The 112,781-nt window shown below is 75.8% G+C and carries 110 protein-coding genes, 1 pseudogene and 1 riboswitch (1 of these 112 running past the window's edge); of the genes and pseudogenes, 43 read left to right on the top strand and 68 right to left on the bottom strand.

Annotated elements, in window-relative coordinates; translation table 11 throughout:
- The 5 genes and pseudogenes from ACI79F_RS08695 to ACI79F_RS08675 all read right to left on the bottom strand — a co-directional run.
- A protein-coding gene (locus ACI79F_RS08695) for an IclR family transcriptional regulator (RefSeq protein ID WP_456545989.1) crosses the window boundary here: on the bottom strand, positions 1-572 show its 5' portion. It extends 217 nt beyond the left edge of the window; only the first 572 of its 789 coding nucleotides appear in the window; the start codon lies at positions 570-572; its stop codon lies off the left edge, out of view.
- Positions 573-582: 10 nt separating this feature from the next.
- Positions 583-1,527: pseudogene (locus tag ACI79F_RS08690) on the bottom strand (PDR/VanB family oxidoreductase); the annotation flags it as partial.
- A gap of 19 nt (positions 1,528-1,546) precedes the next feature.
- A complete protein-coding gene (locus ACI79F_RS08685; protein ID WP_456545990.1) occupies positions 1,547-1,813 on the bottom strand; it encodes a hypothetical protein in 267 nt (88 codons plus the stop codon).
- Positions 1,810-2,919, bottom strand: a complete 1,110-nt coding sequence (locus ACI79F_RS08680; RefSeq protein WP_456545991.1) for a Rieske 2Fe-2S domain-containing protein — start codon at positions 2,917-2,919, stop codon at positions 1,810-1,812. The genes ACI79F_RS08685 and ACI79F_RS08680 overlap by 4 nt, the downstream gene beginning before the upstream one ends.
- Before the next feature lie 94 nt (positions 2,920-3,013).
- The gene (locus tag ACI79F_RS08675; protein ID WP_456545992.1) at positions 3,014-3,784 is read right to left on the bottom strand and encodes a putative hydro-lyase; all 771 of its coding nucleotides are present in this window, start codon (positions 3,782-3,784) and stop codon (positions 3,014-3,016) included.
- 86 nt (positions 3,785-3,870) lie between these two features.
- Between ACI79F_RS08675 and ACI79F_RS08670 the strand changes: the two genes are divergently transcribed.
- From ACI79F_RS08670 to ACI79F_RS08640, 7 genes are all read left to right on the top strand, one after another.
- The gene (locus ACI79F_RS08670) at positions 3,871-4,830 is read left to right on the top strand and encodes a helix-turn-helix domain-containing protein (RefSeq protein WP_456545993.1); all 960 of its coding nucleotides are present in this window, start codon (positions 3,871-3,873) and stop codon (positions 4,828-4,830) included.
- The gene (locus ACI79F_RS08665; RefSeq protein WP_456545994.1) at positions 4,827-5,435 is read left to right on the top strand and encodes a dihydrofolate reductase family protein; all 609 of its coding nucleotides are present in this window, start codon (positions 4,827-4,829) and stop codon (positions 5,433-5,435) included. Before ACI79F_RS08670 ends, ACI79F_RS08665 begins: the two co-directional genes overlap by 4 nt.
- 22 nt (positions 5,436-5,457) lie before the next feature.
- Positions 5,458-5,976: a hypothetical protein gene (locus tag ACI79F_RS08660; protein ID WP_456545995.1), complete on the top strand. Its 519-nt coding sequence runs from the start codon at positions 5,458-5,460 to the stop codon at positions 5,974-5,976.
- Between the two features lie 70 nt (positions 5,977-6,046).
- Positions 6,047-7,297 carry an NRAMP family divalent metal transporter gene (locus tag ACI79F_RS08655; protein WP_456545996.1) on the top strand — a complete coding sequence of 417 codons (1,251 nt, stop codon included), beginning with the start codon at positions 6,047-6,049 and terminating at the stop codon, positions 7,295-7,297.
- On the top strand, positions 7,297-8,058 hold the full coding sequence (locus ACI79F_RS08650; protein ID WP_456545997.1) for a LamB/YcsF family protein: 762 nt from the start codon (positions 7,297-7,299) through the stop codon (positions 8,056-8,058). The genes ACI79F_RS08655 and ACI79F_RS08650 overlap by 1 nt, the downstream gene beginning before the upstream one ends.
- Complete coding sequence (locus tag ACI79F_RS08645) at positions 8,058-8,666, top strand: 5-oxoprolinase subunit B family protein (RefSeq protein ID WP_456546000.1); 609 nt, start codon at positions 8,058-8,060, stop codon at positions 8,664-8,666. The genes ACI79F_RS08650 and ACI79F_RS08645 overlap by 1 nt, the downstream gene beginning before the upstream one ends.
- On the top strand, positions 8,663-9,505 hold the full coding sequence (locus tag ACI79F_RS08640; RefSeq protein WP_456545998.1) for a 5-oxoprolinase subunit C family protein: 843 nt from the start codon (positions 8,663-8,665) through the stop codon (positions 9,503-9,505). The genes ACI79F_RS08645 and ACI79F_RS08640 overlap by 4 nt, the downstream gene beginning before the upstream one ends.
- A 313-nt stretch (positions 9,506-9,818) precedes the next feature.
- Here the strand turns inward: ACI79F_RS08640 and ACI79F_RS08635 are convergent, their stop codons facing one another.
- From ACI79F_RS08635 to pcaH, 7 genes are all read right to left on the bottom strand, one after another.
- A complete protein-coding gene (locus ACI79F_RS08635; RefSeq protein WP_456545999.1) occupies positions 9,819-11,546 on the bottom strand; it encodes a DUF222 domain-containing protein in 1,728 nt (575 codons plus the stop codon).
- Between the two features lie 209 nt (positions 11,547-11,755).
- Positions 11,756-13,234, bottom strand: coding sequence for a benzaldehyde dehydrogenase (locus tag ACI79F_RS08630; protein WP_456545661.1), 1,479 nt, complete (start codon positions 13,232-13,234; stop codon positions 11,756-11,758).
- Positions 13,235-13,246: 12 nt separating this feature from the next.
- The gene (gene pcaC, locus ACI79F_RS08625) at positions 13,247-13,669 is read right to left on the bottom strand and encodes a 4-carboxymuconolactone decarboxylase (protein ID WP_456545662.1); all 423 of its coding nucleotides are present in this window, start codon (positions 13,667-13,669) and stop codon (positions 13,247-13,249) included.
- Complete coding sequence (gene pcaD, locus ACI79F_RS08620) at positions 13,666-14,439, bottom strand: 3-oxoadipate enol-lactonase (protein WP_456545663.1); 774 nt, start codon at positions 14,437-14,439, stop codon at positions 13,666-13,668. Before pcaD ends, pcaC begins: the two co-directional genes overlap by 4 nt.
- Entirely contained in the window at positions 14,436-15,611 is a 1,176-nt protein-coding gene (pcaB, locus tag ACI79F_RS08615; protein WP_456545664.1) for a 3-carboxy-cis,cis-muconate cycloisomerase, read from the bottom strand. The genes pcaD and pcaB overlap by 4 nt, the downstream gene beginning before the upstream one ends.
- Positions 15,612-15,645: 34 nt before the next feature.
- Positions 15,646-16,290 carry a protocatechuate 3,4-dioxygenase subunit alpha gene (gene pcaG / locus ACI79F_RS08610; RefSeq protein ID WP_456545665.1) on the bottom strand — a complete coding sequence of 215 codons (645 nt, stop codon included), beginning with the start codon at positions 16,288-16,290 and terminating at the stop codon, positions 15,646-15,648.
- Positions 16,287-17,033 (bottom strand): protocatechuate 3,4-dioxygenase subunit beta, encoded by a 747-nt coding sequence (gene pcaH, locus ACI79F_RS08605; RefSeq protein WP_456545666.1) that lies wholly within the window; start codon positions 17,031-17,033, stop codon positions 16,287-16,289. The genes pcaG and pcaH overlap by 4 nt, the downstream gene beginning before the upstream one ends.
- A gap of 68 nt (positions 17,034-17,101) precedes the next feature.
- Here pcaH and ACI79F_RS08600 point away from each other — a divergent pair, with 68 nt between their 5' ends.
- From ACI79F_RS08600 to ACI79F_RS08590, 3 genes are read left to right on the top strand one after another with little or no spacing between them, the layout of a single operon-like run.
- Positions 17,102-17,869: an IclR family transcriptional regulator gene (locus ACI79F_RS08600; RefSeq protein WP_456545667.1), complete on the top strand. Its 768-nt coding sequence runs from the start codon at positions 17,102-17,104 to the stop codon at positions 17,867-17,869.
- Between the two features lie 50 nt (positions 17,870-17,919).
- A complete protein-coding gene (locus tag ACI79F_RS08595) occupies positions 17,920-19,095 on the top strand; it encodes a 4-hydroxybenzoate 3-monooxygenase (RefSeq protein WP_456545668.1) in 1,176 nt (391 codons plus the stop codon).
- Positions 19,096-19,145: 50 nt separating this feature from the next.
- Positions 19,146-20,546 (top strand): MFS transporter, encoded by a 1,401-nt coding sequence (locus tag ACI79F_RS08590; protein ID WP_456545669.1) that lies wholly within the window; start codon positions 19,146-19,148, stop codon positions 20,544-20,546.
- Between the two features lie 8 nt (positions 20,547-20,554).
- On the opposite strand, the gene ACI79F_RS08585 is transcribed toward ACI79F_RS08590, so the two are convergent.
- Together ACI79F_RS08585 and ACI79F_RS08580 are read right to left on the bottom strand one after the other, a co-directional pair.
- Positions 20,555-21,385, bottom strand: coding sequence for a hypothetical protein (locus ACI79F_RS08585; protein WP_456545670.1), 831 nt, complete (start codon positions 21,383-21,385; stop codon positions 20,555-20,557).
- 100 nt (positions 21,386-21,485) lie between these two features.
- The gene (locus ACI79F_RS08580) at positions 21,486-21,851 is read right to left on the bottom strand and encodes a TFIIB-type zinc ribbon-containing protein (protein ID WP_456545671.1); all 366 of its coding nucleotides are present in this window, start codon (positions 21,849-21,851) and stop codon (positions 21,486-21,488) included.
- A 182-nt stretch (positions 21,852-22,033) separates the two neighbouring features.
- Here ACI79F_RS08580 and ACI79F_RS08575 point away from each other — a divergent pair, with 182 nt between their 5' ends.
- Both ACI79F_RS08575 and ACI79F_RS08570 read left to right on the top strand, forming a co-directional pair.
- The gene (locus ACI79F_RS08575) at positions 22,034-23,209 is read left to right on the top strand and encodes an acyl-CoA dehydrogenase family protein (protein ID WP_456545672.1); all 1,176 of its coding nucleotides are present in this window, start codon (positions 22,034-22,036) and stop codon (positions 23,207-23,209) included.
- A 7-nt stretch (positions 23,210-23,216) separates the two neighbouring features.
- Complete coding sequence (locus ACI79F_RS08570; protein WP_456545673.1) at positions 23,217-24,383, top strand: acyl-CoA dehydrogenase family protein; 1,167 nt, start codon at positions 23,217-23,219, stop codon at positions 24,381-24,383.
- A 55-nt stretch (positions 24,384-24,438) separates the two neighbouring features.
- Here ACI79F_RS08570 and ACI79F_RS08565 read toward each other — a convergent pair whose 3' ends face one another.
- Together ACI79F_RS08565 and ACI79F_RS08560 are read right to left on the bottom strand one after the other, a co-directional pair.
- Positions 24,439-25,281: an HDOD domain-containing protein gene (locus ACI79F_RS08565; RefSeq protein WP_456545674.1), complete on the bottom strand. Its 843-nt coding sequence runs from the start codon at positions 25,279-25,281 to the stop codon at positions 24,439-24,441.
- On the bottom strand, positions 25,278-27,380 hold the full coding sequence (locus ACI79F_RS08560) for a putative bifunctional diguanylate cyclase/phosphodiesterase (protein ID WP_456545675.1): 2,103 nt from the start codon (positions 27,378-27,380) through the stop codon (positions 25,278-25,280). Before ACI79F_RS08560 ends, ACI79F_RS08565 begins: the two co-directional genes overlap by 4 nt.
- Before the next feature lie 286 nt (positions 27,381-27,666).
- On the opposite strand from ACI79F_RS08560, the gene ACI79F_RS08555 reads away from it, so the two are divergent.
- From ACI79F_RS08555 to ACI79F_RS08540, 4 genes are read left to right on the top strand one after another with little or no spacing between them, the layout of a single operon-like run.
- The gene (locus tag ACI79F_RS08555) at positions 27,667-29,256 is read left to right on the top strand and encodes a Re/Si-specific NAD(P)(+) transhydrogenase subunit alpha (protein ID WP_456545676.1); all 1,590 of its coding nucleotides are present in this window, start codon (positions 27,667-27,669) and stop codon (positions 29,254-29,256) included.
- Complete coding sequence (pntB, locus tag ACI79F_RS08550; protein WP_456545677.1) at positions 29,253-30,662, top strand: Re/Si-specific NAD(P)(+) transhydrogenase subunit beta; 1,410 nt, start codon at positions 29,253-29,255, stop codon at positions 30,660-30,662. The genes ACI79F_RS08555 and pntB overlap by 4 nt, the downstream gene beginning before the upstream one ends.
- A 31-nt stretch (positions 30,663-30,693) precedes the next feature.
- Positions 30,694-31,098 (top strand): hypothetical protein, encoded by a 405-nt coding sequence (locus ACI79F_RS08545; RefSeq protein WP_456545678.1) that lies wholly within the window; start codon positions 30,694-30,696, stop codon positions 31,096-31,098.
- Positions 31,099-31,149: 51 nt separating this feature from the next.
- Positions 31,150-31,563, top strand: coding sequence for a hypothetical protein (locus ACI79F_RS08540; RefSeq protein ID WP_456545679.1), 414 nt, complete (start codon positions 31,150-31,152; stop codon positions 31,561-31,563).
- Here ACI79F_RS08540 and ACI79F_RS08535 read toward each other — a convergent pair.
- The 4 genes from ACI79F_RS08535 to ACI79F_RS08520 form a co-directional block, all read right to left on the bottom strand.
- Positions 31,523-32,050, bottom strand: a complete 528-nt coding sequence (locus ACI79F_RS08535) for a DUF4334 domain-containing protein (protein ID WP_456545680.1) — start codon at positions 32,048-32,050, stop codon at positions 31,523-31,525. The two genes, ACI79F_RS08540 and ACI79F_RS08535, sit on opposite strands and share 41 nt — an antisense overlap.
- A complete protein-coding gene (locus ACI79F_RS08530) occupies positions 32,047-32,769 on the bottom strand; it encodes a pentapeptide repeat-containing protein (RefSeq protein WP_456545681.1) in 723 nt (240 codons plus the stop codon). The genes ACI79F_RS08535 and ACI79F_RS08530 overlap by 4 nt, the downstream gene beginning before the upstream one ends.
- An 89-nt stretch (positions 32,770-32,858) precedes the next feature.
- Positions 32,859-33,068: a DUF4177 domain-containing protein gene (locus ACI79F_RS08525; RefSeq protein WP_456545682.1), complete on the bottom strand. Its 210-nt coding sequence runs from the start codon at positions 33,066-33,068 to the stop codon at positions 32,859-32,861.
- A 60-nt stretch (positions 33,069-33,128) separates the two neighbouring features.
- Entirely contained in the window at positions 33,129-33,536 is a 408-nt protein-coding gene (locus tag ACI79F_RS08520; RefSeq protein ID WP_456545683.1) for a hypothetical protein, read from the bottom strand.
- Positions 33,537-33,620: 84 nt separating this feature from the next.
- Between ACI79F_RS08520 and ACI79F_RS08515 the strand changes: the two genes are divergently transcribed.
- Positions 33,621-33,989, top strand: coding sequence for a DUF2784 domain-containing protein (locus ACI79F_RS08515; protein WP_456545684.1), 369 nt, complete (start codon positions 33,621-33,623; stop codon positions 33,987-33,989).
- Here the strand turns inward: ACI79F_RS08515 and ACI79F_RS08510 are convergent.
- The 11 genes from ACI79F_RS08510 to ACI79F_RS08460 all read right to left on the bottom strand — a co-directional run bounded on the left by ACI79F_RS08510 (position 33,979) and on the right by ACI79F_RS08460 (position 45,618).
- Positions 33,979-34,710, bottom strand: coding sequence for a DUF72 domain-containing protein (locus ACI79F_RS08510; RefSeq protein ID WP_456545781.1), 732 nt, complete (start codon positions 34,708-34,710; stop codon positions 33,979-33,981). The two genes, ACI79F_RS08515 and ACI79F_RS08510, sit on opposite strands and share 11 nt — an antisense overlap.
- Positions 34,707-35,546, bottom strand: coding sequence for an SDR family NAD(P)-dependent oxidoreductase (locus ACI79F_RS08505; RefSeq protein ID WP_456545685.1), 840 nt, complete (start codon positions 35,544-35,546; stop codon positions 34,707-34,709). The genes ACI79F_RS08510 and ACI79F_RS08505 overlap by 4 nt, the downstream gene beginning before the upstream one ends.
- Positions 35,546-37,036, bottom strand: a complete 1,491-nt coding sequence (locus ACI79F_RS08500; RefSeq protein WP_456545686.1) for a flavin-containing monooxygenase — start codon at positions 37,034-37,036, stop codon at positions 35,546-35,548. The genes ACI79F_RS08505 and ACI79F_RS08500 overlap by 1 nt, the downstream gene beginning before the upstream one ends.
- 108 nt (positions 37,037-37,144) lie before the next feature.
- A complete protein-coding gene (locus ACI79F_RS08495) occupies positions 37,145-37,801 on the bottom strand; it encodes a TetR/AcrR family transcriptional regulator (protein ID WP_456545687.1) in 657 nt (218 codons plus the stop codon).
- A gap of 60 nt (positions 37,802-37,861) precedes the next feature.
- A complete protein-coding gene (locus tag ACI79F_RS08490) occupies positions 37,862-38,506 on the bottom strand; it encodes a class I SAM-dependent methyltransferase (RefSeq protein ID WP_456545688.1) in 645 nt (214 codons plus the stop codon).
- A gap of 85 nt (positions 38,507-38,591) precedes the next feature.
- Positions 38,592-39,386, bottom strand: a complete 795-nt coding sequence (locus tag ACI79F_RS08485; RefSeq protein ID WP_456545689.1) for an aggregation-promoting factor C-terminal-like domain-containing protein — start codon at positions 39,384-39,386, stop codon at positions 38,592-38,594.
- Positions 39,387-39,598: 212 nt separating this feature from the next.
- Positions 39,599-39,758: riboswitch (cyclic di-AMP (ydaO/yuaA leader) on the bottom strand.
- Between the two features lie 175 nt (positions 39,759-39,933).
- Positions 39,934-40,629, bottom strand: coding sequence for a DivIVA domain-containing protein (locus ACI79F_RS08480; protein ID WP_456545690.1), 696 nt, complete (start codon positions 40,627-40,629; stop codon positions 39,934-39,936).
- 286 nt (positions 40,630-40,915) lie between these two features.
- Complete coding sequence (locus ACI79F_RS08475) at positions 40,916-41,758, bottom strand: acyl-CoA thioesterase (protein ID WP_456545691.1); 843 nt, start codon at positions 41,756-41,758, stop codon at positions 40,916-40,918.
- The gene (locus ACI79F_RS08470; protein WP_456545692.1) at positions 41,755-42,648 is read right to left on the bottom strand and encodes an enoyl-CoA hydratase; all 894 of its coding nucleotides are present in this window, start codon (positions 42,646-42,648) and stop codon (positions 41,755-41,757) included. The genes ACI79F_RS08475 and ACI79F_RS08470 overlap by 4 nt, the downstream gene beginning before the upstream one ends.
- Before the next feature lie 138 nt (positions 42,649-42,786).
- Positions 42,787-44,058 (bottom strand): amidohydrolase family protein, encoded by a 1,272-nt coding sequence (locus ACI79F_RS08465; RefSeq protein WP_456545693.1) that lies wholly within the window; start codon positions 44,056-44,058, stop codon positions 42,787-42,789.
- Between the two features lie 282 nt (positions 44,059-44,340).
- The gene (locus ACI79F_RS08460) at positions 44,341-45,618 is read right to left on the bottom strand and encodes an amidohydrolase family protein (protein WP_456545694.1); all 1,278 of its coding nucleotides are present in this window, start codon (positions 45,616-45,618) and stop codon (positions 44,341-44,343) included.
- A 161-nt stretch (positions 45,619-45,779) separates the two neighbouring features.
- On the opposite strand from ACI79F_RS08460, the gene ACI79F_RS08455 reads away from it, so the two are divergent.
- The 4 genes from ACI79F_RS08455 to ACI79F_RS08440 all read left to right on the top strand — a co-directional run bounded on the left by ACI79F_RS08455 (position 45,780) and on the right by ACI79F_RS08440 (position 48,623).
- Positions 45,780-46,484: a TetR/AcrR family transcriptional regulator gene (locus ACI79F_RS08455; protein ID WP_456545695.1), complete on the top strand. Its 705-nt coding sequence runs from the start codon at positions 45,780-45,782 to the stop codon at positions 46,482-46,484.
- 89 nt (positions 46,485-46,573) lie between these two features.
- A complete protein-coding gene (locus tag ACI79F_RS08450) occupies positions 46,574-47,719 on the top strand; it encodes an LLM class flavin-dependent oxidoreductase (RefSeq protein ID WP_456545696.1) in 1,146 nt (381 codons plus the stop codon).
- Positions 47,716-48,336 carry an FMN reductase gene (locus tag ACI79F_RS08445; RefSeq protein WP_456545697.1) on the top strand — a complete coding sequence of 207 codons (621 nt, stop codon included), beginning with the start codon at positions 47,716-47,718 and terminating at the stop codon, positions 48,334-48,336. Before ACI79F_RS08450 ends, ACI79F_RS08445 begins: the two co-directional genes overlap by 4 nt.
- 107 nt (positions 48,337-48,443) lie before the next feature.
- Entirely contained in the window at positions 48,444-48,623 is a 180-nt protein-coding gene (locus ACI79F_RS08440; protein ID WP_456545698.1) for a hypothetical protein, read from the top strand.
- Positions 48,624-48,645: 22 nt separating this feature from the next.
- On the opposite strand, the gene ACI79F_RS08435 is transcribed toward ACI79F_RS08440, so the two are convergent.
- The 9 genes from ACI79F_RS08435 to ACI79F_RS08395 all read right to left on the bottom strand — a co-directional run bounded on the left by ACI79F_RS08435 (position 48,646) and on the right by ACI79F_RS08395 (position 66,432).
- Positions 48,646-50,223 (bottom strand): FMN-binding glutamate synthase family protein, encoded by a 1,578-nt coding sequence (locus tag ACI79F_RS08435; protein ID WP_456545699.1) that lies wholly within the window; start codon positions 50,221-50,223, stop codon positions 48,646-48,648.
- A 54-nt stretch (positions 50,224-50,277) separates the two neighbouring features.
- A complete protein-coding gene (locus ACI79F_RS08430; protein ID WP_456545700.1) occupies positions 50,278-51,756 on the bottom strand; it encodes a GntP family permease in 1,479 nt (492 codons plus the stop codon).
- Positions 51,757-51,772: 16 nt separating this feature from the next.
- A complete protein-coding gene (locus ACI79F_RS08425; RefSeq protein WP_456545701.1) occupies positions 51,773-53,341 on the bottom strand; it encodes a gluconokinase in 1,569 nt (522 codons plus the stop codon).
- A gap of 59 nt (positions 53,342-53,400) precedes the next feature.
- Positions 53,401-54,768, bottom strand: a complete 1,368-nt coding sequence (locus tag ACI79F_RS08420; RefSeq protein ID WP_456545702.1) for an MFS transporter — start codon at positions 54,766-54,768, stop codon at positions 53,401-53,403.
- A 7-nt stretch (positions 54,769-54,775) separates the two neighbouring features.
- Positions 54,776-56,017, bottom strand: coding sequence for a DUF4185 domain-containing protein (locus ACI79F_RS08415; RefSeq protein WP_456545703.1), 1,242 nt, complete (start codon positions 56,015-56,017; stop codon positions 54,776-54,778).
- Between the two features lie 17 nt (positions 56,018-56,034).
- The gene (locus ACI79F_RS08410; protein ID WP_456545704.1) at positions 56,035-60,270 is read right to left on the bottom strand and encodes an alpha-(1->3)-arabinofuranosyltransferase domain-containing protein; all 4,236 of its coding nucleotides are present in this window, start codon (positions 60,268-60,270) and stop codon (positions 56,035-56,037) included.
- Between the two features lie 23 nt (positions 60,271-60,293).
- Complete coding sequence (locus ACI79F_RS08405; RefSeq protein ID WP_456578894.1) at positions 60,294-61,259, bottom strand: DUF3068 domain-containing protein; 966 nt, start codon at positions 61,257-61,259, stop codon at positions 60,294-60,296.
- 131 nt (positions 61,260-61,390) lie between these two features.
- Positions 61,391-65,629, bottom strand: a complete 4,239-nt coding sequence (locus tag ACI79F_RS08400) for an alpha-(1->3)-arabinofuranosyltransferase domain-containing protein (RefSeq protein WP_456545706.1) — start codon at positions 65,627-65,629, stop codon at positions 61,391-61,393.
- 77 nt (positions 65,630-65,706) lie between these two features.
- Positions 65,707-66,432 (bottom strand): class I SAM-dependent methyltransferase, encoded by a 726-nt coding sequence (locus tag ACI79F_RS08395; RefSeq protein WP_456545707.1) that lies wholly within the window; start codon positions 66,430-66,432, stop codon positions 65,707-65,709.
- Between the two features lie 75 nt (positions 66,433-66,507).
- On the opposite strand from ACI79F_RS08395, the gene ACI79F_RS08390 reads away from it, so the two are divergent.
- Positions 66,508-67,887: a glycosyltransferase family 4 protein gene (locus ACI79F_RS08390; protein ID WP_456545708.1), complete on the top strand. Its 1,380-nt coding sequence runs from the start codon at positions 66,508-66,510 to the stop codon at positions 67,885-67,887.
- Between the two features lie 64 nt (positions 67,888-67,951).
- Positions 67,952-69,208, top strand: a complete 1,257-nt coding sequence (locus ACI79F_RS08385; protein ID WP_456545709.1) for a hypothetical protein — start codon at positions 67,952-67,954, stop codon at positions 69,206-69,208.
- 66 nt (positions 69,209-69,274) lie between these two features.
- On the opposite strand, the gene ACI79F_RS08380 is transcribed toward ACI79F_RS08385, so the two are convergent.
- Positions 69,275-70,006: a class I SAM-dependent methyltransferase gene (locus ACI79F_RS08380; RefSeq protein WP_456545710.1), complete on the bottom strand. Its 732-nt coding sequence runs from the start codon at positions 70,004-70,006 to the stop codon at positions 69,275-69,277.
- Positions 70,007-70,253: 247 nt separating this feature from the next.
- Here ACI79F_RS08380 and ACI79F_RS08375 point away from each other — a divergent pair, with 247 nt between their 5' ends.
- Both ACI79F_RS08375 and ACI79F_RS08370 read left to right on the top strand, forming a co-directional pair.
- Positions 70,254-70,655 carry a cupin domain-containing protein gene (locus ACI79F_RS08375; RefSeq protein WP_456545711.1) on the top strand — a complete coding sequence of 134 codons (402 nt, stop codon included), beginning with the start codon at positions 70,254-70,256 and terminating at the stop codon, positions 70,653-70,655.
- Positions 70,656-70,714: 59 nt separating this feature from the next.
- On the top strand, positions 70,715-72,007 hold the full coding sequence (locus ACI79F_RS08370) for a hydroxyacid-oxoacid transhydrogenase (protein WP_456545712.1): 1,293 nt from the start codon (positions 70,715-70,717) through the stop codon (positions 72,005-72,007).
- Positions 72,008-72,014: 7 nt separating this feature from the next.
- Here ACI79F_RS08370 and ACI79F_RS08365 read toward each other — a convergent pair whose 3' ends face one another.
- The 12 genes from ACI79F_RS08365 to ACI79F_RS08310 form a co-directional block, all read right to left on the bottom strand.
- Positions 72,015-72,647 (bottom strand): SGNH/GDSL hydrolase family protein, encoded by a 633-nt coding sequence (locus ACI79F_RS08365; protein ID WP_456545713.1) that lies wholly within the window; start codon positions 72,645-72,647, stop codon positions 72,015-72,017.
- 71 nt (positions 72,648-72,718) lie between these two features.
- Positions 72,719-73,480 (bottom strand): 3-oxoacyl-ACP reductase FabG, encoded by a 762-nt coding sequence (fabG, locus tag ACI79F_RS08360; protein ID WP_456545714.1) that lies wholly within the window; start codon positions 73,478-73,480, stop codon positions 72,719-72,721.
- 109 nt (positions 73,481-73,589) lie between these two features.
- Entirely contained in the window at positions 73,590-74,009 is a 420-nt protein-coding gene (locus ACI79F_RS08355) for a DUF350 domain-containing protein (RefSeq protein ID WP_456545715.1), read from the bottom strand.
- Between the two features lie 82 nt (positions 74,010-74,091).
- On the bottom strand, positions 74,092-74,496 hold the full coding sequence (locus ACI79F_RS08350; protein ID WP_456545716.1) for an AAA family ATPase: 405 nt from the start codon (positions 74,494-74,496) through the stop codon (positions 74,092-74,094).
- A gap of 23 nt (positions 74,497-74,519) precedes the next feature.
- Positions 74,520-74,786: a hypothetical protein gene (locus ACI79F_RS08345; RefSeq protein WP_456545717.1), complete on the bottom strand. Its 267-nt coding sequence runs from the start codon at positions 74,784-74,786 to the stop codon at positions 74,520-74,522.
- 53 nt (positions 74,787-74,839) lie between these two features.
- Positions 74,840-76,243: an AI-2E family transporter gene (locus ACI79F_RS08340; RefSeq protein WP_456545718.1), complete on the bottom strand. Its 1,404-nt coding sequence runs from the start codon at positions 76,241-76,243 to the stop codon at positions 74,840-74,842.
- Between the two features lie 126 nt (positions 76,244-76,369).
- The gene (locus ACI79F_RS08335) at positions 76,370-77,119 is read right to left on the bottom strand and encodes a dienelactone hydrolase family protein (RefSeq protein ID WP_456545719.1); all 750 of its coding nucleotides are present in this window, start codon (positions 77,117-77,119) and stop codon (positions 76,370-76,372) included.
- 36 nt (positions 77,120-77,155) lie between these two features.
- Positions 77,156-77,701 carry a hypothetical protein gene (locus ACI79F_RS08330; RefSeq protein WP_456545720.1) on the bottom strand — a complete coding sequence of 182 codons (546 nt, stop codon included), beginning with the start codon at positions 77,699-77,701 and terminating at the stop codon, positions 77,156-77,158.
- An 81-nt stretch (positions 77,702-77,782) separates the two neighbouring features.
- Complete coding sequence (locus ACI79F_RS08325; RefSeq protein ID WP_456545721.1) at positions 77,783-80,251, bottom strand: hypothetical protein; 2,469 nt, start codon at positions 80,249-80,251, stop codon at positions 77,783-77,785.
- Between the two features lie 19 nt (positions 80,252-80,270).
- Complete coding sequence (locus tag ACI79F_RS08320) at positions 80,271-80,969, bottom strand: hypothetical protein (RefSeq protein ID WP_456545722.1); 699 nt, start codon at positions 80,967-80,969, stop codon at positions 80,271-80,273.
- A gap of 114 nt (positions 80,970-81,083) precedes the next feature.
- Positions 81,084-81,557, bottom strand: a complete 474-nt coding sequence (locus ACI79F_RS08315; protein ID WP_456545723.1) for a hypothetical protein — start codon at positions 81,555-81,557, stop codon at positions 81,084-81,086.
- Between the two features lie 22 nt (positions 81,558-81,579).
- The gene (locus tag ACI79F_RS08310; protein ID WP_456545724.1) at positions 81,580-82,047 is read right to left on the bottom strand and encodes a PPOX class F420-dependent oxidoreductase; all 468 of its coding nucleotides are present in this window, start codon (positions 82,045-82,047) and stop codon (positions 81,580-81,582) included.
- A 72-nt stretch (positions 82,048-82,119) separates the two neighbouring features.
- Between ACI79F_RS08310 and ACI79F_RS08305 the strand changes: the two genes are divergently transcribed.
- Both ACI79F_RS08305 and ACI79F_RS08300 read left to right on the top strand, forming a co-directional pair.
- The gene (locus ACI79F_RS08305; RefSeq protein ID WP_456545725.1) at positions 82,120-83,394 is read left to right on the top strand and encodes an AI-2E family transporter; all 1,275 of its coding nucleotides are present in this window, start codon (positions 82,120-82,122) and stop codon (positions 83,392-83,394) included.
- 99 nt (positions 83,395-83,493) lie between these two features.
- Positions 83,494-84,456, top strand: a complete 963-nt coding sequence (locus ACI79F_RS08300) for a proteasome assembly chaperone family protein (RefSeq protein WP_456545726.1) — start codon at positions 83,494-83,496, stop codon at positions 84,454-84,456.
- A 61-nt stretch (positions 84,457-84,517) separates the two neighbouring features.
- Here the strand turns inward: ACI79F_RS08300 and purU are convergent, their stop codons facing one another.
- The 5 genes from purU to ACI79F_RS08275 all read right to left on the bottom strand — a co-directional run bounded on the left by purU (position 84,518) and on the right by ACI79F_RS08275 (position 89,120).
- The gene (purU, locus tag ACI79F_RS08295) at positions 84,518-85,399 is read right to left on the bottom strand and encodes a formyltetrahydrofolate deformylase (protein WP_456545727.1); all 882 of its coding nucleotides are present in this window, start codon (positions 85,397-85,399) and stop codon (positions 84,518-84,520) included.
- Positions 85,400-85,472: 73 nt separating this feature from the next.
- Positions 85,473-86,393 (bottom strand): non-homologous end-joining DNA ligase, encoded by a 921-nt coding sequence (gene ligD, locus ACI79F_RS08290; protein ID WP_456545728.1) that lies wholly within the window; start codon positions 86,391-86,393, stop codon positions 85,473-85,475.
- Complete coding sequence (gene ligD / locus ACI79F_RS08285; protein WP_456545729.1) at positions 86,390-87,370, bottom strand: non-homologous end-joining DNA ligase; 981 nt, start codon at positions 87,368-87,370, stop codon at positions 86,390-86,392. Before ligD (ACI79F_RS08285) ends, ligD (ACI79F_RS08290) begins: the two co-directional genes overlap by 4 nt.
- Position 87,371: 1 nt before the next feature.
- Complete coding sequence (gene ku / locus ACI79F_RS08280; protein ID WP_456545730.1) at positions 87,372-88,433, bottom strand: non-homologous end joining protein Ku; 1,062 nt, start codon at positions 88,431-88,433, stop codon at positions 87,372-87,374.
- A gap of 108 nt (positions 88,434-88,541) precedes the next feature.
- Positions 88,542-89,120: a DUF1360 domain-containing protein gene (locus tag ACI79F_RS08275; protein ID WP_456545731.1), complete on the bottom strand. Its 579-nt coding sequence runs from the start codon at positions 89,118-89,120 to the stop codon at positions 88,542-88,544.
- Between the two features lie 167 nt (positions 89,121-89,287).
- Here ACI79F_RS08275 and ACI79F_RS08270 point away from each other — a divergent pair, with 167 nt between their 5' ends.
- Together ACI79F_RS08270 and ACI79F_RS08265 are read left to right on the top strand one after the other, a co-directional pair.
- Complete coding sequence (locus ACI79F_RS08270) at positions 89,288-89,701, top strand: hypothetical protein (protein ID WP_456545732.1); 414 nt, start codon at positions 89,288-89,290, stop codon at positions 89,699-89,701.
- 248 nt (positions 89,702-89,949) lie between these two features.
- Complete coding sequence (locus ACI79F_RS08265; protein WP_456545733.1) at positions 89,950-90,348, top strand: STAS domain-containing protein; 399 nt, start codon at positions 89,950-89,952, stop codon at positions 90,346-90,348.
- Between the two features lie 212 nt (positions 90,349-90,560).
- Here the strand turns inward: ACI79F_RS08265 and ACI79F_RS08260 are convergent, their stop codons facing one another.
- Both ACI79F_RS08260 and ACI79F_RS08255 read right to left on the bottom strand, forming a co-directional pair.
- A complete protein-coding gene (locus ACI79F_RS08260) occupies positions 90,561-91,568 on the bottom strand; it encodes a DNA topoisomerase IB (protein WP_456545734.1) in 1,008 nt (335 codons plus the stop codon).
- A gap of 58 nt (positions 91,569-91,626) precedes the next feature.
- Positions 91,627-93,462, bottom strand: a complete 1,836-nt coding sequence (locus ACI79F_RS08255; RefSeq protein ID WP_456545735.1) for a SpoIIE family protein phosphatase — start codon at positions 93,460-93,462, stop codon at positions 91,627-91,629.
- Positions 93,463-93,735: 273 nt separating this feature from the next.
- Here ACI79F_RS08255 and ACI79F_RS08250 point away from each other — a divergent pair, with 273 nt between their 5' ends.
- Positions 93,736-94,167, top strand: a complete 432-nt coding sequence (locus ACI79F_RS08250) for an ATP-binding protein (RefSeq protein ID WP_456545736.1) — start codon at positions 93,736-93,738, stop codon at positions 94,165-94,167.
- Positions 94,164-95,144: an RNA polymerase sigma factor SigF gene (locus ACI79F_RS08245; RefSeq protein WP_456545737.1), complete on the top strand. Its 981-nt coding sequence runs from the start codon at positions 94,164-94,166 to the stop codon at positions 95,142-95,144. Before ACI79F_RS08250 ends, ACI79F_RS08245 begins: the two co-directional genes overlap by 4 nt.
- Before the next feature lie 117 nt (positions 95,145-95,261).
- Here the strand turns inward: ACI79F_RS08245 and ACI79F_RS08240 are convergent, their stop codons facing one another.
- Positions 95,262-96,470, bottom strand: a complete 1,209-nt coding sequence (locus tag ACI79F_RS08240) for an SPFH domain-containing protein (RefSeq protein WP_456545738.1) — start codon at positions 96,468-96,470, stop codon at positions 95,262-95,264.
- 34 nt (positions 96,471-96,504) lie between these two features.
- Positions 96,505-96,948: an NfeD family protein gene (locus ACI79F_RS08235; RefSeq protein ID WP_456545739.1), complete on the bottom strand. Its 444-nt coding sequence runs from the start codon at positions 96,946-96,948 to the stop codon at positions 96,505-96,507.
- Positions 96,949-97,052: 104 nt separating this feature from the next.
- On the opposite strand from ACI79F_RS08235, the gene ACI79F_RS08230 reads away from it, so the two are divergent.
- The gene (locus tag ACI79F_RS08230; protein WP_456545740.1) at positions 97,053-97,790 is read left to right on the top strand and encodes a hypothetical protein; all 738 of its coding nucleotides are present in this window, start codon (positions 97,053-97,055) and stop codon (positions 97,788-97,790) included.
- A gap of 120 nt (positions 97,791-97,910) precedes the next feature.
- Here ACI79F_RS08230 and ACI79F_RS08225 read toward each other — a convergent pair whose 3' ends face one another.
- Genes ACI79F_RS08225 through ACI79F_RS08210 form a run of 4 tightly spaced genes read right to left on the bottom strand, consistent with a single transcriptional unit; the run spans position 97,911 to position 101,289 of the window.
- The gene (locus tag ACI79F_RS08225) at positions 97,911-99,062 is read right to left on the bottom strand and encodes a ferrochelatase (protein ID WP_456545741.1); all 1,152 of its coding nucleotides are present in this window, start codon (positions 99,060-99,062) and stop codon (positions 97,911-97,913) included.
- A gap of 38 nt (positions 99,063-99,100) precedes the next feature.
- Positions 99,101-99,898, bottom strand: coding sequence for an enoyl-ACP reductase FabI (gene fabI / locus ACI79F_RS08220; protein WP_456545742.1), 798 nt, complete (start codon positions 99,896-99,898; stop codon positions 99,101-99,103).
- Positions 99,898-100,602 (bottom strand): 3-oxoacyl-ACP reductase FabG, encoded by a 705-nt coding sequence (gene fabG / locus ACI79F_RS08215; RefSeq protein WP_456545743.1) that lies wholly within the window; start codon positions 100,600-100,602, stop codon positions 99,898-99,900. The genes fabI and fabG (ACI79F_RS08215) overlap by 1 nt, the downstream gene beginning before the upstream one ends.
- 42 nt (positions 100,603-100,644) lie before the next feature.
- Positions 100,645-101,289, bottom strand: coding sequence for a TetR/AcrR family transcriptional regulator (locus ACI79F_RS08210; protein WP_456545744.1), 645 nt, complete (start codon positions 101,287-101,289; stop codon positions 100,645-100,647).
- 61 nt (positions 101,290-101,350) lie between these two features.
- Here ACI79F_RS08210 and ACI79F_RS08205 point away from each other — a divergent pair, with 61 nt between their 5' ends.
- Together ACI79F_RS08205 and ACI79F_RS08200 are read left to right on the top strand one after the other, a co-directional pair.
- Positions 101,351-101,758, top strand: a complete 408-nt coding sequence (locus ACI79F_RS08205) for a RidA family protein (protein WP_456545745.1) — start codon at positions 101,351-101,353, stop codon at positions 101,756-101,758.
- A 20-nt stretch (positions 101,759-101,778) separates the two neighbouring features.
- Complete coding sequence (locus ACI79F_RS08200) at positions 101,779-102,105, top strand: hypothetical protein (RefSeq protein WP_456545746.1); 327 nt, start codon at positions 101,779-101,781, stop codon at positions 102,103-102,105.
- Here ACI79F_RS08200 and ACI79F_RS08195 read toward each other — a convergent pair.
- Together ACI79F_RS08195 and ACI79F_RS08190 are read right to left on the bottom strand one after the other, a co-directional pair.
- Positions 102,081-102,419 (bottom strand): hypothetical protein, encoded by a 339-nt coding sequence (locus ACI79F_RS08195; protein WP_456545747.1) that lies wholly within the window; start codon positions 102,417-102,419, stop codon positions 102,081-102,083. The genes ACI79F_RS08200 and ACI79F_RS08195 overlap by 25 nt on opposite strands.
- A 110-nt stretch (positions 102,420-102,529) precedes the next feature.
- Positions 102,530-102,898, bottom strand: a complete 369-nt coding sequence (locus ACI79F_RS08190) for a nuclear transport factor 2 family protein (RefSeq protein WP_456545748.1) — start codon at positions 102,896-102,898, stop codon at positions 102,530-102,532.
- A gap of 137 nt (positions 102,899-103,035) precedes the next feature.
- Between ACI79F_RS08190 and ACI79F_RS08185 the strand changes: the two genes are divergently transcribed.
- The 9 genes from ACI79F_RS08185 (at position 103,036) to ACI79F_RS08145 (ending at position 112,668) form a co-directional block, all read left to right on the top strand.
- Positions 103,036-104,490, top strand: a complete 1,455-nt coding sequence (locus ACI79F_RS08185) for a lytic transglycosylase domain-containing protein (RefSeq protein ID WP_456545749.1) — start codon at positions 103,036-103,038, stop codon at positions 104,488-104,490.
- Positions 104,491-104,554: 64 nt separating this feature from the next.
- Entirely contained in the window at positions 104,555-104,758 is a 204-nt protein-coding gene (locus ACI79F_RS08180; RefSeq protein WP_456545750.1) for a zinc-ribbon domain-containing protein, read from the top strand.
- Positions 104,759-104,977: 219 nt separating this feature from the next.
- Positions 104,978-105,325, top strand: coding sequence for a helix-turn-helix domain-containing protein (locus ACI79F_RS08175; RefSeq protein ID WP_456545751.1), 348 nt, complete (start codon positions 104,978-104,980; stop codon positions 105,323-105,325).
- Positions 105,326-105,422: 97 nt separating this feature from the next.
- On the top strand, positions 105,423-106,340 hold the full coding sequence (locus ACI79F_RS08170; RefSeq protein WP_456545752.1) for a hypothetical protein: 918 nt from the start codon (positions 105,423-105,425) through the stop codon (positions 106,338-106,340).
- Positions 106,341-106,399: 59 nt separating this feature from the next.
- Positions 106,400-106,693: a hypothetical protein gene (locus ACI79F_RS08165; protein WP_456545753.1), complete on the top strand. Its 294-nt coding sequence runs from the start codon at positions 106,400-106,402 to the stop codon at positions 106,691-106,693.
- Positions 106,694-107,416: 723 nt separating this feature from the next.
- Complete coding sequence (locus ACI79F_RS08160) at positions 107,417-109,153, top strand: DUF429 domain-containing protein (RefSeq protein WP_456545754.1); 1,737 nt, start codon at positions 107,417-107,419, stop codon at positions 109,151-109,153.
- Positions 109,154-109,295: 142 nt separating this feature from the next.
- Positions 109,296-110,267 carry a quinone oxidoreductase family protein gene (locus tag ACI79F_RS08155; protein WP_456545755.1) on the top strand — a complete coding sequence of 324 codons (972 nt, stop codon included), beginning with the start codon at positions 109,296-109,298 and terminating at the stop codon, positions 110,265-110,267.
- Positions 110,268-110,503: 236 nt separating this feature from the next.
- Positions 110,504-111,190, top strand: coding sequence for a hypothetical protein (locus tag ACI79F_RS08150; protein WP_456545756.1), 687 nt, complete (start codon positions 110,504-110,506; stop codon positions 111,188-111,190).
- Positions 111,187-112,668: a glycosyltransferase family 2 protein gene (locus ACI79F_RS08145; RefSeq protein WP_456545757.1), complete on the top strand. Its 1,482-nt coding sequence runs from the start codon at positions 111,187-111,189 to the stop codon at positions 112,666-112,668. The genes ACI79F_RS08150 and ACI79F_RS08145 overlap by 4 nt, the downstream gene beginning before the upstream one ends.
- Positions 112,669-112,781 lie beyond the last annotated feature (113 nt).

Raw genomic sequence — 112,781 nt, 5'->3', positions numbered from 1 at the left:
CGGTCGCTCACGGCCACCCCGGTGCGCCGGACCTCGGCCAGGACCCGGCGCAGCTGCCGCGGGTCGGTGACGGTGTGCGCCGTGTACCGCTGCAGCGGCCCGGCCAGCACCCGCTCCTGCACCTCGCCCGGCGCGTGCGCCAGCAGCACCAGCCCGACCCCGGTGGGCGGCAGCGCGAAGCGGCCGCCCACCTGCGTGTGCACCGGTACCGCCTCGCGCCCGGCGATCCGCTCGACGAAGACGAGCTCGGTGTCGTCGCGGACGGCGAGCTGCACGTTCTGGTGGGTCACCTCGTAGAGGTCCTCCATGAACGGCAGCGCCGCCTCGCGCAGACCCAGCCCGCGCGGCGCGAGCGCACCCAGCTCCCACAGCCGCAGCCCGACGCGCAGCCGGCCGTCCGGCCCCCGCTCCAGGCCACCCCACGCGCGCAGCTCCGCGACCACCCGGTGCGCCGTCGACAGCGGCATCCCGGTCGCCCTCGCCAGCTCGGAGAGGGTCAGGGCCGGGCGCTCGCGGCTGAACGCGGCGAGGACGGCGAGCAGCTTCCCGCCCGCCGTCCGGTCGCCGGTCACCGGACGCCGCTCAGAGGTCGAGCACCAGCCTGGGGCCGGCCGCACGGGAGACGCACACGAACATGGTGTCGTTCGCGGCCTGCTCCGCGGGGGTCAGCAGCGAGTCGCGGTGGTCCACGTCGCCGGCCAGCACCCCGGTCTCGCAGGTGCCGCAGGTCCCCTCGGTGCAGGAGGAGAGGACGTCGACGCCGGCCTCCTCCAGCACCTGCAGCACCGACCGCTCCGGCGGGACGGTGAGCACGCGCCCGTCGGAGGCCAGCTCGACCTCGAAGGAGTCCGTGCGCACCGGCTCCCCGGCGTCCTTGGGGGCGAACCGCTCGACGTGCAGGCTGCCCTCGGGCCAGGCGGCGCAGCGGGCCTCGACCGCGGCCAGCAGCGGCTCGGGGCCGCAGCAGTAGACCAGCGTGTCCGGCCGCGGCGTCCCGAGCAGGCGGTCGAGGTCGATGAGGCCCACCTCGTCCTGCGGGTGCAGCGTGACCCGCTCCCCCGTCGCGTCCTCGAGCGCCTCGAGGAACGCCATCGAGCGGCGGCTGCGCCCGCCGTAGTGCAGCTCCCACTCCCGGCCGGCGGCCTCGGCGGCGCGCAGCATCGGCAGGACCGGGGTGATCCCGATGCCGCCGGCGACGAACAGGTAGCGGGGCGACTCGACCAGGGGGAAGTGGTTGCGCGGGCCGCGGACGCCGACGGTCGCTCCCTCGTGCAGCTCCTCGTGCACGTGCGCCGACCCGCCGCGGCCCTCGCGCTCGCGCAGCACCGCGACCCGCCACACCGAGCGGTCGGCCGGGTCCCCGCACAGCGAGTACTGCCGGGTCAGCCCGTCGGCCAGCAGCAGGTCGACGTGCGCCCCCGGCTCCCAGGCGGGCAGGTCGGCGCCCGCCGGGTCGCGCAGGTCGAGGACGACGACGCCCTCGGCCCCGGTCGTCCGGCGGTCGACGCGCAGCGTCAGCTCCAGCTCGTCGGGCACGGGACTCCTCTCAGACGGGCACGGGCACGCGGCGTCGCGGCCCGGCGATCAGGTGCGCGGGCGGCGGCGGCAGCTCCGCGGGCGACGGGGGGACGCCCGGCCCGCTGCCCGGGTGCTCCGGGTGGGCGAGCAGCCACTCCCACATCGCGACCGGGTCCTCGCCCTCGGCCTCGGCGCCGCAGTGGCACCGGCCGCGGAGCCGGTCGGAGCCGGGCAGCCACTCGACGCGGACCACCGACGCGCCGGGCCGCGACCCGCGGGACGGCGCGGCGCTCACCGGGCCGCCGGCGCCGGGGTCGTCGCCGGGGTCGTCGCCGCTGTCGTCGCCGCCGTCGTCGCTCCCGTCCCGTCGGCCTGCGCGGCCAGCCGCGCGATCATCCGGCGGGCGGCCAGCCCGCCGGTGTCGATGTTGATCGACAGCTCCTGGTAGCCGTCGGGCTCACCGGCGATCACCCGCTCGAGCGTGTCGAGGGCGACGACGTCCTGCAGGACGACGGTGCGGTTGTTCTCCGCGAGGAAGGCCGAGACGTCCTCGTCGTCGACGGCGAAGTCGCGGGCGACGGCCCAGAAGTCGTGCGTGGAGTGCTCGGTCTCCGGCGTGATGGCGTACACGACCTCGACGTGGAAGGCGTCGGGGTCGCTGCCGTCGTCGCGCGGCACCGAGCCGACCGGCGCGATGCGGGAGTGGAGCTTGTACAGGCACGGCGGGGTGAACTCGATGTCCTGCCAGCGGGAGATGCGCCCCTGCAGGCCGGTGCTGGTGGAGTAGAAGGGCGGGCACTCGGCGTCGGCCATGTGCCGGCTGACGTGGACGATCCCGGCCTCGTCGTCGACCTCGGTGGTGATCGGCGTCTGCGCGACCTCCGGCGTCCCGATGTAGCCGCCGTGCAGGTAGGTCTCGTGGGAGAGGTCCATGAGGTTGTCGACCAGCAGGCTCGCGCGGGCGGCCAGCGGCTCCATGCCCGACACGACCGCCCAGCCGTCCTGGTCCAGCCACGGCGCCCGCGGGATGCGCGTGCCCGCCGCCTTCTCCGGGTCACCGATGAACACCCAGACGAAGGAGTCCTGCTCGACCACCGGGTAGCTCCTGAGCCGCGCCGTCCGCGGCACCCGGGTCTGCCCCGGCACGGCCACGCAGACGCCGTCGGCCCCGTAGGTGAAGCCGTGGTAGCCGCACACGACCGTGTCACCGGACAGGTGGCTGGGGGCCTCCGACAACGGGAACCGGCGGTGCACGCAGCGGTCGCTCATCGCCGTGACCTGCCCGGCCTCGGTGCGCCAGAAGAGGATCGACTCCCCGCAGATCGTGCGGCTGAACAGCTCGCGCCCGACCTCGCGGCCGTAGGCGGCCACGTACCACTGGTCGCGGACGATCGACGTCATGCTCGTCTCCTCGGGATGGGACACCTGGGGACCCAGCGTGACCGCCGTCACCGGACCGGTCCCACGGGTCTCCCGTCTGACGGAAGGGTTCTGCCTACGGCAGCCGGTAGACGGCGTCCGGGACGTCGGTGACGAACATGTGCCCCGGCGCGTGGGTGATCGCCAGCGGCGGCCGCGAGGCGAGGACGGCGGCCTGCGGCGTCACGCCGCAGGCCCAGAACACCGGCACGTCGCCGGGTGCGGCCTCGACCGGGTCGCCGTAGTCGGGCGCGGCGAGGTCGGCGATGCCCAGCCCGCCGGGGTCGCCGACGTGCACCGGCGCGCCGTGCACCTGCGGCATCCGGGCGGTGACCTGCACGGCGGTGGCGACCAGCTCGGCCGGGACCGGCCGCATCGAGACCACCAGCGGCCCGGACAGCCGGCCGGCGGGGCGGCAGGGCACCGAGGTCCGGTACATCGACACGTTGCGGCCCTGCTCGATGTTGCGCACCGGCACACCGGCGTCCAGCAGCGCGTTCTCGAAGCTGAAGCTGCAGCCGATCAGGAACGCGACCAGGTCGTCGCGCCACACGTCCCGGACGTCGGTGGGCTCGCCGACCAGCTCCCCGTCCCGCCAGACCCGGTAGCGCGGCAGGTCGGTGCGCAGGTCGGCGCCCGGGGCCAGCGCGGTCTCCGGCGAGCCGGGGTCGGTCACCTCCAGCACCGGCACCGGCTGCGGGTTGCGCTGGGCGAACAGCAGCATGTCCCACGCCCAGTCCTGCGGGAGGACGACGAGGTTGGCCTGCGTGTGACCCGGCGCGGCGCCCGAGGTCGGGGCGGCGAGGCCGGCGCGGTACTCGGCGCGGTGCTCGGCGGGAGCTGCCATGACCCCATGCTGGCCCCGCGGACCGCGGGTCGCAGAGCGCAAGAACGGTCGGGCGCGCAGGGCGCCGTCCTCGCCACACTCCTCCCGTGACCGAGTCCAGCCACTCCCCGGCCGCCGGGCGCGACCGCCTGCGCGAGCTGATCGACGCCGTCCTCGACGAGGACAACCGCACCCTGCCGGAGATGGCCGGGGACGCCTACGCCAGCCCCTGGTACTTCGCCCGGCAGGTGACCCGCGGCGCCGGCGAACCGCCGGTCGCCCTGCGCCGCCGGGTGCTGCTGGAGCGGGCGGCGTGGCAGCTGCGCGGGGGCGCCAGCGTCACCGAGACCGCGTTCGCCGCCGGCTACGACTCGGTCGAGGGGTTCGCGCGCGCGTTCACCCGCGCCTACGGCCGGACGCCGGGCAGCCTCGGGGGCGGCGCCGACGACGACTCCCCCCGGACCCGCGACGAGCACTGGCTGCCCGCACCCAACGGCATCCACTTCCACCCGCCGACCTCGCTGTGGGTGGCCGACGAGCCCGGCCGCGGCTCCCCCGACGAGGTCACCGCGCTGATGGTGCACCACGACGTCGAGGACACCCGGGCGCTGCTCGAGACGGCCAAGCAGCTGGACGAGGACGCCTACCGGCGGACCCGGCTGCCCGGCTGGACGGTGCTCCCCTGGGACGGCGCCGAGCAGTCGGTGGCCCACCTGCTGCACACGCTGGTGTGGAGCAAGGAGGTGTGGCTCGCCTCGATCGAGGGGGCCGACCACCCGGCCCGCGGCGCCGACGACCCGGCCGCGCTGCTTGCCCGCCACGACGCGGTGGCGCCCCGCTGGCTGGCCGCCGTCCGAGACATCGCCCGCCGCGGCGCCTGGGGAGACCGGCTGGTCGACGCGCTGTGCGAGCCGCCGGAGACGTTCGTGCTCGGCAGCGTCGTCGCGCACGTCCTGACCTACGCGGCGCACCGCCGGCAACTGGTGCGCCACCTGCTGCGCGAGGCCGGTGTCGCCACCGACACCGGCGACCCGATCGACTGGCTGACCAGGAGGAGCACCCCGTGACGCGCACCGTCTACTACACCGCCACCACCCTCGACGGCTTCATCGCCACCGAGGACCACTCCCTGGCCTGGCTGCTGTCCCGGCAGATCGAGCAGGACGGCCCCTTCGGCTACCGCGACTTCGAGAAGCGGATCGGCGCCATCGTCATGGGCGCCAGCACCTACCGGTGGATCCGCGAGCACGAGCCCACCTCGTGGGGCTACGCGATGCCGGCCTGGGTGCTCACCCACCGGGACCCCGAGCCGTACCCCGGGGCCGACATCCGGATCACCGCCGCCGACACCCCCGAGGAGCTGCGCGCGCTGCACGCGGAGATGGTCGCGGCGGCCGGCGACCGCGACCTGTGGGTGGTCGGCGGCGGCGACCTCGCCGGCCAGTTCGCCGAGGCCGGGCTGCTCGACGAGGTCGTCGTCTCGATCGCGCCGGTCACCATCGGCGCCGGCGCGCCGCTGCTGCCGCGGCACGTCGAGCTGCGGCGCACCGAGTGGGCGGTCAACGGCGAGTTCGTCTGCGTCCGCTACGACGTGGTGGAGGACGTGGTGGAGGACGGCGGGGAGGACGGCGGGGAGGACGGCGGGGAGGACCGGGCCCGGGAATCCGCTTGATCGCGCCCGGATCCTGGACGGCGTGCGGCTGACCTTCCGGCGGATGCCCGACCGGCGCGCGGTCGAGTCGCTCGTCGAGCGGGACGGCGTCGTCTACTCCCTCCGCGGCGCCGGCGGCGGGGCCGGGCTCCCGCACGACCTGGTGCACGCGCTGGTCGAGGAGGAGCTCGGCATCCGCGACGGCATCTGGGGATGCGTCGCCGACGGCGCCGTGTGGGGCACGATGCGGCACGTCTCCGGGCGCCGTCCCCCGCACGTCACCGAGCGGTCCGACCGGCTCAAGCGCGAGCGCGCCGCCGCGATCGGCCGGGCCGAGGCGCTGGCCGACCTGGTGCACCGCCTCGCCGACGGCGCCGCGGTGCTGCCGGGCGAGGTGGCCCGCAGCGGCGTGCCGGCCGACCGGCTGGCCGCGGCCGCCGGCGCGCTGCGGGCCGCGGAGCGGCGCTGGGCGGCGCTGCGGCCGGGCGAGGAGTGGGTGCAGGAGTGGCCGTCCGCCGCCCGCCGGTCCGCTCGCGTTGCCGGGCACCGGGGGCGCACCTAGCGTCGGCGACGTCGCCGGACGAGGAACCGTCGCCGACGACCCCCGACGACTCGCCCCGCGAGGAGCGCCGATGTCGCACGGCCCGGCCGACGGCCACTCCCCGGTCACCACCACGCCCCCGTCCGGCGGGCGCATGGCGGCGAGCACCCGCTCCACGGTGCTCGGCGCCATGTTCCTCATGGCCACCTCGGCCATCGGGCCGGGCTTCATCACCCAGACGACGACGTTCACCGTGCAGCTGGGCGCGGCGTTCGCGTTCGCCATCCTGATCTCGATCCTCATCGACATCGCGCTGCAGCTGAACGTGTGGCGGGTGATCGGGGTCTCCGGCCACCGGGCCCAGGAGCTGGGCAACCTGGTGCTGCCCGGCCTGGGCTGGGTGATGGCCGGCCTGCTGGTCGTCGGCGGGCTGGTGTTCAACATCGGCAACGTCGCCGGCACCGGCCTGGGCCTGGACGCGCTGTTCGGGCTCGAGCCGCGGATCGGCGGGGTGATCTCCGCGGCGATCGCGATCGGCGTCTTCCTCAGCCGGCGCGCCGGGGTGGCGGTCGACCGGATCGTCGTCGTCCTCGGGGTGGTGATGATCGTCCTGACCACCTGGATCGCGATCAGCTCCGGCCCGCCGGTCGGCACGGCGCTGCGCAACGCCGTGTGGCCCGACGAGGTCGACTTCCTGGCGATCACCACGCTGGTCGGCGGCACCATCGGCGGCTACATCGTCTACGCGGGGGCGCACCGGCTGCTGGACTCCGGGGTGAGCGGGCGGGAGCACGTCCGCGACATCACCCGCGGGTCCGTCACCGGCATCGTCGTCACCGGGGTCATGCGGGTCGTGCTGTTCCTCGCGATCCTCGGCGTGGTGGCCGCCGGCACCGACCTCGGCGAGGAGAACCAGGCCGCCACCGCGTTCGAGGCCGCGGCCGGCGAGGTCGGCCTGCGGGTCTTCGGCGTCATCCTGTGGGCCGCGGCGATCACCAGCGTCATCGGCGCCTCGTACACCTCGGTGTCGTTCCTGACCTCGCGCGGGCGCACCAGCGACCGCACCCGCACGCTGCTCGTGGTCGCGTTCATCGCCGTCAGCACGCTGGTCTTCGCCGTCGCCGAGGCGGCGCCGACCACGCTGCTGGTCTTCGCCGGCGCCTTCAACGGGCTGCTGCTGCCGATCGGCATCGCCGTCCTGCTCTACGTGGCCACCCGCCGTGGCGACCTGCTCGGCGGCTACCGCTACCCGCGCTGGCTGCTGGTCGTCGGCTGGGTGGCGTGGCTGGTCACGATCTACCTGGCGGTGAACTCGGTGCGACCGGTCCTCGACCTGTTCTGATGGGGACCGTGGACCTGAACTCCGACCTCGGCGAGGGCTTCGGCCAGTGGACCCTCGGGGACGACGAGGCGCTGCTGGGCGTGGTGACCAGCGCCAACGTCGCCTGCGGCTTCCACGCCGGTGACCCGGTGATCCTGCGCCGGGTGTGCGAGCAGGCGGCCGCCGCCGGGGTCGCGATCGGCGCCCAGGTGGGCTACCGCGACCTGGCCGGGTTCGGCCGCCGGTTCGTCGACGTGGAGCCGCACGAGCTCACCCAGGACGTGCTGTACCAGATCGGCGCGCTGGAGGCCTTCGCCCGCGTGGCCGGCACCCGGGTCCGGTACGTCAAGCCGCACGGGGCGCTGTACAACGCGATCGTCGGGCACGAGGAGCAGGCGGCGGCCGTCGTCCGGGCCGTCGCCGAGTACGACCGCACGCTGCCGGTGCTCGGCCTGCCCGGCTCGGCGTGGCTGCGGCAGGCCGCCGGCGCCGGGCTGACCGTCGTCGCCGAGGCCTTCGCCGACCGCGCCTACACGCCCGAGGGCACGCTCGTCTCCCGCCGGCTGCCCGGCGCCGTACTGCACGACGCCGACGAGATCGCCCGCCGCTGCCTGGCCATGGCCAGCGGCGAGCCGATCCCCGACGTCGACGGCGGCTCGCTGACGCTGCGGCCGGACTCGATCTGCGTGCACGGCGACACCCCCGGCGCGGTCGCGATCGCCCGGCGGGTGCGCTCGGCGCTGACCGACGCCGGGGTCGCGCTCGCCCCCTTCGCCGCGTGATGCGCGTGCTGCCCAGCGGGTCGACCGCGCTGCTGGTGGAGCTCGACGGGCTCGACGACGTCCTCGGCCTCTACGCCGCGCTGGTCGACGAGCCGCTGGCCGGCGTGGTCGACGTCGTGCCCGCGGCGCGCACCGTCCTGCTGGTCACCGATCCCGCCGTGGTCGCCCTGCCCGAGGTCGAGGCCGCCGTGCGTCGGGTGCGGCCGCGGCCGGGACGGGCCGGCACCGGGGAGACGGTGGAGCTGCCCGTGCACTACGACGGCGCCGACCTGGCCGACGTGGCCGCGCTGTGGGAGGTGGACTCCGACGAGGTGGTGCGCCGGCACACAGGCACCGCCTGGACGGTCGCCTTCTGCGGCTTCGCTCCCGGCTTCGGCTACTGCACCCCCGACGGCGAGCCGTGGGACGTCCCCCGCCGCGACACCCCGCGCACGAGGGTGCCGGCCGGCGCGGTGGGCCTGGCCGGGCCGTTCAGCGGCGTCTACCCGCGGGAGTCCCCGGGCGGGTGGCAGCTCATCGGCCGGACCGACGTCGCCGTCTTCGACCTCTCCCGGGACCCGGCGGCGCTGCTGCGCCCGGGCGTGCGGGTCCGGTTCGTGGCCGCATGAGCCGCACCGTCACCGTCCTCGCGACCGGGCCGCTGACCACCGTGCAGGACCTCGGCCGCCCGGGCCGCGGGGCCCTGGGCGTCGGCCGCTCCGGTGCGGCCGACCGGGGCGCGGCCGCGCTCGCCAACCGGATGCTGGGCAACGAGCCGGGAGCGGCCCTGCTGGAGGTCACGCTCGGTGGCCTCGCGCTGCGGGCGGAGGCGGACCTGACCGTCGTCACCACCGGGGCTCGGTGTGCCGGCTCGGACGCGCACAACGCGCCCCGGCCGCTGCGCGCCGGCGAGGAGCTGCGGCTGGGTGCGCCGGAAGCCGGCCTGCGGACCTACGTCGGCCTGCGCGGCGGGATCACGGTCGAGCCGGTGCTCGGCTCCCGGTCGACCGACGTGCTGTCCGGGCTGGGGCCGCCGGTGGTCTCGGCCGGCGACGTCCTGCCCGTCGGGACCGCCCGCGAGCCGATGCCCGACGCCGACCTCGCCCCGCTGGCCGACCTGCCCGCGGGCGAGGTGACCGTGCGGGTGCTGCCCGGCCCGCGGCGCGACTGGTTCGGCGACGACGCTTGGGCCGCGCTGACCGCAGAGCCCTGGCAGGTGACCGCGGACAGCAACCGGGTGGGGCTGCGGCTGGACGGCGTGCCGCTGCGCCGGGAGCGCGAGGGCGAGCTGCCCAGCGAGGGGATGGTCCGCGGCGCGCTGCAGGTGCCGCCGTCGGGGCTGCCGGTGCTCTTCCTCGCCGACGCCCCGGTCACCGGGGGCTACCCGGTGATCGGCTACGTGACCGACGCCGACGTCGACGGCTGCGCCCAGCTGCGGCCCGGTCAGACGCTGCGGCTGCGCGGCTGAGGGAGCGCCGACACACCGGTCGGGCGGCGCCTCGTCGCGGCGCCGCGCTCGCGGGGGTCACCGCAACATCGTGTCGAGCCGGCGGATCAGCTCGCCGCCCCGCCCCTCGACGACCGGCACGGCAGTCCGCGCGCACGCGGCCGCGAAGCCGGCGACCGCGCGGAGCTCGGACCTGCTGAGCTCGGACCTGCTGAGCCCGGACCTGCTGAGCTCAATCCCCGCCGGCGTGTCCGACACGGCCCCATCGTCGGCCCCCGGCCCACGCGGTCCCGTTCTGCCTCCGCGGCACGCCGGGCGCCGTGCCCGCCCGTCGCTAGAAGGGTGGGATGTCGAGGTCCGTGCCGAAGCGGGGTGGGTGGCTTACCCGGGTCTCGCCGGCCGGGGTGGTGACGGTGAGCGTGCCGTCGTCGGCCGCCTCGAACCGCCACCCCGGTGCCTGGTGCTTGAGCCGGTGGTGGTGCTCGCACAGGCAGCACAGGTTGCAGACCTCGGTGCGGCCGTGCGGCCACGGCCGCTGGTGGTCGAGGTCGCAGACCCGGGCACGGGCGCGGCAGCCGGGGAAGCGGCAGCGCCGGTCGCGCAGCCGGACGAACCGCTCGAGCCCGGCGATGGGGTCGTGGGCGTCGGTGGCGGCCGGCGGGCCGAGCGGCTCGCCCCCGCGCAGACCGGCGGCGTCCGTGAGTGCGACCAGGCTGCCGCGGAGCCGGTCGACGACCGCGATGTGGGGCCGGTGCACCAACCCGGTGCCCGCGACGTCCCGCACGCCGATCAACGCGCCGAGGTCGAGCAGGGCCCGCTCCTCGCCGTCGGTCCAGGTGCCGTCCAGCACAGCGCGTCGCGCACCGCCCAGGGCCGCGGCGACCGCGGCGTCGTGTCGCGCGGCGGCCTGTGCCATCCACTCGGCCAGCGACCGATCACGCACGGGTGTCGGGGTCGGCGTATCCTCGGCGGCCGCTCTCGTCGGCACCGGCTCGGTTCCTGACCCGGGCGTGGGCGCCAGTGGCTTCGGCTCCTGCTCCGACTCCGTCTCGGCCGGCTCCTCACACGGAGGCGGGGCCGAGCGGGCATCGCCGGCGTCATCGCCGTCGGGGACGCCGGCCAGGTCCGGAGCGGGACGGGGCATCAGGCCGAAGGTGTAGGCCAGCTCGCGCACCATCTCCGCCGGCACCAGGTGCCCCTCGACCTGGCCGGGCTCGGCGCCACCGAGCATCGTCTCCAGGGTCGCCACCAGAGTCAGTGCGACGGTCACCGCCGGCAGCCCGTCCTGACCGGTGCGCAGGATCAGGTCGGCGACCACGTCGGCCATCCGCTGCTGCTTGGTCCGCTCGTCGCCCTCGGTGCGGACCGAGTCCGCGTGCGCCTCCAGCGCCCGGTGGATGGCCGCGGCCACCGGCAGGGGCAGGTCGAGCACCACGGTCGCCGATCCGTCCCGCCGGTCGATCAGCCGCACGCCCCGCGAGCGGACGGCCTCCACCAGCCTCCGGGCCGCCGCGTCGGCGTCCTCCCGCAGCACGATCCGCCGCGCGCAGTCGCCGAGCTGGGACGGGGTCTTCTGCCTGAGCAGGCCCAGCACCCGGGCCTCGATCCGCGCCCGGAGATCGGCGTCGGCCACCGGACCGACCTGAGCGATCATCTGCCGGACGTGAGCCCAGCTGATCAGCCCCTCGTCCAGCAGGGCCAGGGTCGCCGGAAGCCGCTCGACCAGGACGAGGGAGTCGACGAGGCGATCGGAGGCGGCGGGCCCGCTGAGCCTCAGGGCGATCGCCACCTCGTCGACCGCCCACTCGCTGACCTCGGTCAGCACGTCGGGGCGAGCCTCGCGGGCCGCGGCGGACATCGCGCCCCGCTCACCGGGCTGCCGGTCGAACGCCCCCTGCGGCCGGTGCCGCGCGAAGGCCGCCAGGGCTCGCGCGCCGCGGGCCGCGGCCCGCGCCTCGTCGCACCACGCGTCCGTCGCCCGCGACAACTCGGCGATCCCGGCGTCGAGCAGCTCGATCAGCTGCGTCGACCCGGTTCCGGAGCCATGAGGTGCATCGATCACGCGTTCGATTGTGCTGAGGCGCCGGGTGCGTCACCTGCGCGAACGGTATCTGTGGACGGACCTGCGACCTGTGGACGGACACGGCGCCCCTGTCGCAGCGACCGGCCAGGATCCCGGTCATGGACACCCACGAGACGACAGATCGAGGGCGCGGGCACCCGGCCCCCGGCGCGGTCCGCGTGGACCGCGCCGGGGAGCCGGGGGCCGGCTCAGAAGGGGTAGGCGGGCAGGTCCCCGCGCACCGTCACCCACTGCGTCTCGGTGAAGGCCTCGATGTTGGCCTGCGGGCCGCCGTGCCGGGAGCCGGTGCCCGACGCGCCCACCCCGCCGAACGGGGCCACGGCCTCGTCGTTGACCGTCTGGTCGTTGATGTGCACCAGGCCCGACGGGATCCGCTCGGCCAGCTCGAGCCCGGCGTAGACGTCCCGGGTCAGGATGCCCAGCGACAGCCCGTACTCGGTGCCCGCGGCCAGCCCCGCGACCTCGTCGAGGGAGGAGAAAGGCGTCACCGGGGCGACCGGCCCGAAGATCTCCTCCTGGTAGGCCGGGTGGTCGATCGTCACGTCGCTCAGCACGGTCGGCCGGTAGAACAGCCCGTCGTACTCCCCGCCCGTCCGCACCGAGGCGCCCGCGGAGACCGAGGCGGTGACCAGCCCGTGCACCCGGTCGCGCTGCCCGGCGTCGATCAGCGGCCCCATGGCCACCTGCTCCCGGAACGGGTCGCCGACCGGCAGCTTCGCCACCTTCTCGGTGAGCACCTGGGTGTACTCCTCGGCGATCGACTCGTGCACCAGGTGCCGGGACGTCGCCATGCAGATCTGGCCCTGGTGGGCGAACGTGCCCCAGGCGCCCACCGAGGCAGCGGCCGTCACGTCGACGTCGGGCAGCACGATGAGCGCGGAGTTGCCGCCGAGCTCCAGGTGCGCCCGCTTGAGGTGCTGACCGGCCAGCGCACCGACCGCCCGGCCGGCCCGGGTCGAGCCGGTGAACGCGATCACCCGCACCTCCGGGGCGGTCACCAGCGCCTCGCCGACGTCGGCGCCGCCGGGGAGCACCTGCAGTACGCCGGCCGGCAGGCCGGCCTCCTCGAAGACGCGGGCGAACATCGCGCCGCCGGAGATCGCGGTGCGCGGGTCGGGCTTGAGCACGACGGCGTTGCCCAGCGCCAGCGCCGGGGCGACGGCCCGGATCGCCAGGATGGTCGGCACGTTGAACGGCGCGATGACGCCGACCACGCCGGCCGGCACCCGGCGGGCGAACGACAGCCGCGGGGTCCCGGTGCGCAGCAGCTCACCGTAGGGGTGCGACGGCAGCGCCGAGGCCTCGTAGCACTCCTGCGCGCTGGTGTGGACCTGGAAGTCGCCGAACGGCTGGATCGCGCCCGACTCCCGGGCCAGCCACCCCCTGATCTCCTCGGCGTGCTCTTCCAGCACCTGACCGGCCCGGCGCAGCACCCGCGCCCGCTCCTCGAACGGCGCCGCGGCCCACTCCCGCTGCGCCTGCGCCGCGCGGGACGCCGCGGCCAGCACGTCCTCCGGCGTGGCCTTCCCGACCGGCGCGATCACGTCCCCGGTGGCCGGCTCGACGGCGTCGTAGGTGCCGCCGGAGCCGTCGGTCCACGAGCCGGTCCAGATCTTGCCGTGCCAGGCGCCGCTGCCGAGCAGCGCGCCGTTCTCGAGCGTCGTCATGGGGAGGTCCTCTCAGTCGGTGGGGTCGGAACGGAGGTCGGCCAGGATCGGGCCGGCGACCTTGAAGGCGTGGTTGGCGGCGGGCACACCGGCGTAGACCGCGGCGTGCTGGATGACCTCGGCGATGTCGGCGTCGGACAACCCGTTGTTCACCGCGGCCCGGACGTGCAGCGCGAACTCGTCCCAGTGCCGCAGCGCGATCGTGATCGACAGGGTGGCGATGCTCCGCTCGCGGCGCGGCAGCCCCGGTCGCTGCCAGACGTCGCCCCAGGCCACCCGCGTGATGAAGTCCTGGAAGCCCTCGGTGAACGGCGTCGTCCCGGCGAGGGCGCGGTCGACGTGCGCGTCGCCGAGCACCTCCCGCCGGGTCCGCATCCCCGCCGCGCGGCGCTCCTCGTCGGTGCTCGGCAGGCCGGCCGGCAGCTGCTCGCTCACCGGCCGGCCCCATCGAAGTGGGCGAGCAGCGCGCCGGTCACCTCGAGCGTCCGCTCCAGGTTGGCGAGGTGGGCGCCGGGGCTCACGCTGAGCAGCGCGGCCCCGGGGATCCCCTCGGCGATCGCCTGCTGGTGGTCCGGGGGCAGCGCCGGGTCCTCGGCACCGGAGACGACGAGGGTCGGCGCGGTGATCCGGCCGAGGTCCCCGCGCAGGTCCATCTCGGCGACGACCTCGCAGCAGGCCGCGTACCCCTCGTCGTCGGCGCCGGCGATCATCGCCTCCAGCCGGGCCACCAGCCCGGGGTTCTCCGCCGCGAAGGCCGGGGTGAGCCAGCGGCTCACCACCGTCGGCGCCAGCGGGGCCGTCCCGCCGGAGCGGGCCGCGGCCGCCCGGTCGCGGAAGCCCTGCGGATCCGCCTTCGCCGAGCTGCACAGGACTGCCAGCCGAGACACCCGCCCGGGCACGCGGGCGGCCAGCCGCATCGCCGTCATCCCGCCCAGCGACAGCCCGGCCACGTGCGCCCGCCCCGCACCGACCCGGTCGAGCAGCGCGACGACGTCGTCCACCAGGTCGTCGAGCGCGTACGGCCCGGCCGGCGCCGGGGACTCCCCGTGCCCGCGGGTGTCGTAGGTGACCACCCGGAAGCGCTCGGCCAGCGCCGGCACCTGCGGGTCCCACATGCCGCGGGTGGCGCCCAGCGAGTTGGACAGGACGACGACCGGCGCCCCGGCCGGCCCGTCCTCGGTGTACGCGACCTCGACGGCGCTCATGCCTCCCCCTCCGTCAGCCTGGCGTGCTCGGCGAGCGCGGCGTCCACCTGCGCGCCGGCCTCGCCGACGTCCAGCCCGGCCGCGGCCGGGATCTCCTCGGCCGCGGCGGCCGCCGTCGCCGCCATCCGGCCGGTGTCCGGTCGCAGGCTCGCCAGGCTCTCCGCCAGCCAGGACGCCGCCGAGCCGACCGTCACCAGCAGGCCGGTCAGCGTCGGCCACTCGGCGTGCCACGGCCCGGCCGCCCGCTCGTGCTCCTGCTCCATGGCCGCGAACAGCGTCGCCACCAGGCCCGGGGCCCGGCGGGCGCAGGCGCGGGCGGAGATCGCGGCCACGGGGTTGTCCTTGTGCGGCATCGCCGACGAGCCGCCCCGCGACTCGCTCACCTCGCTCGCCTCGCCGACCTCGGTCTGGGCCAGCAGGACGACGTCGACGGCGACGGTCGCCACCGCACCGGCCGCCGCACCGAGCGCGCCGGCCAGGTCGGCGATCGGCAGGCGCACGGTGTGCCAGGGCACCGCCGTGGTCACGAGGCCGAGCTCCTCGGCCAGCGCGGCACGCACCGCCACGCCCGCGCCGCGGCTGGCGACCAGCGTGCCGACCGCGCCGCCGTACTGCACCGGCAGCGCGGCGACCACCTCGGCCAGCCGCAGCCGGGCGCCGTCCAGCGCCGCCAGCCACCCGGCGGCCTTGAGCCCGAACGTCGTGGGCAGGCCCTGCTGCAGCAGCGTGCGGCCCATCAGGACGTCGTCGCGGTGGGCGCGCGCCAGGTCCGCCGCCGACGCCGCCGCGGCGGCCAGGTCGGCGTCGATCGCGCCGATGGCGTCCCGGCTCATCAGCAGCAGCGCGGTGTCCACGACGTCCTGGCTGGTGCCGCCCACGTGGACGGCGACGGCGTCGCGCTCCCCCACCGCGTCGGCCAGCGCGCGGACCAGCGGCGGCACCGGGTTGCCGGCGTCGGCCGCCCGGGCCACCACGGTCGCCAGGTCCAGCCGCGCGGGGTCGGCGCAGACGGCCGTCACCGCGTCCGCGGCGGTGGTCGGCACCAGGCCCACCCGGGCCGCGGCCCGGGCGAGCGCCGCCTCCACCGCCAGCAGGGACCGCAGCCACGCGTCGCCGGTGACCGCGGCGGCGGCACCGCCGCGGGCGAAGGTGCCGTCGAGGAGTGCCGTCACGCCGCCCTGCCTACCAGCCTCACGAGCACCCTGCTCACACCGCGAAGAAGACGGTCTCGGACTCCCCCTGGAGCCGGACGTCGAAGCGGTAGCCGTCGGCGGCCGGCGTGGCCAGCAGCGTCTGACGGCGGTCCTCCGGCAGCCCGCGCAGCACGACGTCCTCGGCGTTGGCCTCGGCCTCGTCGGCGAAGTAGATCCGGGTGACCACCCGGTCGAGCAGCCCGCGCGCGAAGACCGAGACGTCGACGTGCGGTGCCTGCAGCCCGCCCTCGCCGTCGGGCACCCGCCCCGGCTTGAGCGTGTGGACGGCGAACTCCCCGGTCAGCGTCTGCGCGCGGGCGTACCCGCGGAAGCCGGGGAAGGTGGCCGCGCCGCGCGGGTCCTCCGGCGACGGGAAGCGGCCGTCCGGGTCGGCCTGCCACGTCTCGACCATCGCGTCGGGGACCACGGCGCCGGCGCCGTCGAGCACCCGGCCGCGGATCCAGACGCCGCCCTCGGTGCCCTCGGCGGCGGCCCACGGGCCGTCGGGCCACGTCAGCCCGATGGCGAGGTAGGGCCCGACGGTCGCGCTGGGCGTGGTGCCCAGCCGCAGCGGGCCGGTGAGGAAGCCGCTGCCGCGCTGCCCCGAGCGGGGCTGGAAGGGACCGGGCGGGTCGGCCGGCACGTCCAGGGGGTTCACGCGAGATCTCCGTCGTCGTCCGTCGCGAACGGGGTCTGCTCGGTCCCGCGCAGCACGATGTCCCACTCGAAGGCCAGCGCCCAGTTGTCCTGGGTCCGCTCGAGGGAGAACCGGCTGATCGCCCGGTGGCGGGCCGCCGGCGGGATCGCGTTGAAGATCGGGTCCTGCCCGAACAGCGGGTCGTCCGGGAAGTACATCTGCGTGACCAGCCGCTGGGTGAACGCGCGGCCGAACAGCGAGAAGTGGATGTGCGCCGGGCGCCAGGCGTTGTGGTGGTTGCCCCACGGGTAGGCGCCGGGCTTGATCGTCAGGAACTCGTAGCGCCCCAGGTCGTCGGTCACCACCCGGCCGAGGCCGTCGAAGTGCGGGTCCAGCGGCGCCGGCCACGTGTCGACGACGTGCCGGTAGCGGCCGGCGGCGTTGGCCTGCCAGACCTCGACCAACGCGCCGGGCACCGGCCGGCCGTCGCTGTCGAGCACCCGGCCGTGCACCAGGACCCGCTGCCCGAGCGCCTCGCCGCCGTTGCGCCAGGTGAGGTCGGCGTCGTGCGGCAGCACCCGGTCCTCGCCGAGCACGGGGCCGGTGACCTCGGTGAGCCGGTGCGGCAGGTCGACCGGCGTCCGCAGCGGCGCACGCAGCGCGGTGCTCCGGTAGTCCGGGTACGCCAGCGGGACGCGCTGGGCCGGGTCCTCGCGCAGGTAGCGCGGCAGGACCAGCGCGCTGTCGGACGTGCTCCGCGTCATGCGGCGACCGTAGGCCGCGGCACTACGCTGCCCAAGATCGGACTCCCACTGGACGGAAGGAGCACGCGGTGGCAGGAGGCGCCTCGTCGCCGGGGCGGTCGGTCACCTCGCGCGCCCTGGCGGTGCTCGACGCCTTCGCCGCCGACGCCCCGCGGCTGACGCTGACCGAGATCGCCGAGCGGTCGGGCACGCCGCTGTCCACGGCCCACCGGCTGGTCGCCGAGCTCGCCGACTGGGGCGGCCTGGCCCGGCGCCCCGACGGCCGGTACGAGATCGGGCACAAGCTGTGGGACCTCGGCCTGCTCGCCCCCGTCCAGGCCGAGCTCCGGTCGGTGGCCGCGCCGTTCCTCCTCGACGTGCACACCGCCACCCGCGACACCGTGCACCTCGCCGTCCGCGAGGGCCTGGCCGCCCTCTACGTCGAGCGGATCTCCGGCCGCGAGTCGGTGCCCGTGGTCAGCACCGTGGGCAGCCGGCTGCCCCTGCACGCCACCGCCGTCGGCAAGGTGCTGCTGGCCGCCGCCCCGGACGACGTCGTCGAGAACGCGCTGCGCTCGCTCACCCGCGCCACCCGGCACACCGTCGTCGACCCGCGGCGGCTGCGCCGCGAGCTGGCCGAGATACGCCGCCGCGGCTACGCGCGCACCGCGGAGGAGATGTCGCTGGGCACGCACTCGGTCGCCGTCCCGGTGCAGGTGGAGGGGACGTCGGTGGTGGCGGCGCTGGGGATCGTCGTGCCCAGCTCGCGGCGGGACGTGACCCGGCTGGCCCCGGTGCTCCAGGTGGCCGCCGGCGGCGTCGGCCGGCAGCTGGCGCGGCTGCGTGACTTCCACTGAGCGGCAGCGGGCGGTTCCGCGGGCGGATGTCCGCGGTCACACTCGGCGGCGTGCGCACACAGGTGGGGATCATCGGCGCGGGCCCGGCCGGCCTGCTGCTCTCGCGGCTGCTGACGCTGCAGGGCATCGACAACGTCGTCCTGGAGAACCGCTCGCGCGAGTACGTCGAGGCGCGGATCCGGGCCGGCATCCTCGAGCAGCACACCGTCGACACGCTGACCGCCGCCGGTGTCGGCGACCGGCTGCACCGGGAGGGCATGGAGCACTCCGGCATCCACCTGCAGTACCCGGGCACCCGGCACACGCTGGACTTCCCCGAGCTGTGCGGGCGCACCGTGTGGGTCTACGGGCAGACCGAGGTCACCAAGGACCTCATCGCCACCCAGCTGGCCGGCGGCCCGCCGCTGCTGTTCGAGGTCTCCGACGTGACCCCCGAGGACGTCGACACCGACACCCCCCGCATCCGGTTCACCGACGCCGACGGCACCCCGCAGGTGCTCGAGTGCGACGTGGTCGCCGGCACCGACGGCTTCCACGGCCCCTCGCGCGCGGTCGTCGCCGCGGGCCCCGGCGGCGCCCGGGTGTGGGAGCGCACCTATCCCTACGCGTGGCTCGGCATCCTCGCCGACGCCCCGCCGGCCACCGACGAGCTCATCTACGCCTGGCACCCCGAGGGGTTCGCGCTGTACTCGATGCGCTCGCCGTCGGTGTCCCGCCTGTACCTGCAGGTCGACCCCTCGGAGAAGATCGAGGACTGGTCCGACGACCGCATCTGGGACGGGCTGGCCACCCGCTTCGCCCTGGACGGCTGGGAGATCAGCACCGGCCCGATCACGGACAAGTCGATCCTGCCGATGCGGTCGTTCGTCAGCGCGCCGATGCGCCGCGGCCGGCTGTTCCTGGCCGGCGACGCCGCGCACATCGTCCCGCCGACCGGCGCGAAGGGCCTCAACCTCGCCGTCGCCGACGTCACCCTGCTCGCCACCGCCCTGGTCCGGTTGCTGCAGGAGAAGCAGGCCGACCTGGTGGACGCCTACTCCGACACCGCGCTGCGGCGGGTCTGGCGGTGCACCCACTTCTCCTGGTGGATGACCTCGATGCTGCACACCTCCGGCGACGACTTCGACGCGCAGCTGCAGCTGTCCCAGCTGCAGCGGGTCTGCTCCTCCGAGGCCGCGGCCCGCGAGCTGGCCGAGAACTACACCGGCCTGCCGATCGAGGGGTGAGCCCTCCCCCGGGGTCGGGCACCGCGACCGGGGGCGGGGAGACTCGCCCGGTGACCAGCACCGGATCCGCGCCGGCCGGCCGGACGCCGCGGGGCCTGGTGCAGGTGCTGGTGTCGACGGTCGCCGTCGTCGCGGTGATCAGCAGCCTCGGCGCCCCGCTGGTGCCGGAGATCGCCGCGACCCATGACGTGCCGGTCCACACCGCGCAGTGGGCGCTGACCGTCACCTTCCTCGTCGGCGCCGTCGCCACCCCGGTGCTCGGCCGGCTCGGCGACGGGCCGCACCGGCGCGAGGTCATGCTCACCGCCCTCGCCGTCGTCATCGGCGGCAGCGCCCTGGCCGCGCTGCCGCTCGGGTTCGGCTGGCTCGTCGCCGGCCGCGCCCTGCAGGGGATGGGACTGGGCCTGGCGCCGCTGGCCATGGCCACCGCGCGGGAGGCGCTGACCGGCGCCCGCCAGCGCGCCGCCATCGCCGCGCTGTCGATCACCGTCGTCGCCGGGGTCGGGCTGGGCTACCCCGTGGCCGGCCTGGTCGCCGACGTCGGCGGCCTGCACGCGGCGTTCTGGTTCGGCGCGGCGGTGGCGGCGCTGGCCCTGGTCGCCGGCGCCCTGGTGCTCCCCCGGTCCCGGGCGGCCGGCGGCCGCGGGATCGACGTCCCCGGGGCGCTGCTGCTCGGCACCACCCTGGCCGCCGGCCTGCTCGTGCTGAGCGAGGGCGGCGCCTGGGGCTGGACCTCGCCGCAGGTGCTCGCGCTGGCCGCCGCCGCCCTGGTCGCCGCGGCGGGGTGGGTGGCGTGGGCGCTGCGGACCCCGAGCCCGCTGGTCGACCTGCGGCTGGCCCGCGGCCGGACGGCGGCGACCGCGCACCTGGCCTCGCTGCTGGTCGGGTTGACGAACTACCTGCTGCTCTCCTCGGCCACCGTGTACGCCCAGACCCCCGCCACGTCCGGCTACGGCTTCGGCGCCTCCGTGGTCACCGCCGGGCTCGTGCTGGTGCCCTTCTCCCTGGCCAGCGTGGCGGCCAGCCGGGCCGCGCGGGCGCTCAGCGACCGGTTCGGCGCGCACGTCGCGGTGCCGGCCGGCGCGCTGGTGCTCGCCGCGGGCCTGGGGCTGTACGCGCTGACGCCCTCGAGCCTGTGGGCGCTCGGCGGGGTCATGGCGGTGGCGGGCCTCGGCACCGGCGCGGTGTTCGCGCTGCTGCCGGCGCTGGTCGTGTCGGCGGTCCCGCCGCAGGAGACCGGCAGCGCGATGAGCCTCAACCAGGTGCTGCGCTACGTCGGGTTCGCCACCGGCAGCGCGGCGACCGCCGCCGTGCTCGACGCCGCCGCGCCCGCCGACGGCGCCGTGCCCGAGCTGTGGGGCTTCGCGGCGCTCGGGCTGGCCGGGCTCGCGGTCGGCGTGCTCACCGCGCTGGTCACCTGGCTGCTGCCGCTGCGCCCCGCTCGGGCGTAGCCGCCCGGTCAGCGGCCGGCGGCCAGCAGCGAGAGCACCGCGTCGGCGGTGCCGGGCGCCAGCGGCAGGTGCGGCAGCACCCCGGCCACCTCCTCGGGCTCGATCCCCTCGGCGAGCAGCAGGGTCAGCAGCCGGTCCGCATCGGTGGGGGCCACCGGGATGGCGGGCCCGCCGGCGTCCAGGGCGGCGCGGGCGAGGAACACCGCGCCGGAGGCGGCCGGGTCCTCGGCGGGACCGGGCGGCGCGGACGGGGCGGCCGCCTCCCGGGTCAACGCCTCCGCGCGGCGGACCAGCGACAGCGGCAGCCCCTCCGCCTCCACCTGCAGCAGCGGGACGGCGCCCAGCGCGGCCAGCACCAGGTGCTCCGCCTCGGTGCGCAGCGGCACGTCCCACTCCCCCGCCTGCACCACGCCGGTCAGGTCGCTGCCGTCCTCACCGAGGTCGTCGAGCAGGTCGCGCCACTGCGCGGGCCGGGTGGCGCGCGCCCGCTCGGCGGCGAGCACGCAGGTCTGCAGCGCGAACGGCTCCAGCACCTCGCGGTCGAAGCGGTCGGCGTACACCACGCCGTCCGGGCCGACGGCGTTCAGCGCGTCGGCGAAGCTGCCCGGCCGGGCGTCGCCGAGGTCCAGCCGGCCGTCCTCCTCGCCGCTGAGCATCAGGCCGGTCGCCGCCCGGTCGCCCATGGTCCCGCCGGTCTCCACCAGCCGGCCGCGCCGGCGCAGGTGGTGCGGCCGGTCGGACAGGCCCACCGCCCAGGCGCACGCCTCCGCGATCAGCTCGCCGGTCCGCTCCCGCAGGACCGTGCGGCACAGCAGGTCCATCCAGTCGACGTCGAACACGCCTTCAGCCTCCCCCGCCGGGACGGCGGGTGCTGGAACGGCCTGCCTGCAGGGGCCCGCGCCGAGCGGAGCGAGGCGTGGGGGGCAGGCAGGTCCTTCGTCAGCCGAACAGCTCGCCCAGGAAGGAGTCCTTGCGCTTCTTCTTGTACGGCTGGCCGTGGTGGCTGCTCGAGTGCGACCGGCCCTGGACCTGGCCGAGCACCTCGCTGACCACCGCGCCGAGCCCGCCGGACGAGGACGCCGCGTGGTGCTGGTCGCGGGATCGGTCGTCGTACCGGTCGTCGTAGCGGTCGTGGTCCGAGCGGTAGCGGCCCTCGGCGGCCGGCGCCGCCTGCGGGGCGCGCGCCTGGCCGTGCCAGGCGTTCTCGGCGTCGATCAGCCGCTCGAGCTCACCCCGGTCGAGGAAGATGCCGCGGCAGTCCGCGCACTGGTCGACGTGGACGCCGTTGCGCTCGTAGGTCCGCATGGACCCGTGGCACTTGGGGCAGGTCAGCTCCATGCCCGCGGCAACGGCCGCCGGCGCCGCCGGGTTCCCGCGCGCGGACCCGGCCGGTCCGTGCTACCGGCGAGTAACAGATGTGGGATCGTCGTCGTCGTCACGCACGAGAGGGCGTCGCCCACGGTGGCCGGCGTCAGGAGAGAGGTCCGATGCGGTTGCAGTTGTCCCCGGAGCTCGAGGCGTTCCGGGAGGAGATGCGCACCTTCTTCACCACGCAGGTGCCCCAGGAGATCCGGGACACCGTCGCCGCCCGCCGTCACCTCGGCAAGGACGAGTACGTCCGCGCCCAGCGCGCGCTGAACGCGGCCGGCCTGGCCGTGCCGCACTGGCCGGTCGAGTGGGGCGGCAAGGACTGGACGCCGCTGCAGCGGCACATCTGGCGCGAGGAGATGCAGCTGGCCTGCGTCCCCGAGCCGCTGGCGTTCAACACCAGCATGATCGGTCCGGTCCTGGCCCAGTTCGGCAACCAGGAGCAGAAGGAGCGGTTCCTGGCCAAGACGGCCAACCTCGACATCTGGTGGTGCCAGGGCTTCTCCGAGCCGGACGCGGGCTCGGACCTGGCCTCGCTGCGCACCACCGCCGTCCGCGACGGCGACGACTGGATCGTCAACGGCCAGAAGACGTGGACCACGCTCGGCCAGCACGCCGACTGGATCTTCTGCCTGTGCCGGACCGACCCGACCGCGGAGAAGAAGCAGCGCGGCATCTCGCTGCTGCTGTTCCCGATGGACACCCCGGGCGTCACCATCCGGCCCATCGAGCTGCTCGACGGCGGCCACGAGGTCAACGAGGTCTTCTTCGAGGACGTCCGCGTCCCCGCCGAGAACCTCGTCGGCGAGGAGAACGCCGGCTGGACGATCGCCAAGTTCCTGCTCGGCAACGAGCGGGTCGGCATCGCCCGGGTCGGGACGACGAAGTACTACCTCAAGCTGGCCAAGGAGCTGGCCCGCGAGGTCTCCTCCGGCGGCCGCCCGCTGCTCGAGGACCCGCGGATGGCCAGCCGGATCGCCGAGGTCGAGAACGAGCTGCTCGCCCTGGAGCTGACCGCGCTGCGCGTGGTCGCCAACTCCGCCGACGGCAAGCCGCACCCCGCGTCGTCGGTGCTCAAGCTGCGCGGCTCGGAGCTGCAGCAGGCGGCCACCGAGCTGCTGGTCGACATCGCCGGCCCGCTGTCGCTGGCCTCGTTCGCCGACGGCGGCTCCGAGGTGCCCGACTGGGCCCGGGTGGCCACGCCGGAGTACCTGAACTACCGCAAGGTCTCCATCTACGGAGGCTCCAACGAGGTGCAGCGCACCATCATCGCCGGCACGATCCTGGGGCTCTGATCATCCGATGGACTTTCAGTTCGACAGCGAGCAGAACGACCTGCGCGACGCCGTCCGCGGCCTCCTCGAGCGCGCCTACGGCGACGCCGAGCAGCGCCGCCGGGTGACCGCCGCCGACCCCGGCTTCGACGAGAAGACGTGGGGCCAGCTGGCCGAGATGGGCGTGCTGGGCCTGCCCTTCGCCGAGGAGGACGGCGGCATGGGCGCCGGCCCGATCGAGGTGGCGATCGTCGCCGAGCAGATCGGCCGGGTGCTGGCGCCCGAGCCGTTCGTCGAGGCCGTGGTGCTGGCCGGCGGCCTGGTGGCCGCCGTCGGCACCGCCGAGCAGCGCGCCGAGCTGCTCGGCGCGCTGAGCGAGGGCAGCAGCGTGCTCGCCTTCGCCCACGCCGAGCCGCGCACCCGGTGGAGCGCCGCGGCCCGGGGCGTCACCGCGACGCGGGACGGCGACTCCTGGACGCTGACCGGGGTCAAGGAGCCGGTGCTGAACGGCGCCCGCGCCGACGTCCTCGTGGTCAGCGCGGTCACCGACGGCGGCACCGCGCTCTTCGTCGTCGACGGGGACGCGACGGGCCTGACCCGCACCGGCTACCGCACCCACGACGGCGGCCGGGCGGCCAACGTGACCTTCGCGTCCACGCCGGCGCACCTGCTGGGCGAGGGCCCCGGGGACCGCACCGCCGACATCGAGCGGGCCTTCGCGCTCGCCCGCATCGCCTACGCCAACGAGGCGGTCGGCGCGATGGAGACGGCGCTGCGCACCACGTCGGAGTACCTGACTCAGCGCAAGCAGTTCGGGGTCACGCTCAACAAGTTCCAGGCGCTCACCTTCCGCGCCGCGGACATGTACGTGTCCCTGGAGCTGGCCCGCAGCACCGCGCTGTGGGCGAGCATGGTCGCCGACGCCGGCGGGGACGTCGTCACCGCCGCCGACCGCGCCCGGCTGCAGACCAGCCGCGCCGGCCGGCACATCGGCAAGGAGGCCATCCAGCTGCACGGCGGCATCGGGGTCACCGCGGAGTACAAGGTCGGGCACTACACCAGCCGGCTCACCGCGATCGACCACGTGCTCGGCGACGGCGACTGGGCGCTGGACCGGCTCGCGGCCACCGTGGGCGACCACCCGACGGTCGACCCGCTCGGCGAGCCCTACGCCCCGGGCGCCGGCGCCGCCTGACCCACCCCCCGGTCCCGCCGGGATCAGGTGGGCTGATCGTGGCCGCGGCCCCCGGTCAGTCGCCGAGGAAGGCCCGGCGGAGCTCCTCGGCGTCCTGGGCGACCTGGTCCAGCACCGGGCCGACGGCGTCCTCGCGCAGCTGGCCGGCGGTGAGCTCGGCGACGTCCACCGGCGCGTAGCCGGGCTGGGTGAGCCGGGCGGCGATCTCGAACGCCGCGCGCAGCAGCGCGCCGTCGCCGGTGGAGCGGTCGTCCACCGCGCTGAGCGGGCCGACCATGCTGTGCGGGAAGCCCCACTGCTCCAGGGCGACGCTGGTCAGCCGCAGCCCGGAGATCCCGTAGCGGCGCACCTCGGCGGCCCGCCGGCCGGCGAACGTCGGCTCCCGGTCGAGCAGCTCGGCGTACCCGTCGGGGTCGTTGTGGTGCAGCAGCGCGACGCCGACCGGGGCCAGCAGGCCCAGGCACAGGGTGTCCTGCGGCCGCTCCCCGAACCGCGGGGCCAGCAGCGAGGCAGCGAGCGCGACGCTGGTGGCGCCGGTCCAGAAGTCCGCCGGCAGCCGCGACTCGTCGTCGAGGTCGGTGAGCGCGACGGTCGCCATGGTCCGCACGGTGGTGAAGCCGACGACGGTGACCGCGAACTGCAGCGTCGTGACCCGGCCGCGCATGCCGAAGTAGGCGCTGTTGGCCAGCTTCATGACGCGGCTGGCCAGGGCGACGTCGCCGGCCAGGATGTCGGCCAGCGCGCGGGCGCTGGTGTCGTCGGAGTTGGCGACCGACACGACCTGGGCCGCGACCGGCTTCTGCGAGGCCATCGTGTCGATGCTGGCCAGCACGGAGTCCAGGTCGAACGACGGCGCGGGGGCCAGCGGGGCGACGGTGGCGAGTTGCGGGGTGGTCACGTCGGCTCCGGGGAGATCGGGGGCGGCTGGTGCTGGGAGGCGCGCATCGCGAACCAGGCGGCGGCGCCGGCGCCGGTCATCGGCTGCGCGAGGCCGAAGCCCTGCAGGTAGGTCGCGCCGAGGCCGGCCAGCCGCACGGCGGTCGCGACGTCCTCCACGCCCTCGGCGACGGTGCACAACCCGAGGCTCCCGGCCAGCGCGATGACGGCGGTGGCGATCTCGGCGTGCCCCTCGGCGAGCTCGGCGACGAAGGAGCGGTCGACCTTGAGGCAGTCCACCGGCAGGTGCCGCAGGTAGGCCAGCGAGGAGTACCCGGTGCCGAAGTCGTCGATGGCGAGCTGGACGCCGAGGTCGCGCAGCTGCTGCAGGATCGCGCGGGCCGCGACCGGGTCCTTCATGAGCGCGGACTCGGTGATCTCGATCGACAGCCGCGACGGGTGCAGCTCGTGCCGCTCGAGCGCGGCGACGACGAGGTCGTGCAGGTTGCCGTCGAGCTGCAGCGCCGAGACGTTGACGTTGGCCCGGCGCGGGGCGTCCTCGCCCAGCAGCCGGTCCCACTCGGCCAGCTGGCGGCAGGTCTCGTCGAGCACGAGGGAGCCCAGCGGGCCGATGAGCCCGCTCTCCTCGGCCAGCGGGACGAACGTCGCCGGGCTGATCGCGCCGCGCTCGGCGTGCTCCCACCGGGCGAGCGACTCGACCGCGGCCGACGTCCCGTCCGCGGCGCCGAAGATCGGCTGGTACAGCAGCGTCACCTCGCGCCGCTCGATGGCGTCGCGCAGGTCGGCGACCAGCCGCAGCTTGTCGCGCGCCTCGGCGCGGGCGGCGTGGTCCAGCACGGTGATCCGGCCCTTGCCGCCGTTCTTGGCCTGGTACATCGCGATGTCGCAGTCGCGGATCAGGTCGTCGGCGCTGGCGTGGTCGTCGGCCTGCACCGTCACCCCGACGCTGGCGTGCGGGCGGACGTCGACGCCGCCCAGCCGCACCGGCGCGGCCAGCGCGGCGCCGATCCGCTCGGCCAGCGCGACGGCGTCGTCGGTGTCGACGTCCTCGCAGACGACGACGAACTCGTCCCCGCCGAAGCGGGCCACCAGGTCGCCCGGGCGCACGACGGCGCGCAGCCGGACGGCGACCTCGACGAGCAGCTCGTCGCCGGCCGCGTGCCCGAGGGAGTCGTTGACGACCTTGAAGTTGTCCAGGTCGAGGAACAGGCAGGCCAGGCCGCCCTCGCCGCGGACGAAGCGCTCGGACACGTGCTCGGCCAGCAGCGTGCGGTTGGGCAGCCCGGTCAGCGGGTCGTGGTTGGCCTGGTGGGCCAGCCGCGCCTCGAACGCCAGCCGCTCGGTGATGTCCTCGATGGTGCCGACGAAGCCGGCGCCGACGCCGGGGGTGAACAGGTGGGCGAAGCGGATGACGGTCCGCCGCTCGGTGCCGTCCTCCTGCAGCAGCCGCGCGTGCGCCTCGCCGTCGCCGCCGCCCAGGACGACGGCGACCTGCTCGATGACGTGGTCGAGGTCGTCGGGGTGGACGCAGGCCATCCACCCGGTGCCCAGCAGCTGCTCGGCCTGCTGCCCGACCAGCCGGCAGAAGGCGTCGTTGACGTGCGCCAGGCGCATGCCCTGCTCGGACAGCAGGGTGGGGATCGGCGAGCGCTCGGTCAGGGTGGCGAAGCGCCGCTCGTGCGCGTCGGCGGTGGCCCGCAGCGCCCGCTCCTGCTCGGTGTCGGCCGAGACGAACCGCAGGTTCCACATCCGGCCGGTCGGGGTCGGGGTGCACAGCACCACGCACTCGGTGAAGACGCCGCTGGCCGTGCGGACCGGCAGGTTCATCCGCGCGGTGCGCTCGCGGCGCAGCAGCAGCTTGAGCTCGCCGCCGCGCAGCGCGGGCAGCAGGTGCGCGACCGGCAGGTCCTGCAGGTCCTCGAGCGCGTACCCGAGGAGGTGCACCGCCCCCTCGTTGCCCCAGGTGATCCGAGGGACGTTCCCCGACATCTCGGCGACCAGCAGGGCCAGGGTGTTGCTGACCGCGGCGCCGTAGAAGACCGAGGACACGACCTCCGGGGCGACCCGCTGGTCGGCGGTCGCCGTCGGGATGGGTGTCACGGTCCTCCCTCCCTCGCTCGTGCACGTTCCGGTGCGGCCGGTCGTCTCCGCCCGCACTCCGGACTACGGCCACCCTGTCCACCCACTGGACCCCGGTCACGCCCCGACCACCCCGACGGGGGAGGTCGCGTCCCCCGACGTGCGGCCCGTCACAGGGGACCGCGGCGCTGGGTCACCGGCCGGGCTGGTAGGAAAACCGGGACGCCGGGCCGCCATCCCCGCGCGGCGTCGGTGTCCCCCGGGTCCCTCCCGGCGGCGCGGCCGACCGACCAGCCCTGGAGTGCGCGTGCTCATCGGAGTGCCCCGCGAGACCTCCCCCGGTGAGACGCGGGTGGCCGCGACGCCGGTCACCGTGCGCCAGCTGCGCGAGCTGGGCCACGAGGTGGTGGTCGAGGTCCGTGCCGGCCAGGCGGCCTCCTTCCCGGACGAGGAGTACGTGGCCGCCGGCGCGCGGCTCGGCACGGCCGCCGACGCGTGGGGCGCGGACCTGGTGCTGCACGTGGCCAAGCCCTCGACCGGAGAGCTGGACCGGCTGCGCGCCGGCGGCATCCTGGTCAGCCTGCTGGCCCCGGCGCTGGACCCGGACCTGGTGGCGGCGCTGGCCGCCCGGCCGGTCACCGCGCTGGCGATGGACGCCGTCCCGCGGATCTCCCGGGCGCAGTCGCTGGACGTGCTGTCCTCGATGGCGAACATCGCCGGCTACCGGGCGGTGATCGAGGCCGCGCACGCGTTCGGCCGGTTCTTCACCGGGCAGGTGACCGCGGCGGGCAAGGTGCCCCCGGCGAAGGTGCTGGTCGCCGGCGCCGGCGTGGCCGGGCTGGCCGCGATCGGGGCGGCGTCGAGCCTGGGCGCGATCGTGCGGGCCACCGACGTCCGCCCCGAGGTGGCCGACCAGATCGCCTCGCTGGGCGGGGAGTACGTCGGCGTGCCCGCCGACCCCGACTCCGCCGAGGGGCAGCCCGGCGGCGGCACCGGCTACGCGTCGGTCACGTCGGCCGACTACGACGCCCGCGCCGCGGTGATGTACGCCGAGCAGTGCCGCGACGTCGACATCGTGATCACCACCGCGCTGATCCCCGGCCGCGCCGCGCCCCGGCTGGTCACCGCCGAGATGGTCGCGTCGATGAAGCCCGGCAGCGTGATCGTGGACATGGCCGCCGCGCAGGGCGGCAACGTCGAGGGCTCGGTGCCCGACCAGGTGGTCACCACCCCGAACCGGGTGACGATCATCGGCTACACCGACCTGCCCGGCCGGCTGCCGGCCCAGGCCTCCCAGCTGTACGGCACCAACCTGGTCAACCTGGTCAAGCTGCTCACCCCGGGCAAGGACGGCATCCTGGTGCTGGACCTGGACGACGTCGTGCAGCGCGCGATGACCGTGGTGCGCGACGGCGAGGTGCTGTGGCCCCCGCCGCCGGTGGCCGTGTCGGCCGCCCCGGTCGCCGCCGCGCCACCCCCGCCGGCGCCGCTGCCGCCGCCGGAGACCAGGGTGATGACCCCGGCCCGGCGGTCGGCGCTGGTCGGCCTGGCCGCGGCCCTGCTGTTCCTGGCCACCGCGTTCGCCCCGAACCAGCTGGTCGGCAACCTGACGGTGTTCGCCCTGTCGGTCGTCGTCGGCTTCTACGTGATCGGGCACGTGCACCACGCCCTGCACACGCCGCTCATGTCGGTCACCAACGCGATCTCCGGGATCATCGTGGTCGGCGCGCTGCTGCAGCTGGGCCACGTCTCCGGGGTGGTCACCGTGCTCGCGTTCATCGCCGTCCTGCTGGCCAGCATCAACGTGTTCGGCGGCTTCGCCGTCACCCGCCGGATGCTCGGCATGTTCACCCGCGGCCCGGCCCGCAGCACCTCGACGGCGGGGGCGCACCGGTGAGCCTGGAGTCCGCGGCCGCGGCCGCCCACCTCGTCGCCGGCCTGCTGTTCGTGCTGTCCCTGGCGGGCCTGTCGCGGCACGAGACCGCGAAGGCCGGCAACGGCTACGGCATCGCCGGCATGGCCCTGGCGCTGGCCGCCACCGTGGCGCTGGCCGCCGACGACCTCGAGGCCGCCGCGATCGTCGCGATCCTGGTCGCGATGGCCGCCGGCGCGGTGATCGGCCTGTGGCGGGCCCGGCGGGTCGAGATGACCGGCATGCCCGAGCTGATCGCGCTGCTGCACTCCTTCGTCGGCCTGGCGGCGGTGCTGGTCGGCTGGAACGGCTACCTGTCGGTCGAGGGAGCCCCCGCCGGCGAGGCCGAGGAGCTCGGCCTCGCCGTGGAGATCCACTCCGCCGAGGTCGCCATCGGCGTGTTCATCGGCGCGGTCACCTTCACCGGCTCGATCGTCGCCTTCCTCAAGCTCTCGGCGCGGATCAGGAGCAACCCGCTGGTGCTGCCGGGGAAGAACGCGCTCAACCTCGGCGCCCTGGCCGCCTTCGTCGTCCTCACGGTCGTGTTCGTGGTCAGCCCGAACCTGCCGGTGCTCGCGGTGCTCACCGCCCTGGCCCTGGCGCTGGGCTGGCACCTGGTCGCCTCGATCGGCGGCGGCGACATGCCGGTCGTGGTCTCGATGCTCAACAGCTACTCCGGCTGGGCCGCCGCCGCGGCCGGGTTCCTGCTCGACAACGACCTGCTGATCATCACCGGCGCGCTGGTCGGCTCCTCCGGTGCCTACCTGAGCTACATCATGTGCAAGGCGATGAACCGCTCCTTCATCTCCGTCATCGCCGGCGGCTTCGGCAACGAGGGCGCCGCGGCGGGGGGCGGGGACGTCGACGGCGAGCACACGGAGATCACCGCCGAGGAGGTCGCCGAGCTGCTCACCGACGCGCGCACCGTCGTCATCACCCCCGGCTACGGCATGGCCGTCGCGCACGCACAGGGCCCGGTCGCCGACCTCACCCGCCAGCTCACCGACCGCGGCGTCGAGGTCCGCTTCGGCATCCACCCGGTGGCCGGCCGGCTGCCCGGGCACATGAACGTGCTGCTGGCCGAGGCCAAGGTGCCCTACGACATCGTGCTGGAGATGGACGAGGTCAACGACGACCTCGCCGCCACCGACGTCGTCCTGGTCATCGGCGCCAACGACACCGTCAACCCCGCCGCCGCCGAGGACCCCACCAGCCCGATCGCCGGCATGCCCGTGCTGCGGGTGTGGGAGTCCGGCACCGTCGTGGTGTTCAAGCGGTCGATGAACACCGGCTACGCCGGCGTGCAGAACCCGCTGTTCTTCCGCGACAACACCCGGATGCTCTTCGGCGACGCCCGCGAGCGCGTCGAGGACATCCTCAAGGCGCTGTAGACGACGAGCCGCTGTAGACGAGGCGTTGCAGATGACCCCGACCCCGCCCCTGCTGATCAGCCCGGCCTGGCTGATCGGCGGCCTGCGCAACGTGCCCGGCTACCTGGCCACCGACGGCACCGGGCTGACCTTCGTCAGCGACGAGCCGGTCTTCGACGTGCTCCTGCGCCAGGTCACCGACGTCTCCTGGCCGTGGTGGTGGTTCGGCGGCGGGCTGAAGCTGACCGCGGCCGGCCGGCCCTGGAAGATCACCTTCGTCCGGCCCAACGGGATGCCGCCGCCGCACCCGTCGATGCTGGCCACCGGGGTCGGCGTCCTCGCGCTGCTGGGCGGCGCGGCCGGCACGGTGCACGACATCCAGGCGCTGCGCGGCCTGGCCGACATCGGCACCGGCCGGGAGGCCGGCCGCCGGTGGCGGCAGGTGCTGCCGGGCTGAGCCCCGCGCGCCGCGCTTGCGGTCGGCGCCGCGGACGCCGACGGTGGCCGGGTGGACCCCTTCCGACTGCCGCGCATCCCCGGCCTCACGGAGCTGCTCGGCCTGCTGCAGACGCAGACCGAGGCGCTCGCCTCGCTGCCCCGCACGCTCACCGACCTCAACGGCGCGGTCCGCGAGCTGATCACCGCCACCCGGACGGCGACCGCGGCCATCGCCTCGGCCCAGCGCACCGCGGAGCGGCTCGAGGCGCTCGTGGAGGAGCTGGAGGAGCCGGTCCGGGCGCTCAGGCCGGGGCTGGTGCGGGTCGGCAAGGTGCTCGACGACCCGGTCGTGGACACGCTGCCCGACACCCTGCGCCGGCTGTCGGACGACCTGCTGCCCATCGTGTCCGGGCTGCGCCAGGCCCAGTCCCGGGTGGAGTCGGTCACCGGGCTGCTGCGCCGCCGGAACCGGGACGACGACTGAGCACGAACGCGAACGGCTCGTCGAGCCCGCGCATGTCCATGACGCCCAGCAGCGCGTCCTCGCCGGCCCGGCGGAACACGTCGATCACCGGCAGCGCGTCGTAGACGATCGCCGCGGTGACCACCCCGCGGTGCTCGACGGCGCGCACGCGGGCGCCGGGCCGGCGGGCGCGCAGCAGCGGCCGGACGGCGGCGAAGCCGGCCCGGGCCGCCCCTGTCCGCGCGAGCCACGGCGCCCGGCGCAGCAGCCCCAGCGGCGCGGGCCACGGCGCGACCGGCCGCGGGACGCCGCGGCGGTCGGCGAACAGCAGCGGGTGCACCGTCTCCAGGTCGACGACGTCCTTGCCCCACCAGCCGTGCCGCGGGAGCAGCCCGTCGAGGCGGCTGCCGCTCGGCAGCTCGGCCCCGCGCCAGCGCCCGACCAACTCCTCCGGCGCGACGGGGTCCAGGGAGTCGAACAGCGCCAGCACGCCCCGGGCGGTGCTCACGTGGTGAGGCCCCCGGGCAGCCGGGTGGCGGCGTCGGTGCGCGCGGCCGCCACCTGCGGGCGGGTGAGGAACAGCGCGTCGCCGAGGTCGGCGCCGCGCAGGTCGGCCCCCCGCAGGTCCGCGCCCAGGAGGTCCGCGCCGCGCAGGTCGGCCCGGCGCAGGTCCGCGCCGAGCAGCAGGGCGCCGCGCAGGCAGCCGGCCCGCAGGTCGGCGCCGCGCAGGTCCGCGCCGACGAGGTCGGCGCCCGCGCGGTCGCGGCGGGGGCCGGGCAGCCCGGCCCGGACCCGCGCGCTCACCGCGCGCAGCAGGCCGCCGGCCTCGCGGCGCAGCGCCGCGGTGTCCAGGGCGGCGAGCTCCCCGGGGCCGGCGTCCCGCAGCGCGCGGGCGCGGTCGCGGGCGGCCGCCAGCTCGCCCCGCAGCGGGGCGGCCGCCGGCCGGGCCAGCGCCTCGGCGAGGTACCACAGCAGCTCCGACACCTGACGCATCGCGTCGAGGACGGCCGGCGCCTCCGGCTCGCCCCGGGGGTCGCGGCCCCGGTAGGTGACCTGGACGAGCTGCTGCCCGGCGCCGAAGCAGTCGAAGGCGACGCAGCCGGGGAAGCCGCGCTCGGGCAGCCGCTCGTGGATCGTGCAGCGGTCGTCCGGGGCGAGGTTCGGGCAGGGCCGGCCGGCCGGCTTGTCGATCGCGAAGTCGGCGGACGCGGCGAACGGCGGCAGCACGCAGCACAGCGCCGCGCACCGCGCGCAGTCGGCGTGCAGGAGAGCCCGGTCGTCGTCCGGGAGCGCCCCGGCCCCGCGCGCGGAGGGCGTCAGGCGACCGGGCGCTCGAAGGTGACCAGGACACCCTCGACGCCGCCGGGGCCGATGCGGCCCTTCACCTCGACCGAGGTGATCGCCTTGAGCTGCCACCCCTGGCGGGCGTGCTCGTTGAGCACCCTCTCCAGCTTGTCCCCCGACATCTTGCCGCCGAGCAGCCCCTCGCGGAGCTCCTCCACCTTGTACTCGTACCGCCCGGCCATGGCGCCTCCTCGCTGTCGCCCGGCGCGCGGCACGCGCCCGGGACCCCGCAGTCTGCCCGCTCAGCGCGCCGGCGGCGGGGTCTCCTCGTCGGGCGGCGTCCCGGGGCCCGCGGCCGGGGGACGCACCAGATCGGCCACGGCGCCCTCCAGCCGGGCCCACGTGCCGCTCCACTCGACCAGCGGCTCGAGCAGCCGCTCGAAGACCGCCAGCTGCTCGTCGAAGGCCTGCAGCTGGGCGACCATCCCGGCGATGAGCTGCCGCTGGCCGCGCACCGCCTGGTCGATGGCCCGCAGCTGCGCGGCCGACATCGCGCCCGGCGGCGAGGGGAGCCGCGGCAGGGAGAAGCCGCCCGGGACGGCGCCGGCGGCCAGCCCGCGCGCGCGGTCGGTGAAGGTCCGCAACTGGGCCACGAAGTCCTCGACGGACCGGGGCACCCGGTTGCCACCCGCCGGCTCCTGCTCGGTCACCGATCTCCCCTCCGACCCGGCCGGCGCGGGTCCCCCGTCGCACAGTCTGCCCCGGCCGCGGCCGCGTCGTGCCACGCTGGGGGCGTGCTGCTGCTCGCACACGCGGTGTCCGTCGTGCACGCGCTGGTGGTCGCGTTCATGCTGACCGGCGCCCTGCTGGCGCTGCGGTGGCCCCGGCTGGCCTGGGTGCACGCACCCGTGGCCGGCGCCGTGCTGGCGGTCAACCTGGCCGGGATGCCGTGCCCGCTGACGGAGCTGGAGCTGGCGCTGCGGGCCGAGGCCGGCGCGGCGGGGTTCACCGGCGGCTGGCTCGGCCACCACGTGTTCTCGCCCGTCGGGCTCGACGTGCAGGCGACCGCGGTGCAGGTGGGCATGTACACCGTGGCCCTGGGCGCGAACGCGGTCGGCTACGGCCTCCTGCTGGCTCGCCGCCGGACGGCGCTCAGCCGCTGACCAGCGCCCGCAGCGTCTCCGCGTTGCGCACGGCGTGGCCCTCGCCGTCGTTGTTGAAGTACGCGTAGACGTCGCGGCCCTGGGCCCGCCACTCCCCCACCCGGTCGGCCCACCAGCGCAGGTCCTCGTCGGGGTAGGACCCGGCGTAGAGGTGTTCGCGGTCCGGGCCGTGCAGCCGGACGTAGACGAACGGCGCGGTCGCCCGCAGCACGCAGGGCAGCCCGGCGCCGCTCATCACGACGTAGGCCGCGCCGTGCCGCTCGAGCAGCGCGAACACCTCGTCGGCGTGCCAGCTGGGGTGGCGGAACTCCACGGCGACCCGCATCCACCCCGGCAGCCGCTGCAGGAAGTACCGCAGCCGCTCGTCGTCCCGCTCGTGCGCCGGGTGCAGCTGGACGAGCAGCACGGCGCGCTTGTCGCCGAGCTCGTGCCAGGCCTCGGTCAGCCGCGGCACCCACGGCTCTGGGGCGTAGAGCCGCTTGGCGTGGGTGAGCCCGCGGGGCGCCTTGACCGAGAGCGCGAACCCCGGGGGCAGCCGCCGGCGCCAGCCCGCGAAGGTCGCCGTCCGCGGCCAGCGGTAGAAGCTGGCGTTGAGCTCCACGGTGTCGAACCGGCGCACGTAGTGCGCGAGCCGGTCCCGGGAGGGCGTCCCCGGCGGGTAGAGGACGCCCTCCCAGTGGTCGTAGCTCCAGCCGGAGGTGCCGACGTGGACCGCGGTCAGCGGCGCATCCCCGCCAGCTTCGTGACGGCGGCCAGCAGCGTGCCGTAGCCGCCCGGCGCGACCCGCACCAGCACGTCGGGCACCTTGGCGCTGACCCCGATGAGCAGCCGTGGCCTCCGCTTCTCGACGGCGTCGACGATGAGCGCCGCGGCCTTCTCGGCGGGGAAGGTCAGCAGCTTGGCGAAGTCGGCCTTGCCCTGCGCGGCCTCCTCGGCGTCGACGCCGCTGGCCACCCGCGCGGTCTCGGCGATCCGGGTGCGGATGCCGCCGGGGTGCACGCTGGTCACGCCGACGCCGTCCTCGGCCAGCTCGTGCCGCAGCGCCTCGGTGAACCCGCGGACGGCGAACTTGCTGGAGCTGTAGGCGGCCTGCCCGGCCGGCGCCATGAGGCCGAACAGGCTGCTCAGGTTGACCACGTGCGAGCCGGGGTGGGCCTTGAGCGTGGGCAGGAACGTCTTGGTCAGCCGGACGACGGCGCGGAAGTTGATCTCCATGACCCAGTCGAACTCGTCGAGGGTCACCTGGTCGAACCGGCCGCCGAGGGCGACGCCGGCGTTGTTGACCAGCAGCGTCACGTCCGGGTGCGCGGCGACCAGCTCGTCGGCGACCCGCTGGGTGGCGACCGGGTCGGCCAGGTCGACGACGGCGGTCGCCACCGAGACCCCCGGGTGCGCCGCCCGCACACCCGCGGCGACGTCGGCCAGCCGCTCGGCGTCGCGGTCGACGAGCACCAGGTCGCTGCCGCGGGCGGCGAGCAGCGGCGCGAGGGCGGCGCCGATGCCGCTGGCCGCGCCGGTCACGAGCGCCGTCCCCCCGGCGAAGCGGTAGGCCTCCATCAGGCGGCCGCCTGCACGTGCGCGGGCTGCTTGCGGGAGAACCGGATGCCCTCGTCCTCCACCGGGCCGCGGCGCAGCAGGACCAGGTCGCGGATGTAGTTCTGGTAGAGCTTCCACGGCGCCCGGCCGCCCTGCTTGGGCAGCGCGGTGAGGCTGCGCTGCACGTACCCCGAGGTCAGGCCGAGGAACGGCTCGCGCTCGGGGTCGGCGGGCGCGAGCGGGGTCGCGATCGCCGTGCCGGTCCGCTCCATGTGCGCCAGCAGCCGGGTCACGTAGCGGGCGACGAGATCGGCCTTCAGCGTCCAGGAGGCGTTGGTGTAGCCGATGGTCATCGTGAAGTTCGGGACGCCGGAGATCATCATCCCCTTGTAGGAGACGGTCTCCGACAGCTCCACGGGGGCGCCGTCGACGGTGAGGTCCATGCCGCCGATCGGCAGCAGGTTCAGCCCGGTCGCGGTCACGATCACGTCAGCGTCGAGGTGCTGCCCGGACTCGAGCTCGATGCCCGTCTCGTCGAAGCGCGCGATCCGGTCGGTGACGATCGAGGCCTTCCCGTCGCGGATCACGCGGAACAGGTCGCCGTCGGGGACGACGCACAGCCGCTGGTCCCACGGGTCGTAGGGCGGGGTGAAGTGCGTGTCGACGTCGAAGCCGGCCGGCAGCTGCTGCTCCTGGGCCTTGCGCAGGACCTTCTTCATCACCGCGGGCCGGCGGCGGGACAGCTGGTAGGAGGCCATCGACAGCAGCACGCTCTTCCACCGGATCACCGGGTAGACGACGCGCTGGGGCAGGAAGCGGCGCAGCGACTCGGCGAGCTTGTCGCGGCCCGGCAGGGAGACGACGTAGGTCGGGGTGCGCTGCAGCATCGTGACGTGCGCGGCCTGCGGGGCGAGGCTGGGCACGAGGGTGACGGCGGTGGCGCCGCTGCCGATGACGACGACGCGCTTGCCGGTGACGTCGAGGTCCTCGGGCCAGTGCTGGGGGTGCACGACCTGCCCGCGGAAGGTCTCGGCGCCCTCGAAGCGGGGGCTGAAGCCCTCGTCGTAGCGGTAGTAGCCGGAGCAGACCGACAGCCAGGAGCAGGTGAGCGTGACGGCCTCACCGGTGTCGGTGCGCTCGGCGGTCACGGTCCACAGCGCGTCGTCCGACGACCACTCGGCCGACAGCACCCGGTGCCGGTAGCGGATCTTGGAGTCCACGCCGTACTCGCGGGCGGTCTCCTCGATGTAGCGGCGGATCGAGGGGCCGTCGGCGATGGCCTGCGGGTCGGTCCACGGCCGGAACGAGTAGCCGAGGGTGAACATGTCCGAGTCCGAGCGGATGCCCGGGTAGCGGAACAGGTCCCAGGTGCCGCCCATCGCCTCGCGGGACTCGAGGATCGCGTAGCTGGTGCCCGGCCGCTCGTCCTCCAGGTGGCAGGCGGCGCCGATGCCGGACAGGCCGGCCCCGACGATCAGGACGTCGACGTGCTCTGCAGTTCCCGCAGTCATGGGACTCCCGCTCTCCTCGGTTGCTCCGGCCATCGTGCACCGTGCCGACGCCGTTGTCGACACGGTGTCGAGAGGTTCAACGAGGTGTCGGCCGTTTGGTTGTGACCGTCAGCCGGGGACCTCGTCGGTGCCGTAGATGGCGCGCAGCCACACGGTCAGCAGGACGTCGAGCAGGGCGTCCTCGGCCAGCCCGGGCTGCCGGCCGGCCAGCGACAGCTGGATCACCCGCTCGTTCATCCAGTTCAGCGCCACGGCGAGGTCGCGGGCCGGCGGCCCCGGTGGGGCGGCGCCGCGGGCGCGCTCGGCCTCGATGGCGGCCGCGGTCTCGGCGACGAAGTCCTCCATGACCGACGACCACAGCGACTGCACCTCGGGGCTGGCGGCCAGCAGCTCGGTCGCGGCGGCGGTGAGGGCGCGGTGGTCGCGGAAGGTGTCGCGCACGGTGACCAGCGCGGCGCGCCACGCGGCGCGCGCCCCCGTCGCGCCGGCCAGGGCGGCGGAGCGGGCGGCGCGGGCCTCGCCGACGACCCGGTCGAGCAGCGCGAGGACGACCGCCTCCTTGGAGGCGAAGTAGAAGTAGAAGGTCGAGCGCGAGATGCCCGCCCCGCGGGCGAGGTCGTCGACGGAGATGTCGGCCAGCGGGCGCTGCTCGAGCAGCCGCTCGGCGGTGGCCAGCAGCGCCCGCTCCCGGTCGTCCCCCGACGGACGGCGCACCCGCCGGCCGCGGGCGGGCGCGGGATCGTCGCCGTCCAGGGGGGTGGCCATGGCCCGGACGCTAGCCGGTGTCGAGGGAGTCGACACCCCGTCGAGCGGGGTGCCGCCCGATCAGGGCAGCCGCCACACGGTCGTCCGGCGCACGCCCGGGCCCTCGGTCTCGGCGATCTCGTACACCGCGGCGGCGACCAGCCGGTCGTGCGGCAGGTAGGGCCGGCCGGGGTCGCCGACGTAGACCGCGCAGCCGGCCGCCCGCGCGCGGTCGAGGAACGGCAGCACCCGCTCGGTCATCGCGCGGTCGTAGCAGACGTCCCCGGCGAGGACGACGTCCACCGGCGGCACCGGGTGGCCGAGGACGTCGCCCAGCGCGCTGATGCCGCGGACGCCGTTGAGGCCGGCGTTGACCCCGACCGCCGTCCGGCTGAAGGGGTCGACGTCGCTGGCCAGCACGCCGGCCGCCCCGGCCAGCGTCGCCGCGATCGCCACCAGCCCGCTGCCCGCGCCGAGGTCGAGCACCCGGCGGCCGGCCACGACCCCGGGGGTGTCGAGCAGAAAGCGCGCCAGCGCCTGACCGCCGGGCCACGCCGCGGCCCAGAACGGCGGCGCCTCGCCGGCACCCCCGGCGTGCACCTCCATCGCCTCCCACAGGGCGACGACGTCGTCGGCCACGTGCAGCCGGACCTCCGGCACGGACGACGGACGGCGCACGGCCGTGTGGGCGCGGACGAACCCGGCGGGCACCGGCACGGCGGTCACGCCGGCCATGGTGCCGTCCCGGCACGGCCCCCTCGCAGGGGACCGTGCCGAGCGTGCGAGGCGCGGGGGGCGAGGGGGTCCTTCGTCAGTACCAGCCGGTGGACTGCGAGTGGGCCCAGGCGGCGCAGGGGCTGCCGTAGCGGTTCTCGATGTAGATCAGACCGGCGTCGATCTGGCGGTAGCCGTCGCTGGTCTTGGCGATCCCGGTGCTCGCCCACGTCGAGTTGAGGAACTGCGGGATCCCGTAGGCGGTGCTCGTCGGGTTCTGCGCGTTGGGGTTCCAGCCGCTCTCCCGGCCCCAGAGGGACTCGAGGCAGGAGAACTCCGAGGCGCTGCCGACCTGGGCCAGCGCGTAGTCCTTGAACGAGCCGCGCGGGGCGGCCGAGGAGGACGACGAGGCGGCCGGCGCGGGGGCGGGAGCCGGGGCGCTGGCGGCCTCGGCGGCCTCCCGGGCGGCCTGGGCCTCGGCGGCGGCCTGCGCCTCCGCGGCGGCCTGCGCCTCGGCGGCGGCGCGGGCGGCGGCCTCGGCCGCGGCGGCCTCGGCGGCGCGCCGGTCGAGCTCGGCCTGGTCGGCGGCCTGCTGGGCCTGGGCCGCGCCGACGGCGGCCTCGCCGCGCTCGGAGCGGGAGGCGGCGAGGTCGCCGAGCCCGGCCAGGTCCGGCGAGCCGGCGGCGGCGGGGGCGGTGCCGTCGACGCCGAGCGCCTGGGCGACGCTCACGGACTCGGTGACGGGGGCGTCGGCGGACGCGGTGGTCTCACCGGTGGCCACCACGCTCACCAGGACGCCGCCGGCGGCGGCAGCGGCGAGCAGCAGGCCGGGGCGGCGGGCGCGCAGCGGCGAGCGGAGGCGGCGGAAGCGGGTGTTGTGCTGCGAGGACATGCGGGGAGGACTCCGAGGGAGAGTGCGCACGCGACACCGGCGTCCTCCCAGGAGGGCGCGCGGGTGGTGCTGGTGTCTTCGGGGGGCCCGGGGGCGCGTTGGAGCGCCCTCCCGGGAGCGGGGCGGGTGCGGGCGGCGGGCTAGCCGAGCTGAGCGCGCCGGCGGCACCTGCGGGCCGCGGGAGCCCGGAGGCGGGGCATGCGGAGACTCTCCGTTCCTTCCGTGGCCGCCTACCGAGTTAGCTGACGGGTTCGGGCGGGAAGAAGCCCTACCCGCCCTCGAGCGCGGCTCGAGGGGCGGGATTCACCCCAGTACTGCGGTGGGTCCCCGGCTCGCTCCCGCGGTGCGGTCGCGACTCGGCGGCGTCCGGCCGAACTCCCCGGGCGGGGACGAGACGACCAGCCGGACGACAGCCACCGTAGGTCCGTTATCGGCCCGTGACAATGTCGGGGTGGGAATCCGCTGCGTGACGGTCGTCGCCCCAGTGGTCACACCCGTCCGCCGGACCCCTCGGGGCGGGACGCTGCGTGACCGGCGTCCGGCCTGGTCAGGAGGCGACGAGCGCCCGCTCCCCGGCCTCGTCGGGCAGGGCGACGACCTGCAGGGCGACGTCGACCTGCTCGCGCAGCCGGCGCAGCGAGCCCCGCGCCTCGTCCCGCTGCCGGCGCAGCTCGGCGACCTCGGCGACCAGCTCCGCCTGCTGGGCGGCCGCGGCGGTCCGGGCGGCGTCGAGCTCCCGCCGCGCGGCCTCCAGCTCGGCGGCCGCCTGCTCGCGGACGGCGACCGCGGCCGCCCGCAGGTCGGCGACGTTGCGCAGCCGGGCCTCGGCCTCCTCGCGGGCCTCCCGGCGGATCCGCTCGGCCTCGGCCTCCGCGGCGGCGGTCAGCACCGCGGCGTGCTCGGCGGCGTCGACGAGCAGCTGCCGCGCCGGGTCGGCCTGCGGGGCGGCGTCCCGCTCTCGCGCGAGCTGGGCCAGGCGCCGGCGGGCCTCCTGCAGCTCGGAGGAGGAGGCGGCGTACCGGCTGAGCAGGTGGTCGCTCTCGCGGCGGGCCGCGGCGATCTCCGCCTCGGCCCAGGCGACGTAGTTGTCGACCTGCAGCCGGTCGTAGCCGCGCAGCGCGCCGGTGAAGCACGGCCCGGTGCCCAGCAGCCCCTCGAGCGCGCCGGGCGCGGCGGTGCGGGGGGCGCCTGCCCCGGTGCCGCCGGCCGGCGTCGGGTCCAGGACCGCACCCCGCATCGCCATGTCGTCCCCCTCCGCAGTCCGGGCCGTGCCGGCGTCCGCCGTCCGCGACGCGCGCCGTCGGTCTGCCCGGAGACTCCCGGACGGGGGCGGGTCGGGGACGGTCCGCGCAGGTCACGGATCGGGCACGACGGAGGGGTCCCACCCGGCGTACCGGCGCCCTCACGCAGCGCTGTGGGGGCCGCCGGCGGACGGGCAGCGGGGGACGCGGCCGGACCGGGCCCCGGGGTGCGGGGCCCGGTCCGGCCGTCCCGTGCGGGTCGCCGGCCCAGCCGGCCGGGGTGGCGCGCTAGAGCGCCCCGCCGGTCATCGGCCGGATCATCGACTCCTGGGTGACGCTCGCGACCAGCCGGCCGTCCTCGGTGAAGACCTCGCCGACGCCGAAGGCACGGCCACCGCCGGTGAACGTGCTGCGCAGCGCGTAGAGCAGCCACTCCCCCGCGGCGACGTCGTCGTGGAAGAACACCGTGTGGCTGAGCACGCCCGTGGACAGCGACCGGTGGGCGAGGCTGAGGCCGACACCCTCGTGCGGCCGCATCGCCGCGCCCAGGAACGAGTTGGTGCTCGCCCAGGTCAGCAGCGCCTGCGCGACGTCCCGCTCGGTCCGGTCGGTGGCCCAGCGCGACCAGTACTGCAGCTCGGGCGGCCCGACCAGGGCCGGGTCGAACACGTCGACGCCGCCGACGGTGCGCTGCTCGTGCCCCTGCAGGTGGCTGTCCTGAGCCGGGGCGTCGTCCGGTCCGCCGGTGGCCGGCGGCTCGCTGTCGTGCCGGATGACGTCGGCCTCGTCGGCGCCGAGCAGCAGCAGCGACCGGGCGAGCCTCCGCTCCCCCTGGCCGACCGTCACCGTGATCGACGCCAGGGAGCGGCCCTCGTGGAAGCGGTCCACCTCCAGCGTGACCGGCTGGTCGGCCCGCCCGGTGCGGGCGAAGGTCGAGTGCACCGAGGTGACGTGCTTGCCGCCGGCCTCCGCGGTGGCGGCCACGATCGCCTGGGCGATCATCTGCGCGCCCGCGACGACCGGGCCCTCGGTGGCCAGGCACTGCCCGACGTAGCGGCCCTCGCCGGTCTTCTCCAGCTCCAGCACCCGCAGGACGTCGTCCACCGTGGGACGCGCGACCGTCTCGCTCACGCCGTGCTCCCGTTCGCGGCGGCCTTCTCGGCCTGGATGGTGCCCTGGATGCCGTCCTCGGCGCGGGCGCCGGGGAAGCCGTCCTCGTGGATCGTCGACCAGTGGGCGTGGTTGAGCTCGTGCAGGGTGAAGCAGGCCTTGAGCGCGTTCTGGAAGCCCATGTTGTCCTGGCTCTGGTTGACCGACTCCTTGATCAGCAGCGCGGTCATCGTGGGCAGCGCGGCGATCCGCCGGGCGAGGGTGAGCGTGCCCTCGGCCAGCTCCTCGCGGGAGAACACCTTGCTGACCATGCCCAGCGCGTGCGCCTCGCGGGCGTCGATCGAGTCGCCGGTGAGCAGCAGCTCCTTGGTCTTGCGCGGCCCGAACTCCCACGGGTGGGCGAAGTACTCCACCCCGCACATGCCCAGCCGCTGGCCGACGACGTCGGAGAACAGGGTGTCCTCGGCGGCCACGATCAGGTCGCAGGCCCACATGAGCATCAGCCCGGCCGACATCACGTTGCCGTGGACCTCCGCGATGGTGATCTTGCGGATGTCGCGCCAGCGGCGGGTGTTCTGGAAGTAGTAGTGCCACTCCTGCAGGAACAGCTTCTCCGGGCCCAGCCGGGTGCCGCCGTCGATCTTCGTGGTCGGGTGCTGGTCGGGGCCCGGCGTCCACTCGACGATCGACTGCTTGGAGCCGGTGTCGTGCCCGGCGGAGAACATCGTGCCCTCGGCGCCCAGGATGATCACGCGGACCCGGTCGTCCATCTCGGCGGCCCGGAAGGCCTCGTCGAGCTCGACGAGCATGCCGCGGTTCTGGGCGTTGCGCTGCCGCGGCCGGTTCAGGTTGATCCGGACGATCGCGCCGTCGTCGTAGGAGTCGGTGGTGATGAACTGGTGGTCCGGCATGGGTCGTCGCCGCCTCTCGCACCCGGCGCCCTCGCCGGGGTTCGGTCCGATGGGGGAACTGCGGGGACGGACACGGCTGAGGCGCCGGCCGGACGGTCGAACGCGTCCGGCCGACGCCTCAGGTCGTGCCCGTGCGGATCAGGCGGCGATGACCGTGTCGTCGGCCGCGAAGCCGAAGAGCTTGTTCAGGTTGCCGCCCATGACCTTGGCCTTGTCCTCGTCGGAGAGGCCCTCGAGCTCGTTCATGTACTCGATCGGGTCGTGCAGGCCCTCCGGGTGCGGGTAGTCCGACCCGAAGACGACGTTGTCGACGCCCATGGCCTCGATGACGCCGAGCACGTCCTCCTCGAAGAAGGGGTGCAGCATGATCGAGCGGCGCAGCGCGACCACCGGGTCCTCGTCGAACGCGCCCGGGTTGCGGCCGTAGACCTTCTCCATCGTGCCGATGAGGGGCTTGAGCCAGGCGCTGCCGTTCTCCACCGGCATGAACCGGATGTCGGGGAACCGGGTCGCCAGGCCGTGGCCGACGATGGACGCCACCGTGTCCTTGATGCCGCGGTACTCGGCCGAGACGAGCGCGTGGAAGCCCGAGTTCCTCACGAAGGGCAGGTGCTCGCCCTGGCGGCCCTCCCACTCGTTGAGGTAGCGGGTCTGGCCGTCGTCGGAGGAGTGCATGCCCACGACGATCCCGGCCTCCTGGACGCGGGCCCAGAACGGGTCGTACTCCGGCAGGGCGAACGAGCGGCGGCGGCCGTTGTAGCCGGGGACCGGCGCCGGGCGGATCAGGATGGCCTTGGCGCCGTTCTCCAGGACGTAGTCGAGCTCGGCGAGCGCCTTGTCCAGGATCGGCAGGGTGATCACCGGGGTCGGGAAGATCCGGTTCTCGTAGTTGAAGGTCCAGTGCTCGAGCATCCACTCGTTGAGCGCGTGCACCATCACGTGCGTGGCGTCCGGGTCGTCGGCCAGCCGCTCCTCCAGCAGCGACGCCAGCGTCGGCCACATGACCGCGCGGTCCAGGCCCAGCTCGTCGAGGACCGGCAGCCGGTCGGCGGGGTTGAAGAACGCCGGCGGCGACTCGATCGTCTTGGGCGGCATGCCCTCGATCGTCTTGCGCTCCTCGTTCGTCGTCTCGCCGAAGCTGGTCTTGTTGCTCAGCGGCTTGTGCTTCGAGGACGGGTTCTTCGCGCGGAACTCGAGCTCCAGGGCCCCGGGAGGCGCGACCTTGTTGAAGGTCGGGTTCGGGATGTACTCGCTGATGACGTTGCGCAGCGCGATCTTGGTGCGGCCGTTCACCTGGACGTACTTGACCAGGCCCGCGTACTCGGCCGGGAGGTACTTGGTGAAGGCGTCGGTGGTCTCGTAGAAGTGGTTGTCGGCGTCGAACACCGGGAACGGCAGGCGTCGGGACACGGAGGTCCTCTCCTCATCGTGCGGACACGCGCCCGGCCAGGGCGATCGGCCTCCGGGAGCGCGCGGGGAACAGCGGCGATCCGAACGTAGCAGTGGGCTGAGTCACCCTCAAGGTTCTGAATACGATTCATCCAGAACTGTCGAAGTGTTCTGCGGCACAGCCTGCCCCGCGGCGGACGCGACGGCGCGGCCGGGGGCCGCGGGCGCGCCCACCCGGCCGGCCGGCGCGCCCGCCGGCCCCGGCCCCGGGTGCACCGGGGCCGGGGGCGGCGGGGTCGTCGCTCAGGCCGCGGCGGGCAGGGCGCCGCTGTCGGCCGAGTAACCGAGCAGCTGGTTGAGGTTGCCGCCCATGATCTTGGCCTGGTCGGCCGTGGGCAGGGTGTCGATCTCGTCGATGAAGCTCGTCGGGTCGTGCAGCCCCTCCGGGTGCGGGTAGTCCGAGCCGAAGACGACGTTGTCGGCGCCGATCGCGTCCACCACGCCGAGGATGTCCTCCTCGAAGAACGGGTGGATCATGATCGACCGCTTGAGCGCGACCAGCGGGTCCTCGTCGAAGGCGCCGGGGTTGCGGCGGTAGACCTTCTCCATCGTGGTCTGCAGCGGCTTGAGCCAGGCGCTGCCGTTCTCCACCGGCATGAACCGGATGTCGGGGAACCGGGTCGCCAGGCCGTGGCCGACGATCGAGGTGACCGTGTCCTTGATGCCGCGGTACTGGGCGCCGAGGATCCTGGAGAAGCCCGACGGCTTCTGGCCGAACGGCAGGAACTCCCCGCGGTGCCCCTCCCACTCGTTGAGGTAGCGCTGCTGGCCGTCGTCGGAGGAGTGCATCCCCACCAGGATCCCGGCCTCCTGCACCCGGGCCCAGAACGGGTCGTACTCCGGCAGCGCGAACGAGCGGCGGCGGCCGTTGTAGCCGGGGACGGGCGCCGGGCGGATCAGGATGGCCTTGGCGCCGCGCTCGACGACGTAGTCGAGCTCGGCCAGGGCCTTGTCGACCAGCGGCAGCGTGATGACCGGGGTCGGGAAGATCCGGTCCTCGAAGTTGTAGGTCCAGTGCTCGTGCATCCACTCGTTGAGCGCGTGCACCATCACGTGCGTGGCGTCCGGGTCGTCGGCCAGCCGCTCCTCCAGCAGCGACGCCAGCGTCGGCCACATGATCGCCCGGTCGATGTTGAGCTCGTCGAGCAGCTGCAGCCGGGGCCCGGGGTCGAAGAACGCCGGCGGCGACTCGATGTACTTCGGCGGCATCCCGGCGAGGTTCTCGTCGCCGGCCTTCTTCTCGAGGAACTGGCCCGCGCCGCCGACCGGGACGTGCTTGGACGACGGGTTCTTGGCGCGGAACTCCAGCTCCTGGGCGCCGGGCGGGGCGACCTTGTTGAAGGTCGGGTTCGGGATGTACTCGCTGATGGTGTTCTTCAGCGCGATCTTGGTGCGGCCGTTGATCTGCACGTACTTGACCAGGCCCGCGTACTCCGGGGGGAGGTACTTGGTGAAGGCGTCGGTGGTCTCGTACATGTGGTTGTCGGCGTCGAACACCGGGAAGTCGAGCCGTCTCGACACGGGCCTCTCCTCGTCGTCGGGGGGGCGGGCGGGGTGGTCAGGGGTGCGCCGGCCGGGCACGCCTCCGCACCGGGGCGAGCCGGACACTAGTAGGTGTCCTGAGTCACCTTCAACGCCCTGAACACTCCTCAGCGCCGCCCCGGTGCTGGCAGACTGTGACCGTGCCGGCAGTCCCGGGGGCCGACCCCCGCACCCCCACGGGGAGCTCCCGACCCGGGGCGCGCGCCTCCGGGTCAGCCCTGCGCGAGGCCGCCGCGGCGGCGCGCGAGCGGCGCCGGCTCGAGCGGCTGGAGAGCGGCCGGCGGGAGATCCTCGACGTCGCCGAGCGGCTGTTCGTCGAGCAGGGCTACGAGGGCACCAGCCTCGAGCAGATCGCCGCCGGCTGCGGGTTCTCGGTCGGCAGCATCTACAACTTCTTCCGCAACAAGGACGCGCTGTACTCGGCCGCCCTCGAGCGGCACGCCGCCTCGCTCGGCCACTCGTTCCGCGCCTCGGCCGAGGCCGCCGCCACCGGCATCGACAAGGTCGTGGCCATGGCCCGCGCCGCCGTGCACGACCTGCGCGGCCACCCCCGGCACGCCCGGCTGACCCTGACGTCGATGGCGGTGGACCTGGACTCGGGCAGCGACCGCAGCTCGCTGCGCGCCGTCCTCGAGGCCTACGCCGAGGGGATCGCCGAGGGGCAGCGCGACGGCACGGTGCGCGCGGGGCACCCGCGCCACCTCGCCCAGTTCGTCGGCGGCCTCGTCCTCGCCCAGGCGCAGGTCGACCCGGAGATCACCGACCGGCCCGCCGGCATCCCGCTCGAGGAGTTCCTCGACATCGTCCGGGGCGCGCTCGCGGCCCCGGCCGCCCGGCCCCGCTGAGGGCGGCCCCTCCCCCGCCGGGAATGCGCCCGGCGCCGCCCCGGTTGCACGCACCGATAGTTGAGATCTCAACCGAAGAGGCGGGTCCGATGCAGTTCGGCATCTTCACGGTCAGCGACATCACGACCGACCCCACCACCGGCCGCACCCCCAGCGAGGCGGAGCGGATCCAGGCGGTGGTCCGCATCGCGGAGAAGGCCGAGGAGGTCGGGCTCGACGTCTTCGCCCTCGGCGAGCACCACAACCCGCCGTTCTTCTCCTCCTCCCCCACGACGACGCTGGCGTACATCGCCGCGCGGACGTCGAGGCTCCAGCTGTCCACGGCCACGACGCTGATCACCACCAACGACCCGGTGAAGATCGCCGAGGACTACGCGATGCTGCAGCACCTGGCCGGCGGCCGCGTCGACCTCATGCTCGGCCGCGGCAACACCGGCCCGGTGTACCCGTGGTTCGGCAAGGACATCCGCGACGGCATCCCCCTGGCGGTCGAGAACTACGCGCTGCTGCGCCGGCTGTGGGACACCGACGTCGTCGACTGGCAGGGCCGGTTCCGGACCCCGCTGCAGGGCTTCACCTCCACCCCGCGGCCACTGGACGGCGTGCCGCCCTTCGTCTGGCACGGCTCGATCCGCAGCCCGCAGATCGCCGAGCAGGCCGCCTACTACGGCGACGGCTTCTTCTCCAACCACATCTTCTGGCCCAAGGAGCACACCCAGCGGATGGTGGAGTTCTACCGCCAGCGGTTCGAGCACCACGGCCACGGCAGCGCCGACCAGGCGATCGTCGGCCTCGGCGGGCAGGTGTTCATGCGCAGGAACAGCCAGGACGCCGTCCGGGAGTTCCGCCCCTACTTCGACGAGGCGCCCGTCTACGGCCACGGCCCGTCGCTGGAGGAGTTCAGCCGGGAGACGCCGCTGACCGTCGGCAGCCCGCAGCAGGTCATCGAGCGCACGCTCGGCTTCCGCGACTACGTCGGCGACTACCAGCGGCAGCTGTTCCTGATCGACCACGCCGGCCTGCCGCTGAAGACCGTGCTCGAGCAGCTGGACCTGCTCGGCGAGGAGGTCGTGCCGGTGCTGCGGCGGGAGTTCGCCGCCCGCCGGCCGGCGCACGTGCCCGACGCCCCCACGCACGCCTCGCGGGTCGCCGCCCGCGGCGGTGCCGCGGACGGCACCGTGCACGCCGCCGACGACGTCACCGGCCGCACCGCCGAGGAGGTGCCGACCCGATGAGCACCCGCACCCTCGCCGTGGTGAGCGCCGGGCTGAGCACCCCGTCGTCGACGCGGCTGCTGGCCGACCGGCTCACCGCCGCCACCGTCGACGCCCTCCGGCGGCGCGGGGACGACGCCACCGTGGAGGTCGTCGAGCTGCGCGAGCACGCCCGCGAGCTCGCCGACCACCTGGTCACCGGGTTCCCGGCCGGCCGGCTGCCGGCCGCGATCGACACCGTCACCGGCGCGGACGGCCTGATCGCCGTCACCCCGGTGTTCAGCGCCTCCTACAGCGGGCTGTTCAAGACGTTCTTCGACGTCCTGGACCCCGACGCGCTGGCCGGCACGCCGGTGCTGCTCGGCGCGACCGCCGGCAGCGCCCGCCACTCGCTGGTCCTCGAGCACGCGATGCGGCCGCTGTTCGCCCACCTGCGGACGGTCCCCGCCCCGACCGCGGTGTTCGCCGCGTCGGAGGACTGGGCCGACGGGGACGGCGGCGCGCTGGTCCCCCGCATCGAGCGGGCCGCGGACGAGCTGGCCGGCCTCGTGGCCGGCCGGCCCGCCCGCACCCCGGTCCGCAGCGGCGACCCGTTCACCGACTTCGTGCCGTTCGACGAGCTGCTGGGCGGCCGCTGACATCCAGCAGGCGGGGCCGGTCACGGGTGGGGGCCCGGCGGGGCGGGTAGCCCTCCGGGTGAGGTGCCGAGTCCCGGCGGCTCGCCCCCAGCCCGAGGAGACCGGCCGTGGAGAACCGCCGGATCGAGGTCCACTGGTCCTGTCCCGCCTGCGAGGTGGGCGGGCAGGACCCCCTGGACGACCACACCGACCACCAGCGCGGGCCGACCTGCTGGAACTGCGGCGGCCCGGTCGTCGTCGACGCCCGGCCGCCCGTCCGCCTGTGGACCGGCCCGGGCGCCGTGTGAGGCGGCCGGGCCGGCCGGCGGGTCAGCCGGTCACGGCGTCGACCGACGCCGGCGCCGACCCGCCCTGCGGTGCGGCGCCGCGCATCAGCCGGGCGATCTCGGCGCGGTCCGCGGCCGACGGCAGCCCCCAGCCGGGCGCGTAGCCATACACCTGGCACAGCGGGGTGGACGACGTCCGGCCGTCGATCAGCTCCACCGCGTCGGTGTCGATCAGCCCCGGGTGCTCGACGCCGCAGGCCTCGGCGACCTTGAGCAGGTCCCGGCGCAGCGTGGCCACGTAGTTGGCCAGCCGCACCGACTTCAGCGCCGGGTCCAGCCCCCGGGCCAGCCAGGCGTTCTGGGTGGCCACGCCGGTGGGGCAGGTGTCGGTGTGGCACTTCTGCGCCTGGATGCAGCCGATCGCCAGCATCGCCTCGCGGCCCACGTTGACCATGTCGCAGCCGAGCGCGAAGGCCACGATCGCGTTGTCCGGCAGGCCGAGCTTGCCGGCGCCGACGAAGGTGACCTGCTCGTGCAGGCCGCGCTGGGCGAACGCCGCGTACACGCGGGCGAAGCCCAGCTGGAAGGGCAGCGACACCGAGTCGGCGAACACCATCGGCGCGGCGCCGGTGCCGCCCTCGCCCCCGTCGACGGTCACGAAGTCCACCCCGCGGCCGGTGGTCGCCATCAGGTCGGTGAGCTCGTCCCAGAAGCCCATGTCGCCGACGGCGGACTTGATGCCGACCGGCAGCCCGGTCTCGGCGGCCAGCAGCTCGACCCAGTCCAGCATGCTGTCGGTGTCGCAGAACTCGGCGTGCCGGGAGGGGCTGACGCAGGTCTCCCCCACCGGGACGCCGCGGGCCGCGGCGATCTCCGGCGACACCTTGGCCGCCGGCAGCACCCCGCCGAGGCCGGGCTTGGCGCCCTGGCTCAGCTTGACCTCCAGCGCCCGCACCGGCGCCCCCGCGACCAGGTCCTTGAGCCGGGCGAGGTCGAACCGGCCCCGCTCGTCGCGGCAGCCGAAGTAGGCGGTGCCGATCTGGAAGACCAGCTCCCCGCCGTGCCGGTGGTGCACCGACAGGCCGCCCTCGCCGGTGTTCTGCAGGCAGCCGGCCAGCGCCGCCCCCCGGTTCAGCGCCTCGATCGCCGTCCCGGACAGCGAGCCGAAGCTCATCGCCGAGACGTTGACGACCGACCGCGGGCGGAACGCCTGCCGCCGGCCGCGCGCGGCGCCGAGCACCTTGGCCGACGGCAGCGGGACGTCGGTCGCCGACGAGGGGTGCGACGGCGGCACGGCGGACCCGAACGTCTTGTGCTTGATGACCGGGTAGCCGCTGGCGTGCTCCAGGTCGTTGTCGGTGCCGAAGCCGAAGTAGTTGTTCTCCCGCTTCGCCGAGGCGTACACCCAGCGGCGCTGGTCGCGGGTGAACGGCCGTTCCTCCTCGTTGCCGGCGACGAGGTACTGGCGCAGCTCGGGCCCGATCGACTCGAGCATGTAGCGGGCGTGCCCGATCACCGGGTAGTTGCGCAGCACGGTGTGCTCCCGCTGCAGCAGGTCCCGGACGGCGACGGCGGCGAGCGCCCCGGCCCCGGCCACGGCGGCGCGGACGATGCCTCTCATGGGATCACCTTGCTCCTCCGCCGCCTCCCCGGCGAGCGGGCGCGGCGCGCGGGCTCAGAGGACGATGCTGAGCACCAGGGCGATGACGAAGCCGATCGTGCCGAGCAGGGTCTCCATGACCGTCCAGGTCTTGAGCGTCGTCTTCTCGTCCATCCGGAAGAACCGGCTGACCAGCCAGAAGCCGGAGTCGTTGACGTGCGACAGCACGGTGGCGCCCGCGGCGATCGCGATGACGACGAGCGCCAGGTCCGACGCGGTCAGGGAGTCGCTGGCCTCGACGACCGGGGCGATGAGCCCGGCCGCGGTGGTCAGCGCGACCGTGGCCGACCCCTGGGCGACCCGCAGCAGCACCGAGATGACGAAGGCCGCGACGATCACCGGCAGCCCGATGTCGCTCAGCACGTCGGCCAGGGCCTGACCGATGCCGCTGGCCCGCAGGACGCCGCCGAACATGCCGCCCGCGCCGGTGATCAGGATGATCGCGCAGACCGGGCCGAGGGCGCTGTTCACCACCGACTCGACCTCCGCGGCGCTGTCGCCCCGGTGCCGGCCGAGCACCCACATCGCGACCAGCACGGTGATCAGCAGCGCGACCGGGGTGGCGCCGACGAGCTGTGCGACGCGGACGACGATCGAGCCCTCGTCGACGGCCCCGGCGGTGGCCAGCGTGCTCATCCCGGTGTTGAGGAAGATCAGCACCAGGGGCAGCAGCAGGACGGCGAGCACGGTGCCGAACGCCGGCGGGCCGGGCCGCCGGACGGCGGTCTCGACCGCGGTGCGGGCCCCGCCCGACGGGGCCGCGACCCCCGGCGCCGTCCCGGCGACCGTGCCCGCGGGCGACGGCGGTGTGGCGGGCGCGGGCTCTTCGCCGTCCTCGGCCGGCGGGACGTCGACGTGGTAGCGCCGGCCGGCCCACACGCCGTACAGGTAGCCGCCGAGCACCCAGGTGGGGAGGCCGATGAGCAGGCCGTACAGCAGCACCAGGCCGATGTCGGCGCCGACGAGCTCGGCCGCGGCCACCGGCCCGGGGTGCGGCGGGACGAAGGCGTGCATGACGGCGAAGGCCCCGGCCACGGGCAGCCCGTAGGTGAGCAGCGACCCGCCGAGCCGGCGGGCGACGGTGAACACGATGGGCAGGAACACGACCAGCCCGGCGTCGAAGAAGATCGGGAACCCGAAGAGCAGCGCCGCCACGCCGAGCGCGAGCGGCGCCCGGTTCTCCCCGAAGCGGCGGATCAGCGTGTCCGCCAGCACCTGCGCCCCGCCGCTGTGCTCGAGCAGCCGGCCCAGCATCGCCCCGAGCCCGACCAGCAGCGCGACGTTGGCCAGGGTGGCACCGAAGCCGCCGGTCAGCGTGTCGACGACGTCCTCCACCGGTACCTGCGCCGCGAGCGCCACGAGCAGGCTGACCAGGATCAGCGCCACGAAGGCGTGCAGCTTGAGCTTCATGATCAGGAAGAGCAGCAGCAGGACGCCGCCCGCCGCGATGAGCAGCAGCGGACCGGCACCCAGAGCGGGTTCGACCTCGGGCATGGCGGGTCTCCTGGACTCAGGCCGGGTGGCCGGCGGGGCGGGAGGGGGTGTCGTCGAGGTGGTCGAGCTCGGTGAGCACGTCGGTCAGGGCACCGGTCGACCGCTCGACCAGGGGCCGCAGCCGGGCGTAGAGGGCGGCCTGGGCGGGGTCGGGCCGCACCGGCGTGGAGACCTCGACCAGCGCCGTCGCGGCATCCAGGTCCGGTAGGGCGCCCAGGGCGTGCCAGCCGAGCAGGCAGGCGCCGAGCCCGGTGCCCTCCGGCGAGTCGGCGACGCGGACCGGCAGGTCGAGGGCGGCCGCCAGGGTGGCGACCCACAGCGGGGAGGCGACCGCACCGCCGGTGGCCCGCACCTCGCGGACCGGGAGCTCCGCGGCGGCGAACGCGTCGCGCACCAGCGCCAGCTGCTGGCAGACGCCCTCGATCGCGGCCCGGACCAGGTGCGGCCGCCGGTGCTCCCGCCGCAGCCCGACGTAGGCGCCGCGCAGCCCCGACCGCCACCACGGGGCGCGCTCCCCCAGCAGGTAGGGCAGGCACAGCAGCCCGGCGCTGCCGGCGGGCACCCCGGCCGCCTCCTCGAGCAGGCGGGCGTCGAGGGCGTCGGCGTCCTCGCCCTCGGGCCCGGCCGCCCCGGCGTCGGCCCCCGCCGCCAGGGCCTGCGCCGCCCAGCGCACCACCGAGCCGCCGTTGTTCACCGCGCCGCCGACCACCCAGGCGTCGTCGGTGAGCGCGTAGCAGAACAGCCGGTGGGCCGGGTCGAGGGTCGGCGTCGGGACGACGACGCGCAGCGCCCCGCTCGTCCCGAGGGAGACCGCGGCGACGTCCGGGCGCACCGCGCCCACGCCGAGGTTGGCCAGCACGCCGTCGGACGCCCCGATCACCACCGGCGTGGTCCGCGGCAGCCCGGTCGCGGCGGCGACGTCGGCCCGCAGGCCCGGCAGCACGGCGGTCGTGGGCAGCACCTCCGCCAGCTGGCCGGGCCGGACCCCGGCGATGGCCACCGCCTCGGCGTCCCAGCGGTCCGCGCGCAGGTCGTAGAGGCCGGTGGCGGACGCGCAGGAGCGATCCAGCCGGTGGGCCCCGCCGGTCAGCGCCGCGACCAGCAGCTCCTTCACCCCGCCCCAGCGCGGCACCCCGGCCACCCGGTCGGGGTCCTGCGCCCGCTCCCAGGAGAGCTTGACCAGGGGGGACATCGCGTGCACGGGGGTGCCGGTGCGCTCGTGCAGGCCGGGGGCCCGCCCGTCGGCGACCAGGGCCGCGGCCCAGCCGGCGGCGCGGTCGTCGGCCCAGGTGAGCACGGGCCCGAGCGGGGTGCCGTCGTCGTCGAGCGGCACCAGGCCGTGCATCGCCGCGCTGAGGCTGATGCCGACGACCCGGTCGCCGCGGTCGCGGGCCGCGCGGACCACCCCGGTGAGCGCCTCGACCGCCGCGGCCGCCAGCCGGCCGGCGTCGAGCTCGGCCCGGCCCGGCGCGGGCACCTGCAGCGGGTAGGCGACGCTGACCAGGTCGTGCACCCGGGCGTCGGTCCCGGCGGTGACGGCCTTCGTCGCCGTCGTCCCCGCGTCCAGCCCGACCACCACGTCCACGGCGTCGATCCTGGGCGGCGGCGGAGCGGCGCGCGACCGGGAGCGCCCGCCCCGGCCGGCTACCGGTCGCGCAGCCGGGCGGCGACGGCCGTGCGCAGCGGCACCAGGACGACCCCGTCGCGCGCCAGCCGGGCGCGCAGCAGCCGGCGGTGGCGCAGCACACCGACCGCGCCGACGGCCCAGAACAGGTACTGGACGGCGAAGGCGGCCCGGAAGGCGTCCAGGTCGTAGCCGGTCGAGCCGCCGGGGGTCCGCAGGTCCAGGACCGCCCCGATGGCCAGGATCGTGAGCAGCGAGGCCACGAACCCGCCCACGTTCACCACGCCGCTGGCGCTGCCCTGCCGCTCGGCGGGGTTCCAGGTGCGGGCGAAGTCGAAGCCGATCATCGAACCCGGCCCGTTGGTGCCGAGGACGACGACGAGCAGCACGAGCAGCGGCAGCGGCGCGGTGCCCGGCCACAGCAGCACGACGGTCCACGCGGTCACCGTGGCGGCGGTGATGGCCAGGACGAGGGTGGAGCGGCGCAGCGGCCAGCGCCCGCACAGCCGGCCGAACACCGGGCCCACCACCATGCCGACGAGCACGAGGAAGGTGAGCAGCGCGGCGGCGGTGCCGGGCGCCAGGCCCTGCCCGGCGGTGAGGAACGGATAGCCCCACAGCAGCGCGAACACCGTGCCGGAGAACTGGGTGACCAGGTGCGTGTACAGCCCGATCCGGGTGCCGGACTCCCGCCAGGTCGCGACCAGGCCCGCCCGGACGGCGGCCAGGCCGGGCGGCGCGGGCCGGGTGGCCCCGGCCGGGACGTCGCGGAGCGTGGCGAGCACCAGCACGGCGACCAGCACGCCGACGGCCCCCGCGCCGAGGAAGGTGTCCTGCCACCCGACGCCGTGCAGCAGCGCGACGAGCGGGGTGGCGGCGGCCACCTGACCGAGCTGGCCCAGGATGCCGGTCAGCTGGGTGAGCACCGGCACCGTGCGGCCGAGGAACCAGGCGCCGATCACCCGCAGCACGCTGATGAAGGTCATCGCGTCGCCCGCGCCGACCAGCACCCGCGCGGCGACGGCGGTCGGGACGTCGGCGGCCAGCGCGAGCACCACCTGCCCGGCGGCCATGGTGAGCCCGCCGGCGACGATCAGCCGCCGGGAGCCGAACCGGTCCAGCGCGACGCCGACCGGCACCTGCATGCCGGCGTAGACGGCCAGCTGCAGCACGAGGAACAGGGAGACGGCGGACGCGCCGGCGGAGAACCGCTCCTGCGCCTCCGGCCCGGCGACGCCCAGCGACGCGCGGTGGAAGACCGCGACCACGTAGGAGACCAGTGCCACCAGCCAGACGGTGTACGCGCGCAGCGTCGCCGAGGGGTGCACCCTGCGGCCAACGCCGGCCGCGCCGCCGGTCATCCGCCGGGCCGGCGTGACCCCGCCCACGGGCGGGTCAGCCGCGCGGGACCTCGGAGAACAGCGGCCGGCCCAGCTGCGGCTGGGCCAGCAGCATGTCGTAGTCGGTGACGTTGCGGGAGACCGAGACGAGCATGGCGCCCGGCACGGTGGGGATGCCCGGGTGGGCCAGCGGGGTGTACTGCAGGTACCCGACCGGCCGGTCCTCCGGGTCCTGGGTGGGGTCGACCCGGTCGGGCAGGCCGCCCGGCGAGGAGAGCACCGGCCGGGCGACGAACGGCCCGGTGGGGGCGTCGGCGGACCAGATCGCCGCCTCGTCGGCGATGTCGCCGCCGAGCTTGGAGTAGGCCAGCCACCGGCCGTCGACCAGGTTCACCGACAGGGTCTGCGACACCCCCTCCTCGGCCCCGATCAGCGGCACGGCGCGGCTGCTGTCGGCCTGCCAGGCGCTGCCGTCCCAGTACTCGATCGCCGAGCCGTCCATCAGGTCGCCGGCCGGCAGCCGGGAGACGTACAGCTCGTGGCCGTAGACGTAGGCCTCGCCGGTGTTGCGGGTGCCGTACAGGTACACCCAGTCGCCGTCGTGCACCGACGCCGCGCCCCAGTGGACGGAGTTCAGGTCGGGGGTGTCCGGCGTCAGCTGCGCGGCCTGGCTGAGCCGCGGGACCCCGTCGGCGCCGACGGTGAACACGGCCACCGTCGTGCCGCGGACGATGAAGTCCCACATCCGGTCGCCGCGCTGCACCCGGGAGCAGAAGACGACGACCGTGTCGGTCACGTCCGGCGCCGCGTCCGGGCCGGGGTCCATCCGCAGCACGGACATCGGCCACACGGTCAGCCGGTTCGGGTCCAGCGGGAGGATCGGGCCGCGGTCCTCGGGGAGCAGCTGGGAGATGCAGGTGCCGGAGGTGACCAGCATCGAGTTGTCGACCATCTGCGGCTGCTCGGGCAGGACGTCCTCCTCCCGGATCGTGTCGCCCCACAGCCACACCACCCGGCCGTCGGCGAGCACCGCGCTGGCGCCGAGGTCCGCCGACTGCCACCAGCGCAGGTCGGACTCCGCGAAGGCGTCGTTGAGGTCGTCGGCGGTCAGCACCTGGCCGGGCTCCGGCGGCGGGCACGCCGGCTCGAGGGTGGCGGTGGCCGCCGACGCGGCCGGGGAGACCTCCGCCAGCGCCCCGCCGTCGTCCCGGCGCTCCTCCGCCGAGGGCGCCTCCAGCCGCACGCAGCCGGCCAGCAGCAGCCCCACCAGGGGCAGCAGCGCGGCGCGGCGGGTCACCCGCCCATGGTGCCCGATCACGGCGCCCCTCCCGCCGGCCGCGCGGCGGGCGACGGCCGCCGCGGCCGCAGCACCGGCAGGACGCCGGCGGTGACCGCGGCGAGGGCGACGATCGCCGCCACCTGGCGGGCGGTCCCGGTGCCGTCGGGGTCGGCGACCAGCATCGCCCCGGCGGCGAGCAGCGCCGCGGCGGCGACCGACCCGAGGACGGCCCCGCGCCGCCGGCCGCTGACCTGCGCCAGCACCCAGGAGCCGGCCAGCGCCGCCAGGCCGACGACCCCGCCGACCAGCGCGGTGCCGAGACCGGTGGCGGCGACGACGGCGACGCCGGCCAGCACGGCCGACAGGCCGGCCAGGACCCGGCTGCCGCGGCGCGGGCCGGCCCGCACCGGCCACCGCACCGGGAGCACGGCGAGCAGGAGGAGCAGGGCCACCGCCCCGGCGCCGGCCGCCAGGACCTGCCGGTACTCGGCGCCGGGCGGGAAGTCCAGCGCCACGGTGCCGGTCGGGCCGGCCGGCAGGAGGTAGCCCTGCTGCCAGCCGTCCACGGTCACGGCCTCGAGCTCCCGGCCGTCCAGCCGCGCGGTCCAGCCGGGGTTGGTGTTCTCCGGGACGACGAGCAGCGTGGGCTCGCTGCGCTCGGCCACCTCGACGACGCGGTGCTCGGCGTCCCACCGGGGGGTCTCGGCCGGCGTGCGGACGCCGTCGCCCTCCTTGACGTCGCGGCCGAAGCGGCTGAGCGTCACCGAGTCCACGGCGAGGGTGTCGCTGCTGCGCGCCAGGACCCGGTGCTCGCCCGGGGGCAGCCGCATGGCCGGGATGGCGTCGCACGGCTTGATCCGGACCGGCCGGCCGGAGACGAGCTCGCCCAGGGTGGTGTCGACCAGGGTCTGGACCACCGCGGCGTCCACCCGCACGGTGGGGCCGGTGCCGCACGGCAGGAAGACCTGCGTGCCGGGGTCGGTGGCCGGGTTGGGCACGCCGCCCAGCTCCAGCTCGGCCACGCCGACGCCGAGGGCCTGCTTCCAGCGGGTGGCGGGGTCGACCGAACGCACCTCGTCGGGCAGGTCGAAGGTGACGGTGAGCCGGTCGGTGACCAGCGGCGCGAAGCGGGCGGTGCCGTCGGCGGCCAGCCGGACGGTACGGGTCAGGCCGCCGCCGTCGTCCAGCGTGACCGCGGTGGGGACGGCGGCCGCCGTGCCGGTGGGGAGGACGACGCGGAGGCTGTCGACCGCGCGCACCTCGGGCAGGGCGACGGTGAGGCCGGGACGCACGTCGTCGCCGGCCGCGACCCACGCGGTGGCCGGGTCGCCGTCCACGGCGGCGACGGCGCTGCCCCGGGGGTCGGCGACCGCGGAGCTGCTGGCGTCGACGACGTAGGTGCCGCGCAGCTGGGTGACCAGCGCGTCGAGCGCCGCGCCGGGGCGGGCGACCGCCGTGGCGACGACGTCGTAGTCGGCCCAGGCGCCCACCGTGAACGTGCGGTCGAGGAAGACCGGCTCCTCGGACCCGGACACCAGCGCGCCGGCGCACCGGGTGGCGCCGTCGGCGACGACGACGCAGCCGCTGCGCCCGCGCTCGGCGTCGAACGCGTAGGCGGTGACCGGCCCGTCGGCCGGCGGGGTGACCACCGAGCGCGAGACGCTCACGCCGGGGATCCGGACGTCGGCGATGGCCAGCGCCTCCGGGTCCTCGGCGGTCGTCGCCGCGATGGTGAGGCTCGACGTGAAGCCGGGTGGCAGCGGCAGGACCTGCTCGTCGCCGGTGTCGGCGACCGGGACGGTCACCGAGCCGGCGTCGGTGGTGAGCCGCAGCTCGGCCGGCCGCGCCACCCCCGTCTCCTCACCGAGGGAGACCACGACCGTGGAGCCGGCGAACTGCTGGTCGGTGGTGACCCGCCACCACGGGGGCTCCCCCGACTCGTCCCACGGCGCGGGCCGCCAGGCGGTGGTCGGGTCGCCGTCCATCGCCGACCACGGCTGGGTGTCCATCCGCGTGGCGACGAACCCGTCGGGGTCCGAGGCCGAGCTCGAGGCGGTCGGGGTGCCCCCGATGTAGCGGACGACGCTCTCCGCCGCGGCGGCGTCGGGCACCACGTAGTCGCGGACCGGGGCGTCCAGCCGCAGCGGGTCGTCGGGGGCGAGGGCGCCGGAGGTGGCGCCGTCGAGCCGGCCGAACGTCCGCTCCCGGCGGACCAGCGCGTCGGTGACCATCGACGGCGCGGCCTGCACGGCGCCGCCGGCGGACACCGTGGGCCGGCCGGTGACCAGGCCGCGGTCCTCCAGCGACAGCACCGCCTCGGGCCCGCCGGCCACGGTGACGGCCTCCGACAGGGGTGCCGTCCAGGCCCGCGGCGCGGGGTCGGCCACGGCGTACACCTCGATGGCCGGCGCCGGCTCGTCGAGCCCGGCGTCGTAGACCAGGCCGTCGGCCACGGCGGCCGCGGTGCCCACCGGGCCGAACGACGCGACCCGGGTGATGCCCGGCGACTCGCGCAGCGCCTCGCGCACCAGGACCGGTCGCGTCGAGCGGGCGTCACCGGTGTCGAGGTCGTTGCGCAGCACGAGGTGGGAGATCCCGGCCCGGGCGAGGAACCGGGTGAGCCCGGCCGAGCCCTCGCCGAGCGCCAGCCGCTCCTCGACCGCGTCGAGCACCCGGATGTGACCCTCGGGGCTGAGCGGGATGGAGCTGCGGACGTCCCACGGCGACTCCGCCAGCGGCTGGATCACCTCGTCGGCGGCGCCGCCCCACTGGTAGGTGCCGAACGACGAGCCGGGCACCAGCAGCGCCCGGCCGCCGGGCTGCTCGGCGGCGAGGAAGTCGGCGGTCTGCCGCCAGTACCCGGGGACCTCGGTGAACCCGGCCGGCGGCGCGAGCCGCCCGGTCAGCGCCGGGGCGGCGGCCGCGACCAGCGCGAGGACGACGACGGCGAGGACGGCCCGCGCGCCGCCGCGCGCCCAGCGGGGCCGGCGTGACCGGCCCGGCCGGGCGGGGGTGCCTACGCGGCGCCGGCGCGCCGCCCGGAGCAGGACCGCGCCCAGGTGGGCCAGCCCCAGCACCAGGGGCAGCCGCAGCACCGGGTCGAACTTGTGCACGTTGCGCAGCGGCGCCAGCGCCCCGTCGAGGGCGTCGTGCAGCGGGCCGGCCCAGAGCCCGTCGACGGCGGCGAGGTGCCCGAGCGAGACCAGCCCCACGCCGGCGAGCACCCCGAGGACCAGCCACAGCCGCTCGGGCAGGTCGCGGCGGCACAGCGCCGCCAGCCCGGCCGCGGCGACGACGACCGTGCCGGCGACCGGCAGCGCGTCGTGCACCAGCGACCACCCCGCCGGCCAGGTGGGGCCGGCCGGCGAGGCCATCTCGGCGATCCAGTGCGAGGTGCCGCGCAGCACGCTGAGCACGTCGGTCGGCCCGGTCGTCGCCTGCGCGTTCTCGATGTAGAAGAGGAACGGCGGGCTGTACCGGCCGAGCAGCAGCAGCGGCCCGGCCCACCACGCGGTGGCCAGCCCGACGGCGAGCACCCACCACGCGACGAGCCGGCGGCGCAGCGGGCCGGCCGGCCGGGTGAGCAGGAACAGCACGGCCAGCGGGAGGACGGCGGCCGTGGCCACGGCGTTGACGCCGCCGACGCAGAAGACCGCCAGCCCCGACAGCAGCGCTGCCCGCCGCGCCGAGCCGTGCCGCGCGACCCCGGCCAGCGGCACCAGCACCCACGGCGTCAGGGCCATCGGCACGAGCTCGATGGAGGTCTCCCCCATCGTGGTCAGCATCCGCGGCGCCAGCGCGTAGGCGACCCCGGCCACCAGCGCCGTGACCGGGGTGCCGATCCCCAGCCGCCGGGCCAGCGCGACGACCCCGAGGAAGGCGACGCTCATCAGCAGCGCCCACCACAGCCGCTGGACCACCCACGCGGGCAGCCCGGCGAGGTCGCCCAGGGCGAAGAACGGCCCCATCGGGAAGAAGTAGCCGTACGCCTGGTTCTGCACCTGGCCGGCCGAGCCCAGCGGCTCCCACAGCGTGAGCGCCCGGCTCAGGAAGCCCCGCGGGTCGACGGCCAGGTCGAGCTTGGTGTCGCCGACGATCCGGCCGGGCGCCTGCAGCAGCGCCAGCACGACGAAGCCGAGGCAGACCAGCGCCGACCGCCCGCGGACCGCCAGCCCGGCGGCGCGCGAGCGCAGCGGCACCCGCGGCGCCGAGGGCGCCGGCGGGTCCACCGCAGCGGTGCCCGTGGGGGCGTCGGTGACGACCGTGGCCATGGGAGGGCCGACCTCGCCGGCGCTCAGGCCGCGGGGACGGCGACCCGGGCGGGCTCGTCGTCCACGTGCGGGGCGGGGGCCGGGCGGCCGCGGGCGACGAGCAGGGCGCCGAGGGCGGCGAGCGCGAGGCCGGTGCCGCCCAGCGACCAGGGCAGCACGGTGCCGAGCAGCTCCTGCCGGTCCAGCACCTCCCGGGCGCGGGCCACCCCGTCGGCGACCGACTCCTCCGACGAGCGCAGGGTGCCGGCCAGCAGGACGGCGCCGGGCCGGCCGTCGGCGCCGCGCAGCACGGTCGACGGGCGCTCCTCCGCGCTCACCACGACGCCGCTGACCGGCTCGACGAGCAGCGTCCGCGAGCCGGCGTGGACGACGTCGGCGGGCACGGTGCCCGCGGGCAGGCCGAGCAGGGCCGCGGGCACGGTGACGGAGTCGACCACCTGCTCGGGGACCTCCTGCTCGAACCGGTACACCACCAGCCCGCGGAACTGCTCGGTGCCCGCGTACCGGGCGGGCAGCGCCGCGCCGACCGCGCCGTCCCAGATGTCGTGGTCGCGCTGCCCGGTGCCCGGCGGGAAGGCCAGCACCAGCCCCTCGACGTCGGCGGGCCGGCCGTCGACCGACCCGGCGGCGCAGGCCCGGGCCGGCGCCGTCCGGCGGTCGAGGCAGGCGACCGTCGTCGTGGTGGAGACCAGCGTGCCGTCCGCGTCGCTGGTCGTGCTGCGGGCGGTCCAGACGGCGGTGTCCCCGTCGGCGTCCCCGGAGGCGGCGTCCCCGCGGACGTCGACCGTCACCGAGACCTCGGCCCCGGTGCGTGGCCGGAGGGTGACCGGGTCCAGGTAGGCGACCTCGCCGACGGCCACCGTGCGGAAGTCCTCGTCCAGGGCGAGCTCCTGCGGCTGGGGGGCCAGCCAGACCCGCAGCAGCACGGCCACCGCCAGCGCGCAGCCCCCGAGACCGACCAGGGTCAGCCCGACGACACGTGCCCGCATGCACTTCCTCTCGCCGCGACGGCTCGTGCGGTGGAAACGGCCCCAGGGTACGGGACCGGCCGGGCCCGACGGCGCAGGACGAACACCGGGTCGCGGGCCGTCACCCGGGCCCGGCGGGCGGTCGGCGGCGGCTACCCCGCCGCCTCCGGCTCGGCCGCTGACCTCCGCCGGAGCCGCGCCGCGCCGCGGCCCGGGAGGACCGCTGCGGCGGCCGCGGCCAGCGCCGCGATCGCGAGCTGCTGCCGCTCGGTGCCCGTGCCGTCGACGACGTCCAGCAGCACCAGGCCGGCGGCGAGCAGCGCCCCCGCGGCCAGGGTGCCGAGGACGGCGCCCCGCCACCGCCCCGCGCACCAGCCGACCAGCCAGAGCACGGCCAGGGCGCCGACGCCGACGGCGCCGCCGGCCAGCCCCATCCCGAGCGTGACCGAGGCGACGAGCACCGCCGTGGCCCCCAGGGCGGCGACGGTGGACCGGCGTCGCGCCCCGGCGGGACCACGCGGCGGGCGCGCGGGGAGGACGCAGACCAGCGCGAGCAGCAGCACCGCCCCCGCCCCGCCGACGAGGGCCAGCCGGTACGCGGACGCCGGCGCGAAGTCCAGCCGGACGGTCGCCGCCGGCCCCTCGGGCAGCACGTAGCCCTGCTGCCACCCGTCGACCGTCACGGACTCGAGCTCCCCGCCGTCCAGCCGCGCGGTCCAGCCGGGGTTGGCGTTCTCCGGCACCACCAGCAGCGTCGGCTCGCTGCGCGCGCCGACCTCCACGGTGCGGTGCTCGGCGTCCCAGCGGCTGCGTTCCACCGGGGTCCGGCCGCGCTGCGCGGTCGCTCCCGGGCTGCCGGCGCGGGTGAGGGTCACCGACGCCGGGGCGAGCAGCCCGCCGGCGCGGGCCTGCAGCCGGTGCTCCCCCTCGGCGAGGGCGACCTGGGCGCCCCCGGCGCAGACCTCGAGCGGGATCGGCCGGACCGCCGTCAGCGCGCCCAGGGTCGTCGTCGCCGCGGTCTGCAGCACTCCCCCGTCGACCTGGACGTCCGGCCCGCTGCCGCACGGGAACGCGACCGGCGTCCCCGGCGCCGCCGCCGGGTTGGGGCCGCCCACCTCCAGCTCGCTGACGCCGATGCCCAGCCGCGAGCGCCGGCCGGTCGGCGGGTCCACGGTCTCCCGGACGTCGGCCTGCTCGAGGGTGATCGACAGCCGGTCGGTCTCTACGGGCGCGAAGCGGGCCCAGCCGTCGCCGTCCAGCGGCACGGTCCGGGGCCCGTCCCCCTCGTAGACGGTGACCGCGGTGGCTGCGGAGGCCGGTGCGGTGGGGTCCGTGACGACCCGGAGCGAGTCGATCGTCCGGACCTCGGGGAAGGTCAGGGTCAGCAGGGGCCGCTGGTCGTCACCGCCGGCCAGCCACGTCGTCCGGGGGTCCCCGTCGACGGCCGCCGCGGGGCTGCCGCGCGGGTCCCACACCGTGCTGCTGCTGGCCTCGGCCGCGGGGCCGCCGCGGACCTGCGCGAGCAGGGCGTCGAGGTCGGGCCCGAGGCGGGGCAGCGCGGTCGCGGCCAGGTCGTGGTCGGCGGCCCCGGCGGTGTCGAAGGTCCGGTCCAGGACGAGGCGTTCCTCGGCCGCGTCGACGAGGGCGGCGGCGCACCGGGGCACCCCGGCGGTGTCGACGACGCAGCCGGTGCGGCCGCCCGAGACGTCGAAGGCGTACACGTCCACCGGCCCCTCGACCCGCGGGGCGACCACCGTCCGCTGCAGGGCGACCCCGGGGACGCCGACCTCGGCGAGCACGAGCCCGTAGCCGTCGGAGGCGTCCCCGTCGACGACGACGCTGCTGATGGTCAGGGAGGTCGTCTCCCCGGCGGGCAGCGGCAGGAGCTGGGGCTCGCCGGTGTCGGCGACGGGCACGGTGACCGCCCCCGCATCCGTGGTGAGCACCAGCCGGGTGGGGCGCTGGAAGCCCAGCCGCGCGCCGAGGGTGACGGTCACCCCCGGGGCCGCGAACGGGCTGTCGGTGGTCAGCCGCCACCACGACGGCGCCGAGATGTCGGCCCACGGCGCCGGCTGCCAGGCCGTCAGCGGGTCACCGTCGAGCGCCGCCCAGGGGTGGGTGTCCAGCCGGCCGGCCTGGAAGCCGGCGGCGTCCGAGGCGGAGCTGGACGCATCGACCCTCCCGCCGAGGTACGCGACCACGGACTCCGCGCCGGCCATGTCCGGCAGGGGGTAGTCCCGGACGGGGGTGTCCAGCCGCCGCGGGTCGTCCCGGGACAGGCCGGCCGACGTCGCGCCGGAGACGCGGCCGACGTTGCGCTCCCGCCGGACCAGCGCGTCGCTGACCACGACCGGGACCCCCGACGTGCCGTCGTCCCCGGCGGTCACCGTCGGCCGGCCGGTGACCAGGCCGCGGTCCTCCAGCGGCAGGACCGCGTCCGGGCCGCCGCGGACCCCGACCGCCGAGGACAGCGGCGCCGTCCAGGCCGGCGGGGCGGCGTCCGCCACGGCGTAGACCTGGACGGCGGGGGCCGGCTCGGTCAGCCCGGCGTCGACCAGCCGGCCGTCCCGCGGTGCCGGGGGGTCCAGGACCGGGCCGAACCCGGCCACCGGGGTGATGCCCGGGGAGGCCGCCAGGGCCTGCCGGACCAGGATCGCGCGGGTCACCCCCGCCTCGCCGGGGTCCAGGTCGTTGCGCAGCACCAGGTGGGAGATGCCGGCCCGGGCCAGGAACGGGCCCAGGCCCGGCGACCCCTCACCGCGCGACAACCGCGCCTCGACGGCGTCCAGCATGCGGATGTGCCCCTCCGGGGTGAGGGGGATCTGGTTGCGGACGTCCCACGGCGACCGCGCCAGCGGCTGCAGCGGCTCGTCGGTGGCGGAGCCCCACGCGTAGGTGGCGAAGGCCGACCCCGGCACCAGCAGCGCCCGCCCGCTGGGCTGCTCGGCGGCCAGGAACTCCGCCGTCTCCCGCCAGTAGCCGGGCACGTCCTCGAAGCCGCTCGCCGGCAGGAGCCGGCCGGCCAGCGCCGGGGTGGCGGCGGCGACCACCGTCAGCGCCACCGCGGCGGCCACGACGGCGCGCGCCGTCAGCCGGACCGCGCGCCCGGCCCAGGTGCGCGCGCGGGACCGCCCGGCCGCGCTCCCCCGCCCGGCGCGCCGGACCAGGACGGCGCTCAGGTGCGCCAGGCCCAGGGCCAGCGGCAGCCGCAGCACCGGGTCGAACTTGTGCACGTTCCGCAGCGGGGCCAGCGGCCCGTCCAGGGCCTCGCGCAGCCAGCCCGCCGCCCATCCGTCGACCTCGGCCAGGTGCCCCATCGACACCAGGACGACCCCGGTGAGGACGCCCAGCACCAGCCACCGCCGCTCGCGCAGGTCGGAGCGGCACAGCGCGGCCAGGCCGGCCGCCGCCAGGACCACCGTGGCGGCGGCGGGCGTCGCGTCGTGCACCAGCGACCAGCCCGCCGGCCAGACCGGGCCGTCGAGCGTCTCGAGGTGGGCGATCCAGTGCGAGGTGCCGCGGAGCACGGTGAGGACGTCGGTCGGCGCGGTCGTCACCGCGGCCGTCTCGATGTAGTCCAGGAACCGCGGGCTGTAGCGGCCGAACAGCAGCAGCGGGACGGCCCACCAGGCGGTCGCCAGCGCGACGGCGAGGACCCACCAGCCGATCAGCCGCCGCCGCAGCGGGCCGGGCGGGCGGGTCAGCAGGTACAGGGCGGCCAGCGGCAGCGCCGCCGCCGTCGCCACCGCGTTCACCCCGCCGATGCAGGCCACCGCCAGCCCCGAGCGCATCGCCGCCCGGCGCGCCGAGCCGTGCACCGCCACCCCGGCCAGCGGCACCAGCACCCACGGCGCCAGCGCCATCGGGACCAGCTCGGCCGAGACCGCCCCCATGGACGTGAGCATGCGCGGCGCCAGGGCGTAGGCGACGCCGGCGGCCAGCGCGGTGGTCGGCGTGCCGATCCCCAGCCGGCGCGCCAGGGCCGCCACGCCCAGGCACGCGACGCTCATCAGCAGCGCCAGCCACAGCCGCTGCACCAGCCACGGCGGCACCCCCAGCACCTGCCCCAGGGCGAAGAAGGGGCCCATCGGGAAGAAGTAGCCGTACGCCTGGTTCTGCAGCTGGCCCGCGGCCCCCTCCGGGTCCCAGAGCGTCAGCGCCCGGCCCAGGAACCCGAGCGGGTCCACCACCAGGTCCAGCTTGGTGTCGCCGACCACCTCACCCGGGCGCTGCAGGACCGCGAGCACCACGAAGCCCGCGCACACCAGCGCCGCCCGGGCGGCGCCCAGCAGCCGGTGGACCCGGCCGGGCCCGCTCGGGGCCGGCTCCGCGGGCGCGGCCGGGCCCGCGGCGGGCGGGCCGGTCAGCTCGTCGAGGGGGGTCGACGCCATGTCGCGAGGTCCTCCCGGCGCTCAGGCGACCGGGACGGACTGCCGGACGCCCCCGTCCGCCGGCCGTTCCATGGTCGTCACCGGCGGCGCAGGACGAGCACGACGTTCCAGGACACGACCTCGCGCAGGCCGGGCACCCGCACCACCCACCGGGCCCACCACGGGTGGTAGCGCGGCAGGACGGCGAGCAGGTCGGCGTCCGGGCAGGAGCGGGCCCACCGCAGCGCCGCGCCGGCGGAGACGGCGAACAGCGACTCGCCGAACCTGTTCTTCGGCTCGGCACCCGTCCGCCGGCGGAAGCGCCGGCGCGCCCGGTGCCCGCCCAGGTAGTGCCAGGGCGAGGTCTCGTGCCCGCCCCACGGGGACAGCCACGGGGTGTAGGAGAGGAAGACCGTGCCCCCCGGGCGGGTCACCCGCACCATCTCGTCGGCCATGACCCACGGCCGGCGGACGTGCTCGAGGACGTTGGAGGAGTAGCAGACGTCGACCGCGCCGGTGCGGATCGGCAGCTCCTCGCCGCTGCCGCGCAGCGTGCCGGGCTCGGGCTCGCCGCGGGCCGCCATCTCCCCGGCGTCGGGCTCCAGGCCCATGTAGGTGGCCCCGGCGCCGCGGAAGGCGTCGGCGAAGTAGCCCGCCCCGCCGCCCACGTCGAGGACGGTGGCCCCGTCGAGGGCGACCCACCGGGAGAGCTGGGCGACCGAGTCGGCCGCCAGCACGCCATAGAAGCCGTCGGGGTCGGTCTGCTCGCGCCGGAAGGCGCGGAACAGGGTGATCGACCGTGCGAGGGTGGCCGATCGGTCCATGCGGTGCACTCCGTTCGAGCGAGGGGTCCGGCGCGCAGATCGATGGACGCCGTCACGTGCATTAATGTGCCCCGAGTGCTCGACCGACCCGTGGACACCGACGTCCTGTTCGTGAACTGGCGCGATCTCAGCCACCCGGAGGGCGGCGGCTCCGAACGGTACGTGCACCAGGTGGCCGAGGGGCTGGCGGCCGCCGGCCTGCGTGTCACGCTCTTCTGCGCCGCCCACGACCGGGCCCCCGCCGACGAGGTGGTCAACGGCGTGCGGATCGTCCGCCGGGGCAGCCGGCTGAGCGTCTACCCGAAGGCGCTGGCCTTCGTCCGGCGCACCCGCCCCCGCCTGGTCGTCGACGTGCAGAACGGCATCCCGTTCGGGAGCACCCTGGTCCGCCGCGGGCCGGTGACCGCGGTCGTCTACCACGTGCACCGCGAGCAGTGGCCGATCGTCTTCGGCAAGGTCACCGGCCGGATCGGCTGGTGGCTGGAGTCGCTGGTCGCGCCCCGCATCTACCGCCGGTCCCGCTACGTGACCATCTCCGAGGCCACCCGCGGCGAGATGACCGGCCTGGGCATCGGCGCCGAGCGGATCACCGTCGTCCCCGTCGGCATCGAGCCGGTGCCGGCGGTGAGCACCCGCCGCTCCCCCACCCCCGAGCTCGTCGCGCTGGGCCGGCTGGTGCCGCACAAGCGGGTCGAGCACGCCCTGGAGGTCCTCGCCCGGCTGAGCGACCGCTGGCCCGACCTGCGGCTCACCGTGATCGGCGACGGCTGGTGGGAGGAGCAGCTGCGCGCCGAGGCCGAGCGGCTTGGGGTGGCCGACCGGGTCACCTTCGCCGGGTTCGTCGACGAGCAGGCCAAGCACGAGCTGCTCGCCTCGGCCTGGGTGCACCTGTGCCCCTCGGTCAAGGAGGGCTGGGGGCTTGTCGTCAACGAGGCCGGCGGGCACGAGGTGCCGACCGTGGGCTACCGCGCGGCCGGCGGCCTGCGGGAGTCGATCGTGGACGGCGTCAGCGGCGTGCTCATCGACGACCTCGACGAGATGACCGCCGCGACCGCCCGGCTGCTGGAGGACGACGACGCCCGCCGCGCCATGGGCGCGGCCGCCGCCCGGCACGCCGCGTCCTACGCGTGGCCGGCGACCGTCCGCGGCTTCGCCGCCGTGCTGGCCGGCTCGGTCCGCGACTCAGCCGCGGCCGGCGCCGACCCGGACCTCGCCCTCGACGACCTGGCGCGCGTGCTCGACGGCATCGCGGTCGGGGTCGTGCGCGGCGACGACACCGACGACGACGCCCGCGCCGAGCAGGGCGCCGGCGAGCAGGGCGAGGAGCACGGCGCGGAGGTCCTTCACCGGGGTCACCGCTTCCGGCAGCAGGGCTGGGGGACGGACGGGACGGTAGCCGACCTCCCCTCCCCTCCCGGCGACGTCGCGCCGGCCGGACGGACCGGGACGGCGTGACCCTGTGCGCCCGGCCGGGTCGGAGGCCGCACGGCGGCGCCGCGCCCCGGCCCGGAGCGCGGGGATGACCGCCGCCCAGGCCCCGTCGGCGCCCCGGGTCCCGCTGATCCGGCGGCAGGCCGCGCTGCCGGCCGCGCTGGTGTCGCTGGCCCTGCTGGGCGTCAACGGGCTGGCCTACGTCTTCACCGTGGCGGCCGCGCGGCTGCTGGCGCCGGAGGCCTACGGGGAGCTCGCGGCGCTGCTGGGCGTCATGTTCATCGGCGTGGTGCCGATGACGGGCCTGCAGACGGCGGCCGCACTCACCCTGGGCTCCCGCCCGGCCGACCAGCGGCTGGTCACCGCGCGGCTGCACGCGGCGCTGCTGGCCGGCGCCGTGGCGGTGGGCCTGCTCGGGTTGCTCGCCGTCGGGCCGCTGGTGTCGCTGCTGCACCTCGACAGCCCCTCGACGGTGCTGTGGCTGGTCGCCGTCCTGGTGCCGCACACCCTGGTCGGCGGCTACGACGGCCTCCTCCAGGGCGCCGGCCGCTACTGGCGGCTGGCGATCGTGACCGGCGCGTTCGGGTTGGCGAAGACCGGCGGCGGCATCACCGGCCTGCTCATCGGCGGCACGCCGCAGTCCGCGCTCGTCGGGATGGCCGTCGGCTGCACCACCAGCGCGCTGCTCGGCTGGGTCGCCGCGGGGCGCCCCGGCCTCGCGCGCGGGGCCCGGCCGCACGTGCTGGCCGCCGCCCGCGCCTCCGGCGCGCTGCTGGGCCTGGTGCTGCTGGTGAACATCGACGTGCTGCTCGCCCGCCACCACCTGCCGGCCGAGCTGGCCGGCGAGTACGCGGTGGCCTCGATCTTCGCGAAGGTCGCCTTCTGGCTGCCGCAGGGCGTCAGCGTCGTGCTGCTGCCGCGGCTGGCCGACCCCTCCGGGCGCCGGCGGCTGCTCCCGGCGGCCGTCGCGCTCGTCGCGGCCACGGGGGCCGCGCTGACGGCCGTGACCGCGGTCCTCGGCGCCCGGGCGCTGCCCCTGGTGGGCGGCGCCGACTACGGGGCCGCGCTCGGCGGCGCGACGTGGCTGTTCGCGCTGCTGGGGACGCTGCTGGCGCTGGCCCAGCTGCTGCTCTACTCCGGGATCGCCGCCGCCGACCGGGTGGCCGCGGTGGCGGTGTGGTGCGCCGTCGTCCTCGAGGGCGTGACGGTCGAGGTCTTCGCCGCCGGGGACCGGCTGACGGTGCTCGCCGTCGCCGGCGCCGCCGTGGCGGCCAGCGTGCTGCTGGTGGCCACCGGGCTGCTGCGGCTGCGCCGGGCGCACACCGCCGTCGTCCCCGCCTCCTGACCCCTCCACGCGGACGCGCCGCGGCCGGCCGGGCGACCGGCCGGCCGCGGCGCGTCCGGAGGTGGATCAGTACGGGTCGTACGGCGAGTCGTGCCCGAACAGGCGGGCGACGGGGCGCAGCCGCAGGCGCAGCAGCACCTTGATGAAGACGTTGCGGACCCACCACGGCAGCTCGCCGAGGATCCGCAGCCGGTCGCGCAGCGTCGGCCGGCCCACCCGGAACAGCGCCAGCGAGCCGGCGCGCCGCTCGTAGCGCAGGTCCGACGCCGGGAGCACCCGCGCCAGGACGCCGAGGGTGACCCCGATCGAGGAGAAGCAGTCGTGCACCAGGACGGCGGCGCCGTCGGGCAGGTGCACCCGCCACTTCAGGTCGTCGGTGAAGGTCCAGTAGTCGTGCTTGCCGTCGATGTACAGCAGCTGGAACGGCCGGTCCCAGGACCCGCGGATCTCCGTGGAGTAGTCGCAGACCAGCTCCACGGTGTCGGCGACCCCGGCCTCGGCGACGTGGCGCTCGAACGAGTCGCGGGTCTTGCGCCCGCCGAACAGCTTGCCGTCGATGAAGGGGTCGACGGCGTAGAGGCGCCCGCCCTTCCCCTGCAGCACGGTGCCCAGGACCACGGTGGAGCGGCCCTGGTGGGACCCGATCTCCAGCGCGTGCGCGCCGTCGGGCAGCTCCCGGGCCGCCTCGTCGAGCAGTTCGCCCTGGTCCCGGGACAGCCATCCGGGGATCCGGTCGGCCAGCTCCCAGACCTGCGGGAAACGCCCCTCCGAGGAGGACGTCGACGGAGACTCCAGCACCAACACTCCCATCACCTGCGGATCCGACCGCCAGACGCTACCCGCCCCGCGGCTGCCCGGCGGTCACCGCCCGGGGGACCCACCCGTCGTGGTGACGCCGCCGCCGGCGCTGCCGCGCGGATCACCCGTCCGGGGCTTCGCGGCCCCGGACGAGTAAGTCGCCGGCACACCGGGCAGGAGCAGCCCGTTCGCCGTCCGGGCCGGAGCCCCGGACGGCCGCAGACCACCCCGAGGAGAGGAGCCGTCGATGGCCGTCATCCACTACACCATCGCCACCGAGGCGGAGAAGTACGCCGACTTCCGCCGGGTCCTGTGGACCGGCGAGAAGACCCAGCTCGTGATCATGACCATCCCGCCGGACGGGGAGATCGGCGAGGAGGTCCACGAGGACATCGACCAGATCCTGACCTTCGTCTCCGGCACCGGCGAGGCCCGCGTCGGCGGGTCCACCAAGAAGGTGGCGCAGGGCGACCTGGTCGTCGTGCCCGCGGGGACGAAGCACAACTTCGTCAACACCGGCCCCAACCCGCTGGTCCTCTACACGGTCTACGGCCCGCCGGAGCACGCCGACGGCGCGGTGCACAAGACCAAGGAGGAGGCCGACGAGCTGGAGGAGGCCGGCAAGGACGAGCCGCCGACCTCCGACTGACCCGGGGGCGGGGCCGCCGCGCCGGTGGCCCCGCCCGCCCCGCCGCGCCAGGATCGGGCATGACCTCGATCCCGGTGCCCGCGACCCCCGAGAGCGTGTTCACCTACGGCGCCCCGCAGCTGAAGTTCGGCGCGGGCGCGTCCGACGAGGTCGGCTTCGACCTCGCCCAGACCGGCGCCCGCCGGGTCCTCGTCGTCACCGACCCCGGCGTCGCCGCGACCGGCTCCCCGCAGCGGGTCGCCGACCAGATGGCCCGGTTCGGCATCGAGGCGCAGGTGTTCGACGGCGTCCACGTCGAGCCGACCGACGAGAGCCTCGCCGCCGCCGTCGAGGCCGCCCGGGCCGGCGGCCCGTGGGACGCGTTCGTCGCCGTCGGCGGCGGCTCCAGCATCGACACGGCCAAGGCCGTCGACCTGCTCACCACCAACCCCGGTGAGCTCATGGACTACGTGAACGCCCCGGTCGGCGGGGGCCGCGCGCCGGTGAACCCGCTCAAGCCGCTGGTCGCCGTCCCGACCACGACCGGCACCGGCTCGGAGAGCACCACCATCTGCGTGCTCGACGTGCTGGCGCTGAAGGTGAAGACCGGCATCAGCCACCCGCGGCTGCGCCCGACGCTGGCGGTCATCGACCCGGGGCTCACCCGCACCCAGCCGTCCGGCGTGACCGCCTCCTCGGGCATGGACATCCTCTGCCACGCGCTGGAGAGCTACACGGCGCGGCCCTACGACACGTTCGAGCGCAAGCGGCCCGAGCAGCGGGTGCCCTACTGCGGGGCGAACCCGATCGCCGACATGTGGTCGGAGAAGGCGCTGTCGCTGCTGGCGACGTCGTTCCGCCGGGCGGTCCGCGACGGGGATGACGACGCCGCGCGCGCGGACATGGCGATGGCGGCCACCTTCGCGGGCCTGGGCTTCGGCAACGCCGGCGTGCACGTGCCGCACGCCAACGCGTACCCGATCGCCGGCCGGGTGCGGGACTTCCACCCGAAGGACTACCCGGCCGACGAGCCGATGGTCCCGCACGGGATGTCGGTCTCCCTCACCGCGCCCGAGGCCTTCCGGTTCACCTTCGACGCGGCGCCGGAGCGGCACCTGCGCGCCGCCGCGCTGCTCGACCCCGCCGGCGACCACGCCGGCGAGCCGGCCGAGGTGCTCCCCCGGGTGCTGATCCGGCTGATGCGCGACATCGACATCCCGGGCGGGATCGGGGCGGTCGGCTACGGCGAGGGCGACGTGCCCGACCTGGTCGAGGGCACCATGAAGCAGCAGCGGCTGCTGGCCACCTGCCCCAAGCCGGTGACCGAGGACGACGTCGCGGGCATCTTCCGCCGGTCGGTCTCCCTGTGGTGACCGCCGGTCAGGCGGCGTCGCCGTCGCGTCGCTCGCGGGCGGCGTCGAGGACGAACGGGGTGAGCGCCGCGGCGATGGCGGCGTAGCCGGCCGAGGACGGGTGGAAGCGGTCCGCGGCGAACATGGCCGGGTCGGCCTCGAACGAGCGGCCGACGTGCGCCGCCACCGCGGCGACCCGCGCCCCCGCGGCCGCGGCGACCGCCTCCTGCCGGCGCTGCAGCTCGGCGGAGGCGGCGCGCACCAGCGGCCGGAGGGCCGGCGGCACGAACGGGATGCTGGACATGTCCGGCGCCGGGACGACGACGACGTCGGTGCCGGCGTCCCGCAGCGCCCGCACGGCGTCGCCGAGGGCGGCGGCGGCGCGCTCCGGCGGCACGAGGCGGGCGAGGTCGTTGGCGCCGACGACCACGACGGCGACGTCCGGGGCGCCGCCGGGCGCGGTCACGGCCCGGCGCACCTGCGCGGCGAGGTCGGCGGAGACGGCGCCGGGCACGGCGCGCACGGTCAGCTCGACCTCGTGGCCGTCGGCCCGCAGCGCGGCGGCCAGCCGGGGGCCGAGGCCGTCCTGCGGGCGCGCGGCGCCGGTGCCGAACGCGATGGAGTCGCCGAGGACGGCGAGACGGAGGGCGGGGGACGTCACGCAGACGACAACGCCGGCCGGCGGGGCGCTGTGCCCGCCGGCCGGCGTGATCCTCGGTGCAGGACCGGGCGTCAGGCCTTCGGGCCGCCCGCGGCGTAGACGACCTGGCCGGACACGAAGCCGGCGCCCTCGCTGGCGAAGTACGACACCAGGTGGGCGATGTCCTCGGGCTGGCCGACCCGGGCGACCGGGATCTGCGAGGCGTTGTACTGGATGAAGTCCTCGAAGCCGACGCCGAGCCGCTCCGCGGTGGCCTTGGTCATCTCGGTCTGGATGAAGCCGGGGGCGATCGCGTTGGCGGTGACGCCGAACTTGCCGAGCTCGATCGCCAGGGTCTTGGTGAAGCCCTGCATGCCGGCCTTGGCCGCGGAGTAGTTGGCCTGCCCGCGGTTGCCCAGCGCCGAGGTCGACGACAGGTTGACGATCCGGCCCCACTTGGCGTCGATCATGTGCTTCTGCGCCGCCCGGGTCATCAGGAAGGCGCCGCGCAGGTGCACGTTCATGACCAGGTCCCAGTCGGTCTCGGTCATCTTGAACAGCAGGTTGTCGCGGGTGACGCCGGCGTTGTTCACCAGCACGACCGGCGGGCCGAGCTCGGCGGCGATCCGGTCGACGGCGGCCTGCACCTGCTCGGCGTCGCTCACGTCGGCGCCCACGGCCAGCGCGGTGCCGCCGGCGGCCTCGATGGCCTCGACGGTGCTCTTGCCGGCCGCCTCCTCGAGGTCCACCACGGCGACGGCGAAGCCGTCGGCGGCCAGGCGCTGCGCCGTGGCCGCACCGATCCCGCGGGCCGCGCCGGTCACGATCGCCACGCGGCGCTGTGCGTCGGTCATGTCGCTCCTTCTCCTGCCGGCGCCACGCGGCACCGGGTCGTCTCGCAGAGGCTCCCGACACGGTACGGCCGGGGTCGCGACGGGGCGCGCACCGGCCCCGGCGCACGGCTCAGGGCCAGATGCTGGCCACGATGATCGCGGCGACCGACAGCTGCACCGCCGCGCTCACCAGGCTCGCGGGGTGGAACGGGGTCTCGGTGAGGTGCTCTCCCAGTCGCCCGGGGGTGATGAGGTCGAGCACCACGAACGCCACCGCCTGCAGCACCACGCCGAGCACGCCGAACACCACCGTGTAGCCCAGCGCCTCGCCGAACCCGCTGGTCGCGTTGGTCCAGATGCTGGCGAAGGTGATCGCGCCCTGGCCGAGGAAGCCGGCCGCGAGGGCGATCGCCGCGTTGACCGAGCGGTTCTCGTGGATGTGCCGGCCCAGGTGGCCGGGGGTGAGCAGGTCGAGGACGAAGAAGCCCAGGACGAGGAGCGCGATGCCCACGCCGGTGTAGGCGACGGCGTAGCCGATGCTGGCCAGCATGGGACTGAGGACCTCCGGGGTGGGGGGACGACGGCCTGCTGTGTCTACCGCACCGGCGCCCGGCCGGCGCACGGCCGTGCCGTCAGGCGCGTCCCACCACGTCGACCCGGTCGAAGCCCTCCGCCGCGGTCGGCGGCGAGAACCGCGCCCGCGTGGCCGCCAGCCCCACCTCGGGGACCCGCGCCCGGCCCTCCCGGGCGGCGTTGCGGCCGCGGGCGACCTCCTCGGGCGTGTCCACCCAGACCGCCCGCACCGGCACCCCGGCCGCGCGGGCCGCGGCCACCAGCGGCGCCCGCTCGGCCGGGGACGGGTTGGTGTTGTCGACGACGACGCTGCGGCCGGCGGCCAGCAGCTCGGCCACCACCCGCTGCTGCCGGGCCTCGCGCCGCCGCGCCCGCGGCCAGTGGTCCTTGCTGACCACCGCGTGGGTGGCGGCCAGGTGCCGGGTCACCCAGGTCGTCTTGCCCGCGCCCTGCAGGCCGACCACGACGACCAGTTCCTGCGCGGCGGTCAGGCGCTCCTCCGCAGGCGGGTCACCGCCGCCTCGTCGTCGTCGAGCGCGGGCAGCGGCGCCGGGTGCTCGACGAGGGCCAGCACGCGGCCGGCCATGAACCGCGCGGTGCGCACCGGGGTGCCGCCGCGGGTGCTCTCGGTGACCTCGACGACGCCGCGGCCGTGGGTGACGTCCACCCGCCGGCCGGCCCGCGTGGCCTCGATCTCGTAGGTGCGGGTGCTGCCCCCCGCGTCGATCACGACCTCGATCCGGTCGCCCTTCATGGTGTCTCCTCCCGACGTCTGCCCAACGCCGCGGGACACCCCGGTATTCCGCGTCAGTCCTGGTCAGCGCCCTGGGAGCGGCGGTGCGGGCGGGGCACGTGCGGGCGTGGGACGTGCAGCGCGCGGACGGAGGCGAGGGCGGCGCGGCGGGCCTGGGCCCGCTGCCGGGCCCGGCTGGTCCGCGGCGCGCGGGGCTCCTCCCGCAGCAGCGCGTCCAGCCAGTGGCCGCGCGGGTCGACGTCGACCAGCAGGGCCTTGACCAGCAGGGTCAGCGGGATGGCGAGGAACGCGCCCAGGGCACCCAGCGCCCAGCCCCAGAACAGCAGGGCCATGAAGGTGACGGTCATCGACAGGCCCACCGAGTCGCCGACGAAGCGCGGCTGGATGAGCGTCTGGATCACGAAGTTGAGGACCGAGTAGACGATGACGACGGCCCACAGGTCGCTCCACCCGCCGTCCAGCAGGGCCAGCAGGGCGGGGGGCAGGAGGCCGAGGACGAAGCCGATGTTGGGGATGTAGTTGGTGATGAACGCCAGCAGCCCCCACAGCAGCGGCAGCGGCACGCCGATGATCGCCAGGGCGATGGTGTCCCCCACCGCGACGAAGAAGCCGAACACGGTGCTGACCAGCAGGTAGCTGCGGGTGCCCCGCGCGAACAGCCCCATGGCGATGATCAGGTGCGGCCGCTCGGCGGCCACCAGCGCCAGCCGCCGGCCGAACCCGCCGGACTCGATGGCGAGGAAGACCAGCGCGGTCAGCAGCAGCAGCAGCGTGCTCGCGGCGTCGGTGAGGCTGGACAGCAGCCCGGTCGCCACGCCGACCAGCTGGCCGTAGTCGATCTGGTCGACCAGGTCGCTGATCTGGCCGGAGACCACGCCGGCGTCGTTGAGGTCCGCCTGGATCGAGGCCAGCAGGTCGTTGAACTCGGGCGCGTAGTCGGGGAGCAGGGCGGCGAGCTGGGCGACCGAGACGACCAGCAGCGCCACGAACGACAGCAGGACCCCCCACACCAGCAGCAGCAGCACCGTGGCGCTGGCCCACCGCGGCCAGCCGTGCCGCAGCAGCCAGCGCTGCACCGGCATCAGCGCGACGACGATGACCAGGGCCAGCAGCACCGGCGCGATCAGCCACGCCAGGGTCCGGACGCCGCTGAGCGCGATCGTCGCGGCGGCCCCGCCGACCAGCAGCACGAGCCAGCGCGGGATCCCGCCGCCGCGCCCGGCGTCCGGGACCGCCGGTGGGCCGGCCGCCGCGGCCTCCTCGGCGGGGGTCGCCACCGGCACGAGGGCCTCGACCGGGCTGGACTCGACGGCGCGCGCGTCCGCCGCCTCGGCCCGGCGTGCCTCGGCCGCGACCTCCGCCTCGGCGGAGGCGTCGGCGAGCTCGGCGGCGAGGGAGGACGCGGTCCCGCCGCGGCCTGTCCGCTCCCCCTCCGGCAGCTCGGGCTGGGCCACCATCTGTTCTCCGCTCTCCCCCGTGCGGCGCGGCGCGCCGCTGGCTCGGCGCACGGTGCGCCGCGGCCCCGCCCTCAGGGTGTCACGCCGGGGCCGCCGATCAGGGGTCGGTGGCCCCGGGCGGCACGCTCAGGTCGCGACGCGGTCGAGCAGGGCCAGCAGCCGGCGCCAGGCGTCGGCGGAGGCCTCGGCCCACTGGTCGGCGGCGCGGTCGAAGAAGGAGTGCGGCGCGCCGTCGTAGACCGCCGTCTCCACCTCGGCCCCGGCCGCGCGCATCCGCTCGGCGAGCGCGAGCTGGTCGGCCACGGGGGTGGCGGCGTCGTCGCCGGCGATGAGCATGAGCACGGGCAGCCGGGCGGAGCCGGCGGAGTCGCCGACCATCTGCGGCCGCCCGTAGAAGCCGGCGGTCGCGGCCAGCGGCAGGGCGCCCTCGGCCTGCCGCCAGGCGTTGCTGCCGCCGAAGCAGAAGCCCACGGTGACGACCGGGAGGTCGGGGCGGGTGCGCTCGCGCAGGTAGGCCACCGCCGCCGCGGTGTCGCCGTCGATCCCCTGCGCGGTGGTCTTCGGCATGTGCGTCTGCCAGTCGAAGTCCTGGTCGCGGATGCCCCGCCCGGCGCGGCCGGCGGTGCGGGCGAAGTAGTCGACGGCCACGGAGGGGAACCCGGCCTCGGCGAACCGCTCGGCCAGGGCCACGTAGTACGGGTGCAGGCCCCGGACGTCGGGCAGCACCACCACGCCGGCCCGCGCCTCCCCCGCCGGCGCGGCGAAGGCGGCGTCGAACTCCGTCCCGTCGGCGGAGGTCAGGGTGAGCAGCCCGCGCTCGGCGACCTCGCCGGCGTGCGGCGGGGCGGGCGGGCGGCTGTCGGCGTCGTGGCACATGACCCCTGCCTACCAGCCGCTCCCCGCCCGGGCAGCTCAGGTGTCGGCGGCCTCGTCGGCGGCGGCGGGGCGGCCGCCGAACACCCGCCCGGCGACCTCGCGGCGGGCGTCGGCCAGCCACCTGTGCTGGGCGTCGGCCTGGGCGACCAGCCGCTCGAGCAGCGCGCGGTCCAGCCGGGGCTCGACCGGCGCCAGCTCGAGCAGGGTCTCGAAGCCGGCCCGCTTGGCCAGCACCGCGGTGGCGATGAACTCGAACTCCACCAGGTCGCTGAGCGGGGACCGGGAGAGCAGCCGGCCGTTCAGCTTCGCCCGCGACAGCTTCTCCGCCACCCACGTGCCCAGCTGCTTGTACGAGCGCACGGGGATGCCGAGCTCCCCCGCCATCCGGATGTGCGCGGCCCGCTCCTCGCGCAGCTCGTCCAGCAGCTGCTCCAGCCGGGCCTCGTACGGGGAGCCGCTGTGCCGGGACAGCATCCGCGAGACCAGCTCCACCCCGCCGGTGGCCGCGGCCAGGTGGTCGTTGACGTAGACCCCCAGCAGGTCGGCGTTGCGGATGCCACCGGACGCGGCGGGCTCGGACACGGGACCTCCAGGCGGGCGACGGGCGTCGACCGGGCCATTCTCCCCGCCTGGTGATCACCCCGCTCGGCGGAACGGCGCCGGTCAGCCGGTCGGGGACGTCGTCGCCGGCGCGTCCGTGGCGCCGCCCGTGCCCGGGGGCGAGGAGGTCGACCCGGTCGGGTCGGCCTCGGGGGCGGAGGGGGTCGCCTGGCCGGTCGGCTCGGCGCCCGTGGGGGCCGGATCGCCCGTTCCGTCGTCGGCGGTCCCGTCGCCGGTGGGAGTGCCGGTGCCCCCGGCCGGCCCCGCCGAGGGGTCGGCACCGTCGGTGGGGGTCGCCGTCGCGCCGGCACCGTCGCCGGCGGGGGTGGGGTCCGCCGTGCCGTCCGGGGACCCGGTGTCCCCGGACGCCGGCGGGGAACCGGTCGGCCCCCGGACGATGTCGAGGACCCGCTGCTCGTACTCGGTCAGGCGGTCGCGGATCTCCGACAGCGGCACGCCCTCGATGGTGGCGGCGAAGGCGTGGAGCTCCTCCCACAGCGCAGCCAGCGCCGCCGTGCCCTCGGCGTCGAGCACCCCTGGCACGCTGACCACGAGCTGGGTGGCCAGGGCGTGGGTGACGCAGTCCAGGCAGGCGTAGTTCGCCGCGGTCGCGAGGTTCTCCGGGACGACGACGTCCACGGAGCCGACGACCAGGACGACCTGGAACGCGACGGCCACCGCGGTGCAGCCCCGGCAGCTGGCGTAGGCGTGGGCCTCGTTGCGGTTGACGACCTCGTCGCCGTCCGCCCAGACCAGCGCGAAGGACACGTCGTACCGGACGGCGCCGTCCTCGGTGACGACGGCCAGGGCCTGGTTGTCGCCCTCACCCGGCGGCAGCGGCCGGTCGAACGGGAAGACCCACGTGGGCGGCTCCACGCCGCCGGTCGCGCCCTCCCCCGCGTCGGCCGGCGTCCGGCCGGCGTCGCCGCCGGTCCCGTCGTCCGCGGCCCCGGTGCCCGCCGGCACGAGCACGAGGGCGGCGACCGGCGCGTCCGCGGTGGGCAGCGGCCCGGCGTCCTCGGGCCACAGGACGACGCTCGCCGCGGGGGCGAGCTCCGTCGTCCCGGCGGGCCCACCCCACGCCGCCGGGACGGCGTCGAGGACGGTGCCGCCCTCGTCCGCGCGCACCGGCCGGTAGCGGTCGCCGTCCGGCCACCAGGCCCAGCCCAGCCCGGCGACCAGCGCGGCGGCGACGACACCGGCCAGGGCGCGCCGCCCCGGCCGGCCCGCGGTCCGCCGCCACACCCCGGTGGCGATCCGCCGCACCAGCCGGGCGAGGACGTAGCCGATGCCGAGGACCGGGACGGCGAGGGCCACGACCGCCAGGCAGGAGGCGAGCACACCCAGCACGTCGCCGTCGGAGAACCGGGTCCCGAGGCCATCGGCCTCCTGCCGGACGGCGGCCCACGCCGTGGCGAGCACCCGCGGCAGCGCCAGGACCAGGAGCAGCAGGGAGACCGCCATGAGCGGCACGACGACCAGGATCCACGCGATCACGACCGCACGCGCCCACGGCTTCAGGGCGTCGGCCTCGGGGCGGCGCCACCGCCGGGGCAGCACGCCGGTGAGCACGGGCCCCATGCGCTGGTAGAGGTCGGGCACGCCGGTGACGTCGGCCAGCACGTGGTAGCCGTCGAAGCGCAGCAGGGGCGCCAGCTGGCGGATCACCTGGAGGACCTGGGTGACCACCACCAGCAACAGCGCGTCCCAGCCGGTTCCCCACCACACGGCCGTGACGGCCAGCACGACCAGGGCGTTGAAGTACAGCCCGCCGAGGTCGGTGCGCACCCGGCCCGCGCGGCCGAGGCGGTAGCTGTCGGTGACGTCGGTGTAGAAGGCCGGCCAGAACAGGTAGAAGCCGAAGCCCATCGCGCCCGGGGTGGCGCCGCCGTAGCGCGCGGCGGCGGCGTGCCCGAACTCGTGGAAGCCGGCCGAGAGCACGGTCAGGAGCACGACCGTGAGGAACAGCGCGGGCCGGTCGAACGCCTGGGCGGTGGCCGCGGCCAGGCCCTCCCGGAAGAGGACCCAGCCCGAGATCGCCACGAAGGCCAGCACGACCGGCACGACCAGCAGGGGCGTGAAGAGGGCGGCGAACGGAGCGGTCAGCCGCCGGGTCACCACCGGGTCGGTGACCACCCGGCGCCAGTGCAGCGCCAGCAGGGGGTCGGACCGGCGGACCTCCGGTTCCCGGCCGTCGGGGGTGCGCAGCAGTCCGAGCGGCCGCAGCGAGCGGTCCACGAGGGTCCGCACGTCCTCCGGCCGCACCAGCCGGCCGGAGGCGGCGCCCACCGCGGCGGCGAGCTCCTGCACCGTGCGGCGCCCGTCGACCTCGGCGAGCAGCAGGTGCAGCAGCGGGGTCAGCTGCAGCACCTGGCCGTCCCCGCGGCGGGCGAGCGCGGGCGGGCGCCGGTAGCCCGAGCCCGGGAGCTCGCCGAGCAGCTCGACGCCGGCGGCACGGACGAGCACCTCGCCGTCCGTGCCGGCCGGCGCGCCGCCGGGTCCCCCGGGCGTCGGGGTGGCGCTGGTGGTCACGACCGGCCGACCCGCGTCGTCACTGCTGGATGCCGGCCTGCTGGTCGGTGGTGGCCGTGGCGTCGGCGTCGATGGTCTGGTCGATGATCGCGTCCTGCTGCGCCACCGCGACCGCGTCGGACCCGACGGAGCCGATGTTCGCCGCCACCGCCGCGTCGATCGGCGCCGCGACGTTGGCGTTCGCCGCGACGGCGCCCGCGATCGGCGCGGCCAGCCCGAGGTCCGCGGCCACGTCGACGTCCACGTCGAGGAGGTTCCCGCTGAGGACGCTGCCCGCGTCGGGCACCTCGGTGCCGTCGCCGGGCAGCGGGACCGTCGTCCCCGTGCCGGCGCCCGCGTCGGTGCCGGTCTCGGTGCCGGTCTCGGTACCGGTGCCCGGTGCGGCGTCGGTGCCGCCCTGGTCGATGGTCGAGCCCTGCACGGAGGTCGCCGCGGCCTCGCCGGTGATGCCCTGGTCGATCAGGACGCCCTGGTCGGCGAGCGCCTGGGAGGTGGAGTCGGTGGAGAGCACGTTGGCGCCGACGGCCGCGTCGATCGGGGCGGCGACGTTGGCGTTCGCGGCGACGGCGAGATCGATCGGTGCGGCCGCGTCGAGGGCGATGTCCAGGTCGGCGTTCAGGTCGAGCAGGGAGATGACCTCCTTGTCCGGCAGCGCCGCCACCCCCTCGGCCGCCAGCTCCTCGGGCGACAGGGGCTGCAGGTGGTCGTGCTCGCTCACGGTCGTCCTCCTCCCCGGAACGGGCTCTCCGCTCCGTGCCTGGGGAGGCTAGGAGTGCCTCGTCAGGGCGGCCATCCGGGAGCCGGATCCCACCCGGCCGGGGGACGGCGGCCGTCAGCCCCCGGCGCGGGCGAGCAGGCGCGCCGCCGTCGGGCGCAGGTCGCTCTCCAGGTCCCAGCCGCACGCGGCCAGCCGCTGCCCGACCGCCTGGCGGCTGACGCCGAGCTCGGCGGCCGCGGCGGCCTGGGTGCGGCCCGCGGTGAGCAGGTCCACCGCGGCCCACGCGGCCGCGCTGCGCCGGGCGACCAGCGCGGCCAGGGCGGCGAGGACCGCCTGCGCGTCGGCCGCCTCGGCCGGCTGCGCGCCGCGCACCGCCACCCGGCCGGGCCGGCGCGCCGCCGCGGCCAGCGCGGCGGCGGCGAGGACGGCGGGACCCCCCGCGCGCCCCGGGCCGCGGCCCTCCGGGCCCGCGCCGACGCCGATCGGCCGCCGGGCGTGCCGCACCAGGCGCAGGACGGCGTCGACGGCGGCGGCCGGGTCGGTCAGCACGGCGGCGTCCTCACCCGCGACGCTGACCACGAACGGCACGCCCCCGAGCCTGGGGCAAGCCCTAGAGCTTGTCGAGGACCTCCGCCGGGAAGCCGCCCGTCGCGATCGGGCCCCAGCGGTCGACGGTGATCCGCAGCAGCGACTTGCCCTGCCGGGCCATCGCGGCCCGGTACTCGTCCCAGTCGGGGTGCTCGCCGCTGATCGAGCGGAAGTACTCGACGAGCGGCTCCAGCGCCTCGGGCAGGTCCAGCACCTCCGCCGTCCCGTCGACCTGCACCCACGGGCCGTCCCAGTCGTCGGAGAGGACGCACAGCGAGACGGCGGGGTCGCGGCGCGCGTTGGCCACCTTGGCCCGCTGCGGGTAGGTGGAGACGACGACGCGCCCCTCGGCGTCCACGCCGCAGGTGACCGGGGACAGCTGCGGGCCGCCCGCGGCCCGCCGGGTGAGCAGCACCGCCCGGTGCCGGGGGCGGAGGAAGTCGAGCAGGGCCGCGCGGTCGACGCGGTCGGCGGTGGCGGTCCGGGGCATGCAGGTCACGGTAGTGCGACGCCCCCGGCCGTCGCCCGGTGCGCCGACGGGGTCTGTGCTCCGATGGACCCCATGAGGCTGTTCTCGCGCCGACCGGCCGCGTCCCGCCCGCCGGCGGTCACCGACGTCCCCGGCGCCGCCACGTCCGCGCCGGCACCGTCGGAGGAGCGCGGCCCCAAGCTGCAGCGCGGGATCCGCACCCTGGCCATCGGCTCGGCCGAGCTGCTGCTGATCGCCCTGGCGATCTACGTGCTCGGGGAGATCCTCGGCCGGCTGTGGGTGATCCTGCTGCCGATCGTCCTCGGCCTGCTGATCACCACGGTGCTGTGGCCGCCGACCCGCTTCCTGCGCCGGCACGGGTGGCCGCCGGCGCTGGCCGCCTCGGTGGTGCTGCTGGCGGCCATCGGCGTGTTCGGCGGGATCATCGCGGTCATCGCCCCGCAGGTGGTGGACCAGGTCGAGGCCCTGGCCGACCAGGTCGGCAGCGGCCTGCAGGACGTCCAGGAGTGGCTGCAGGGCCCGCCGTTCAACATCGACGAGGACCAGATCGGCAACGCCGTCGACCAGGCGATCAACGAGCTGCAGTCGCGCGCCGGCGACATCGCCAGCTACGCCGCCACCGGGGCGACGGCCATCGGCAACGGGCTGATCAACCTCGTGCTGGCCCTGGTGCTGGTCTTCTTCTTCCTCAAGGACGGGCCGCGCTGGGTGCCGTGGCTGGCCGCGCAGACCGGCCGCCGGGCCGCCCCGCACGTCGCGGCCCTGTCGGACAAGGCGTGGTCGACGCTGTCGGAGTTCATCCGCCAGCAGGCCCTCGTCGGCTTCATCGACGCCTTCTTCATCGGCCTCGGGCTGTGGATCCTCGACGTCCCGCTGGTGCTGCCCCTGGCCGTCATCACGTTCTTCGCCGCGTTCATCCCGATCATCGGTGCGGTCGTGGCCGGCGCGTTCGCCGTCCTCATCGCGCTGGTCGACGAGGGCTTCACCGTCGCCCTCATCGTGCTGGGCATCGTGCTGCTGGTTCAGCAGATCGAGGGCAACGTGCTGCAGCCGATCATCCAGGGGCGCGGGTTCAACCTGCACGCCGCCGTGGTGATCCTCGCCGTCACCGCCGGCGGCAGCCTGGCCGGCATCACCGGGGCGTTCCTCGGCGTCCCCGTGGCCGCGCTCATCGCCGTCACCTACCGGTACGTCCGCGACCAGCTGGACGGCAAGTCGCCGGAGGTGACCGACGAGGGGTTGCGCACCCAGGTCACCGGCGACGGGAACGGCGCCCGGCTGGCGCCCGAGCCGGTGACACCGCCCGCGGACCGCGGTCCGGCGCCCGAGGAGGACGCGGACGCCTGACCCCCGCCGGGGGGACCATGGGAATGCCCCGCCCGCGCGGGGGTTGGCCGGAGTGCCGGGTACCCACACCCGGCGGATCGACGACGAGGAGGAGCTCACGTGGCGCTGCGACCGGAGGACCTCGTGGAGCTGCTCCCGGCCGCCGACCCGTTCCTGCACCGGGAGAGCGAGCTGGCCCAGCACGCCGACCCGGCGGCGGGCCGGCGCGGCCTGGTGCTCGTGCACGACCTGGCCGGGGACTTCGACGCCGCCCGGTCCGGGGCGCTGGCCGGCGCGCACCTGCTGGCCAGCCTGCCGCACGAGGTGGTGGCCCGCTTCGACGCCGACGCCCTGGTCGACTACCGGGCGCACCGGCCGCGGATGACCTTCACCGGCGACAGCTACGCCGACGTGACGCTGCCGGAGATCGTGCTGTACGCGCTGGAGGACGACGCCGGCGAGCCGTTCCTGCTGCTGCACGGCGCCGAGCCCGACTTCGCGTGGGAGCGGTTCGTCGCCGCGGTCCGCGGGCTGGTCGAGCGGCTGGGCGTGACGTCGGTGGTGGCGCTGCACGCGATCCCGATGCCGGTGCCGCACACCCGCCCGGTGACGCTGACCGCGCACGCCACGCGGCGCCAGCTGATCGAGAGCTACCCGGTCTACTGGGGCCAGGTGCGGATCCCCGGCAGCCTCGGCGCCCTGCTGGAGCTGCGGATGGGCGAGGCCGGGGTGGACGCCTACGGCGTCGCCGCGCACGTGCCGCACTACCTGGCGCAGGCGACCTACCCGGCCGCGTCGCTGACGCTGGTGGAGCACCTGGCCCGGCTGACCGGGCTGCACCTGCCCACCGAGACGCTGCGCGAGGCGGCCGAGGCCAACCGCACCGAGGTCGACGAGCAGATCGCGCGGTCGCCGGAGAACACCGCCGTGGTCGCGGCGCTGGAGCAGCAGTACGACGAGTTCACCGCCGCGCACGGCGACACCGGGCTGCTCGGCTCGCGCGGCGAGGTGCCCAGCGGCGAGGAGATCGCCGACGAGTTCGAGCGGTTCCTCGCCGAGCAGGAGAAGCGTCGCGGGGAGTGATGGCCCCGTTGCAGGGCCCGCGCCGAGCGTGCAAGGCGTGGGGGGGCAGCGGGGTCCTTCGTCAGGCGAAGACGATGGTCCGGTCGCCCTCGACGATGACCCGGTCCTCGACGTGCCAGGTCACGGCCTGGGCGAGCACCTGGCGCTCGACGTAGCGGCCCACCCGGCGCATGTCGGCGACGGTGGCGCGGTGGTCGACGCGGGCGACCTCCTGCTCGATGATCGGGCCGGCGTCGAGCTCCGCGGTCACGTAGTGCGCGGTCGCCCCGATCAGCTTCACGCCGCGGTCGTGCGCCGCCTGGTACGGGTTCGCGCCGACGAACGCCGGCAGGAAGCTGTGGTGGATGTTGATCAGCCGCTCCGGGAAGCGGCCGCAGAAGTCGGCCGAGACGATCTGCATGTACCGGGCGAGCACCACCAGGTCGGCGTCGCCGACGATCTCCAGGGCGCGGGCCTCGGCCTCGGCCTTGGTCCCCGGCGTGACCGGGACGTGGTGGAAGGGGATCCCGGCCGCGGCCGCCACCGGCTCGAGGTCGGGGTGGTTGGAGACGACGGCGGTGATGTCGGCGCGCAGGTCACCGGCGCGGACCCGGTAGATCAGCTCCTGCAGCACGTGGTCGGTCTTGCTGACGAACACCGCGATGGAGGGCCGGGCGCTGGCCTCGGTGAGCCGCCAGGTCATCTGCCACTGCCGGGCCAGCAGGTCCAGCGCGCCCTCGAGCTGCGGCCGGCGCTCGGCCAGGTCCGCGAGGACGAACTCCAGGCGGAGGGTGAAGGTGCCGCCGGTCGGGTCGGACGAGTGCTGCTGGGAGTCCGTGATGTTGGCGCCGACGTCGGCCAGCAGGCGGGACAGGACGGCGACGATGCCGGGCCGGTCGGGACAGCGGACCACGAGGCGGCCCGCGTCGGCTGAGGCGGGGTCGGCGGGAGCGGCAGGCAGCACGGTGCCCGATCCTCCCCCATCGCCGCGGCCGCGGACCGGTGCGGCACGGGCGGGGCACCCCCAGGGGTGAGGCCTAGGCGGCGGGCAGCCGGGCGCGGGTGCGGTCGGCGACGTCGAACAGGTCCCCGTAGTCCTCCACCCGGTGCAGCACCTCCTCGGTGCGGAAGCGCAGCAGCCCGGGGTCGGCGCCCTCGTTGACCGCGTCGACCTCGTCCCAGCCGATCGGGGTGGAGACCGTCGCGTCCGGACGGGCGCGCAGCGAGTACGGCGCCACCGTGGTCTTGGCCGGGTTGTTCTGGCTCCAGTCGATGAGCACCTTGCCGGGGCGCAGCACCTTCTCCATCCGCCACACGACCTGGTCCGGCGTCTCGGCGGACAGCTGCTGCGCCAGCGCCTTCGCGTACCGGCTGGGGTGGTCGCGGTCGGTGACCCGGATCGGGGCGTACACCTGCATGCCCTTGGACCCGGAGGTCTTGACCACCGGGTCGAGGCCGTCGGCGACCAGCCGCCGCCGCAGCCGCTCGGCCAGCCGGCAGCACTCCCGGATGCCGGTCTCCGGCCCCGGGTCCAGGTCGAGCACCAGCAGGTCGGGCAGCGTCGGCTGCAGCCTGCTGCCGATCTGCCACTGCGGCACGTGCAGCTCGAGCGCGGCCAGGTTGGCCGCCCACGCGAGGTCGGCGACGGTCTCCAGCACGACCATGTCCAGCGTCTCCCGCCCCCGGCTGCTGCCGGGGCTGGGGATCGTCACCCGCCGGACCCAGTCCGGGGCGTGCCGGGCGCTGTTCTTCTCGAAGAACGCCTGCCCCTCCACGCCGTCGGGCCAGCGGGTGAAGGTCACCGGCCGCCCGGACAGGTGCGGCAGCAGGACCGGGGCGACCCGGACGTAGTAGTCGATGACCTGGGCCTTGGTGAACGACACCTCCGGGAAGAGCACCTTCTCGAGGTTGGAGACCTCCAGCTGGCGCCCGTCGACCCGCACCCGCTGACGGCTCACGGCTGCCACTCCTCGGTCACCTCCTCCGGGTCCAGGTCGTCGCGCAGCCCCCGCCACGACGGGTGGCGCATCCGCCCGTCGGCGGTCCAGCCGGCGAAGGCGACCTCGCCGACCAGCTCGGGCTCGACCCAGCGCGCGTCCCGGGTGACCTCCCGGGGCAGCGCGTCGGCGAACGGGGAGCCGGCCCGCGCGGTGAGCAGGGGGTCCAGTTCCCGCAGGGCGGCGTCGGTGAACCCCGTGCCCACGTGCCCGGCGTAGACCAGCCGGCCGGCGTCGTCGTGCACGCCGACGAGCAGCGAGCCGACCCCGCCGGCCCGCCGGCCCTGCCCGGGCCGCCAGCCGCCGACGACGACGCTCTGCATCCGCAGGTGCTTGACCTTGCGCCACTCCGGCGCCCGGGCCCCCGGCCGGTAGGGGCTGTCCAGCCGCTTGGCGACGACGCCCTCCAGGCCGTTCTCCCGGCTCGCGGCGTGCACGTCGGCGCCGCCGCCGCGGAACCACGGGGTGGCGACCCACCGCTCCCCCGACGGTGCGAGCGCGTCGAGCCGGACCCGGCGCTCGGCGTAGGGCAGTCCGGTGAGGTCCTCGCCGTCGAGCGCCAGCAGGTCGAACACCAGGTAGGTCACCGGCGCGGCCGCCGCCATCCGGCGCACCTCCGGCCCGGTGCGGTGCATCCGCCCCTGCAGGGCCCCGAAGTCCGGGCGCCCGAGGGCGTCCATCGCCACGATCTCGCCGTCCACCACGGCCTCGTGCCCGGCCAGCGCGGCGGGCGGCCGGGTCACCTCGGGGTAGCGGACGGTGATGTCGGTGCGGCTGCGCGCCCACAGGCCCACCCGGCCGTCGCGGACCAGCGCGACGGCCCGGACGCCGTCCCACTTGAACTCGTAGCCCCAGCGGTCGTCCTCCGCGGCCGGCGGCAGCTCGCCGGGCGTGGCGAGCATCGGCGCGGGGACGGGCGGCGGTTCGGGGCGGGCCACCTCAGGCGCTGCGGCGGGCCCGCTTGGCCGGGGCCTTCTCGGCCGCCGTCGTCTTCTTCGCGGCCGTCGTCTTCTTCGCCGCGGTGGTCTTCTCCGCCGCGGTGGTCTTCTCCGCGGCGGTCGCCTTCTCCGCCGCCGTCGCCTTCGCGGCCGGCGCCTTCCTGGTGGTCCGCTTCGCCGGCGCCTCGTCGGCGCCCTCGGCGTCCGCGTCGGCGGCCTTGCGCGGCGCCGTGGCCTTCTTCGCCGGGGCGCGCTTCGCCGGGGCGGCGTCCGCGTCGTCGGCGGCGCCGCCGCGGGCCTTCTCCACGCTGCGGCGCAGCGCGCTCATCAGGTCGACCACCGCGGCGCCCGGGTCGGCGGTCTCGGGCACCGGCTGCACCTCGCCGCCGGTCTGCTTGGCCTCCAGCAGCGCCGTCATGGCCTCGCGGTAGTCGTCGGTGAACTCGTTCGGGTCGAACTCGCCGGACATCGAGGAGATCAGCGCCTCGGCCATCTGCAGCTCCTGCGGCCGGACGGCGACGTCCTCGTCCAGGAACGCGAAGTCGGGACGGCGGATCTCGTCGGGCCAGCGCATGGTGTGCAGGACCAGCACGTCGTCGCGCACCCGCAGCGCGGCCAGCGACTCCCGCTGCCGGAGCGCGATCTTGGTGATGGCGACCTGCCCGGCGTTGACCAGGGCGTCGCGCAGCAGCACGTAGGGGCGGACGGCGGGCCCGTCGGGCTCGAGGTAGTAGGTCTTCTCGAAGTGGATCGGGTCGATCTCCTCCTGGTCGACGAACTGCAGGACGTCGATCTCCCGCCGCGTGGACAGCGGCAGTTCCTCGAAGTCCTCGTCGGTCAGGATCACCAGCTGGCCGTCGGGCAGCTCGTAGCCCTTGGCGATGTCGGCGTACTCGACCTCCTCGCCGTCGATCGAGCAGACCCGCTTGTACTTGATCCGGCCGCCGTCGGGTGCGTGCACCTGGTGGAAGCGGATGTCCTTGTCCTCGGTCGCGGAGTACAGCTTCACGCCGATGCTGACCAGCCCGAAGGAGACCGCACCCCGCCAGATCGACCTCGGCACGCCCGCCTCCTCCCGCCCCCCACGACACCCGAAACCGCAGCCTAGGCCGGGTGCGGCCGCTCCGGCAGGTCGACGACGGCGCTCCTCCCCCGCGCGGGGGACGCCGGCTCAGTCCACGCCCTGCGGCTCCTCGCGCGGCGCCGGCTCCAGCCCGCCGTTCTGGATCGCGTCGTAGACGAACTGCAGGACGTCGGAGGAGGCCACCAGCGTCATCGTCAGCGCGGCCAGCCGGGTGGCCTTCGGCGCGGTGGCGTAGCCGAACACCAGCCCGGTCGCGACCCACTGGGCCAGGCAGAAGGGGCAGGTCAGCAGCTCCCCGACCGCGTGCTTGACCCCGCCGTGCTCGCGCACCTCCTCGGCGACCTCGGCGTGCCCGGAGGGCCCCTGGAACGCCGTGAACGGCGCGCGCAGCGGCGCGGTGACCGGGTCCTTGGCGATCCGGCGGGCCAGGCGGAAGGTCGCGACCGCGAGCAGGGCGGCGTCGCCGGGCGGGATCCGGTCGGGCAGCTCGCGCCCCGACGCCCGCACCGCCGCCGCCCCGGCGGACACCAGGCCCAGGTACACGCCCATCGCCCCGAGGTCGCCGGCCAGCGGCCGCGGCTCGCCCTGGGTGTACTCGCGCCGCTGGGTCCGAGCCCAGCGCAGGAAGGGGGCGGTCGCCCGCTGCACCTCGTCGCCGATCGCCATGGCGTCGCCGCTACCCCCGCGGCCGCTGCCCGACCCATCCGATCGGCGGACACCGCCGCCCGCATGGTCTCGGGAGGGGCGGGTAGGCGGGGAGGGACCGCGGCCGGACGACGGCCGCCGACGGATCGGCAGCGCGGGACCGCGCGCGCAGGAGGAGGCACCACCCCATGACCACGCCCGAGGGCCAGACCGCCCGCGACGTCCACCCCGAGGACGAGGGCATCCCCGAGGTCTCCCAGGACGACTCGCCCACCCAGACCTGGAACGAGGACCCGGAGTTCGCCCCGCTGCCCGGCGAGCGCCCCGGCGCCTCCACCGACTTCGGGACGACGGCGTTCGAGCAGTCGCAGGGCGAGTCCCTCTCCGGCCGCCTGGACCGGGAGGAGCCCGACGTCCAGCCCGGCGTCCGCGCCGCCGAGGACCCGCAGCGGGCCGGCATGCAGCTGGAGCAGGACACCTCGACGTCGCCGTTCTCGGACTCCGGCACCAACACCACGGCCGACGACGTCGAGGCCACCGCGGACGCGCCCGCCGGCGGGGAGGGGCCGGAGGAGGCGGCGATGCACGTCACCGACGGCTGAGGCCGGAGACCTCCCGCGGGCGAGCGCCGGGTGCGCCGTCCGCGCGGTGGGTTGGCGGGGGCCGATCCGGGTGTCTACGTTGTAAGCGCGGTTCAACAGGCAGCCGCGCACCCGTGCCGGGGGTGACCCCGGCAGGGACACCGTCCGACCGGGCGTGTGCCCGGGGGCGCCGACACCGACGCCCCGCACGGCGGTAGATTGACCCCGCGGTCGTGCCGCCGGGCACTGCCGTTGAGAGGAGCTCGTCCGTGACCACACCCGACCTGCCCGCCGAGGGGCAGCCCGACGTGCCGAACGAGGGCACGGAGGCCCCCTTCGACGACGTGATCACGCTCTCCACCACCACCGGTGAGGACGGCGTCGTCACGGTGACGGTCGTCGGCGAAGTGGACACGTTCACCGCGCCGGTCCTCCGCTCGTCCCTGGACACCCAGCTCGAGCAGCAGCCGCGCGAACTCGTGATCGACCTCTCCGGCGTCCAGTTCCTCGGCTCGGCCGGCCTGGCCGTGCTCGTGGAGACGCAGAAGTCGGCGCGCAGCCGCGACGTCGAGCTCCGGCTCGTCGCCACCACCCGTGCGGTCACCCGGCCGCTGGAGGTGACCGGTCTGATCGACCTGTTCACCATCGTGGACGGCAGCGCCCGCTGAAGAAGGACCCCCTGCCCCCCACCGCTCGCTAGCTCGCGGCGGGCCCCTGCAGGGGGCCACCGACAGACGACGAGGCCCCGCTCCGGCGGGGCCTCGTCGTGTGTCCGGCCCCCGCCACGATCAGCTCACCTGATCGTGGAGCGTCCTCCCTCACGGTGCACGGTGAGGGAGGACACCGCACGATCAGGTCACCTGATCCCGGCCCCGCCGGGTCAGGCGTGCAGCAGTTGGCAGACCGCGGCCTCCAGCGCCCGCTGCGCCTCGCGGTCGTCGTCGGCGGACGCCGCCTCCTCCAGCGCCGGCGCGATCGTCTCGCCGTGCTCGAACCGGTCGACCACCCGCGGGTCGACGTAGCTGGCCTTGCAGACCGCGGGCGTGTTGCCCAGCTGCTCGGAGACCTCCTTGTAGGCGGCGCTGACCACCTTCTTGCGCGCCGTCCTCGACGCCGGCGGCGGCACCTCGGCCAGCCGGGCGGCCATGAGCACGGTGGCGTTCCACGTGCGGAAGTCCTTGGCGGTCAGCTCGGCGCCGCTGACCTCCTTGAGGTAGGCGTTGATCTCCGTGCTCGTGACGTCGCGCCAGCCGCCGTCGTCGAGCTGGTAGGCCAGCAACTCCTCGCCGGTGCCCTCGGGCCGCTCGAGCAGCTGCCGGACGACCGTCGCGGTGGGCCGGTCGGTGACCTCGACCTCCCGCTCGATGCCGCCCTTGGCGGTGTAGGCGAAGTAGGTGTTCTCCCCGCGCACCCGCACGTGCTCGCGGCGCAGGGTGGCCAGGCCGTAGGTGCCGTTCTCGTCGGCGTACTGCTCGCTGCCGACGCGGAAGGCCGCGAGGTCCAGCAGCCGGATCGCGCAGGCCAGCACCCGCTCCCGGTTGAGCCCGCGGGTCCGCAGCGCGGCGGCGATCTCGTCGCGCACGTCGGGCAACTGGTGGGCGATCTCCAGGACCCGCTCGTGCTTCTCCGCGTCCCGCCGGGCCCGCCACTCGTCGTGGTAGCGGTACTGGCGGCGGCCGGCGGCGTCCATGCCGGTGGCCTGGATGTGGCCGTTGGGCCACGGGCAGATCCACACGTCCTTCCAGGCGGGCGGGATCGCCAGCGCCCGGATCCGGTCCAGCCGGTCGTCCTTGATCAGGACGCCGTCCTCGTCGTAGTAGGCGAACCCCCGCCCGGCGCGCCGGCGCCGCCACCCGGAGCCGTGCACGTCGCTGCGCCGCAGTCTCACCCCCAGTTGATGTGCCGCGATCCGGTTGTCCAAACCGGAACGGCGCCGGTTCCCCCGGTCAGCGGACGTCGACCAGCCCCACGAGGCCGCTGATCTCCAGGACGTGCCGGGTGACCCCGCCGGCGGGCGCGTGCACGGCCAGGCGCCAGCCCGCCTCCCGCGCGATCCGGGCGACGGCCAGGACCACCCGGACCGCGGCGCTGCTGAACAGCGTCACGCCGGTCAGGTCCAGCTCGATCGGCGCCGTGCCGCCGTGGCTGGCCTCGAGCAGCCGGATCCGCAGCTGCTCGGCGGTGAGCATGTCCAGCTCGCCCTCCACCCGGACCACGGCCCGCTCGCCGGAGCGGTCGACCACCACGGCCGCCGAGGTCCCCGGGGGCAGGTGCGGGGCGTCGTCGTCGGGCCCGTGGCGCAGGCGCACCCGGAGGGTCACCGTCGTCCCGTGCTCGCCCTGCAGGACCACCCCGTCGACGAGCTGCCGCATGATCAGCAGCCCGCGGCCGCGGCTGCCGGGGTCGCGGTCCGGCGTGCGCCAGGTGCCCTCGTCCCGGACGGTGACGGTGAGGACGCCGTCGAGGTCGACGGTGGCCGTCACGTGCATGGGGCCGGGCTCGCTGTCCCGGTAGGCGTGCTCGGCGGCGTTGGCCGCCGCCTCCCCCACCGCGACCATGACGCCCACCCGGTCCTGCTCGCCCATGCCGAGCCGGTCCAGCCAGGCGCCGAGCCGGCGGCGGACCGCGGGCAGCGACGACGGCACGGCCGGCAGGTCCAGCCGCAGCGGCGCCGGCGCGTCGGCCAGCCGGTGGGCGACGAGCACGGCCACGTCGTCGGGCCGGCCGACCGGCGCCGGCAGCCGCGCGGCGACGGCCGCGGCCAGGTCGGCGGTGTCGGCCTCCTCGCTGCGCGCCACCACCGCGCGGGCCACCTCGGCGAGGTGGCTGAGCCCCTGGGTGGGCGGGGAGCCGGCGGCGGCCACCGCGCCGTCGGAGAAGAGGACGACGGTGGCCCCCTTCTCCAGCACGGCGTGCGAGACCTCGGTCCGCGTGCCGGGCACGGTGCCCAGCGGCGGGCGCGCGACCAGCGGCAGGTAGGAGGTGCTGCCGTCGGCGCCGACGACCAGCGGCGCCGGGTGCCCGGCGGCGGCGTAGGACAGCCGGCCGGAGCCGGACTCCAGGACGGCGTAGAAGACCGACGCGCCCTCCACGTCGTCCATCTGCGCGGCGAACTCGTCGAGGGCGGTGACCACCGCACCCGGCCACGGGTCGCGCATGGCGATCGAGCGCATCGCGCCGCGCAACCGGCTCATCGCGCCGGCCGCCGGGACACCCGACCCCACGGCGTCCCCGATGACCAGGGCGAGCCGGCCGGCCCCGAGCGGGACGGCGTCGTACCAGTCCCCGCCCGCCGCGCCGACGGACGTTGCCCGCTCGTAGCTGCCCGACACGCGGATGTCGGGCAGCAGCGGCAGGGACGGGGGCAGCAGCGCCGACTGCACCTGCTCGACGACGTCCCCGCGCGGGTCGTCGGACGAGCCGTCGCCGCCGGCCTCCAGGACGAGCAGGACGCCGGCCCCCCCGGCCACGGTGAGCGGCTGGACGACCAGCGTGGCCGGCGCGCCGTCGGCGCCGAGCAGGCCGGTGACGGCCTCCGTGCGGCCCGTCCGCAGCGCCTCGGCGGCCAGCTCGGTCACCGGCCGGCCGGCCACCAGGGGCAGGTGCGCGCCGTCGGGGCCGAGCTCCCGGGCGCGGGCGTTGGCCCAGACCGGCGACAGGTCGGCGCCGGCCAGGCAGACGATAGCGGCGGGGGCGTGCTCCAGGGCCGCCACGAGCGTGGCCTGGCCGCTCTCGTCGGCGGGCACGGTGTCCGGCGAACGGGCGCCCTCGGTGGTGTCCATCTTCGGCCAGTGGACACCAGCCCCCAGGCTCCGGCAACCGCGCCGGCGGGGGTTTGGCGGCCCCCGTCCGCCGGGTATCACGGGCCGTCGGCGCCGCGACCGGAGCCGCCCGGGCACCGCGGCCCGGCGCGGGCTTCGGGCAGGATGGTGCGCCGGGGCCGGTGCCGCCGAGGTGCCCGGCCCGGACGAGGGATCGAGGAGAGACGACGCATGGTGGATCGCAGGGGTGCCGTCGGGCAGGACGGGCGGCGAGCCGAACGGCTGGAACTGCGGGTGCCCACCACACCGACCCAGCTGCCCGCGGTGCGGGCCATGGCCGGTGACCTGGCCATCCGGATGGACTACGACCTGGACTCCGTCGAGGACCTGCGCCTGGCCGTCGACGAGGCGTGCGCCACGCTGGCCGCGATCGGCGCGCCGGACGAGCCGCTGACCGTGGTGTTCGAGACGACGCGCAGCGGCCTGCACATCGACGCGTGGGTGCCGACCGCCGACGGGACCGACGTGCCCCGCGACGGCTTCGGCTGGGCGGTGCTGCAGACCCTGGTCGACGACGTCGACGCCCGGCCGGCCACCCAGGCCGACGTACCCGGCGGCGACGGCACGGCCACCGCGGTCGCCGTCATCTCGGTGGACAAGTACCTGCCGGGCCAGCACCCGAGCTCCGTGGGCGGCTCGGACCGGAACGTCTCGGTCGCGCGGTGACCCCGGGGGCCGCCACCGAACAGACCGCCGAGGAGGAGACCCTGCGCGGCGATGAGACCGTCCCCCCGAACGACCCGGATGCCGACGAGGTGATCGACGCCGCCGAGGAGAGCGAGCAGGCCGACGCCGTCGAGGAGGACGACGCCGACGCCGAGGAGGACACCGCGGCCGTGCCGGCGCCCCGCGGGGAGGCCGAGGACGCCGCCCCCGTGTCGGACAACCGGCGCCGCGCCGAGCGGACCGCGCCGCTGTTCGCCGAGCTGGCCACGCTGGACAAGGACGACCCCCGCCGCGAGCGGCTGCGGGAGATCCTGGTCGAGGAGCACCTGCCGCTGGTGCGGCACTTCGCCCGCCGGTTCAGCAACCGCGGCGAGCCGTTCGACGACCTGCTCCAGGTGGGCACGCTCGGCCTGATCGCCGCGATCGACCGGTTCGACCCGACGCGCGGGGTGGAGTTCCTCTCCTTCGCCGTCCCGACGATCACCGGGGAGATCAAGCGGCACTTCCGCGACCAGGGCTGGTCGGTGCGGGTGCCGCGGCGGCTGCAGGAGCTGCACCTGTCGCTGAACTCGGCCGTCGGGGAGCTCGCCCAGAAGAACGGGCGGGCGCCGACCCCCAGCGAGCTGGCCGAGCACCTGGGCATCCCGCGGGAGGAGGTCCTCGAGGGCCTCGCCGTCGCCAACGCCTACCGCAGCAGCTCGCTCGACGAGCGGCTGTCCGGCGAGGACGACTCCCCCACCCTCGCCGCGACCCTGGGCGAGGAGGACGCCGCGCTCGAGGGCGTGGAGTACCGGGAGTCGCTGCAGCCGCTGCTGGCCACGATCCCCGCCCGCGAGCGGCGCATCCTGATCCTGCGGTTCTTCGGCAACATGACCCAGTCGCAGATCGCCGCCGACATCGGCATCTCGCAGATGCACGTGTCGCGGCTGCTCAGCCAGACGCTGGCCAAGCTCCGCGAGGGCCTGCTCAAGGACTGAGTCACCGTCGGCCTCCCGGCCGACACCGCGGCCAGGAGCCGTCCCCGACCGGCGTGGAGCCCCGCCCCGTGGACCGGTCGGGGACCCTCCGGGTCCCGCGACCGGTCCACGGTGGGACTACTGCTGCGGAGGCGCGGGCGGCTGCTGCCCCGGCAGCGGCGGCATCGTCGGGGCCTCCTCAGCGGCGGCGTGCGCCATGGAGTCCGTCGGCGGCATCGTCGGCGAGGGGACGGCCGGCACCGTGTCGGCCAGCTCGGTCATGTGGATCTGCGCCTCGGGCTGCTCGGCGGCCGGCGGGAGCTGCGACTCGAACCAGTCGCTGGTGTCCATCTCCCGCGCCGGCCCCGACGTGCCGTTCGACGGTCCGACGTCCATCCACGAGCGGGCGTCGCCGTCCGCGCCGCCCATCCGGGCCAGCCCCTCCAGCGCCTTGCTGAACTCGCTGGGGACGATCCACATCTTGTTCGCGTCGCCCTGGGCGATCTGCGGCAGCGTCTGCAGGTACTGGTAGGCCAGCAGCCCCTGGTCGGGCTTGCCGTCGTGGATGGCCTGGAACACCGTCTCGATCGACTTGGCCTGGCCCTGCGCCTGCAGGTACAGCGCCGCCCGCTCGCCCTCGGCCCGCAGGATGCGGCTCTGCCGCTCCGCCTCGGCCTCGAGGATCGCGGCCTGCTTCTTGCCCTCCGCCGACAGGATCGCGGCGGCCTTCTGGCCCTCGGCCGTGGTGATCTGCGACTGCCGCTGACCCTCGGCCTGCAGGATGATCGCGCGCTTGTCGCGGTCGGCGCGCATCTGCTTCTCCATCGAGTCCTGGATGGACGGCGGCGGGTCGATGGCCTTGATCTCCACGCGGGCGACCCGCAGCCCCCACGGCCCGGTGGTGCCGTCGAGCACCGAGCGCAGCTGGCTGTTGATGCCGTCGCGGCCGGTGAGCGCCCCCTCGAGGTTGAGCCCGCCGACGACGTTGCGCAGCGTCGTGGTGGTCAGCTGCTCCATGCCGGTGATGTAGTTCGCGATGCCGTACACGGCCAGCCGCGGGTCGGTGACCTGGAAGTAGACGACGGTGTCGATGCCCACCTGCAGGTTGTCGGCGGTGATCACCGGCTGCGGCGGGAACGAGATGACCTGCTCGCGCAGGTCGATGGTGGCGCGCACGCGGTCGATGAACGGCACCAGGATCGACAGGCCCGGCGACAGGGTGCGGCTGTAGCGGCCCAGCCGCTCGACGACCTTGGCCTGGGCCTGCGGCACGATCGTGACGCTCTTGGCGATCACGATCAGCGCCAGCAGCGCGACGACGACGACCGCGATGAGTGCGGGGGTCACGGGAGGGCTCCGTCCGTAGGTGTGGGGTGGGACTTCACTCGAGCTCCAGGGCGTCGCCGACGACGGCGGTCGCGCCGTCCACCTGGAGGATCCGCACGGTGGCGCCGACCGGGAAGCTCTCGCCGGCGTACTGCGTGCGCGCCGTCCACTCGTCGGCGCCGAGCAGGATGCGGCCGCCGTGGCCGTCGACGGCCTGCGAGACCCGGGCGGTGCGGCCGACCAGCGTGGCGACGCCGTCCAGCTGCTCGGGCGTGCGGTCGACCAGGTGCCGCTTGGCCAGCGGCCGGACCAGCGCCAGCAGGACGGCGGAGACGGCGACGAACGCGACGACCTGCCAGACGACGGCCCCGCCGAGCAGCGCCACGGTCATGCCGCCGAGCGCGCCGCCGGCGAACATCAGCAGCGTCAGGTCGAGGGTGGCCATCTCGCCGGCGGCGAAGAGCCCGGAGGCGATCAGCCAGAGCACCCAGGGATCCACGGGCTCACTCTGGCACCCGCCCCGCCGACCAGGAACGGGGACGGCGATGACGTCACACGACCGTAGTCGGAGGGGCGTCCCCCGGGCGACGTAGCCTCGCGGGCGTGCACGACCTCCCCGCCGGCCGGTTCGCCGCCTGGGCCACCGCCTGGCTGTCGGACCGCTGCTCCTTCGACGAGGCCCTCGACGCGCTGACCGGCGACACGGCGCACTCCGTCTCCGGGATGCCGGGCACCGCGGGCGCGGTGCCGCTGGGCGAGGCCCTGGCGTCCCTGCGCGGGCTGGGCGAGCGCCGGCTGCGCCTGGTGCTGCCGGTCGCCGGCGACGTCCGCGGCCTCCCCCGCGTGCCCGGCCTGGCCGAGGCGGCGCTGGAGGCCGGCTCGGCCGCGGTCGGCGACGCGGTCGCCCTGGTGCCACAGCCGCTGGGCGGGGAGATGGTCGCCTGGACGGCGTTCCCCCTGCCCCCGGCGCTGCTGACCCCGCCGCCGGTCGAGGGCCGGCTGCGGGCGGTGTCCGGCGAGCTGGACCTGGCCGTCGGCGACGCCGCCCGCACGCTCGTCGACCTCGACCTGGCCCGGTGGCACCCCGAGGTGCCGACGCTGCTGGCCGGGATGGCCCGGGCCGCGCAGGTGCCCGGCCTGCCGGCCGACACCGACCCGCTGGCGCTGTCGGTGCTGGCGCGGGCCCAGCGGCTGGCCCGGGTGCTCGACCTGGCGATGGCCGACGCCCCGGGTGGCGCGGTCACGACTAGCCAGGCCGCCGCGCGCGACGAGGCGCTGCGCCCGCTGGCCTCCGCCGTCCGGGCGGCACTGACCGCGGCCTACAACGCCGTCCCGCGATGACACCGTCGTCCTCCGGACGACACCGCGGGACGAGACCTGCCGGGGACGGCTGCCCACCCGAGGGGACCGGTCGCGGGGGCCCGGAGGGCCTCCCGACCGGGACATGGGCAACGGCTCGGGTCAGGTCGGGGACGGCTCCTGGCCGCGGGGTCGCCCGGTAGGGCGACGCTCGACATGGCAACAGGCCGCCGGGCAGTTGGTGCCCAGCCGCGGCGGGCCGCCGGCGCGGCGCTCCTGCAGCAGCTCGCGCACGGTCGCGACGAACGCCGGGTGTGTGCCGGCGGTCGCCGCCCGCACGAACGCCAGCCCGAGCCCGGCGGCGGTCTCCCGCGCCTCGTGGTCGAGGTCCCACACGACCTCGAGGTGGTCGCTGACGAACCCCACCGGGAGGAGGACGACCGCCCGCTCCCCCGCCGCGGCCAGCGTGCGCAGGTGGTCGTTGACGTCGGGCTCCAGCCAGGGCACCGACGGCGGGCCGCTGCGGCTCTGCCACACGAGGTCGAACGACCGCCCCGGGTCGACGGCGTCCACGACCGCGCGGGCCGCGGCGTGCAACTCGTCCTGGTAGGCGCCGCCGTCGGGACCGGCGACCGCCGCCATCGCGTCGGGGATCGAGTGCGCGGTGGCGACCAGCCGCGCGGTGCCGCGCACGTCGGCGGGCAGCTCGGCGAGCGCCGCGGCCAGCGCGTCGGCGTTGGCCCGCACGAAGCCGGGAGCGTCGAAGTAGTGCGGCAGCTTCTCCGCGGTGGGCGCCGCCCGGCCGAGCGCGGCGCGGGCCCGGGCGACGTCCTCGTGGTACTGCCGGCAGCCGGACGCCGAGGCGTAGGCGGAGGTGGCGAAGACGTACACGTGCTCGACGCCGTCCTCGGCCATCTGCCGCCAGGCGTCCTCGACGTAGGGCGCCCAGTTCCGGTTGCCCCAGTAGACCGGCAGGCCGACTCCGGCCGCGGCCAGGTCCGCCTCGACGGCGGCGATCAGCGCCCGGTTCTGGTCGTTGATCGGGCTCACGCCGCCGAAGTGGTGGTAGTGCTCGGCGACGGCCTCGAGCCGCTCGCGCGGGATGCCGCGGCCGCGGGTGACGTTCTCGAGGAACGGCATCACGTCGTCCGGGCCCTCGGGCCCGCCGAAGGAGAGCACGAGCAGCGCCTCCCGCCGGCCGGCGGGCGCGGGCGCGGCGGACGGCTCCGCGCCGCCGTTGTTGCGCACGGCCAGCGACGGGTCGTCGTCGGGGCGCTGGCCGGGGTGGAGGTCGACGTCGGTGGCGCGGGGCACGGGGAGGGTTCGCCTGCCGGGGCCCGGTCGGATGCGGGTCAGACGCCGACGGCGTGGAAGCCGCCGTCGACGTGCACGATCTCGCCGGTGGTGGCCGGGAACCAGTCCGACAGCAGCGCGACGACGGCCTTGCCGGCGGGCTCGGTGTCGGTCACCGACCAGCCCAGCGGCGCACGGCCCTCCCAGGCCTCCTCGAACTGCTTGCTGCCGGGGATGGACTTCATCGCCATGCTGCGCAGCGGCCCGGCCGCGACCAGGTTGACCCGCACGCCGTCGGGGCCCAGCTCCCGGGCGAGGTAGCGGGAGGTGGACTCCAGCGCGGCCTTGGCCGCGCCCATCCAGCCGTACACGGGCCAGGCCACCGACGCGTCGAAGGTCAGGCCGACCACCGACGCCTGCGCACCGAACAGCGGCCGGCAGGCCTGGGTCAGCGAGGCCAGGGACCAGGTCGACACCTGGAAGGCGGTGGCCGCGTGCTCCCAGGCCACCTCGGGAAAGCCGTCGCCCATCGCCTCCTGAGGGGCGAAGCCGATCGAGTGCACGACGCCGTCGAGCACCGCGTCGTCGCCGCCCAGGTGCTCGCGCAGCCGGTCGGCGAGCGTGGCGAGGTGCTCGGTGTCGGTGACGTCCAGCTCGACGACCGGCGGCTCCTGCGGCAGCCGTTTGGCGATCCGGCGGGACAGCGACAGCGCCCGGCCGAAGTTGGACAGGACGACGGTGGCGCCCTGCTCCTGGGCGATCCGCGCGGCCGCGAACGCGATCGACGCCTCGGTGAGCAGGCCGGTCACCAGGATCTTCTTCCCGGCCAGCAGGCCGGTCGCCGTCGTGTCCGTCATCAGTGCCCCATCCCCAGTCCGCCGTCGACCGGGACGACCGCCCCGGTGATGTAGCCGGCGTGCTCGCCGGCGAGAAAGGTGACGACCCCGGCGATCTCCTCGGCCGAGGCGTACCGCCCCAGCGGCACCTGGCCGAGGATCTCCTGCTGCCGCTTCTCGGGCAGCGCCGCGGTCATGTCGGTCTCGACGAAGCCCGGCGCCACCACGTTCGCGGTGATCCCGCGGCCGCCGAGCTCGCGGGCGATGGAGCGGGCCAGGCCGACCAGCCCGGACTTGCTCGCCGCGTAGTTCACCTGGCCGGCCGAGCCGAGCAGGCCGACCACCGAGGAGACGAACACCATCCGCCCGGCGCGGGCGCGCACCATCTTCGGGGTGGCCCGCTTGGCGACCCGGTAGGCGGCGGTGAGGTTGGCGTCCAGGACGTCGGTGAAGTCGTCCTCCTTCATCCGCATGAGCAGCCCGTCGCGGGTGATGCCGGCGTTGCTGACCAGGACCTCGACGGGCCCTTGGTGCTCCTCGACCTCGGTGAACGCCCGGTCGACGGCCTCGGTGTCGGTGACGTCGCACGTCACCCCGAACAGCCCGTCGGGGACGCCGCTGCCGCGGTGGGTCACCGCCACGGCGTCGCCCTGCGCGGCGAAGGCCCGGGCGATCGCCAGGCCGATCCCCCGGTTGCCGCCGGTCACCAGCACCGACCTGCTCACGTGCACTCCCTGCGCCGACGCTCCCCGTGCCGACTACCGAACCTAGTGCCCGGGCCGCGGGCGCACTCGGGGGCCGCCGGAGTCGGCCGGCCGCCACGCCCGGGTGACCGAGGCGCGGCAGGCGGCCGGGTCGTCGCCGGCCGCGGTCAACAGGGCCACCGCCGTCTCGATCGAGTGACCGGCCACCACGTCGTCGGGCAGGACGCCCTGCCCGACGAGGGAGAGCAGCCCGTGCCCGGCGAGCCACAGCCGGGTGGCCACGCCGGCCGGGTCCGCGTCCAGGCGCCCGTCGTCGCGGGCGCGGGTGACGGCGGCGACCAGGACGGCGAGGCCGCGGTCGGCACCCGCCGGGTCCTCCAGATCGGCCACGGCGTCGAACATCGCCCGGTAGAGGGCCGGGTGCTCCAGCGCGTTGGCGGCGTAGGCGACGCCGAGCGCGGCCACGTCGTGCACGGGGTCGTCGGTGCGTGGGACGTCGGCCAGGCGCGCGGCCAGCCGGGTGAAGCCCTCCTGCCGGACCGCCCGCCACAGCCCGGGCATGCCGCCGAAGTGGGTGTAGACGGCCATGGTGGACGCGCCGGTGCCCTCGACCAGCGAGCGCAGGGTGACCGGCTCGCGAGCGGCGAGCATGCGGGCGGCGCGCTCGACCAGCCGGCGGCGCACGTCGGGATCGGCGGTCCTCGGCACGGACTTGACGATACATGGCATTGCTATACAATGCTACGGCCCCACACCCGAGGAGGTCCCCATGTCCGTGGAACTGGTCAACCCGGCCGGCCTGCCCGTCCCCGACGTCTACGCCCAGGTCGCCGTCGCCCGCGGGTCCCGCACCGTCTACCTCGCCGGGCAGGTGGCCCGCACGGCCGACGGCGCGCCCGTCGGCGCCGACGACCTGGCCGCCCAGACCGAGCAGGCGTTCCTCAACGTCGCCACAGCGCTGGCGGGCGCGGGCGCGACGTTCGACGACGTCGCCAAGCTGACCGTCTACGTCGTCGACTGGGACCCGTCGAAGTCCGCCGCCTTCGGCGAGGGCGCCGGCAGGGCGGCCGCGCGGCTGGGCGTGGACCCGGTCAAGCCGGTGACGCTGATCGGGGTCAGCGCCCTGGGCGAGCCGGACCTGCTCGTGGAGATCGACGCGGTCGCCGTCTGCGACTGACGCGGCGGCACACTGGAGCGGTGAGCCTCTCCGACCTGCGCACGGCCCGCGGCGTCGTCCGGCTGCTGAACACCGGCGACGGCGGCGTGCTCTGCCTGGCCGGGGAGGTCGACGCCGCGGCGGTGACCGACTTCGTCCGCCGCTACGGCCGCGAGCCGGTCCGGGTGGCGGCGATCGACGCCGGGTCGGTCACCGGCCTGTCGCCGTCCGGGCTGGAGATCCTGCTCGACCACCTGGAGCTCGCCGAGCGCACGGGGCGCCCGGCGGCGCTGCGCCGGTCGGCGGTGGTGGCGCGGTCGCTGGCCGAGGCCGGCGGCGCGCCTCAGTCCGCGAGCGACGCGTTGTAGAGCTGCTTGCGCACCCACCCGGCAAGGCAGTGCAGCGCCGCGTGGCCCTCGGCCGAGGCGAAGCCCTGCTCGACGCGGATCGCATCCAGGAGGGCGGAGCTGTCGGCCGTCCCGGTGCGGGCGAAGCGCTCGAGCACCTGACCGGACGGCGTCGGGCTCCGCAGCATCCCCGCGATGCCCAGGGCGACGCGGTCGGAGACGGCGACGGTGACCGGTGCCCGCGCGACCGCACTGCGGGCGTCCAGGACCTCGGCGACCTCGCTGAGCACGGTGAGATCGCTGGCCGGGCCGGTGGCCCTGCAGTGGATGATCACGATCCCCCCTCGGAACGTTCGTACGGGTGCACGGAGGAGCATCGGCGCCGCCGGAGCGGAACTGCAACGGCCGGGAGGCCGGGACCGCTCGCAGGGGTGAGGCGCCGGCGTCAGCCCGGCGGGGCGGTCGCCGGGTCCAGCTCGACGGCGTACGAGGTGATCGCGGTGACCACGCCGCCGGCGAACTCGTGGACGTCGCAGGAGGAGACGACCGACACCTCGTCGCCGTCGGTGTAGCGGGTGACCGTGTCGACCGCCACCGCCGCGGCGTCGGCCACGACCAGGACCCGCAGCGGCTCCACGGTCGTGGTCGCCAGGGCGGCGAGGGTCGCCTCGCAGGCGTCGGCGACGCCCTGCCGGCCGCGGACGGGTGGGCCGCCGCCCACCGCCGTCCAGACGACGTCCTCCGCCAGGGCGGGGTAGGCGTCCCGGAACCGGTGCCGGGAGCAGGCCTCGGCGATGTCGCGCGGGGTGCTCATGCCAGGGAGACCGCCGGGGCGCCCGGGATCCATCGGTCGACCGGGACCCCCTGCTTTGGGCGGCGCGCGGGAGGTCCGTCCCGCGCGACAGTGGTCCGGCGAGCGATGCCCAGCAGCGAGCACCGGGGGTCAGGACCATGGCGGAGCAGTCCGGGACGGACGCCGGCACCGGGGGCCGCCGGTCCCCCGCCCGCCGGCAGCCCCGCCGGGCGTGGCAGCAGGCGCCGGCCCTGTGCCGCAGCGCGGCGGTGGTCGTGGCCGTCGCCGCGCTGACGGCGACCTCCCAGGCCAGCGGGGCCGGGACCACGGTGCCGGGCGCGTCGGCGGAGCAGCCCGGGCCGGTGTCGCGCGCGTACCCCGACCGGGCCGGCGACCTGGCGCCGGCGGCGTCCGCGTGGGCCTCCCCCTCGGCGGCCACCGCCGCCGCGGCGGGCACCTCGGCGGCCGGCGCCCCCGCCGGGTCGACAGCCGGGTCCGCGGCCGGGGGGATGCCGGTGGCCGCCTCCGCCCTCACCGCCAGCGGCATCCCGTCGGTCGCGCGGGAGGCCTACGACGCCGCCGCGGCCGCCGCACCCCCGGACTGCGGCATCACCTGGTCGCTGGTGGCCGCCATCGGCCGGGTCGAGTCCAACCACGGGCGCTTCGCGGGCGCCGTCCTGCAGACCGACGGCCGGTCGTCACCGCCCATCCGCGGGATCGCCCTGGACGGCACCCGCTCGGCCCTGATCCGCGACACCGACGGCGGCCGCCTCGACGGCGACACCCTCTACGACCGCGCCGTCGGCCCGATGCAGTTCATCCCGTCGACGTGGGCCTCCTACGGCGCCGACGGGGACGGCGACGGGACCGAGGACCCCTTCGACATCCACGACGCCGCCCTGGCCACCGCCCGGTACCTGTGCGCCGCGGGCCGCGACCTGACCACCGTCGACGGGCAGCGGCGTGCGGTGTTCGCCTACAACCACTCCGACGACTACGTGGCGACGGTGCTGACGCTCGCGGCCGAGTACGCCGGGACGCCGGTGCCCACCATCCCGACCGAGGCCGTGCCCCCGCCGTCGGTCCCGCCGGCCAACCCGGCCCCGCCGCCGGCGCTGGCCGCGGTCACCCCTCCCCCGGCGCCCGCGCCGGCCCCCGCCGCACCGCCGACGACGGCGCCCCCGGCCGGGACCACCCCGCCGCCGCCGCCGGCCGCGCCGACCGTGCCTCCGGCGACCACCCCGCCCCCGTCGACGGCTCCGGCGACGCCCTCGACGACCCCGCCGCCGTCGACGCCGACCACCCCACCCGCGACGACGCCGCCTCCCCCCTCGACGACCCCGCCTCCCTCGTCGACACCACCTCCCTCGACGACGCCGCCTCCTCCTCCGACGACGACGACGACGCCGCCACCGCCTCCCAGCCCGACACCGCCGCCGCCGCGCGCGCCTGCTCCCAGCACGCCGCCTCCCCCGACGACGCCGGCGCCCTCGCCCACCCCGACTCCCACGCCGACGGCCACGTCGGAGCCCGCCGCGACCTCGGCGGCGGCGACGACGGACGCACCGGCTCCGACGACCGAGCCCCCGCCCACCCCGACGCCGGCCGGGTAGCGGCCCTGGTGGGCGGGTCCGCGGTCGACCGGCCGCCGCGGGCGCGCGGCCCTAGGTTGGACCCGTGTTCTTCCTCTTCGGGTTCGGCACCAAGCAGCGGGACCTCGGACCCGGTGCGGTGCGCACCTGCCCGAACTGCGGCAACACCACCGCCTGGGCGCGGGTGCGGGAGGCGCGGCAGCTCACCGTCTTCTTCGTGCCCGTCGCCCGCTGGGGACGACGGGACCTCGAGATCTGCCCGGTCTGCGGCGTCGCCGCCGAGGTCTGAGCCCGCGGCCCGGGTCGTCCCACCACCCGCCCGCCACCCCGTGCACCGCACCGACCCCGGCCGGCGCACGGTCAACATCTGACGAAGCGGACCGGTTCGTCTCGTCCTCCTCGTCCTCGTGCGTGGGGTCGCCGTCCCCCTACGGTCGGTGACAGCACGAACGCGCACCGGCGGCGAACGCCGGCGCGACGCTCCCGACCGGCTCCCCGAGGAGAACCCGTGACCCTGCCCCAGCGCTCCCCCGCTCCGGCTCTCGCCCGCCAGGCCGCCCTGGCCCAGCGCCCCCTCCCGCGGCCCGCCGGCGCCCTCCCGCCGGTGCGTCCCGTCCCCGCCGGGCTGCGGCCGCAGCCGGGGGTCGCCCCGGCGGCCCAGCGCCCGGCGGTGGACCGGACCCCGCGGTTCCTCACCGTCGCCGAGGTCGCCGGGATCATGCGGGTCTCCAAGATGACCGTGTACCGCCTCGTGCACGGCGGCGAGCTGGCGGCGGTCCGCGTCGGCCGGTCGTTCCGGGTGCCCGAGCCGGCGGTCCGCGAGTACCTCGCCGAGGCGCGCACCGACGTCGCCTGAGGCCGGTCCCGCCCGCCCCCGCGGGACGGGTGTGACCGGTGGGGACCGTGTGGCGCGGCGCCGCCGCGGACCGGGCCGCCGGGCGCACCATCGGCCGGTGCCCGCCCGACCGGACGCCGTCGCCGCGCTCCCGACCGCCCCGGGGGTGTACCGCTTCCGGGACGGCGCCGGGCGCGTGCTCTACGTCGGCCGCGCCACCGACCTGCGCCGCCGGGTCAGCTCCTACTGGGGCGACCTGCGGGATCGGCGCCACCTGCGCCGCATGGTGCCGCGGGTCGCCGGCATCGAGGCCCTGGTCTGCGACTCCGCACACGAGGCCGCGTGGGCCGAGCGCAACCTGCTCGAGCGGTCGCTGCCCCCGTGGAACCGGGTCGTCGGCGGCGCGGAGGTGCCCGTCGTCATCCGGATGGACCCCTCGCCGGAGGCGCCGCGGCTCGACGTCGTCGACGAGCAGCGGCCGGCACCGGGGGTGCGGACCTTCGGCCCCTACCTCGGCGCCCGCCGGGCGCGGCTGGCGGTCTCCGGGCTCGGCCGCGTGTACCCGTTGGGCCACGCCGGTCCGGCCCGGTCCGCCGGGGCCAGGGAGCTGGCGCGGCTGCGCGGCGCGCAGGACGCCCCGGTGGCCCAGCTCGCCGCGGCCCTGACCTCCGTCCTCGAGCGGGAGCCGGCCGCGGTGGCGACCGCCCTGGCGGCGCTCACGCAGCGGCGGGACGCCGCGGCCCGGGCGCAGGCCTACGAGGCCGCGGCCCGGCTGCAGGAAGAGATCGAGGCGGTGCAGTGGGTGGTCGCGCCGCAGCGGGTCACGATGGCGGGGCCGGGCGCCGACCAGGACGTCACCGGCTGGGCCGGAGAGGTGCTCGTCCGGCTCGGCATCCGGGGCGGCCGGCTGCGCTCCTGGGAGCAGGAGACGTGCGCCGCCGCCGCGCCGGGCACCCGCGCGCCGCGCGGGTGGACGCCGTTCCTCCGCCGCAACGCCGAACTGGCCGCCCGGCTCGTCGCGCTGCCCGTCGGCTGAGCCGGGTCCCCGACGACGGCGGCCGGGGCAGCGGCCATGGCCGGACCGTCATGCGTGCCGTGCAGATCACCGAGTTCGGTGGCCCCGAGGTCCTCGACGTCGTCGACCTGCCCGACCCCGTACCCGGGGACGGGCAGCAGCTGTTCGACGTCTCCACCGTCGGCATCGACTACGCCGACACCCACCACCGGCAGTCGTCGAACTGGCATGAGCCAGGACGGCCACGTTCATGCGTCGTTTCACAGCGGCTTCCGGCCCCGCCGATTGCCCTGTCGGCGACCGCTGGCAGCGGCACGCTTCTGAGCATGGCTGGATGTCGAGATCGCGGTGGCGCTCGGCTCGTGTCGCCCTGACCCCGACCGGCTGCACGTATGCCGTCCGTCACCCTGCACGGCGTTCGGCCAGCACGCTCCATGGACCCGACGCGCTCGAAGTCCGTGATTCTGGGCTCCAGCCCGGATCGTCGGCGGCGTCGCGGACCGCCCGGCCAGCGGCCCGATGGGGCTGGCGAGCGACCGCCGGTCCGGTGTCTACGGTCCCCCGACCGCGAGCACAGCAGTTCCGCGCCGCGTACCGGGGGAACGAGCCGTGCGGACAACGGCCCAGGTCCGGCAGTTGGACGCGGCGGGGGTGCGCCGGGTCGCGCCGCCAGCCCGCCGGCAGGTCCTCGTCGACCTCGAGCGGCACGGGGATGGGTGGCGTGTGCTGCCGCCCGGCGTCGTAGAGGACGAAACGGGCGCCTTCCCGGGGCTGAGGCAGCGTCGGCATCGTCATGACGCACTCCCGGCGACATCCGACACCTGGGGCGAGCGCCCCCGGAGGGAGCAACCGTGGAGCAGTGGTCGCGTCGGTGGCATGCATTCGAACATACGTTCGACGTACGACGGTCGCCACCCCACGTCGCGCGCGAACCACACGCCCCGGTGCCGCGGGGCCTCGGGTGGCGGCGGCGTGGCCCGCTGTTCCGAGCACCCGGGGCCGGCACGGGGCAGCTGCGCATCCGCTTCGCTGCGACGTCGTGCAGGTCGGCGATGCGGTCATCGGCTCCCTCGCAGCGGGCAGGGCAAGCTGACCCCGTGCACCACATCGGGATCGACCTCGCCTGGGGGCTCAAACAACCCACCGGCCTGGCCGTGCTGGACGACGCCGGCCGGCTGGTGCACGTCGGCGCCGTGCGCACCGATGAGCAGATCGAGGCCGCGCTGGCCCCGTTCACCGCCGGCCCGTGCATCGTGGCGATCGACGCCCCGCTGGTGGTCACCAACGCCACCGGGAACCGGGCCGCCGAGCGGGCGCTCAACGCCGATTTCGCGAAGTTCCAGGCTGGGGCCCACCCGACGAACACCGGCAAGCCCGAGTTCACCGATGGTGACACCCGCGGCGGGCGGATCGGCCGGCGCTTCGGGCTGGACCTCGACCCCCGCTCGGGCCGCGACCGCCGGGCGATCGAGGTCTACCCGCACGCGGCGACTGTGGCGCTGTTCCGGCTGGGCCGCACGCTGAAGTACAAGAACAAGCCGGGCCGGACGCTCGAGCAGATGCGCGCGGAGCTGCTACTGCTCGTCGACCTGCTGGGCGCAGTGGTCGAGCTCGAGCTCGGTGCACCGTTCGCCGCCCTGCGCCAACAGGTGCAGGCCGCCACTCGCAAGAGCGAGCTGCGGGTGGCGGAGGACCAGGTCGACGCCGTGGTGTGCGCCTACGTGGGATGGATCGCCGTCCGGCGCCCGGACGAGGTGACCACCTACGGCGACGCGGCCGGCGGCGCCATCGTGACCCCGACCCTGCCGCCGGACCTACAGCCCGGCCCACGGGTCGCCGCCCCCCCGCCCGACCCGGTGCAGCAGGCCATCCAGGCGTACGCCGACGGCCGGCCCGAGACCCTGCTCGCCGGGGCGCAGGCGCTCGCGCTCGTCACCGGGCTGCTCGACGACGCCGGGATCAACTACCTGTCGGTGACCGGACGGACCAAGACCGTCGCCTCGTTCGCGGAGAAGGCGGCTCGCACGGTCGACGGCGCGCCTGCCTATCCGGACCCGGCACGGGACATCACCGACCAGATCGGCGTGCGGGTGATCACCTACGTGCAGAGCGACGTGGAGGCGGTCGCCGAGCTGCTGGCCGCGCAGGTGCGGGTGATCGACGACCGCGACATGGGGCGGCGGACCGCGCAGCAGGGCCGGTTCGGTTACTCCAGCCGGCACCTGCTGATCGGCGTGCACCCGGGTCGGGCGGGCGAGCTGCCGGAGCTGGTCGGGCGCGTGGTGCAGGTCCAGGTGCGCACGGTGCTGCAGCACGCCTGGGCGGAGTTCGAGCACGACATCCGCTACAAGGGCACGGTGCCGGACGAGCACGCCTCCGAGTTCGACCGCCGGTTCACCCTGGCCGCCGGGTTGCTGGAGCTGGCCGATCAACAGTTCACCGCGATCCGCGAGCGCCTCCGGGCACCGGTTCCCGGCGACGAGGCCGACGACGTCGACCCCGACGACCCCCGGATCGCGCCCCGGGAACTGGCTGCGTTCCTGGCCGGGCAGTTCGCCAACGCCGGCTGGTCGCGCCCGGATCACTACACCTGGATCTCCGGCCTGCTGCTCGAACTGGGGGTGACCAGCCTGGTGGAGCTGGGCGAGGTGCTGCGCGGCACCGACGACAGCAGCATCACCGCCCGGATGGACTACCGCTATCCCCCGGGTGCCGTGCGCCGGCTGGACGACATGCTGCTGGCCGGCTTCGGGCAGCGGTACGTGGACCTGCACGGCAACGCCGACCGGCGGGCCGCGCTGACCACCCGGCTGCAGCGGCTCGCCGACGGCTGACCGGCGCTCCGTCGAGCTCGCCCACGACCACGTCCACCTCTGGATCCGACGGCTCAGCACGACGCCGCGGCCGAGCAACCCGGCGACCGGCGAGGCCGGCCGGAACGACGTCCGGGCGTGAGCAGGTCATAGCCTCACTCCCATGCGCGCAGTCCAGATCACCGAGTTCGGTGGACCCGAGGTCATGAACGTCGTCGATCTGCCCGACCCCACCCCCGGGGACGGTGAGCAGCTCTTCGACGTCTCCACCGCCGGCATCAACTACGCCGACACCCACCAGGCGGAGAACTCCTACCTCGCGCCCCAGACGCTGCCGCTCGTCCCGGGCGCCGAGTTCGTCGGGACGCCGGCCGGCGGCGGGCCGCGGGTGGTCGGCCTGCTCGACGGCGGCGGCTACGCCGAGAAGGTGGCCGCGCACCCGCGGCTGACCTGGGAGGTCCCGGACGGCGTGACCGACGAGCAGGCGCTGTCGGTCGTCCTGCAGGGCGCGACCGCCTGGCACCTGCTGCGGACCAGCGCGCACCTGGCGGCCGGCGAGTCCGTCGTCGTCATCGCCGGCGCCGGCGGGGTCGGCTCGCTGGCCGTGCAGCTGGCCCGCCGGTGGGGCGCCGGCCGGGTGATCGCCACCGCCTCCAGCCCGGAGAAGCGGGCGCTGACCGAGGAGCTGGGCGCCGACGCCTCGGTCGACCCGGCCCTCGCGAACGACGACCCCAAGGCCTTCACCGCCGCGCTGCGCGAGGCCAACGGCGGGAAGCCGGTCGACATCGTGCTCGAGATGACCGGCGGCAACGTCTTCTCCGGCTCGCTGTCGGCGCTGGCGCCCTTCGGCCGGCTGGTCACCTACGGGATGGCCGCGCGCGAGGAGACCCGGTCGGTGCCGCCCGGGATGCTCATGCAGCGCAGCCGCGCCGTCATCGGCTTCTGGCTGGCCCACTGCATGGCCCGGCCGCAGATGATGGACGACGCCATGACCGAGCTGCTGCCGCTCGTCGCCGACGGCGCGCTGCGCCCCGTGATCGGCGGCCGGTACCCGCTGTCCGCCGTCCGCGAGGCCCACCAGGACCTCCGCGCGCGCCGGACCACCGGCAAGCTCGTCCTCGACCCTCGTCGCTGAAACAGCGGTGACCGGTCACAGCTGGTGACCGGTTACCGCTCCCCCGTGGCGCGCGTCTCACCCGCTCGGCTGGCCGGCCTCGCCTGATCGGGTGGAGAACCCCCTGCGGCCGGTTCCCGCTCCCTACGGTCGGTGACGGCCGCAGTTGGGGGACAGCGCCGTTTCCTTCCGTGTCTGCGGTCATCGATCGAGCACGGGGGGAATTCGTGTCACGACGCACGCTCAGATCCGGACGGTTGCGGCCAGGTGCCGCCGCGTTCGGGCTGTCACTCGCACTGCTGGCCGGGGTGACCGGCTGCACCTGGCCCGACGTCAGCATGAGCCCGGACCTGTCCGCCGGCTCGGCGGCCGAGGCCACCGACACCGCCGACTCCGACGCCGGCACCGACGCCGACTCCGGCGAGGCCGCCGACGAGGCAACGGCCGCCGAGTCCGGGGCCGCCGGTACCGAGGCGGCCGCCGCCTCGGCCGCACCGGTCCGGCCGGTCGGCGACCTCGACACCGGGTCGCTCACCCGCGTGCTGGCCGCCGGCGCCCAGGACGTCGTCATCGACTACTGGACCGCCCAGCAGGCCACGCAGTGGACGGCGGACGGCGAGAAGACCATCCAGCTGTCGGCCCACATCGAGGGCGGCGACGGCGACGAGGACACCGAGGTCCTGGTCACCCGCTTCGCCGTCACCGCCGACGACGGGACCGCCCGCTCCGTGGTGGTCGAGGACCGCGGCGAGTTCGCGATCATGCCGCCGTTCAGCTACAGCACCGCGTTCACCGTCCTGCCGTCCGCGCCGACCGCCGACGCCGTGACCCTCTACGTCCAGTTCGACCTGCTCGTCGAGACCGAGCCGGGCTCCCAGCGCTACTACCGCCAGACCGTGCTCGACACGCTCGAGCTCCCGCTCCTCCAGGAGGACCCGAAGTGACCGAGCTCGTCGTCCACGGCATGCGGCGCTCCACCGACCGCGTGCACCTGCTCGCCCGCGGCGAGCAGGGCGTCCCCGACATCACCTCGCTGGTGCCCGCCGAGTTCGGCGGCCCGGCCGCCGAGGAGCAGCGCCGCACGGCCACGATCAGCTGCATCATCCCGGCGTACAACGAGGAGTCGACGATCGCCGACGTCCTCACCTCGCTGCTGGCGCAGACCCGGCCGCCGGACGCCATCCACGTGATCATCAACAACACCGACGACGACACCCCGGAGATCGCCGCGCAGTTCGCCGGCGAGCACTTCCGCGTCGTCAAGGGCGAGGCGTACCACACCGTCGTCCACATCCACGACATCGGCGAGAACCCGGACAAGAAGGTCGGCGCCCTCAACTTCGGCTACTTCGTCAGCCGCGGCTACGACTACATCCTGGGCGTCGACGGCGACACCACCCTCGACCGGCGCTGCGTCGAGTGGCTGGAGAAGGAGATGGTCACCGACCCGCGCATCGGCGGCCTGTCGGCGATCTACACCTTCGACAAGTCCAAGGTGAAGGGCGCCATGGCGAAGTACCTGGTCGCCGGGCAGCGCGCCCAGTTCGCCGGGTTCAACATGGACAACCTCATCCGGGGCCGCAACATGGCGGTCCTCGGCGGCCAGTGCAGCCTCTTCAGCGTCCGCGCGCTGGAGGCGGTCATGTACCGATACCGCCAGTCCGCCCCGTGGGTGCGCGACTCGGAGGTCGAGGACTCCAAGCTGTCGCTGCAGATCAAGGACGCCGGCTTCAACACGAAGATCAGCGCCCGGGCGCGGGCCTTCGTGGGTCCGATGACGACGCTGCGCGCCCTGCACGGGCAGCAGGTGAAGTGGAACTTCGGCGGCATCGACCTGCTGTGGCCGGGGCAGCGCGGCGACACCAAGGGCCAGCCGATGCACCCGAACCTGCGGCTGCGCTGGTACGAGAACATCTCGATGCTGTTCAACATCGGCACGCGCATGTCGTTCGCGCTGCTGCTGGCGGCGGCGCTGTCGATCGACGCGTTCGTGTTCAACCCGGTCTGGCTGATCCCGCCGGCGGTGGCGACGCTGCTGAACCTGCGGATCGCCCTGTCCATGCACGACAAGAGCGCGTCGGACCTGCTCTACGCGGTCCTGTTCGCCCCGGCCGAGCTCTACATGTGGATCCGGATGGGGCACTTCATGACCGCGTGGGTGCAGTTCCTGTCGCGGTCGGAGAAGGACAACTGGGCCGCGCAGGCGGCGGCCGAGAAGGGCCGCGGGTCGGCGTACGTGATGCCGGCGGTCTGCGCGGTCGCCACGTTCCTCGTGCTGATCTACGCGTGGAGCCAGCAGAGCGTCGGCGTGCAGTCGGCGATCCTGTCGATCGGCTGGCCGGTGCTCTACCTGATCACCGTGCTGCAGACGCTCTTCATGATCAAGAAGCTGTTCCGCCGCCAGAAGGGCTTCACGGTCTGACGACGAACGCTCCGTGAGCGGAGGGGGGGGGGGGGGGGGGGGGGGGGGGGGGGGGGGGGGGGGGGGGGGGGGGGGGGGGGGGGGGGGGGGGGGGGGGGGGGGGGGGGGGGGGG

The sequence above is a fragment of the Blastococcus sp. SYSU D00868 genome, from assembly GCF_054050575.1.
Note: the sequence above shows the minus strand (reverse complement) of the source record. Positions and strands in the feature narration are given on the sequence as shown.

Excerpts from the sequence above, each read along its gene's own strand:
- ACI79F_RS08680 (WP_456545991.1), bottom strand. The coding sequence starts at position 2,919 with ATGACGTCGATCGTCCGCGACCAGTGGTACGTGGCCGCCTACGGCCGC.
- ACI79F_RS08675 (WP_456545992.1), bottom strand. The coding sequence starts at position 3,784 with ATGGCAGCTCCCGCCGAGCACCGCGCCGAGTACCGCGCCGGCCTCGCC.
- ACI79F_RS08655 (WP_456545996.1), top strand. The coding sequence starts at position 6,047 with ATGTCGCACGGCCCGGCCGACGGCCACTCCCCGGTCACCACCACGCCC.
- ACI79F_RS08650 (WP_456545997.1), top strand. The coding sequence starts at position 7,297 with ATGGGGACCGTGGACCTGAACTCCGACCTCGGCGAGGGCTTCGGCCAG.
- ACI79F_RS08645 (WP_456546000.1), top strand. The coding sequence starts at position 8,058 with ATGCGCGTGCTGCCCAGCGGGTCGACCGCGCTGCTGGTGGAGCTCGAC.
- ACI79F_RS08640 (WP_456545998.1), top strand. The coding sequence starts at position 8,663 with ATGAGCCGCACCGTCACCGTCCTCGCGACCGGGCCGCTGACCACCGTG.
- ACI79F_RS08630 (WP_456545661.1), bottom strand. The coding sequence starts at position 13,234 with ATGACGACGCTCGAGAACGGCGCGCTGCTCGGCAGCGGCGCCTGGCAC.
- pcaD (WP_456545663.1), bottom strand. The coding sequence starts at position 14,439 with ATGAGCGCCGTCGAGGTCGCGTACACCGAGGACGGGCCGGCCGGGGCG.
- pcaH (WP_456545666.1), bottom strand. The coding sequence starts at position 17,033 with ATGACGCGGAGCACGTCCGACAGCGCGCTGGTCCTGCCGCGCTACCTG.
- ACI79F_RS08580 (WP_456545671.1), bottom strand. The coding sequence starts at position 21,851 with ATGCGGACCTACGAGCGCAACGGCGTCCACGTCGACCAGTGCGCGGAC.
- ACI79F_RS08575 (WP_456545672.1), top strand. The coding sequence starts at position 22,034 with ATGCGGTTGCAGTTGTCCCCGGAGCTCGAGGCGTTCCGGGAGGAGATG.
- ACI79F_RS08570 (WP_456545673.1), top strand. The coding sequence starts at position 23,217 with ATGGACTTTCAGTTCGACAGCGAGCAGAACGACCTGCGCGACGCCGTC.
- ACI79F_RS08545 (WP_456545678.1), top strand. The coding sequence starts at position 30,694 with ATGACCCCGACCCCGCCCCTGCTGATCAGCCCGGCCTGGCTGATCGGC.
- ACI79F_RS08525 (WP_456545682.1), bottom strand. The coding sequence starts at position 33,068 with ATGGCCGGGCGGTACGAGTACAAGGTGGAGGAGCTCCGCGAGGGGCTG.
- ACI79F_RS08505 (WP_456545685.1), bottom strand. The coding sequence starts at position 35,546 with ATGGAGGCCTACCGCTTCGCCGGGGGGACGGCGCTCGTGACCGGCGCG.
- ACI79F_RS08500 (WP_456545686.1), bottom strand. The coding sequence starts at position 37,036 with ATGACTGCGGGAACTGCAGAGCACGTCGACGTCCTGATCGTCGGGGCC.
- ACI79F_RS08495 (WP_456545687.1), bottom strand. The coding sequence starts at position 37,801 with ATGGCCACCCCCCTGGACGGCGACGATCCCGCGCCCGCCCGCGGCCGG.
- ACI79F_RS08485 (WP_456545689.1), bottom strand. The coding sequence starts at position 39,386 with ATGTCCTCGCAGCACAACACCCGCTTCCGCCGCCTCCGCTCGCCGCTG.
- ACI79F_RS08480 (WP_456545690.1), bottom strand. The coding sequence starts at position 40,629 with ATGGCGATGCGGGGTGCGGTCCTGGACCCGACGCCGGCCGGCGGCACC.
- ACI79F_RS08470 (WP_456545692.1), bottom strand. The coding sequence starts at position 42,648 with ATGCCGGACCACCAGTTCATCACCACCGACTCCTACGACGACGGCGCG.
- ACI79F_RS08450 (WP_456545696.1), top strand. The coding sequence starts at position 46,574 with ATGCAGTTCGGCATCTTCACGGTCAGCGACATCACGACCGACCCCACC.
- ACI79F_RS08445 (WP_456545697.1), top strand. The coding sequence starts at position 47,716 with ATGAGCACCCGCACCCTCGCCGTGGTGAGCGCCGGGCTGAGCACCCCG.
- ACI79F_RS08435 (WP_456545699.1), bottom strand. The coding sequence starts at position 50,223 with ATGAGAGGCATCGTCCGCGCCGCCGTGGCCGGGGCCGGGGCGCTCGCC.
- ACI79F_RS08430 (WP_456545700.1), bottom strand. The coding sequence starts at position 51,756 with ATGCCCGAGGTCGAACCCGCTCTGGGTGCCGGTCCGCTGCTGCTCATC.
- ACI79F_RS08410 (WP_456545704.1), bottom strand. The coding sequence starts at position 60,270 with ATGGCCACGGTCGTCACCGACGCCCCCACGGGCACCGCTGCGGTGGAC.
- ACI79F_RS08405 (WP_456578894.1), bottom strand. The coding sequence starts at position 61,259 with ATGCGGGCACGTGTCGTCGGGCTGACCCTGGTCGGTCTCGGGGGCTGC.
- ACI79F_RS08400 (WP_456545706.1), bottom strand. The coding sequence starts at position 65,629 with ATGGCGTCGACCCCCCTCGACGAGCTGACCGGCCCGCCCGCCGCGGGC.
- ACI79F_RS08395 (WP_456545707.1), bottom strand. The coding sequence starts at position 66,432 with ATGGACCGATCGGCCACCCTCGCACGGTCGATCACCCTGTTCCGCGCC.
- ACI79F_RS08385 (WP_456545709.1), top strand. The coding sequence starts at position 67,952 with ATGACCGCCGCCCAGGCCCCGTCGGCGCCCCGGGTCCCGCTGATCCGG.
- ACI79F_RS08375 (WP_456545711.1), top strand. The coding sequence starts at position 70,254 with ATGGCCGTCATCCACTACACCATCGCCACCGAGGCGGAGAAGTACGCC.
- ACI79F_RS08370 (WP_456545712.1), top strand. The coding sequence starts at position 70,715 with ATGACCTCGATCCCGGTGCCCGCGACCCCCGAGAGCGTGTTCACCTAC.
- fabG (WP_456545714.1), bottom strand. The coding sequence starts at position 73,480 with ATGACCGACGCACAGCGCCGCGTGGCGATCGTGACCGGCGCGGCCCGC.
- ACI79F_RS08355 (WP_456545715.1), bottom strand. The coding sequence starts at position 74,009 with ATGCTGGCCAGCATCGGCTACGCCGTCGCCTACACCGGCGTGGGCATC.
- ACI79F_RS08345 (WP_456545717.1), bottom strand. The coding sequence starts at position 74,786 with ATGAAGGGCGACCGGATCGAGGTCGTGATCGACGCGGGGGGCAGCACC.
- ACI79F_RS08340 (WP_456545718.1), bottom strand. The coding sequence starts at position 76,243 with ATGGTGGCCCAGCCCGAGCTGCCGGAGGGGGAGCGGACAGGCCGCGGC.
- ACI79F_RS08335 (WP_456545719.1), bottom strand. The coding sequence starts at position 77,119 with ATGTGCCACGACGCCGACAGCCGCCCGCCCGCCCCGCCGCACGCCGGC.
- ACI79F_RS08310 (WP_456545724.1), bottom strand. The coding sequence starts at position 82,047 with ATGCCCCGGACCGCCACCGCCGACCGCGTCGACCGCGCGGCCCTGCTC.
- ACI79F_RS08305 (WP_456545725.1), top strand. The coding sequence starts at position 82,120 with ATGAGGCTGTTCTCGCGCCGACCGGCCGCGTCCCGCCCGCCGGCGGTC.
- ACI79F_RS08275 (WP_456545731.1), bottom strand. The coding sequence starts at position 89,120 with ATGGCGATCGGCGACGAGGTGCAGCGGGCGACCGCCCCCTTCCTGCGC.
- ACI79F_RS08270 (WP_456545732.1), top strand. The coding sequence starts at position 89,288 with ATGACCACGCCCGAGGGCCAGACCGCCCGCGACGTCCACCCCGAGGAC.
- ACI79F_RS08255 (WP_456545735.1), bottom strand. The coding sequence starts at position 93,462 with ATGGACACCACCGAGGGCGCCCGTTCGCCGGACACCGTGCCCGCCGAC.
- fabI (WP_456545742.1), bottom strand. The coding sequence starts at position 99,898 with ATGACGGACACGACGGCGACCGGCCTGCTGGCCGGGAAGAAGATCCTG.
- ACI79F_RS08205 (WP_456545745.1), top strand. The coding sequence starts at position 101,351 with ATGTCCGTGGAACTGGTCAACCCGGCCGGCCTGCCCGTCCCCGACGTC.
- ACI79F_RS08190 (WP_456545748.1), bottom strand. The coding sequence starts at position 102,898 with ATGAGCACCCCGCGCGACATCGCCGAGGCCTGCTCCCGGCACCGGTTC.
- ACI79F_RS08185 (WP_456545749.1), top strand. The coding sequence starts at position 103,036 with ATGGCGGAGCAGTCCGGGACGGACGCCGGCACCGGGGGCCGCCGGTCC.
- ACI79F_RS08155 (WP_456545755.1), top strand. The coding sequence starts at position 109,296 with ATGCGCGCAGTCCAGATCACCGAGTTCGGTGGACCCGAGGTCATGAAC.